This window comes from Mesorhizobium sp. W050, from assembly GCF_054719535.1.
In genome coordinates, this window is sequence record NZ_JBTTIH010000001.1 from 895,860 (window position 1) to 1,010,062 (window position 114,203).

103 protein-coding genes and 7 pseudogenes (2 of these 110 cut by a window edge) are annotated in these 114,203 nt (G+C 58.6%); 59 read left to right on the top strand and 51 right to left on the bottom strand.

The window, feature by feature from the left end; genetic code table 11:
• The 3 genes and pseudogenes from ACYG9Y_RS04325 to ACYG9Y_RS04335 all read left to right on the top strand — a co-directional run.
• Positions 1-860, top strand: the final stretch of a protein-coding gene (locus ACYG9Y_RS04325) for a heavy metal translocating P-type ATPase (protein ID WP_023740164.1). 1,402 nt of this gene lie to the left of the window's left edge; 860 of the gene's 2,262 nt are visible here — the last part of the coding sequence; its start codon lies off the left edge, out of view; its stop codon occupies positions 858-860.
• 33 nt (positions 861-893) lie between these two features.
• The gene (locus ACYG9Y_RS04330; protein WP_023740163.1) at positions 894-1,958 is read left to right on the top strand and encodes a DMT family transporter; all 1,065 of its coding nucleotides are present in this window, start codon (positions 894-896) and stop codon (positions 1,956-1,958) included.
• A gap of 41 nt (positions 1,959-1,999) precedes the next feature.
• Positions 2,000-2,126 (top strand): annotated as a pseudogene (locus ACYG9Y_RS04335) (chromate transporter); the annotation flags it as partial.
• A gap of 288 nt (positions 2,127-2,414) precedes the next feature.
• On the opposite strand, the gene ACYG9Y_RS04340 reads toward ACYG9Y_RS04335, so the two are convergent.
• Positions 2,415-2,675: a DUF4242 domain-containing protein gene (locus tag ACYG9Y_RS04340; RefSeq protein ID WP_023740162.1), complete on the bottom strand. Its 261-nt coding sequence runs from the start codon at positions 2,673-2,675 to the stop codon at positions 2,415-2,417.
• Between the two features lie 49 nt (positions 2,676-2,724).
• Positions 2,725-6,279, bottom strand: a complete 3,555-nt coding sequence (locus tag ACYG9Y_RS04345; protein ID WP_023740161.1) for an adenylate/guanylate cyclase domain-containing protein — start codon at positions 6,277-6,279, stop codon at positions 2,725-2,727.
• Between the two features lie 279 nt (positions 6,280-6,558).
• Between ACYG9Y_RS04345 and ACYG9Y_RS04350 the strand changes: the two genes are divergently transcribed.
• On the top strand, positions 6,559-7,932 hold the full coding sequence (locus tag ACYG9Y_RS04350; protein WP_023740160.1) for an FAD-binding oxidoreductase: 1,374 nt from the start codon (positions 6,559-6,561) through the stop codon (positions 7,930-7,932).
• Between the two features lie 290 nt (positions 7,933-8,222).
• Here ACYG9Y_RS04350 and terL (ACYG9Y_RS04355) read toward each other — a convergent pair whose 3' ends face one another.
• The 6 genes from terL (ACYG9Y_RS04355) to ACYG9Y_RS04380 all read right to left on the bottom strand — a co-directional run bounded on the left by terL (ACYG9Y_RS04355) (position 8,223) and on the right by ACYG9Y_RS04380 (position 13,750).
• Positions 8,223-9,677, bottom strand: coding sequence for a phage terminase large subunit (gene terL, locus ACYG9Y_RS04355; RefSeq protein WP_460222760.1), 1,455 nt, complete (start codon positions 9,675-9,677; stop codon positions 8,223-8,225).
• Positions 9,674-10,123: a DUF5681 domain-containing protein gene (locus ACYG9Y_RS04360; protein WP_023748222.1), complete on the bottom strand. Its 450-nt coding sequence runs from the start codon at positions 10,121-10,123 to the stop codon at positions 9,674-9,676. Before ACYG9Y_RS04360 ends, terL (ACYG9Y_RS04355) begins: the two co-directional genes overlap by 4 nt.
• Complete coding sequence (locus tag ACYG9Y_RS04365; RefSeq protein ID WP_460222763.1) at positions 10,120-10,881, bottom strand: DNA-methyltransferase; 762 nt, start codon at positions 10,879-10,881, stop codon at positions 10,120-10,122. Before ACYG9Y_RS04365 ends, ACYG9Y_RS04360 begins: the two co-directional genes overlap by 4 nt.
• Complete coding sequence (locus ACYG9Y_RS04370) at positions 10,767-11,498, bottom strand: ParB/Srx family N-terminal domain-containing protein (RefSeq protein WP_460222759.1); 732 nt, start codon at positions 11,496-11,498, stop codon at positions 10,767-10,769. Before ACYG9Y_RS04370 ends, ACYG9Y_RS04365 begins: the two co-directional genes overlap by 115 nt.
• Before the next feature lie 601 nt (positions 11,499-12,099).
• The gene (locus ACYG9Y_RS04375) at positions 12,100-12,477 is read right to left on the bottom strand and encodes a hypothetical protein (RefSeq protein WP_023740378.1); all 378 of its coding nucleotides are present in this window, start codon (positions 12,475-12,477) and stop codon (positions 12,100-12,102) included.
• Positions 12,478-12,874: 397 nt separating this feature from the next.
• Entirely contained in the window at positions 12,875-13,750 is an 876-nt protein-coding gene (locus tag ACYG9Y_RS04380; protein ID WP_156942352.1) for a PDDEXK family nuclease, read from the bottom strand.
• 1,245 nt (positions 13,751-14,995) lie between these two features.
• Here ACYG9Y_RS04380 and ACYG9Y_RS04385 point away from each other — a divergent pair.
• Positions 14,996-15,727: a hypothetical protein gene (locus tag ACYG9Y_RS04385; protein ID WP_023741392.1), complete on the top strand. Its 732-nt coding sequence runs from the start codon at positions 14,996-14,998 to the stop codon at positions 15,725-15,727.
• Between the two features lie 418 nt (positions 15,728-16,145).
• Positions 16,146-16,238, top strand: a pseudogene (locus tag ACYG9Y_RS04390) (KTSC domain-containing protein); the annotation flags it as partial.
• Positions 16,239-17,897: 1,659 nt separating this feature from the next.
• Here the strand turns inward: ACYG9Y_RS04390 and ACYG9Y_RS04395 are convergent.
• Both ACYG9Y_RS04395 and ACYG9Y_RS04400 read right to left on the bottom strand, forming a co-directional pair.
• Positions 17,898-18,134 (bottom strand): hypothetical protein, encoded by a 237-nt coding sequence (locus ACYG9Y_RS04395; RefSeq protein WP_444849058.1) that lies wholly within the window; start codon positions 18,132-18,134, stop codon positions 17,898-17,900.
• Entirely contained in the window at positions 18,131-18,280 is a 150-nt protein-coding gene (locus tag ACYG9Y_RS04400; RefSeq protein WP_023707523.1) for a hypothetical protein, read from the bottom strand. Before ACYG9Y_RS04400 ends, ACYG9Y_RS04395 begins: the two co-directional genes overlap by 4 nt.
• A gap of 816 nt (positions 18,281-19,096) precedes the next feature.
• Here ACYG9Y_RS04400 and ACYG9Y_RS04405 point away from each other — a divergent pair.
• The 6 genes from ACYG9Y_RS04405 (at position 19,097) to ACYG9Y_RS04430 (ending at position 24,708) form a co-directional block, all read left to right on the top strand.
• Complete coding sequence (locus ACYG9Y_RS04405) at positions 19,097-19,288, top strand: hypothetical protein (protein ID WP_460223103.1); 192 nt, start codon at positions 19,097-19,099, stop codon at positions 19,286-19,288.
• A 607-nt stretch (positions 19,289-19,895) separates the two neighbouring features.
• Positions 19,896-21,101 carry a pilus assembly protein TadG-related protein gene (locus tag ACYG9Y_RS04410; RefSeq protein WP_348625804.1) on the top strand — a complete coding sequence of 402 codons (1,206 nt, stop codon included), beginning with the start codon at positions 19,896-19,898 and terminating at the stop codon, positions 21,099-21,101.
• 4 nt (positions 21,102-21,105) lie between these two features.
• Positions 21,106-21,546 carry a TadE/TadG family type IV pilus assembly protein gene (locus ACYG9Y_RS04415; protein ID WP_023740329.1) on the top strand — a complete coding sequence of 147 codons (441 nt, stop codon included), beginning with the start codon at positions 21,106-21,108 and terminating at the stop codon, positions 21,544-21,546.
• Positions 21,536-21,946 carry a TadE/TadG family type IV pilus assembly protein gene (locus tag ACYG9Y_RS04420; RefSeq protein ID WP_023708223.1) on the top strand — a complete coding sequence of 137 codons (411 nt, stop codon included), beginning with the start codon at positions 21,536-21,538 and terminating at the stop codon, positions 21,944-21,946. Before ACYG9Y_RS04415 ends, ACYG9Y_RS04420 begins: the two co-directional genes overlap by 11 nt.
• Positions 21,947-23,371: 1,425 nt before the next feature.
• Complete coding sequence (locus ACYG9Y_RS04425) at positions 23,372-23,614, top strand: hypothetical protein (RefSeq protein ID WP_156942351.1); 243 nt, start codon at positions 23,372-23,374, stop codon at positions 23,612-23,614.
• Positions 23,615-24,333: 719 nt separating this feature from the next.
• Positions 24,334-24,708, top strand: a complete 375-nt coding sequence (locus ACYG9Y_RS04430; RefSeq protein ID WP_245260499.1) for a VanZ family protein — start codon at positions 24,334-24,336, stop codon at positions 24,706-24,708.
• A 658-nt stretch (positions 24,709-25,366) separates the two neighbouring features.
• Here ACYG9Y_RS04430 and ACYG9Y_RS04435 read toward each other — a convergent pair.
• On the bottom strand, positions 25,367-25,639 hold the full coding sequence (locus ACYG9Y_RS04435; RefSeq protein ID WP_023740331.1) for a hypothetical protein: 273 nt from the start codon (positions 25,637-25,639) through the stop codon (positions 25,367-25,369).
• 59 nt (positions 25,640-25,698) lie between these two features.
• Between ACYG9Y_RS04435 and ACYG9Y_RS04440 the strand changes: the two genes are divergently transcribed.
• Both ACYG9Y_RS04440 and ACYG9Y_RS04445 read left to right on the top strand, forming a co-directional pair.
• On the top strand, positions 25,699-25,815 hold the full coding sequence (locus ACYG9Y_RS04440) for a glycosyl hydrolase 108 family protein (protein ID WP_245260116.1): 117 nt from the start codon (positions 25,699-25,701) through the stop codon (positions 25,813-25,815).
• 780 nt (positions 25,816-26,595) lie between these two features.
• Positions 26,596-27,351: a Crp/Fnr family transcriptional regulator gene (locus tag ACYG9Y_RS04445; RefSeq protein WP_023753207.1), complete on the top strand. Its 756-nt coding sequence runs from the start codon at positions 26,596-26,598 to the stop codon at positions 27,349-27,351.
• 256 nt (positions 27,352-27,607) lie between these two features.
• Here ACYG9Y_RS04445 and ACYG9Y_RS04450 read toward each other — a convergent pair whose 3' ends face one another.
• The 3 genes from ACYG9Y_RS04450 to ACYG9Y_RS04460 form a co-directional block, all read right to left on the bottom strand.
• The gene (locus tag ACYG9Y_RS04450; RefSeq protein WP_023740335.1) at positions 27,608-27,835 is read right to left on the bottom strand and encodes a KTSC domain-containing protein; all 228 of its coding nucleotides are present in this window, start codon (positions 27,833-27,835) and stop codon (positions 27,608-27,610) included.
• A 42-nt stretch (positions 27,836-27,877) separates the two neighbouring features.
• Complete coding sequence (locus ACYG9Y_RS04455) at positions 27,878-28,024, bottom strand: hypothetical protein (RefSeq protein WP_023740336.1); 147 nt, start codon at positions 28,022-28,024, stop codon at positions 27,878-27,880.
• Positions 28,025-28,134: 110 nt separating this feature from the next.
• The gene (locus ACYG9Y_RS04460) at positions 28,135-28,323 is read right to left on the bottom strand and encodes a DUF3606 domain-containing protein (RefSeq protein ID WP_023708231.1); all 189 of its coding nucleotides are present in this window, start codon (positions 28,321-28,323) and stop codon (positions 28,135-28,137) included.
• A gap of 124 nt (positions 28,324-28,447) precedes the next feature.
• Here ACYG9Y_RS04460 and ACYG9Y_RS04465 point away from each other — a divergent pair, with 124 nt between their 5' ends.
• Both ACYG9Y_RS04465 and ACYG9Y_RS04470 read left to right on the top strand, forming a co-directional pair.
• A complete protein-coding gene (locus ACYG9Y_RS04465; protein ID WP_460222758.1) occupies positions 28,448-29,314 on the top strand; it encodes an ATP-dependent DNA ligase in 867 nt (288 codons plus the stop codon).
• A gap of 455 nt (positions 29,315-29,769) precedes the next feature.
• Entirely contained in the window at positions 29,770-30,075 is a 306-nt protein-coding gene (locus ACYG9Y_RS04470; RefSeq protein ID WP_023740338.1) for a hypothetical protein, read from the top strand.
• A 166-nt stretch (positions 30,076-30,241) separates the two neighbouring features.
• On the opposite strand, the gene ACYG9Y_RS04475 is transcribed toward ACYG9Y_RS04470, so the two are convergent.
• The 4 genes from ACYG9Y_RS04475 to ACYG9Y_RS04490 all read right to left on the bottom strand — a co-directional run bounded on the left by ACYG9Y_RS04475 (position 30,242) and on the right by ACYG9Y_RS04490 (position 32,890).
• Positions 30,242-30,985 (bottom strand): hypothetical protein, encoded by a 744-nt coding sequence (locus ACYG9Y_RS04475; protein ID WP_156942348.1) that lies wholly within the window; start codon positions 30,983-30,985, stop codon positions 30,242-30,244.
• Positions 30,986-31,356: 371 nt separating this feature from the next.
• Positions 31,357-31,605, bottom strand: coding sequence for a hypothetical protein (locus ACYG9Y_RS04480; RefSeq protein ID WP_023740341.1), 249 nt, complete (start codon positions 31,603-31,605; stop codon positions 31,357-31,359).
• 242 nt (positions 31,606-31,847) lie between these two features.
• The gene (locus ACYG9Y_RS04485) at positions 31,848-32,381 is read right to left on the bottom strand and encodes a J domain-containing protein (RefSeq protein ID WP_023740342.1); all 534 of its coding nucleotides are present in this window, start codon (positions 32,379-32,381) and stop codon (positions 31,848-31,850) included.
• A 284-nt stretch (positions 32,382-32,665) separates the two neighbouring features.
• Complete coding sequence (locus ACYG9Y_RS04490; RefSeq protein WP_023740343.1) at positions 32,666-32,890, bottom strand: hypothetical protein; 225 nt, start codon at positions 32,888-32,890, stop codon at positions 32,666-32,668.
• Between the two features lie 49 nt (positions 32,891-32,939).
• Between ACYG9Y_RS04490 and ACYG9Y_RS04495 the strand changes: the two are divergent.
• Both ACYG9Y_RS04495 and ACYG9Y_RS04500 read left to right on the top strand, forming a co-directional pair.
• A pseudogene (locus ACYG9Y_RS04495) lies at positions 32,940-33,816 on the top strand (ATP-dependent DNA ligase).
• The gene (locus ACYG9Y_RS04500; RefSeq protein ID WP_031259211.1) at positions 33,803-34,036 is read left to right on the top strand and encodes a hypothetical protein; all 234 of its coding nucleotides are present in this window, start codon (positions 33,803-33,805) and stop codon (positions 34,034-34,036) included. Before ACYG9Y_RS04495 ends, ACYG9Y_RS04500 begins: the two are co-directional and overlap by 14 nt.
• Before the next feature lie 736 nt (positions 34,037-34,772).
• On the opposite strand, the gene ACYG9Y_RS04505 is transcribed toward ACYG9Y_RS04500, so the two are convergent.
• The 3 genes from ACYG9Y_RS04505 to ACYG9Y_RS04515 form a co-directional block, all read right to left on the bottom strand.
• Positions 34,773-35,066 carry a helix-turn-helix domain-containing protein gene (locus ACYG9Y_RS04505; protein ID WP_084014416.1) on the bottom strand — a complete coding sequence of 98 codons (294 nt, stop codon included), beginning with the start codon at positions 35,064-35,066 and terminating at the stop codon, positions 34,773-34,775.
• A gap of 393 nt (positions 35,067-35,459) precedes the next feature.
• Positions 35,460-35,663, bottom strand: coding sequence for a CsbD family protein (locus tag ACYG9Y_RS04510; protein WP_023673385.1), 204 nt, complete (start codon positions 35,661-35,663; stop codon positions 35,460-35,462).
• A 507-nt stretch (positions 35,664-36,170) separates the two neighbouring features.
• Complete coding sequence (locus ACYG9Y_RS04515) at positions 36,171-36,434, bottom strand: DUF6894 family protein (protein WP_023740349.1); 264 nt, start codon at positions 36,432-36,434, stop codon at positions 36,171-36,173.
• 277 nt (positions 36,435-36,711) lie between these two features.
• On the opposite strand from ACYG9Y_RS04515, the gene ACYG9Y_RS04520 reads away from it, so the two are divergent.
• The 8 genes from ACYG9Y_RS04520 to ACYG9Y_RS04555 all read left to right on the top strand — a co-directional run bounded on the left by ACYG9Y_RS04520 (position 36,712) and on the right by ACYG9Y_RS04555 (position 41,551).
• Complete coding sequence (locus tag ACYG9Y_RS04520) at positions 36,712-37,068, top strand: low affinity iron permease family protein (protein WP_023740351.1); 357 nt, start codon at positions 36,712-36,714, stop codon at positions 37,066-37,068.
• Positions 37,069-37,250: 182 nt separating this feature from the next.
• Complete coding sequence (locus tag ACYG9Y_RS04525; protein ID WP_245260500.1) at positions 37,251-37,808, top strand: hypothetical protein; 558 nt, start codon at positions 37,251-37,253, stop codon at positions 37,806-37,808.
• A 17-nt stretch (positions 37,809-37,825) separates the two neighbouring features.
• Positions 37,826-38,236: a phage holin family protein gene (locus tag ACYG9Y_RS04530; protein ID WP_023713090.1), complete on the top strand. Its 411-nt coding sequence runs from the start codon at positions 37,826-37,828 to the stop codon at positions 38,234-38,236.
• Between the two features lie 4 nt (positions 38,237-38,240).
• A complete protein-coding gene (locus ACYG9Y_RS04535) occupies positions 38,241-38,876 on the top strand; it encodes a hypothetical protein (protein WP_023740352.1) in 636 nt (211 codons plus the stop codon).
• Between the two features lie 387 nt (positions 38,877-39,263).
• Positions 39,264-39,413 carry a hypothetical protein gene (locus tag ACYG9Y_RS04540; protein ID WP_023740354.1) on the top strand — a complete coding sequence of 50 codons (150 nt, stop codon included), beginning with the start codon at positions 39,264-39,266 and terminating at the stop codon, positions 39,411-39,413.
• Positions 39,414-39,536: 123 nt separating this feature from the next.
• A complete protein-coding gene (locus ACYG9Y_RS04545) occupies positions 39,537-40,526 on the top strand; it encodes an IS481 family transposase (RefSeq protein WP_460222757.1) in 990 nt (329 codons plus the stop codon).
• A 112-nt stretch (positions 40,527-40,638) separates the two neighbouring features.
• Positions 40,639-41,133, top strand: coding sequence for a YidB family protein (locus ACYG9Y_RS04550; RefSeq protein WP_023682271.1), 495 nt, complete (start codon positions 40,639-40,641; stop codon positions 41,131-41,133).
• 55 nt (positions 41,134-41,188) lie between these two features.
• Complete coding sequence (locus tag ACYG9Y_RS04555; RefSeq protein ID WP_460222756.1) at positions 41,189-41,551, top strand: DUF4112 domain-containing protein; 363 nt, start codon at positions 41,189-41,191, stop codon at positions 41,549-41,551.
• Between the two features lie 104 nt (positions 41,552-41,655).
• On the opposite strand, the gene ACYG9Y_RS04560 is transcribed toward ACYG9Y_RS04555, so the two are convergent.
• Positions 41,656-41,907 carry a GlsB/YeaQ/YmgE family stress response membrane protein gene (locus ACYG9Y_RS04560; RefSeq protein WP_023740256.1) on the bottom strand — a complete coding sequence of 84 codons (252 nt, stop codon included), beginning with the start codon at positions 41,905-41,907 and terminating at the stop codon, positions 41,656-41,658.
• A gap of 197 nt (positions 41,908-42,104) precedes the next feature.
• Here ACYG9Y_RS04560 and ACYG9Y_RS04565 point away from each other — a divergent pair, with 197 nt between their 5' ends.
• The 4 genes and pseudogenes from ACYG9Y_RS04565 to ACYG9Y_RS04580 form a co-directional block, all read left to right on the top strand.
• Positions 42,105-42,581 carry a YciE/YciF ferroxidase family protein gene (locus ACYG9Y_RS04565; protein ID WP_023740257.1) on the top strand — a complete coding sequence of 159 codons (477 nt, stop codon included), beginning with the start codon at positions 42,105-42,107 and terminating at the stop codon, positions 42,579-42,581.
• Positions 42,582-42,891: 310 nt separating this feature from the next.
• Complete coding sequence (locus tag ACYG9Y_RS04570; RefSeq protein ID WP_084014402.1) at positions 42,892-44,247, top strand: sensor histidine kinase; 1,356 nt, start codon at positions 42,892-42,894, stop codon at positions 44,245-44,247.
• Positions 44,248-44,338: 91 nt separating this feature from the next.
• Complete coding sequence (locus ACYG9Y_RS04575; protein WP_023740259.1) at positions 44,339-45,493, top strand: sugar ABC transporter substrate-binding protein; 1,155 nt, start codon at positions 44,339-44,341, stop codon at positions 45,491-45,493.
• Positions 45,494-45,526: 33 nt separating this feature from the next.
• Positions 45,527-45,818 (top strand): annotated as a pseudogene (locus tag ACYG9Y_RS04580) (transglutaminase family protein); the annotation flags it as partial.
• A gap of 301 nt (positions 45,819-46,119) precedes the next feature.
• Here ACYG9Y_RS04580 and ACYG9Y_RS04585 read toward each other — a convergent pair.
• Both ACYG9Y_RS04585 and ACYG9Y_RS04590 read right to left on the bottom strand, forming a co-directional pair.
• A complete protein-coding gene (locus ACYG9Y_RS04585) occupies positions 46,120-46,560 on the bottom strand; it encodes a Ros/MucR family transcriptional regulator (RefSeq protein ID WP_023740262.1) in 441 nt (146 codons plus the stop codon).
• Between the two features lie 296 nt (positions 46,561-46,856).
• On the bottom strand, positions 46,857-50,264 hold the full coding sequence (locus ACYG9Y_RS04590) for a glycosyltransferase (RefSeq protein ID WP_023740263.1): 3,408 nt from the start codon (positions 50,262-50,264) through the stop codon (positions 46,857-46,859).
• A 240-nt stretch (positions 50,265-50,504) separates the two neighbouring features.
• Here ACYG9Y_RS04590 and ACYG9Y_RS04595 point away from each other — a divergent pair, with 240 nt between their 5' ends.
• Both ACYG9Y_RS04595 and ACYG9Y_RS04600 read left to right on the top strand, forming a co-directional pair.
• Positions 50,505-51,464, top strand: a complete 960-nt coding sequence (locus ACYG9Y_RS04595; RefSeq protein WP_031259173.1) for a class I SAM-dependent methyltransferase — start codon at positions 50,505-50,507, stop codon at positions 51,462-51,464.
• 225 nt (positions 51,465-51,689) lie between these two features.
• Positions 51,690-51,887 (top strand): annotated as a pseudogene (locus tag ACYG9Y_RS04600) (class I SAM-dependent methyltransferase); the annotation flags it as partial.
• A 1,519-nt stretch (positions 51,888-53,406) separates the two neighbouring features.
• Here ACYG9Y_RS04600 and ACYG9Y_RS04605 read toward each other — a convergent pair.
• The 6 genes from ACYG9Y_RS04605 to ACYG9Y_RS04630 all read right to left on the bottom strand — a co-directional run bounded on the left by ACYG9Y_RS04605 (position 53,407) and on the right by ACYG9Y_RS04630 (position 58,977).
• Positions 53,407-55,095 (bottom strand): recombinase family protein, encoded by a 1,689-nt coding sequence (locus tag ACYG9Y_RS04605; protein ID WP_031259175.1) that lies wholly within the window; start codon positions 55,093-55,095, stop codon positions 53,407-53,409.
• Positions 55,092-55,598, bottom strand: a complete 507-nt coding sequence (locus ACYG9Y_RS04610; protein ID WP_023727441.1) for a DUF2924 domain-containing protein — start codon at positions 55,596-55,598, stop codon at positions 55,092-55,094. The genes ACYG9Y_RS04605 and ACYG9Y_RS04610 overlap by 4 nt, the downstream gene beginning before the upstream one ends.
• 5 nt (positions 55,599-55,603) lie before the next feature.
• Complete coding sequence (locus ACYG9Y_RS04615) at positions 55,604-55,960, bottom strand: DUF3489 domain-containing protein (protein WP_084014406.1); 357 nt, start codon at positions 55,958-55,960, stop codon at positions 55,604-55,606.
• Between the two features lie 302 nt (positions 55,961-56,262).
• On the bottom strand, positions 56,263-57,306 hold the full coding sequence (locus tag ACYG9Y_RS04620) for a CBASS cGAMP-activated phospholipase (RefSeq protein WP_023740267.1): 1,044 nt from the start codon (positions 57,304-57,306) through the stop codon (positions 56,263-56,265).
• Positions 57,303-57,743: a hypothetical protein gene (locus ACYG9Y_RS04625; RefSeq protein WP_023740268.1), complete on the bottom strand. Its 441-nt coding sequence runs from the start codon at positions 57,741-57,743 to the stop codon at positions 57,303-57,305. Before ACYG9Y_RS04625 ends, ACYG9Y_RS04620 begins: the two co-directional genes overlap by 4 nt.
• Entirely contained in the window at positions 57,736-58,977 is a 1,242-nt protein-coding gene (locus ACYG9Y_RS04630) for a nucleotidyltransferase domain-containing protein (RefSeq protein ID WP_023727438.1), read from the bottom strand. The genes ACYG9Y_RS04625 and ACYG9Y_RS04630 overlap by 8 nt, the downstream gene beginning before the upstream one ends.
• A 163-nt stretch (positions 58,978-59,140) precedes the next feature.
• Here ACYG9Y_RS04630 and ACYG9Y_RS04635 point away from each other — a divergent pair, with 163 nt between their 5' ends.
• From ACYG9Y_RS04635 to ACYG9Y_RS04645, 3 genes are read left to right on the top strand one after another with little or no spacing between them, the layout of a single operon-like run.
• A complete protein-coding gene (locus ACYG9Y_RS04635) occupies positions 59,141-59,758 on the top strand; it encodes a hypothetical protein (protein WP_023740269.1) in 618 nt (205 codons plus the stop codon).
• A 24-nt stretch (positions 59,759-59,782) separates the two neighbouring features.
• A complete protein-coding gene (locus ACYG9Y_RS04640) occupies positions 59,783-60,175 on the top strand; it encodes a hypothetical protein (protein WP_023727435.1) in 393 nt (130 codons plus the stop codon).
• Entirely contained in the window at positions 60,172-60,945 is a 774-nt protein-coding gene (locus ACYG9Y_RS04645; protein WP_023740270.1) for an ImmA/IrrE family metallo-endopeptidase, read from the top strand. Before ACYG9Y_RS04640 ends, ACYG9Y_RS04645 begins: the two co-directional genes overlap by 4 nt.
• A gap of 160 nt (positions 60,946-61,105) precedes the next feature.
• On the opposite strand, the gene ACYG9Y_RS04650 is transcribed toward ACYG9Y_RS04645, so the two are convergent.
• Positions 61,106-62,539, bottom strand: a complete 1,434-nt coding sequence (locus ACYG9Y_RS04650) for an HD domain-containing protein (protein WP_023727433.1) — start codon at positions 62,537-62,539, stop codon at positions 61,106-61,108.
• 30 nt (positions 62,540-62,569) lie between these two features.
• Positions 62,570-63,988 (bottom strand): B12-binding domain-containing radical SAM protein, encoded by a 1,419-nt coding sequence (locus ACYG9Y_RS04655; RefSeq protein ID WP_023727432.1) that lies wholly within the window; start codon positions 63,986-63,988, stop codon positions 62,570-62,572.
• A gap of 45 nt (positions 63,989-64,033) precedes the next feature.
• Between ACYG9Y_RS04655 and tmk the strand changes: the two genes are divergently transcribed.
• A complete protein-coding gene (tmk, locus tag ACYG9Y_RS04660; protein WP_023727431.1) occupies positions 64,034-64,684 on the top strand; it encodes a dTMP kinase in 651 nt (216 codons plus the stop codon).
• Between the two features lie 667 nt (positions 64,685-65,351).
• Here tmk and ACYG9Y_RS04665 read toward each other — a convergent pair.
• Positions 65,352-66,230, bottom strand: a complete 879-nt coding sequence (locus tag ACYG9Y_RS04665) for a LysR substrate-binding domain-containing protein (protein WP_031251567.1) — start codon at positions 66,228-66,230, stop codon at positions 65,352-65,354.
• Between the two features lie 136 nt (positions 66,231-66,366).
• Here ACYG9Y_RS04665 and gabT point away from each other — a divergent pair, with 136 nt between their 5' ends.
• Entirely contained in the window at positions 66,367-67,653 is a 1,287-nt protein-coding gene (gene gabT / locus ACYG9Y_RS04670) for a 4-aminobutyrate--2-oxoglutarate transaminase (protein ID WP_023740272.1), read from the top strand.
• A 10-nt stretch (positions 67,654-67,663) separates the two neighbouring features.
• Positions 67,664-69,118, top strand: a complete 1,455-nt coding sequence (locus ACYG9Y_RS04675) for an NAD-dependent succinate-semialdehyde dehydrogenase (RefSeq protein ID WP_023727428.1) — start codon at positions 67,664-67,666, stop codon at positions 69,116-69,118.
• A gap of 251 nt (positions 69,119-69,369) precedes the next feature.
• Here the strand turns inward: ACYG9Y_RS04675 and ACYG9Y_RS04680 are convergent, their stop codons facing one another.
• A complete protein-coding gene (locus ACYG9Y_RS04680; RefSeq protein ID WP_023727427.1) occupies positions 69,370-70,278 on the bottom strand; it encodes a helix-turn-helix domain-containing protein in 909 nt (302 codons plus the stop codon).
• Positions 70,279-70,987: 709 nt separating this feature from the next.
• Here ACYG9Y_RS04680 and ACYG9Y_RS04685 point away from each other — a divergent pair.
• The 8 genes and pseudogenes from ACYG9Y_RS04685 to ACYG9Y_RS04720 all read left to right on the top strand — a co-directional run bounded on the left by ACYG9Y_RS04685 (position 70,988) and on the right by ACYG9Y_RS04720 (position 82,169).
• Positions 70,988-71,365 carry a hypothetical protein gene (locus ACYG9Y_RS04685; RefSeq protein WP_156929743.1) on the top strand — a complete coding sequence of 126 codons (378 nt, stop codon included), beginning with the start codon at positions 70,988-70,990 and terminating at the stop codon, positions 71,363-71,365.
• On the top strand, positions 71,362-73,683 hold the full coding sequence (locus tag ACYG9Y_RS04690) for a N,N-dimethylformamidase beta subunit family domain-containing protein (RefSeq protein WP_084014403.1): 2,322 nt from the start codon (positions 71,362-71,364) through the stop codon (positions 73,681-73,683). The genes ACYG9Y_RS04685 and ACYG9Y_RS04690 overlap by 4 nt, the downstream gene beginning before the upstream one ends.
• Before the next feature lie 60 nt (positions 73,684-73,743).
• Complete coding sequence (locus tag ACYG9Y_RS04695) at positions 73,744-75,309, top strand: ABC transporter substrate-binding protein (RefSeq protein WP_023740276.1); 1,566 nt, start codon at positions 73,744-73,746, stop codon at positions 75,307-75,309.
• Entirely contained in the window at positions 75,297-76,316 is a 1,020-nt protein-coding gene (locus ACYG9Y_RS04700) for an ABC transporter permease (RefSeq protein ID WP_023727422.1), read from the top strand. Before ACYG9Y_RS04695 ends, ACYG9Y_RS04700 begins: the two co-directional genes overlap by 13 nt.
• On the top strand, positions 76,301-77,257 hold the full coding sequence (locus ACYG9Y_RS04705) for an ABC transporter permease (protein ID WP_198018670.1): 957 nt from the start codon (positions 76,301-76,303) through the stop codon (positions 77,255-77,257). The genes ACYG9Y_RS04700 and ACYG9Y_RS04705 overlap by 16 nt, the downstream gene beginning before the upstream one ends.
• Positions 77,254-79,056 (top strand): dipeptide ABC transporter ATP-binding protein, encoded by a 1,803-nt coding sequence (locus tag ACYG9Y_RS04710; protein ID WP_023727420.1) that lies wholly within the window; start codon positions 77,254-77,256, stop codon positions 79,054-79,056. Before ACYG9Y_RS04705 ends, ACYG9Y_RS04710 begins: the two co-directional genes overlap by 4 nt.
• Positions 79,057-79,247: 191 nt before the next feature.
• Positions 79,248-80,571 (top strand): annotated as a pseudogene (locus ACYG9Y_RS04715) (gamma-aminobutyraldehyde dehydrogenase).
• 401 nt (positions 80,572-80,972) lie between these two features.
• Positions 80,973-82,169 (top strand): uracil-DNA glycosylase family protein, encoded by a 1,197-nt coding sequence (locus ACYG9Y_RS04720; protein ID WP_460223104.1) that lies wholly within the window; start codon positions 80,973-80,975, stop codon positions 82,167-82,169.
• On the opposite strand, the gene terL (ACYG9Y_RS04725) is transcribed toward ACYG9Y_RS04720, so the two are convergent.
• From terL (ACYG9Y_RS04725) to ACYG9Y_RS04745, 5 genes are all read right to left on the bottom strand, one after another.
• Complete coding sequence (gene terL / locus ACYG9Y_RS04725) at positions 82,151-83,605, bottom strand: phage terminase large subunit (protein ID WP_352608611.1); 1,455 nt, start codon at positions 83,603-83,605, stop codon at positions 82,151-82,153. The genes ACYG9Y_RS04720 and terL (ACYG9Y_RS04725) overlap by 19 nt on opposite strands.
• Positions 83,602-84,051, bottom strand: coding sequence for a DUF5681 domain-containing protein (locus ACYG9Y_RS04730; RefSeq protein ID WP_023726890.1), 450 nt, complete (start codon positions 84,049-84,051; stop codon positions 83,602-83,604). Before ACYG9Y_RS04730 ends, terL (ACYG9Y_RS04725) begins: the two co-directional genes overlap by 4 nt.
• Complete coding sequence (locus ACYG9Y_RS04735) at positions 84,048-85,427, bottom strand: site-specific DNA-methyltransferase (RefSeq protein ID WP_023749670.1); 1,380 nt, start codon at positions 85,425-85,427, stop codon at positions 84,048-84,050. Before ACYG9Y_RS04735 ends, ACYG9Y_RS04730 begins: the two co-directional genes overlap by 4 nt.
• Positions 85,428-85,810: 383 nt before the next feature.
• A complete protein-coding gene (locus ACYG9Y_RS04740; RefSeq protein ID WP_023740372.1) occupies positions 85,811-86,188 on the bottom strand; it encodes a hypothetical protein in 378 nt (125 codons plus the stop codon).
• Positions 86,185-87,462, bottom strand: a complete 1,278-nt coding sequence (locus ACYG9Y_RS04745; RefSeq protein WP_023726887.1) for a PDDEXK family nuclease — start codon at positions 87,460-87,462, stop codon at positions 86,185-86,187. The genes ACYG9Y_RS04740 and ACYG9Y_RS04745 overlap by 4 nt, the downstream gene beginning before the upstream one ends.
• A gap of 590 nt (positions 87,463-88,052) precedes the next feature.
• Between ACYG9Y_RS04745 and ACYG9Y_RS04750 the strand changes: the two genes are divergently transcribed.
• Both ACYG9Y_RS04750 and ACYG9Y_RS04755 read left to right on the top strand, forming a co-directional pair.
• Positions 88,053-88,943 (top strand): ankyrin repeat domain-containing protein, encoded by an 891-nt coding sequence (locus ACYG9Y_RS04750; protein ID WP_023740374.1) that lies wholly within the window; start codon positions 88,053-88,055, stop codon positions 88,941-88,943.
• Positions 88,944-89,408: 465 nt separating this feature from the next.
• Positions 89,409-89,711, top strand: coding sequence for a DUF1330 domain-containing protein (locus ACYG9Y_RS04755; RefSeq protein ID WP_023670645.1), 303 nt, complete (start codon positions 89,409-89,411; stop codon positions 89,709-89,711).
• Between the two features lie 54 nt (positions 89,712-89,765).
• Here the strand turns inward: ACYG9Y_RS04755 and ACYG9Y_RS04760 are convergent, their stop codons facing one another.
• From ACYG9Y_RS04760 to ACYG9Y_RS04775, 4 genes are all read right to left on the bottom strand, one after another.
• On the bottom strand, positions 89,766-89,903 hold the full coding sequence (locus tag ACYG9Y_RS04760; protein WP_023702897.1) for an SOS response-associated peptidase family protein: 138 nt from the start codon (positions 89,901-89,903) through the stop codon (positions 89,766-89,768).
• Positions 89,904-90,473: 570 nt separating this feature from the next.
• Positions 90,474-90,731: a hypothetical protein gene (locus tag ACYG9Y_RS04765; protein WP_023731955.1), complete on the bottom strand. Its 258-nt coding sequence runs from the start codon at positions 90,729-90,731 to the stop codon at positions 90,474-90,476.
• A 784-nt stretch (positions 90,732-91,515) separates the two neighbouring features.
• Positions 91,516-92,247, bottom strand: a complete 732-nt coding sequence (locus tag ACYG9Y_RS04770; RefSeq protein WP_023749671.1) for a hypothetical protein — start codon at positions 92,245-92,247, stop codon at positions 91,516-91,518.
• A 1,365-nt stretch (positions 92,248-93,612) separates the two neighbouring features.
• Positions 93,613-93,987 carry a hypothetical protein gene (locus ACYG9Y_RS04775; RefSeq protein ID WP_023749672.1) on the bottom strand — a complete coding sequence of 125 codons (375 nt, stop codon included), beginning with the start codon at positions 93,985-93,987 and terminating at the stop codon, positions 93,613-93,615.
• A gap of 192 nt (positions 93,988-94,179) precedes the next feature.
• Between ACYG9Y_RS04775 and ACYG9Y_RS04780 the strand changes: the two genes are divergently transcribed.
• Entirely contained in the window at positions 94,180-95,622 is a 1,443-nt protein-coding gene (locus ACYG9Y_RS04780; RefSeq protein WP_023728046.1) for a LuxR C-terminal-related transcriptional regulator, read from the top strand.
• Between the two features lie 1,000 nt (positions 95,623-96,622).
• On the opposite strand, the gene ACYG9Y_RS04785 is transcribed toward ACYG9Y_RS04780, so the two are convergent.
• Both ACYG9Y_RS04785 and ACYG9Y_RS04790 read right to left on the bottom strand, forming a co-directional pair.
• Complete coding sequence (locus tag ACYG9Y_RS04785; protein ID WP_023728049.1) at positions 96,623-97,363, bottom strand: SDR family NAD(P)-dependent oxidoreductase; 741 nt, start codon at positions 97,361-97,363, stop codon at positions 96,623-96,625.
• A gap of 629 nt (positions 97,364-97,992) precedes the next feature.
• Entirely contained in the window at positions 97,993-98,820 is an 828-nt protein-coding gene (locus tag ACYG9Y_RS04790; protein ID WP_023740360.1) for a class I SAM-dependent methyltransferase, read from the bottom strand.
• A gap of 317 nt (positions 98,821-99,137) precedes the next feature.
• Between ACYG9Y_RS04790 and ACYG9Y_RS04795 the strand changes: the two genes are divergently transcribed.
• Both ACYG9Y_RS04795 and ACYG9Y_RS04800 read left to right on the top strand, forming a co-directional pair.
• Positions 99,138-100,274: an alpha-hydroxy acid oxidase gene (locus ACYG9Y_RS04795; protein WP_023740359.1), complete on the top strand. Its 1,137-nt coding sequence runs from the start codon at positions 99,138-99,140 to the stop codon at positions 100,272-100,274.
• Between the two features lie 391 nt (positions 100,275-100,665).
• Positions 100,666-100,830 carry a cupin domain-containing protein gene (locus tag ACYG9Y_RS04800; protein ID WP_245260502.1) on the top strand — a complete coding sequence of 55 codons (165 nt, stop codon included), beginning with the start codon at positions 100,666-100,668 and terminating at the stop codon, positions 100,828-100,830.
• Positions 100,831-101,218: 388 nt separating this feature from the next.
• Here the strand turns inward: ACYG9Y_RS04800 and ACYG9Y_RS04805 are convergent, their stop codons facing one another.
• On the bottom strand, positions 101,219-101,926 hold the full coding sequence (locus ACYG9Y_RS04805; protein WP_352608602.1) for a winged helix-turn-helix transcriptional regulator: 708 nt from the start codon (positions 101,924-101,926) through the stop codon (positions 101,219-101,221).
• Between the two features lie 153 nt (positions 101,927-102,079).
• On the opposite strand from ACYG9Y_RS04805, the gene ACYG9Y_RS04810 reads away from it, so the two are divergent.
• A complete protein-coding gene (locus tag ACYG9Y_RS04810; RefSeq protein ID WP_023728164.1) occupies positions 102,080-102,358 on the top strand; it encodes a DUF1127 domain-containing protein in 279 nt (92 codons plus the stop codon).
• Positions 102,359-102,639: 281 nt separating this feature from the next.
• Here ACYG9Y_RS04810 and ACYG9Y_RS04815 read toward each other — a convergent pair whose 3' ends face one another.
• The 3 genes from ACYG9Y_RS04815 to ACYG9Y_RS04825 form a co-directional block, all read right to left on the bottom strand.
• On the bottom strand, positions 102,640-104,412 hold the full coding sequence (locus tag ACYG9Y_RS04815) for an adenylate/guanylate cyclase domain-containing protein (protein ID WP_023728163.1): 1,773 nt from the start codon (positions 104,410-104,412) through the stop codon (positions 102,640-102,642).
• A 403-nt stretch (positions 104,413-104,815) separates the two neighbouring features.
• Positions 104,816-105,232 carry a phage terminase large subunit gene (terL, locus tag ACYG9Y_RS04820; protein ID WP_352608599.1) on the bottom strand — a complete coding sequence of 139 codons (417 nt, stop codon included), beginning with the start codon at positions 105,230-105,232 and terminating at the stop codon, positions 104,816-104,818.
• Complete coding sequence (locus ACYG9Y_RS04825; protein ID WP_352608597.1) at positions 105,151-106,035, bottom strand: hypothetical protein; 885 nt, start codon at positions 106,033-106,035, stop codon at positions 105,151-105,153. Before ACYG9Y_RS04825 ends, terL (ACYG9Y_RS04820) begins: the two co-directional genes overlap by 82 nt.
• A 247-nt stretch (positions 106,036-106,282) precedes the next feature.
• Here ACYG9Y_RS04825 and ACYG9Y_RS04830 point away from each other — a divergent pair, with 247 nt between their 5' ends.
• From ACYG9Y_RS04830 to ACYG9Y_RS04840, 3 genes and pseudogenes are all read left to right on the top strand, one after another.
• On the top strand, positions 106,283-107,398 hold the full coding sequence (locus tag ACYG9Y_RS04830; RefSeq protein ID WP_156929744.1) for a lysozyme inhibitor LprI family protein: 1,116 nt from the start codon (positions 106,283-106,285) through the stop codon (positions 107,396-107,398).
• A gap of 367 nt (positions 107,399-107,765) precedes the next feature.
• Entirely contained in the window at positions 107,766-108,806 is a 1,041-nt protein-coding gene (locus tag ACYG9Y_RS04835) for a LacI family DNA-binding transcriptional regulator (protein ID WP_050589318.1), read from the top strand.
• Positions 108,807-108,844: 38 nt separating this feature from the next.
• A pseudogene (locus ACYG9Y_RS04840) lies at positions 108,845-109,252 on the top strand (GlcG/HbpS family heme-binding protein).
• Between the two features lie 40 nt (positions 109,253-109,292).
• On the opposite strand, the gene ACYG9Y_RS04845 reads toward ACYG9Y_RS04840, so the two are convergent.
• Both ACYG9Y_RS04845 and ACYG9Y_RS04850 read right to left on the bottom strand, forming a co-directional pair.
• The gene (locus ACYG9Y_RS04845; RefSeq protein WP_023739633.1) at positions 109,293-110,324 is read right to left on the bottom strand and encodes an L-idonate 5-dehydrogenase; all 1,032 of its coding nucleotides are present in this window, start codon (positions 110,322-110,324) and stop codon (positions 109,293-109,295) included.
• 14 nt (positions 110,325-110,338) lie between these two features.
• Positions 110,339-111,259: a 2-hydroxyacid dehydrogenase gene (locus ACYG9Y_RS04850; protein ID WP_031198705.1), complete on the bottom strand. Its 921-nt coding sequence runs from the start codon at positions 111,257-111,259 to the stop codon at positions 110,339-110,341.
• Between the two features lie 169 nt (positions 111,260-111,428).
• Here ACYG9Y_RS04850 and ACYG9Y_RS04855 point away from each other — a divergent pair, with 169 nt between their 5' ends.
• The 4 genes in view from ACYG9Y_RS04855 to ACYG9Y_RS04870 are tightly spaced (at most 40 nt apart) and all read left to right on the top strand, a layout consistent with a single transcriptional unit that may run on beyond the window.
• Entirely contained in the window at positions 111,429-112,166 is a 738-nt protein-coding gene (locus ACYG9Y_RS04855) for an SDR family oxidoreductase (protein ID WP_031198706.1), read from the top strand.
• The gene (locus ACYG9Y_RS04860) at positions 112,135-112,713 is read left to right on the top strand and encodes a gluconokinase (protein WP_023716364.1); all 579 of its coding nucleotides are present in this window, start codon (positions 112,135-112,137) and stop codon (positions 112,711-112,713) included. The genes ACYG9Y_RS04855 and ACYG9Y_RS04860 overlap by 32 nt, the downstream gene beginning before the upstream one ends.
• The gene (locus ACYG9Y_RS04865; protein ID WP_023731657.1) at positions 112,710-113,594 is read left to right on the top strand and encodes an NAD(P)-dependent oxidoreductase; all 885 of its coding nucleotides are present in this window, start codon (positions 112,710-112,712) and stop codon (positions 113,592-113,594) included. Before ACYG9Y_RS04860 ends, ACYG9Y_RS04865 begins: the two co-directional genes overlap by 4 nt.
• Before the next feature lie 40 nt (positions 113,595-113,634).
• On the top strand, positions 113,635-114,203 hold the 5' end (the start) of the coding sequence (locus tag ACYG9Y_RS04870) for a sugar ABC transporter ATP-binding protein (protein ID WP_050592974.1). Its footprint extends 973 nt past the window's final position; the window shows 569 of its 1,542 coding nt (coding positions 1-569); its start codon is at positions 113,635-113,637; its stop codon lies beyond the right edge, outside the window.

Sequence of the window (114,203 nt, forward strand, 5' to 3'; positions counted from 1 at the left end):
GAAAATCGGAGGCCGAAGTGCTGCGTCTTGCTGCCGCCTTAGAGACCGGCTCAAGCCATCCGCTTGCCATCGCCATCCTCGCAAAGGCGTCTGCAGACAAGGTTCAGGCTCCGGCCGCGTCCAAAGCGCAGGCTCTAGGTGGCAAGGGGGTCAAGGCGAACGTGGAAGGCACCGAAGTTTTCCTTGCATCGCCACAGGCTGCCGAGGATACGGCGAAGCTCACTGAGGATCAAAAATCTCAAATCGCAGCGCTCAATGACGAGGGCAAAACCGTCTCGGTCGTCCTCGTCGACAACAAGGCGGCCGGCGCCATTGCGATGTGTGATGAACCGCGCCCGGACGCCTTGGCTGGTGTCAAGGCGCTGACGGATTCCGGCATCAAGACCGTCATGCTGACCGGCGACAACAAGCGCACGGCTGCCGCGATCGGCAAACAGCTCGGCATCGAGGTTCGCGCCGAGCTACTGCCAAAAGACAAGCAGCGTATTGTTGGAGAGCTGAAGGGACAGGCGCTCATCGTGGCAAAGGTCGGCGATGGCATCAACGACGCGCCAGCCCTTGCGGCGGCCGACGTGGGTATTGCTATGGGCGGCGGCACTGACGTGGCTCTCGAAACTGCTGATGCGGCGGTGCTGCATGGCCGTGTCGGCGACGTCGCCGCCATGATTGCGCTGTCGAAGGCGACCATGGCCAACATCAAACAGAACATAACCATGGCCCTCGGCCTCAAGGCCGTCTTCCTCGTGACCACGGTCTTGGGAATCACCGGCCTGTGGCCGGCGATCATGGCCGATACCGGCGCGACCGTTCTGGTGACGGCCAATGCCATGCGCCTCCTGCGCTGGAAAGGGGCGGCGTGACAAACAAGCGGTCCTCTGTGCTAAACTTGAAGCATGGCTGAATCGCACTCCCATTCGCATCTCTGGCCCGGTGTCCCCCTCGCGCTAGGCTCCGCCGCCCTGTTCGGAGCGGTTTCGCCATTCTCCAAGCTTATCCTTGACTCAGTGAGCCCGCTGATGCTCGCGGGCTTGCTCTACCTCGGCGCCGGACTAGGGCTGGCGTTGTTCTGGCTGTACCGCCGTTCGACCGGCGGGGATCAAACAGAAGCTTCGCTGCACAGGGCCGATATTTCGTGGCTGGCAGCAGCGATTGCCATGGGCGGCATCGTTGGACCGGTCCTGCTTATGTCCGGGTTAGCTCTGACCACGGCGTCGAGCGCAGCATTGCTGCTGAATGTTGAAGGCTTGGCCACCATGGCGATTGCTTGGCTAGTCTTTCATGAGAATGTCGATCGTCGGCTGCTGCTCGGCGCGGGCGCCATCCTCGCCGGTGCCATTGTGCTGTCGTGGGCGGGGCAAGGGATTGCGGTCAATGCGGGTGCCCTGCTGGTCGTCGGCGCCTGTGTCGCTTGGGGTATCGACAACAACATGACCCGCAAAATCTCGGCGACTGACCCGGTGACCATCGCCATGCTCAAGGGCTTGGTGGCCGGCACTGTCAACATTAGTTTGGCAGTGGTGTCCGGCGCCGTGTTTCCCCACGCCGCGTCGTTGGGAGCGGCGGCCGTCGTGGGCTTTCTCGGCGTCGGCGTCAGCCTGGTGATGTTCATCCTGGCCTTGCGCCATCTCGGTACGGCACGCACGGGGGCGTACTACTCGCTGGCGCCCTTTATCGGGGCCTTCCTGGCCATTGTGCTTGTCGGTGAGCCCCTGACCTTGCGGCTGCTTGTGGCGGGTGCCCTGATGGCTTCCGGCCTTTATCTTCATCTCGCTGAACGGCACGCGCACGAGCATGACCACGAAGCGCTGGAGCACGAGCACAGCCATGTTCATGACGAACACCATCAACATACCCATGACGGGCCGGTGACGGAGCCGCATTCGCATTGGCACAGTCATAAGCCTATGCGGCATTCTCATGTGCACTATCCAGACCTTCATCATCAACATCGGCACTGATCTCCGACGAGTGCCGCGAACCAATATGATGTCCCAAGACCATGCGGGCACCAGTCGTCCATCTCGGCTATTTCCGCAACAGCTGGTGGTCCGGCGAAATGGCTCGATGAGGCAGCCTCTGCCGACGTGGGGGCGCTCTGCCAATTCCTGCCCGGACCGGCCTCCAGCCATGGCCGTACCGCCGCACAGCGATGTAGACAATGTCTGCTTTCAGGCAGTGACCGCGGAATGCTGAATGGCCGATATTGGGCGCATAGCCGCCCGGCAGCCTTGGGGCCGGAAAAGACCGAGTGGTTGTTTTAGGTCAACGGTCTAAGAAGCGGACATTCGGCTGAGATGCCACCTAGGGCATATTCCTTCCGGTCAATCGGCCGGGAAGCGGATGCTTAGGTGCATTACCAAAGCGGCCTCCGGCTTTTTGGCGTACTCGCGACGGTTTTGCCGGTCAGGATTGTGCTACGAGAACATATTCGGACCGATCTCTCCACCAATTTCAATGATCGCATCTGCGGGGATGTTGTTCCTTCGTGCCGCAGCCCGAATAGCCTCCGGGTTAGGCGCCTCGTAAAGGCAATAGCTCTTTTTCTTGTCGGCGCTGAGGAACGAGAAAATCCACTGCACGCCTTCCTGGTCATTGATCAAATTGACACTCTCAACGCCCTCCTTTGTGAGGTTGAGCTGTTCCGCGAACTCCCTTTCGATTACGTAGCGTGGCATAAGCATGCTCCTTCTCAACGTGGTGAAGCAGTGAGGCATGAGAGCCTACTTAGTGAACCGTTGTCTCCAGCCTCTTCTGCAAACGGACCATACCCAGTTCAGCCGCGGTCACCGAGGCTTGCTCCGAAAGTGACATTGCCCTCTCAATCGCTTTCTTGCTACCTTTTTTCATAAGCAAGTTCGCATATTCAGCCTGGGAATGCGCCAGCCAAGGTCGTGATTCGCTGGCTGCGTTCATATCCATCGCATGCTCGAAGTGCTCGGCGGCCTTCCCAAAATCGCCCAGCGATGTCGACAACATTCCCAGATAGCGACTTGCCGCTCCAAAGCAGACCGTTGCGACTCCTGCCGTGATCGTCATATCCTTGTAGGCGAGCATAAGGTTGTAGATTGTCCGAGCCGCCTCCGTGTCGCCCAGACTAACAGCAACCTCAGCCACGAATGAGAGGGATGCGCTTCGCTTTCCATCCGGCGGCATTGCGAAATTAGCACGCGCTAGTTCACTCAACCTGCGTTGCGCTGCGTCCCGGTATCCCAAATCGGCCGCAACCAGAGCAAACCCTGGCAACCATGTGGTCTCATCCGGATTTTCATCGATAAGATTCTTCATCACCGGAGCCACCTCCGACAGGCGATTCTGTTCGCGTCGGATCGTGAACATCTGCATGCCATAGACGCCTTCGACTTCCGCGCCATGCGTCTGTCTGCCCAGACCCAAGGCTTCTCCAGCCAGCTTCTCGGCGGTGGTGAACCTTCCATCGAGGATGGCCATCATTGCCCTTGCGTTCCACGCAAGCCATAGAATGTTGAGCCGTTGTCGCAACGTTCCCAACTCTTCCAGCCCCTCCACGGCTTGATCGGCGCGCGCGCGGTCGCCAAGCTCAGTCGAGACGTAGACGTCAAGCGCGAGAGCGCGGCCGCGCAGGTCATCGTCGTTGATGCCGGCCGCGAGGCGCTTTATCTCATCTACCCGCGCCATCAGTTGAGTTGCCTCTGCCGCGGACTTCACGGTCCGGGGCGTTAAGAAAGGCAGGACAGAAAGTTCAAAAAGCGAAGCTTGGTCGCCTAGTTGCCGAGCCAATTTAACCCCTTCTGCGTGACATTTGGCGCTGTTCTTACTGTCGCTAAGGTAAAAATATGCACGCGTGAGGCGGCTGAGGAGTTGGCTCCGCGACCTCTGATCCTCGGGATCGAGCATACCCATTGCTTCAGTGAGCAGCTGAAGCGATTCGTCTAGCAGCTTCGAAGACAGGAACTGGGCGCCGTCAAAACCAAGAGCAGAACGAACGAAGGCCTTCGTGTCATGGGTCTCGCGAGCCAAGTGCGCGGTCAGCTTGTATTTTGCAACTGAGTCCGACAAGCGACCTGCGGCACTCAGTGCCTCCCCGAGCTTTAGGGTCGCCTCGAGCACTTCCTTTTGCCGGGCCGGTCCTCCCGGCAGGTGCTCCGCGATGTCGACAGCGTTCTGAAAGTGATCAACCGCCTCATAGTTGGCTGATTGCCCTAGCGCCCGTTCGCCGGCCTTCATCCAGTATGGCAGCGCGAGCGCGCCTTGCTGTGCCTTGACATAATGCTGGGCAATGAGCTCGGGTTGGGTCACGATGAGATCCGGATATGCGTCAATGAGCGCATTAGCGATGGCTTCATGATATTGACGGCGCCTTTTGCTGAGCAGCGATTGGTATGCCGTATCCTGAATGAGCGCATGTCGGAATACCAGCGCGTCTCGCACCACACCGCCGACGACAACGAGCTGGGTAGACATGAGCTCATTGAGCGCTTCGCCGAGAGTTGGGTCATCGAGACCGGCAACCTTGGAAAGTAAGCCGCGGTCAAATTCCCGGCCTATGACAGAGGCGATTTGCGCCACCTCCTTGGCTGCCGCTGTCAAACGGTCAAGTCGAGCCATGAGAGATCCCTGCAGACTGTCGGGAATCTCAACATTGAGAGACGCCGCCTTTCCGCTTTCCAGAATCGAACGTGTCAATTCTTCCACAAACAGCGGCACACCATCAGTTCGCTCCACGATCCTGTCGGCAAGCTGATCCGGAACGTCTGCGAGCATCGAGTCGATCAGCTCGCGCATCTGTTGCTTCGTCAGCCGACCAATGGCCAGCGTCGTCACGTGAACCAGCCCCGTGGGCCAGGTCGGCGTCCATTCGGGCCGGTGTGTTACGACCACAAGGACGGCCGCGCCATGCATGCGACGGACAACCTCTGTTAGAAATTCATTGGTCGACGGATCGATCCAGTGAGCATCCTCAACAACAAACAAAACGGGCGCCATCTTTGCCGCGAGCAGCACCCGGTTCGCCAGTGTGCGGACGATCAGTTCTTTGCGCTGTTGGGCGGAGAGATCGGGCGGCGTGAATTCACTGGCCAGATCGAGGGAGAGCAGCTCGGCATATGTGGAGCCGACTTCTGAGGGATCTTCGCCGTAACGCTGAACAATTGCGCGCAGCTTGTCTGCTCGCATCAGAGGTTCGTCGGCGGCTGAAAGACCTGCCAGCCGGCTCAGGCGCTGAATGATGGGATAAAAGGCCGAGGTGGAGTGATAGGGCGAACATTGCAGTCGTATTAACTCGGGCTGGTTCTCATGCAACCGTTCCTCAAGCGCGTCGACGAGACGCGATTTCCCGATTCCCGCCTCTCCCGATACAAAGACTGCTTGGCCTTGGCCGTTTTTAGCCAATTCCCAGCGATCCAGCAGCATTCCAATTTCACTGCTGCGGCCAACGAATTTTGAGAGCGCACTAGTTTGCGCGGCATCGAAACGGCTTTCCACTTCTCGTTCCCCGTGGACCGCAAACAGCGCAATAGGCAGTCGAAAGCCTTTCAATTCCTGCGCGCCGAGGCTCTCGATCTCGAAGGATTGCCCCGCGAGCCGCCGCGTGGCGTCTGCCACCACGATCTGGCCAGGCGCAGCAGCAGCTTGCAGGCGAGCCGCGAGATTCGGAGTATCTCCTGCGATTGAGGCCCGCTCGTTTGCACTGCTGCCGGCGATATCACCGACGACCACGTGCCCCGATGCAATGCCGATCCGCGCCTTCAATTGCTCGCCGCTGGGGGACTGAAAGGCCTCGACTGCAGCGAGGGCCTCAAGGCCTGCACGAATCGCACGCTCGGCATGATCCTCGTAAGCCATGGGCCATCCAAAATATGCAAGCACGCCGTCGCCTAGATATTTCGCGACGTAGCCTCCAAAGCGCGTGATCGCGCCTGCAACACTGTCCTGATAGCGTCGCGTAAGCTCGTGCATGTCTTCGGGGTCGAGTTGGGCAGATATCGCAGTCGACCCGACCAAGTCACAAAAGAGCACACTAAGCAGCCGTCGGTCTGCAGTCGGTTCTTGAGCGAGGTCGCTGGCCTGAAGTTCCGAACCCGCAGGAGAAGGTGAAGGGACCAGGGACCCGGCGAGATTTGGCTGAGCAATTCCGGCGACAGCAGCCATGATAATTTTGCGATGCCCAAGTGAGACACCAAGCTCCTGGAGGTCGCGTTCAGTGACATGAGGGAGCGCTCGCAGGTCCACGTCGTTTTGGACGAACGCCTCCAGGTATTTGCCGAGGCCGAGCTGGCTCAGCCAGTGTTCGATCGTCTGCATCGCGTTTTTGCCGATGTCACCATGCTAAACTAGCGCGAAGTTAGCCATAGCACCATGCCGCACTGAGGGTCAGCTTAGTTGCGATGAGGCCCCATTTCACGATTCCCTTGGACCAAGGGCTCATTTTCGGGCAAAGTAGGCGTTGTTCTTAAGTGATGGCTGCCGGTCAACATTGTCAGCTAGGCGGCCCGTGCCGGGAGGCGGCGCGCCAGAAACTATCTGATCAACCTTCGATCCGAACTCGGAAACTCGGTATTGCGATTTCTCGGGGGGGGTGGAATGAACAGCGGCGCCATTGCCAAATTCGCGCAGGATCTCCGAGGCACGCTAATCGGTCGCAATCACGCTGACTATGATGAAGCTCGCAAACTCTATAACGGCATGATCGACAAGCGGCCTCTTCTAATTGCGCGCTGCATGGACGTCGCCGATGTGATTGCTGCGGTGAACTTCGGCCGCGACAGCCAACTCCCCATAGCAATCCGCGGCGGCGGGCACAACGGACCGGGGTTCGGCGGTGTCGACGATGGCCTCGTCATCGACCTCTCGACTATGAAGGGCGTTCGCGTCGATCCACAGAACCGCACGGTGCGGGTCTGGCCTGGTTGCACTACAGGCGACGTGGATCATGCTACCCACGCCTTTGGCCAGGCAGTGCCGTTCGGCATCATCTCGACCACCGGGGTCGCCGGTCTGACGCTGAGCGGCGGCCACGGCTACCTCAGCCGGCAATATGGGCTTGCCGTCGACAATCTCATCGAAGCCGACGTGGTGTTGGCGAACGGGAGTTTCATGACCGCCAGCGAAACCGAGAATGCGGATCTCTTGTGGGCGCTTCGCGGCGGCGGAGGAAACTTCGGCGTCGTGACCAGTTTCTTATTTCGCACGCACCCGGCGAAAATGCTCTATGGCGGGCCGATCATCTTCGATGTTGGCGATGCCGCTGAGGTGATGCGCTGGTATCGTGATTTCCAGGCGAATGCTCCGGAGGATTTCTACATCTTCCTCGGACTGCAATCCGTGCCCGGCGGCGATCCATTCCCGCAGGAGCACTGGAACAAGAAGATGTGCGTCCTCCTTGTCGCGCATAACGGCGAGGGTGGAGAAGCGGCTGTCAATGCCATCCGGGCGGCTCTCCCCAAGCCACTCATCGACTGGGCGGGCCCGATTCCTTACACAGGGTTGCAGACCTTATTCGACGCGCTCTATCCGGCCGGGCAGCAATGGTATTGGAAGGGCGACTTTGTCCGAGCGCTGCCAGATGCCGCCATCCACGCGCATCTCCTGCATGCAAGCAGGGCCGGCCCGGCGTCGTGCATGCATCTTTACCCAATCGACGGGGCGGTGCACCGCCTAGGCAAGGGCGACAGCGCCTGGAACGCTCGTGATGTGACTTGGTCCATGGTGATCGCCGGGATAGATCCAGATCCGGGAATGGCGCCGGTCCTCAAGGAATGGGCCACCGACTACTGGAAAGCTGTGCATCCGTTCGACGTCGGCGGCGCGTATCCCAACTTCATGATGGATGACGAAGGCGAAGAGCGCGTCCAGGCGAGCTTCGGCGACAATTACCCGCGACTCGCCGCGCTAAAGGGCAAGTTCGACCCTACCAACCTTTTCCACATCAACCAGAACATCCGCCCGGCCAGCTAGTGGTAAATCTAACGCTAGTACCCGACACGAAAGACAGGATCACAACGTGAACAGGGCTAACTCATAACGGGGCCAACTGGGGAGCACGCTCACAGCACATCATCGGACGCAGCCTCCCAACAATCTGTGCAGTTTCCTAACCAGTCTGCATTCATGAATGCGAAAGCTGATGAAAGCTAACTGTGGCCCCCGAAAACATCAATGTCCGCTTCTGGTGAATGGACGGGAGCGTCGCAATGGCCGAAATTGGGCGCATAGCTGACATTTGGCCCAGACTTTGGAGCAGGACTTCAAAATTTGCCGAAATAGAACCTCCCCGTCGGCTTGTCGTCCTTCATCCAAATCAGCGCCTGGGTCATGGAGTCGACCTGGTCGTCGTGCTTTCCGTGCGGAAATGCGAGCACCTCAAGCAGGAAGTCATCTCTCCAATGCGCGTCTTTCGGAAGATTGACGTTGCCGTTTTCGATCATTGCGGCAACACGTGACAGCCGGCTTTCCTTGTCGGTTCTGGCTTTTACCGGCGTGGTGCTGATGTCCTGGCTTTCCAAGTCGGCGATGAGACTTGAGCCGGAACCCGCATCCTCAATGAGGATGATGTCGGGGGAGTGCTCCAGAAGGGAGTTTTTTACCGCCTTGATGAGGTCTGGGTAAGCTGCCCGGACGCGGACGAGATCGAGGAGATAATAGTTGTTGTCGTCTTTGGCCCATGTCGTTCCGACGGAGTAATCGCTGGAGGGGTCGCCCTTGAGGGCGGTGTCCCAGCTTTGAACGATGGTCATAGAACGACGGTCGAACTGATGCGGATCGTAGTCGCGAAACCACACCCTCTTGACCATGTTGCCGTCCGGTGGGGCAGGGGATTGTTGGTACTGCGCGGAAAAATTGAGCGATCCTAATAGGCGCTTTAGACCGTCCAGTTCGGCGTGTCCCAGACGCGCGGGGTGCAGCAAGTCGCCAAGCTTGCGATCGTGCCAGCGATTTACACCTGTCTGGACGCGTTCGTCCTGCTCGGCAATCGCCGACAGGTTCAAATGCTCCCAGCCGCCAGTCTCCAGAAGCACGCCTGCTAGGTCGTCGACATGCAATCTTTGCATGACAAGGACGACGGCACCGGCAGCCGGATTGTCGAAGCGCGACATCAAAGTCGTGCGAACCCAGTCGGCGCACCTATTGCGAGCCGATTCCGAATGCGCTTCATCTGCCTTCAAGGGGTCATCGATAATGATGATGTCGCCACCCCGGCCGGTTAGCTGACCACCGGTCGAGGTCGCCAGGCGTCCACCGCCGAGCGTGGTCTGCAGTTCATTTTCAGTGTTCTTGCGCGGGCTAACGTTGAAGGTCGGAAACATCGACCGGTACCAGGCGGTGTTGACGACCGTTCGAAAGTCGTTGGCGTGCTTGACCGCAAGAGGTTGAGCATAAGAGACGCAGATCATTTTCTTCGACGGATCGCGGCCAAGAATCCATGCCGGGAACGCGACCGAGGTGGTGACCGACTTCAACGATCTCGGTGGCATCGTAATGATCAGGCGCTTGCAATTGCCCGCGGATACGCGCTCGAGCTGATGCGCAATGGCGCGGATGTGCCAGTTGGGCAAATACTTGGCGCCTGGATCGACAGCGGAGAAAGCCAGGGCCACGAAGGTCGCCAGGTCAACGCGGGCCGCGCCCAACAGCAGCTGAAGGGCAGTCGGTGCAACGGGCGAGGAGGATGGTCGGCCCGGTAGGGAGAGGGGGGCGTTCATTCCTCATCTCCTTGATCGCCGGTCTTGGAAGGGGTCTCGGTATCGTTCTCTGACGAGTCCTTGTGGTCGAGATAATCCCGCATCATCTCGACCATCGTTTGTGGATCGAACACGTCAACCTCCGCATCGGGTTGCCGGCTTTCCTCAAGTTCGGCACAACGGGATGCGAGCTGAAGAGCATGGGCCGCCGACCGGAAATCGCCTGACAGCGCGTTGTTGCGCATTTTGAGAAGGATGGCCTCGAGCGCCGTCACCGTCGTCGTCCTGCCATTCTGCTGGATTTGGATCGGCCCAAAGAGCGTCTCGCGTACAATCGTGTTCATGTTCTTTTTGCCTTTCGGCCGGCCTTTCGGATTGCCTGACATTCCTTTCTGGAACCGGGTTTCAGCCGGAGGCTTGCCGTAGCCTATCGAGTAGTCGGCAGATTTCTTTCTCCGGGTGGTCACAGCACGCCTCCCACAGTTTCAGGCGCTGGGGTCGCGGACGCTGTTTTGGCGAGTACGCCGGAAGCTTTGACGCTTCCACGCTGCTCGAACAGTTCCTCGAAAGTCTCGCCCGTGGTGGCGAGCGTTGCCTGCTTGCCCGTATGCCTTTCGAAGCGGCGGATGATCAGATCGCAATAGACGGGATCGATCTCGATAAGGCGTGCGTGGCGCCCGGTCTTGTGCGATGCGAGTAGCGTGCTGCCCGAGCCGCCAAAAGGGTCCAGCACGACGTCGCCGCGGCGGCTGACGTCGAGCAGAGCGTCGGCAACCAGAGCGACAGGTTTGACGGTGGGATGCGCTTCGAGCTCTTCCATTCGCGAGGTGCCAAAGCTGTTGGCGCCGCGATAGGTCCAGACATTGCTGCGGTGACGTCCATGTTTGCCGAGTTCAACGTTATTGCGATGCGGCTCCTTGCCATTCCTGAACACCAGCACCAGTTCGTGCTGAGAGCGGTAGAGGCTGCCCATGCCGGCATTAGTCTTGTTCCAGACGCACAGATTGAGCAGATCGCCGAACGTCTGTTTACCCGCCAATGTGGTCTCTGCGATATGACGCCAATCCATGCACACGAAGGCGATAGCGCCCGGCTTGCTCGACCCAGCAATCAGTGAGAACGACTGTTCCAGGAACCCTGCGAACTCGTCGTCGGACATCTCGCCGGATGCCATTGCAAATTCCCGGTGGCTCGTCTTGCCAAGCCCGCTGACGTGTCCGCCGATCGGAACGTTGTAGGGCGGGTCTGTGAAACAGACGGACGCCTTCTCCCCTGCATCAGCGTCTCGAAATTCTCTTTCGAAAGCGCGTTGCCGCAAAGCAATCGATGTTCGCCGAGCAGAAACAGATCGCCGGGCCGCGTTATTGCTGGTCCTGCTGATTGCTCCGGAAGGCCCGTTTCATCCTCTTCCGATTCATCATCCTGATTGTTCGGCGAGAACTCGCTGATGATCAGATCGACCTCTGGGATGTCGAAGCCGGTGAGGCTCACATCGAAGTCGAGGTCGACCAGCGCCTGCAACTCGATGGCCAGGATCTGCTTGTCCCAGCCGGCCTTCTCGGCGATGCGATTGTCGGCAACTATGTAGGCGCGCTTCTGCGCCTCATTGAGATGGGTGATTGAGAGGGTTGGAACTTCCTTCCAACCCAGCAGGCGCGCTGCTGAGAGCCGGCCATGGCCGGCAAGGACGTTGTTCTTCTCGTCGACCAAAACCGGATTGGTGAAACCGAATTTTTCGATGGAGTGGGCAATTTGTCGGATTTGTTTCTTGGAGTGGGTGCGAGCATTGTTGCGGTAGGGGGTGAGTGCGTCCATCGAAACTGTGGTGATTTTGGTGGCCATTTGATCCTCTGAAATTCGTGCGCGCCGCATGGTAACGCGCCTGTGAGGTCGCAGAATCGACGATTCGAAAAAACCATCTAAATTAGCCATACCCGGAATTCACAGAGTGTTTCGGCAGCGTTCGAGCTAGGATTCACAAATCACCGATTTTGTGTAAGTATGGGGCAACAAAAAATTTTGTCGGCTCCTTGCGATACAGCGATTGCCGACAAACTGTTTTGCTCCCCCTTTCGGAACTAGCTATCAACTATTTCGATATGCGAACAACTGCGGAAAGCGGCCTTGATGGCGCTCTGCTTGAGGCGCGAGGCGGTTTGCCCTGGCTTGTCTGGGGCACACGCCAAAAATAGCGGTTCTCGATCTATACAACTAGATAGCGTAGGAGAGTTTTCTGACGCCGTCGCGACAGGTTGACCGGCACGGATAGAGGCAGCCGAATGTTCAAAGGCTTCGTTGATCCCCCGTCGCCTTGGACACCGCTCCGCGAATGGATTGCGTTTGCGACGATATACTGACGGTCGAGCCGCGAACCGCCGATGTGCAAGAGTACATTGATCAGGCAGATGCGGAATCGAGCGTCGGAAGGGCAAGAGCTCATTGCCTAAGCGGCGTTCTGGTTGAGACGCGAAGCCAATGCTTTCGCCTCGGCTGGAGACAGCCGACTGAGCCTCACTCGCAGCGCCTCGCAAAGTTCGTCGAGTATCGGGTCGCTATCTTCGGAGCCCATATGACGATGCGCTCGATGCTGGAAGAACAGACAGAGCCAAAGGTCGAGCGCGCTGCCGTCCCATTTGCCAATCTTGCGAGCTTGCTCCGACATTCCGATGGCAAGGCCGGCAAGAGGGTCCATTCCTCCGGCGACGTCGTACCCGTTCAGGAAATGGGCGAAGCGCCCTGACTGATCCCACTCGAAGGGCCCGGGCATCGCCGAGAAGTCGCCCTTCAAGGCCAGTCGTTCCCACTTGAGAAGCCGTGTCATTCGGCGGCTTCCGCCAGCACGCTAAGCCGAGGCCGGATCAGAGAGACAAATCGATTTGCAGCATCACAGAGCCAGTCGAGTTGCTGTTCCTCGTCAGCGAAGGTCGACCGCGGTCTGAATACGCCGAGTTCGGTATAGAACGGTGCGGCGGATTTCAACCTTGCTGCCAAATCGAGGCCGCTTTCGCTGCGCAGCTCTGCAATGTGGGCGTCGAACTCATCGAAAAGAACTTACCCATCCTCGTCCCTGAAGGTCAGAAACAAACCCACTTCAGCCTTTGCGCCAGTGGAGCGAAAACCTGTAATCCAGCCTAGGGGCTTTGAGAGCGGTATCCTGACCCAGTTGTCGCCACTGTGACGCGCTGGCAACTGGTCGGAATGATCGAATTGAACGTGGTCTATGAACCGTTGCCAGAACGCACGATTGACGCTTCGCCGACTGCCGCTTTCCGGATCAACAACGCTCTCCATCGTTTCGCTGGCTTCTGAGGCGCGATTTCCTGCGTCTCCAGCTGGAGCGGCACGCCGCCGCCGTCGACCAAAACTCTTTGCTGAAGGACTTTAGTCCGCAAGGGCACTATTGGTAACACGACAATGGTACCCGAAGCCGCCTGCCACAATTGGATCTCAAGCAGTGTCAGCTGAGCTAGGCCCGCACCTTGCGAATTAAGATGTTCGGCAATCGCGTGCGTGTCCGAGCGAATGCCATCTCCGGCAATGATGAGCTGAAAGTCACCCAGCTTTAGCGACCGCGTTACCGCATCCACGAATGAAGCCTCTTCAAGATCTGGCCACCGGAGCTTCGCCGCGGCAAAGATTGGGTTCGGCTCATGGGATGGCAGCTTGCGTTTAATCCGTGCGGTCAGATCACCGAAGCTCCAGCGTCGCAGCAGCGCGGCATATTCCAGGATTTGCGCCAACACCTCCCGTCGCGCCTGTGGGTTGCGCCAAAGCTTGCACTCAATAATGACCAGTCGGCCGGTCCTTGCGACGCCCAGAATATCCGCGAACACTGTCCCGCCCGCTCGAGGAATGGCGAGTTCCCGGCATAAAGGCACGACATCGCCAAAGCTGCCTTCAAGGCGGTCGGCCACGATCAACTCGGGATGCCGAAACAGCAAATCTTGTAGCCAATGCTCGTCATAAGCATGCTGCGAAAAAGCATTCGAAACTGGCACTCGCCCTCGGGCAGGCGTTTGGTTTGGCATCAGCGAGCGACGGCCCAGGGGCTCGGGAACTGTTGAACTGAAGCCAGAAAATAACAAGGCACTCATTCGAAGGTCACCTTCTCCAATATGCCACCTAGAAATCGTCGTCGAAGATATTTCGATTATATTGGCAGACGTTCACCAGACTTGTGAGGTGGACTTGCGCTCGATCGGGAACGACAGTCAACTCGAATTGTCGAGTCCATTTCCCCTAGGTGAGCGAATTGGGCCACGGCGCCAAATGTCTCATAATATGCAGTCGGGAACATAGCCGGGTGGCGGCGCAAATCGCGTATGCCGAACAATAGAAATCCGGACAGAGTTTCCGGACACAGCACCTGCGAAACAACCCGCTGTGCTACGGCCGCCACAAGCTGTCCGAAAACGGTCGATTTCTGGACATCGCAATGTCGTGTGTCGTAACGCGCTATCTCGGCTCGAGGACCAATTCAGGTACGCTCCTGACATTAGCTATTGAGCATAGATCCGTGCGTCCCGGAAAGCGGACGCGGCACGATCCGGGTTAGGCGAGTAAGATTCGCTCGATGACGGCGGCGCGCGCGGAACCGTCGCAACCAAGTATGAAGCTGTTGCTGGAGCCGAGCGGGCATTGACGCGGCCATTGCCGGAGCAGATCGGCGCTAGGACGGCCAAGCAGCCTTTGTCGCGGGGGGACACTTTGCGGCGGGCGGGCCGCTGGGCCCGACCGGTGAGACTCAGCGCCGGCCAGCAAACAATATGCGCACGCCTGCCAATGCCAACGAATCATACAAACGGGGGAAGGAAGCGATCTAACCAGCGATCCCCATTTCCGATGCCAGCGCCTAAGCCTTTTATGAGAGCTAAGCGCAGCTTGCCGGCCGCAGCATGGTCCCAATTTGGGACGAATAGTTTGGCACCCATATTGCACCCACATCTTTCGCCGGCTGATCCCCGGTCCTGATCGCGTACTCTGATCAGGTGTAAGGCTCGCCGGGCTCGAGGTAGTTGGGGTCTTCGCCCGGCGAGTTGTCTACATTGCGCAGTCGCAGCCACATGGTGACGCCATACTCCGCAATGCCGCAAGCATTCCGCAGTTGTGCATCGCCCGACCAAGGTCCGATCGGTATGGGACTTCAGTCGCGCAAAAGGCCGATAGGGTCTGCGACTCCGAATTTTTTGTTAAAATTCAGACGGTTACAAAGAGCTTCGCAGTCGTCAGTCGCTCATTGCAACAAGCATTTATCTAAAGTTCATTCAGTCGGATTAGGAAACTCTTATAAGCCGCTCTATAGCGAATCGTCGAGGTGGCTATTCGCCTGAGGAGGTACCATGACATCCCGAAAAACGCTGTTGGCAGCGCTTGCCGCGCTTGCGCTAGTGACCGCTCCTGCTTTCGCTGGCGCGGGTGGAAACGGTGGTGGTCACGGCAACGGTGGTGGTCACGGCAATGGTGGTGGTCACGGCAATGGCGGTGGTCACGGCAATAGCGGCAAGTCCGGCAACAGCGGCGGGAAGTCCGGCAACAGCGCTTCGCACGGCAAGTCGGCATCGGCTCACGCCGGAAAGAAGGCCTCGGCCGACGACCAGGTCGCCGTCGACGACATTGAGGTCGCCGCGACGCCCAAGGAAAAGAACATTCACGCCAAGCTTGGCCGGCTGAACTCGCTGCAGCGCAATATCAACGCCTATATGCATTCCAAGAGCAAGAAATTCGCCGGCATTCAGGCTTATGTGACAGCTTCGGCCGCCGCCAAGGGCGCCCAAGCCGCGGTAGATGCCGCCCAAGCCGAAGTCGACGCGTTGAACGCCAAATTGAACGACCCGAATACTCCGGCCGACCAAGTCCCGACCCAGGAGCAGATCGATGCAGCGCAGGCGGCGCTCGATGCGGCCAATATAGCGGCGGCCGATGCTGCTGCCGCCGTCCCATCGCTGGATGACGCGCTCGCCGATATGGCCAACAAGCCGGTAGACGCCGAGGTCACCGAATGGGCCAATGGCGTGCTTGCCGAGAAGATCGACGAGATGGCTTCCAAACAGGATCCTGCGCCAACGCCGTAAGACCGGTCAGCGCTGAAACGACCCTAGTCGAACGTGCAAGCCGCCGGGTCACACCCCCGGCGGCAGGGCGACGACGAGCTTGCCACCTTATTCTCCTCTTTGAGGGCGACCCTAAACAAGCGGAGTCGCTACCGACGCGTAGGAACAAAAGTGCCGAAATACCGTGTTGAGGAGATGGCATGCGATGCCGTGACGGCCACCCACACCGTCAACGCGAAAACTCCGATCAGGGCGGCGCGCGAAGCGACGGAACGCGACGTCATTCTACGCCCGGCCACATCTTCGAATACAGCTCAGCCCGTAGGGCGGTCCATACCCGGCTGGCCGACGGCCCATGCCGTCGACCTCGATGCGCAAGTTCGACTATTGACCCGGACCAGGGTTCTCTCGGTCTGGTTTTGAGCCAAGGGGGAAGCAATACGATTTCCTGGACGTGCCGCTTGAGGCATTTGTCGCGTTCAAATCTGCCTTCGCCAAGGGCCGCTATTTCAACAATCACATCCGCAACTAACTATGCATTCCGACTCGCCCAAGATCCGACTCGCCCAAGAAAAGGCTGCAGGCTCGTTGGACGATTAAGGGAGGTACTATCCGAAAAAACGGCCCGCGCTGATCGAAGGGCGCGCAGGCCGGACCGTTGCCGCCGGTCGGCAGCGGGAGGCATCCATTCCGGCCGGTGCAAACCGGCCTCTCCCGGCACAATTAGCAACCTTCGGCAGTCGTTTTCATCTGTCCAGGGGCTGCGGACTGGGCACTGGTGTCATCCTGTTGACCAGGAGCGGATTGCTTGGCACTGCCACTCTGCTGGCCCGGCGCACAGTCCTTCGCTGAGTTCGAATTGGTCGACTTCGTTGTGGTCGAATCCGTGTTGTTATCTGTCGTCGGCATCGTTGTGGTAGTGGAGGAGCCACTCGACGTTGTCCCTGTTGTCCCTGTCGTCCCCGCGAACGCAAGCCCGCTGGAAACAGCCATCATGGCAGTGGCAAAAAGAAGCCGTTTCATTCTTCATCTCCTAATGACAAGTAATGTCCCTTCCATTCGATAACGGGGGATGCGAAGGATCGGTTCCGATGCGACCTTGTGTTGACCGGCAGCTTTGGGGCGGCCGTTAGCGGACTGGCAGCCTTCAGGCGGCGGATCTTCGGTAGCTGACATTCCGGCTAGCGCGGACATCGCCTTCCCCATGGGCAGAAATTATTCTCCTGGGGCCCGCCCACGTTTCTCTCAAGCCTCCGATTTCATGACCGACAGGTTATCACGATGTGTCTGAAAGTGCAGAAGCTGATCGTCGCCCCTTGGTTGTGCAGCCCTTCAGCCGTGGGCCAACCTCCCAACACCCTTGAAAAGGACTTGAAGTCGTCCCGCACCAGAGCGAACGTCTTCGCATGATCGGGATAACACGACAAAATACATGAGCCGGCTCTGTGCCGGTGTGGGCATGGGCCTTCTCCCAAGTAGTCGGGCGAAAGCCTGATGATCGCTCCCAAGCGCCTCGTGCCTGTTTGTTTTTGATTTTTCGAGGCGACCGCAGCAGTGTGCGCTCGTTAGCAGGCAATGGCAACCGGCCAGGCAATTGCAGCATCCACGCTGCGCACGCCGCCCTGACCGCGCGTGCCGGTCCCCTGGCGTCGGTCGGCCGCTACTTCAGTGTTTCTGGTTGACAATCGTGGCGGCCTCACTGCATTTTTCGCGTTGAGGGACAAACGTGGGGACCCTGCATGAAGAAGCCTTATCAGAAGCCTGAATTAAAGAAGCGCGAGAAGCTCTCGGCCGTAACGGCTGTGTGCACGCCATCAACCTGCACCGATGAGTGACAACATTTAGACCGGCGCTTTGCCGAATTCGCTAGAGAGGGACTGCCGTGAAGAAAGAATACAGCAAGCCAGTACTGGCCAAACGTGGGCGTCTCAGCGCAGTGACAGCGCAATCGGCACCCAGTGTTGAACCCAGAGCAACTTAGGCAAACTACGGCCCTGCAACAAAGCTCACTTACTTCGGCGGTGGGCTTTTCCGCGTCTAGGTGCCGAAACCTACCTTCGCATGCCTGTCACAACGAGCCAGGCGGCTTCCGTGCTCGGTCTCCGCACTTCAGGGTCGCTGAACCCTGCCTCTCGCAAGGCAGCAATGACCTCATCCGGCTCGTGAGGTGTAAAAATATCGGCCGGCATGTTCATCCGGTCCATATGCGCCTTCGGGAGGAAGCCAAGCACGACGCGACCGCCTGGTTTGAGGACGCGATGGAGCTCTGCGGATCCAGCTCGAAGGCTTTGCCAGAAGTACACTGTGGGACGCTGAGAGCCTTGTCGAATGTGCTATCCGGCAAGGGCAAGTCCTCGACTAGCCCGGTTCGGAACTCGGCTCGTCCGGCACGCACTGCATCGGCGAACCGGTGGGAGGCAGCGTTCACGACATCCTGCGAGCGATCAACACCGCAAACGAATGCTGCCCCACCGAGAAGGTGCGGCAGTAAAACGCGCCGCCGAAACCGACCTCCACGGCACGATCTTCCAGGACCAGTTGCAATTCATCGAGAGCGTAGCTTGAGCCGAGCATTGCCCCGGTTCATTCCGGCCCGGACCAGCCAGCCGCCGATTCCGGTCGGCCAAGGACAGTGGTTTCGCTATAAATCGTGGCGCCATCCGATCCCACCCGTATTCGGGTCTAGCCACCATGCGCCTACAAGCGGCGGCCCCACAAACGCTGCTTCGATAGCGATGATCAGTTGGGTTGTGCTGCGCTCTTAGGCGTCGAATTCCAGCGGCTGGTGGACCGGTTGCTCGTGCCACATCACTCGGCGGAAATCGCGACGGTCTACCTTTTGCGCGCAAATGGGGCGCGCATAGAAATGCTCTTCCCAGTCAGGTCATGTGGCTTGCCGGGCATGGGCGGTCCGAGGTCGGCTATTCTGGTCATGCCCGACCGAACCCGTCGCAGCGGCAAAAGTTCCGGAAAGGCGTGCCTGTTGCCCGATCGCCCGCTCGCATTTTTTGTACCATATATTCGTGGCTTCCATTAGCATCCTCTCATGGCAACTCTGCGGTACGGCGTAAGGCGGGAACCGGATGGGACGTGGACGGTATTCGACGTGTTCACCGGGCTGCCGGCTATTGTAGCGGGCCACCCATCTGTCGACCTTCCCGACATCGAGTATGCCGAAGAACTGGCGGCCATCCTGAATGCCAACGACCTAAAGCAGAGGCTATCTCACGGAAGGTTCCCGGGAGGGTTCGCCTGACTGAGGTGTGATTCGCCCGGCTTCGTACTGCCCATCCAGGGTGGTTCGTCCGATCCGAAAAACCATTTGTTATTGAACTGCCGACTACCAGGGTCTTAAATCGACTTGCCATTGCTTTTCGTAGGGAGGATGTGATGAGCAACGTGGTGCCAATCCGCAAGGCGTTGCCTCGCGTGGAAGTGGTCGGAGCCAGTGGCGAATGGGTCGTGCGCATCATAGAGACCGACCAGGAAATTACACGCTCATTCGGCCTGGAATTGTTTGCGCTGTCCTTCGCTGAAGGCCAGCGGATACGGCTACATCTCGACAAGGTTGTGCGGCTTTAGGACCCTCCTGCGGATGGGTAACCTCAGGGCCGCGACGGTGATGGCCCATGGATGTGCTTGAACAGGAGATTGCCGATCTCCTGCATTGCCGTCATATCCGGGTAAGCCGCTAAACGGAGACTTCACCGCAGACGCTGCCGAGCAGCGGGATCAACACGAAGCTGTCATCCCGAAACTTGCTTACGGTGGTGATCGTGAAATCTTCTGCTCGACAAGCCACACCCATGAGGAGAATGCTTCCGCTGTCCGAACTCACGACCTGGCAATTTGGCGCATGAGCGAAGCGCGATCGACCCAAGATACGCCTGTGTGCGGATCTAGGACTCCTGTCGAGGCTCAATAGCGGAACAGCCGCGCAGCCATGTGGCTCCCAATCACGGACGGTCAGATTGCGACCCAAAGCTGCCGGTCAGCAATGCGCCTCCATTGGCCGTAGTGATGACGCCGCATGAAGCACATGCGAGGCGAGGAGGATTTGCAGCACACCTGTTTCGTCTGGCAGGTCGGACTTCCATCGAATCGGAATGGGTTTTTTACACATTCGTTTATCTATTCGTGGTTTCTAATACATATGGCATCCAACGCGTTCACCCGGATTTGGTTTGCTTTGAGCCGCCTAAGGCGCGCCACGAACGGTAACGTTGCCGTCATCGTTGCCTTCACCTTGCCGGTCGTGGTTGGCGGCGCCGGCCTCGGTATGGAGACATCCTTCTGGTATTACAGCAGCCTTAAGCTGCAGGCCGTTGCCGATGCCGCGGCCTATGCCGGTGCGCTCGAGAAAGTCGCGGGTTCCGACAACCCGACCATCATCGCCGCCGCCACGCAGTCCGCGACTTCGAACAATTTCGCCACGCCGGGCACGATCCAGGTCAACACGCCGCCATTGTCCGGCCCGAACACCGCAAAGAAGGCGGTGGAGGTCATCGTCAAGCAGAACCTCGATCGCTACTTCACGGCGATTTTCAACCAGGCGCCCGTTGCCGAACAGGCAAGGGCGGTGGCGCTGATCAATGACGCCTCCAAGGCTTGCGTACTCGCGCTTAGTCAGTCGGCCTCCCAGGCTGCGCTCTTTTCCGGCAACACCACCGTCAACCTCACCGGCTGTTCGGTCATGTCGGACTCGATTGCCTCGGACGCCATAAAGACGCAGGGCTCGGCTGTGCTCAAGGCCGACTGCCTGATCACGGTCGGCGGCATGGTGCTGAACAATCCAGCGACCACGGTCTGCAAGTCCAACATCACCCGAGCCTTGCCGGCAGCCGATCCTTTCTCCGGCTTGGCGACGCCGACAGCAGGCAACCCTTGCAAGAATGTCAACGGCAACAAGACGTCGCAAACACTCCAGCCTGGCACCTACTGTAGCGGCATGAGCCTCAGCGGCAACGTCACCCTGCAGCCCGGCGTCTACGTCGTGCAGGGCGGTATGAAGGTCAACGCCAACGCGGTCGTCGCCGGCAGCGGGGTAACCATCTTCATGGCAGGCAGCAACACCGTCAGCATGAACGGCAACGCCAAGGTGACGCTGAGCGCGCCTACCTCCGGAGCCTATTCCGGCGTGCTGTTCTACGGCGACAGGACCGGGACTGCGGCACAGAGCACCTTCAACGGCACAGCGGACTCGCTTTTGACCGGCGCCATCTATTTTCCCAGGCAGCAGGTCAACTACCTTGGCAACTTCTCGGGGAACGGTGGCTGCACTCAGGTCGTCGCCGACACTATCCAGTGGTCAGGCAGTACGACGATCAAGCAGAACTGCAAAGGCCTCGGGATGGACGACATTCCGGCGGCACTGTCCGTTCAGCTTGTCGAGTAGCGGGATGGGTGGGCGGACCTTGCGCATTGTCCTGGACAAATCCGGGATAGCTGCCGTGGAGTTTGCCATGTTGGTGCCCATCCTGTGCCTCGTCTGCCTCGGCATCGCCGACGGCTGGTCCTACGTGACGAGTTACCTGCAGATGCGCGCGGGCGTCAAAACCGCGGCCAATCTCGTAATGGCCGGCGCGTCCAATGACACCGGAACGCAGGCGGTCGCGCTTTCGAGCTGGAACGACAAGCCCGAGGACGCCGCGGTCGTACTGGTCCGCTCCTATTTGTGCGGCGCCACGGTCGTGGATGCGACCACCATCTGCGGCGGAACGAAGCTGCCGACCGTCTTCGTCCAGATAACGGCGACGGGCACCTGGGTGCCCCCGTTTAACTTCGGTGTCTTCCCGGACCCGCGCGCGATCAGTCATCAGCAGGTGATCCGTGTCCGCTGAAAGGATCGGATCCAGGTGGCGCCGTGACTGCTCCGGCGCAGCCGGGCTGGAATTCGCCTTGATCGCGCCTTTCCTGGTGATGCTTTTGTTCGGAATCTTCGCCTTCGGCTGGGCCATGAATGCCGTGTCGACCGTCCGCTATACACTGGAAACCTCTTCCCGGGCGCTGCAGCTGAACAACACGCTTTCGCAGAGCGACATCCAGGCCATCGCCACGCAGAAATTGGTGAACCTGGGTCTGAAGAACGTCATTGTGACGATCGCGACCGACCCTGCCAGCGGCGGTTTCAAGATGGCGCATCTGACCGCCAGCTATGCTTTCGTCATCGCTTTCCCGTATTTCGACCAGTATCCGATAAATTACGCCACGACTGTCACGGTGCCCCTGGTTGCAAGCTAGGATACGGCCGGCTTGGTTGAGTTGGCGGCCCTGTATTCAGCTTCCCAAGGCAATGCGTCGAAGTCGGGCTTGTGCCCCGCTTCACGGTAGTCAGCCTGAGTGAGGAAACCTGCTTTGTCCCGCGCCACAACGCAAACTAATGGCGGAGTGCCCGGGCACCTATAAACGCCTACAGCTTTTTCCATGCAACAGGTGTGCTACGGGTGCTCGGAGATGTCGTCCTTCATTGCGATGACAGAACATGAGCGAGGATAGTAGCGGCCCGGCATCACTGAAGGTGCGGGTTGGTCAAATTCGTACAACTCTTTTCATTGCAGAGAGAGTTTCGGCGAGCTTATTAATGTGTCGTTTGCCATTGCCTTTTCTGGGAGGCTGCGATGGTTGCAACGCCCATAGATATCGCTCGATCGGCCACTACGGCCACCTGCTCATGCGCCAGAAGTCCATGGCGGAACCCGCCACATTTCGCTGGGACATGGATCAATCGCGCAGGGCCATCCGAGCCTCACGCGAGCTTCTTAAGCGCCTTCGTCAACGTCGTCGCGACGTGGCGCTAGGCTGGGAAGATGCCGACCCGTCTACTGTTGCCGTCTCCGCGTTTCAAGCCGACGTTTTCCGCTCTGCATTCCGAGCCCTAGTAGGGGAAACGGGTACGCGTGAGTGTCAATAACGTGATTTAGCCAAGGCCCTGGTGCGCGATTTCACTGGGTGCGAGCTGATCGAAACTGGCTTGGTGGATTGGATCATCAGCAAGTAGCCGCTGCCCGCCAGCGGCCCAGCAGCCGTCTGCGGGACTTTGCAGCGGGCGCGCTGGGCCTGACCGGTGGGGCGGTGTGGTATCCGCCGGCTGGCGAACATATGCGCCTCCTCCCAACGCCAGCGAAACATCCAAACGAACGAGGTGATCTAACCGCGATCTCGCCATCCAAGGCCAACACATAGGCCGATAGCAAAGGCCTATAATAGCTGAGAGAACGAAAATGGCCGACGCCCATGGTTGGGGAACCCGGGTGGGTAGGCGCCGGCCACAAGCGGAACAGGCCCGCCGCGCCCCACACATGGCTGATTTGTCATCACGTGGTTATGGTGTGATCGCGTAGGGCTAGACCAGCGGAACCTAGTAAACGCCGCTTAGTAAGCGATCCTCGACGCGATCGTTCATCGCCACGACGACTTGGGAAACTTGACGGTTGCAGCCCTCTGCCATGTCGAGCTCAAGTCATGAACATCGGCCCTCCGATCATGAGCAGGCATGCGCCCATCCTACCATATCGCGCTCCCGGTTTCGCAAGGCGCAGCAGCAAGGGGGAGGCGACCAGAGCCGATGTGAAGGGGACTAGGCAGCTAATATTCGCTTGCGCTAATTTAAATGTGCCGTAACGTCATGCTCAGCCTTTTTGGGGAGGAGCAACGGTGGGGAGTATGATGAGAGTAGCTGTGTTTTGCGCGGCGATCGTGATCGCTGGGACTGGTGTCGCTGTTTCCAAGGAGAAGAAGGTGGTGGTGAGTGACGCCACGGACCTTTGCTCTACGAAGCACTCGGCCAAGAAGCAGGTGCTCGAGCTGGACTGCAGGCCGACCGGAACCGCCAAATTGCCGGCCGGTGGAACGCCGGAAAAGCCGCGCCTCGGATACGACACCGATCCGTGGCTGGTTAAAGGCCTTTAGACACTAGTCTAGCCGACGGCAACACAGCGCGGCTAAGGGGAATGTGCGCTGGCGGTGAAGCCTTCTTTGTTCTCTCGTCGGTGGAACATTGTCGCTTGGAAACGCTTCGGACGGTGCACTGCCCCATCAGTGCAACGTTCCCTTCCTTGTTTGCACTGGCCGGCTGCTGAAAGGTGGCCGGCTTTTTTGCATATAACCGCGACCTGATGTTTGAGGCTTGTTGATTGGACAGCAGCGAGTGGCCGCTGCTGGCTTAGCGTCTAGGATTGAAATCTGTAAAGGCGAGATCACCGAGGGAGGGATGACCAGACTAAATAACGGTTTCGTCTGTTAGCCGCGACGCGGGCGATAATTGAATTCAGAAGGGCGTCGGCCGGGCTGCACAGCCGGGCCAAGGCTGGAAAGAGTTCCGCTCCCGCCCAGCCGTGCCCGGCATGATACGCATCGCACCTGGGCGCAAGCGGTACCAACGGCTCGCCTATTCCGCCGCGCCTTTTCGGCAGGAATCCCTCGGCCTCATCACAATGGAGGGCGACATTCGCAGCGCCCTATGGAACCATCCAGAGTGACATGGGCTGTTTCATGGAACTTACTGATGACATCAGGAGGCCTGTTAAGCATGCCAGTTGTTCGCGCTCTTAGCTCAGATGCAGGTTTGACCCTGCCCAGTGCGTCGGTCGGGGAAGCGAGAACTAGGAACCGGGAGTGCTACGAATAGATTGCCGCAGTCGACCTTTTATCAGAGCATGGCAAGGGCTGCCTTTCTCTCCACGTTGGCAGTCGTCCTGTTGCTCGCCCTATTGCCAGACCACCTGCTGCACGCCCTCGGATTGGCCTTTACGTCTCATCACGACAAGCTCAACCACGCCGCTGCGTTCGCCACCTTGTCGGCTTTGGGTAGCCTCGGCTGGCCCCAACAGGTGGTCCGGCTGGCGGTTCTACTTGCTTTAACGGGCGCAGCGATCGAAATCCTTCAATGCGTCACAGGGCGTGACATGAGCGTCTTCGACTGGTTTGCCGACTGCGCCGGAATGGCATACGGGCTGAGAACTATGAGCTGGGTGAAGGAGATTCTAGGGGAACCGGTTATTTGATCGCCACAGGCTCCGCCTTACCGCCGCCGTCTTGGCCCACTTGCCAGCCTCACGCCCGGGGCCGCCCTCGAACCCTCGCTATTTTCAATTTCCGACGCAAAGGCCGACACCAAGGCGAATGGGTTTCAGGGCCGCTCACCATTTAGACTTAGGTCCGATTCTTTCGAGCAAATGGCCGAACCCGGAAACATTTCTCCTTGTACTTTGTTGCAGTGGCCGTGCCCCTGAGGAGAACATGCACAGTGCCTCTATCAAATGAACTGCGCGACGTACCTTTAGAATTCCAATGCCCCCCTGTTCACGCCCTATGGTGAGAAGGGGATCCTGGCTGCAAACGATTGCCGGTTTCAAATGCGATAGCTGCAGGTCCAGAGTGCGGCTCGGCTACGAAGAGAAGCTGGCCATATTCGACCGGCACCTTAAGCGAGCGCGCCGGATCTGGGCCGACGACCAATGGAGTGCGATCCCGGCAACGGTTCCTGAGAGTGTGTCGGCAATTCAAGCTCCAACTGCTTGCGGTCTGCCGCAAGTCCAAGCTTTCATCTGGTCGCAAGGTCAGGAGGCTCTTTCGTCCATACGGAACCGATGATGGCGAGAGGTTTCGATGCGCTCGGAGCACCGAGCAGGTCGACACGTTTCTGGTAGCGACCACCAATCTCTAGCTGACCGCTTCCACGTTCTGACGAGGTGCGAGCAACTTGATCTTCAATAGTCTTTTTCGAGCCAGCATGCTCGCCGCCTCTGCGATACGGTCTCCGTAAGCATCGGCGACGAATGATAGCGTCGACAGGTCGATAAGGAGGTCGTCGATCGCGCCCGCCAAGACACTGGACCCGCGCCCAAATTGATGCACCAGCGCCCGCACTTCCTTAAGTGCCGTCGAGGCTTCACCCGCATCCAGCAGCGCCTCGATGTCATCGAAAACCTGCATCCCGACCCTCCCGCTTTAAAACGGTGGCAATTTCGCGCGAAAAGAAAGCGCCTGCCAAGGTGCTCACGCGCGAAGGCGGCTATTCAGACAACAAGAAAGACCCTGGTGGCCCAACGATGAAGGGCGTCCATGGAGGGCGTTCAGCGAGACGCAACCGAGATCCGGCGCGACATTAAACGACAGCGATGCTTGAGCCGCGCTCTCTTACGAGCAATCCGAGCAGCGCCCAGCCGCCAGCCGATCGAAGATGTACGCCAAGACCGACAAGCTGGTTCAGCGTTTTGCCAAGGCTGAAGACGCGGTGAAATCCTTCAGCGAAGACATGACCGGGGTGAGGCGGCCACTGCCGAGGTGACCCTGTGGAAGTTGATGGGCCTCGGCGCATTCGGCTCACTGCATCGCAGCGGCGGCGCTCGCGTCGCTAGTTACGCCCTATTGGTCTATCTGGCGCGTGCTGCGTGGCGGATCACGAGTTCTATCCGTGCTGCTAAGTCAGCAGAATTCCACACCACCTCCGGATAGGCCGTATAGATCAGGTAACCGCACATTCTTGAGCACATTGTACGATTGTTACGCAAAGCAGCGGCCGCATCGACTCTCATCATCTTGGAACTACATTGCCACAATGGCTCAGCTCTTCGAATCCGCCCCAGTGAACGCTTCATATCAGCTGATCGTGGACCACTATGAGACAGCGGTTTCACTCCAGGAGCGCATTGTCACTCGCGTTCGACAACGCGGTTTGTCAACGAAAAGTGATGACGAATTCCTGGAGCATCTGAATGCCGTCTTAGCGCGGGCGCGCCAAAGGTTGGCTCGGGCCGATCAATGCAATTAAATTAAGAATGGGACATCCGCGGTCCGCAGGCATAGAGTGTGCCATCGACGGCAACTCCAAGGGCGTCCGTCGGCTGTGAGCGATCAACATGCTTCCGCCCCGATAGGGAGAGGGAGCTATGACAGACTCCAGGTCACAAACTCACACTGCCGCGCAACGCGACACCGGCCAAAATTCGATCTATCGCAATTCGCTGCTGCTTCGAATGTGCTCGGCAGATTTGGCATTGCTGCAACCTCATTTCGAAAGCGTCTCCCTTGGGCTGAAGACGCATCTCGAAGTGGCGGGGTCACCAATCAGCACCGTGTACTTCTTCGAGAGCGGTCTCGGGTCAGTGGTGGGCGAGCTGCGGCCTGGTATCGAAGCTGAGATCGGAATCATTGGTTGTGAGGGCATGACCGGCTCAGCGCTCGTCATGGGCGATGACCGATCAACGCACGATTGTTACGTGCAATTAGAAGCCCGAGCCTTTGGTATAGACGCGGGCCTCTTCAGCAAGGCGCTTTTGACAAGCCCAACCCTGCGAACTTTTCTGCTCCGCTACGTTCACTACTTTCACCTCCAGGCAAGCTTCACCGCTCTCGGCAATGCCCGGATGAACATCGTCGACAGGCTCTCAAGATGGCTGGTGATGTGTGATGATCGCGTCGACGGGAACCGCTTTGCGATTACGCACGAGTTCTTGTCAGTCATGCTCGGTGTCAGGCGGCCCGGCGTCACCATAGCGCTGCAAACCTTGGAGGGCCAAGGTCTGATACGATCGATGCGAGGAGAGGTCGTCATCCTTGATCGCGCGCGTCTAATTGCGCTGGCTGATGGGTCCTATGGCAGGGCTGAAGCCGAATACGCTCGGCTAGTCGGCAAACTGCATTGACGGCAGACGCCGCGCCCGTGCACAGTGCCCCTGAAACAGAGCCCGCCGGCTGAGCCACGGGTGTTTTTGCGTCAGGCGGGAACATTCCCGCTCTGAAGCTGTTTGGCCACAGCTGGCTCGTTCTTCAGCGGTCCGTGCCGGTGACCAAGATGTCCTCTCCACTCGTCATGGTCGGCCCGCGCAGCCCCCGAAGCAGGCGCGGGCCATCCCTGCAGCGTCGCCAGACGTCAGCGGGCTTTTTATCATTCGCCGTTTATCATGGAAGATTTGCAAGTTCGCGCCTGCCTAGCGCGAGCCGGAATGCATAACGGTTCCGGATGTGGCTGTTAAAATAGACGCCCTTGGCAAAGGCAGCTTTGAACGCGGCAAACGCCTCAGCAGGTACGTCCAAAAACTCGTATTTCTTCCCGCTCGCTACAAACCAAACCGAGAGAACCCTGGTGTTCGGGTCATAGTCGAACTTGCGTATCGAGGTCGACGGCATGGTATGCCATTCAAAAACTCAGTAGCCGAGTTGGATCGCCACCTACAGGCTGAAACTGTATTCGAATATGTGGCCGCGCTTTTCGTCGGCAACCCTGATCCAGATGGGCTCGCTGGTGCGCAGAGTGACGTCGCGCTCTGTCGCTTCCCGCGCCGCCCTGATCGGCGTGACCTGGCGAAAATCGCGCATATCAATCTGTTGCCCGCAAACAGGGCAAGGGAGGAAATGCGCGAGTTCGCTCGCGGGCGGGCCTTCATGTCGGTGCCCGATTAGTGGTCTGCCGAGATCAGACAGCCTGGTCATTGTTTCCGCAGCGCCTTGGCTACCCGCTCCAAAGTCTCGCGTTGGTTGCCGTGCTTCGCGATCAGCTCTTTGACCTGCTGGGGTGTGATGCCGGTCTTTGTTGCGAAATATTCAACTTCATAATCCTCATCGGCCGAGACACGGTCCCGATCACGAAAATCCCGCTTGCTCTTGTCGTCGGCCATATCGATTCCTCCTTCCCTCATCCCGCAACGCCGAGTTGACGTGTTTGTTGCACCCAAGAGGCTGATTCCGGTTTCGGAACTATTTTAGCTTCATCTTATTGAATCGCCGGAGGGTGGTCAGTACATGCGTTTGAAGTTCATCGAGCCGTTGATGCCGACCCTTGTGGAGAAGCCTCCCGAGGGTGAAGGCTGGACCCACGAAGTCAAGTTCGACGGCTACCGATCGCAGATGATCATCGATGAAGACGGCACACGCATTTATACGCGGAACGGCCACGACTGGACGGCGAAATATCGTGACCTGGTGAGAGAGGCCAAGCGCCTTGGTGCCGAAAGCGCCATTGTCGACGGCGAGATAGTCGTTCTGAATGACAAGGGCCTTTCGGACTTCGCAGCGCTGCGCAAAGCCATCACCCGCCGGCAGCACGACTTGTATTTCGTTGCCTTTGATCTGCTTCACCTTAACGGCCATGATCTGCGAGACATGCCGCTGGAGGAACGGCGCGAGATCCTGTCCAGCATGATCGGGCCGGGCGGGCGTATTCAGTTCAGCGAGCCGCTGCCGGGGGAAGCCAAGGCCATCTTTCACTTGCTCGACAAGGCCGGACTTGAAGGCATGGTCTCGAAGCGGAAGGACAGCAAATACCGCAGCGGTCCGTCGACCAACTGGCTGAAGGCCAAGTGCTATGCGATCGACGAGTTCGATCTGCTCGGCGTCGAGCGTGAAGCGGGCAAGCCGGCTTTCGCTCTGATGGCTGAGCGCGGCACCGGGCGTTATGTCGGAAGCGCATTCGTCACCTTGAACCGGGAAATGCGCGAGAGGCTATGGAAACGCGTCCAGGAGCACCCAGGCACGGCGCCCAAGGGCATCATGAAGCGACCGGCGACGCAATGGATCAAGCCAGGGCTGATCGGCCGCGTGAAGCACCTGCGCGGCGAGGATGACCTGCGGCATGCATCGCTGCAGGACTTCCGCGAGGAGAACAAATAGCAGCTCCACAACTGGTCATGCTTTTGCGAGAGGCGCGCATCCTAACGCCGCAAAGGCGGAGCTGAACGCGATACCGCAGGAACTCGCCTCACGCTTGTCAACGGTTAACACGGCTAAGAACGCCTAACACAATTCACTTCGTCACTGTCATTGCCAAGAATAGGTATGGAGTTTTTAGATATTCATTCATCTATTCGTGCTTCTAATGAGCTATGTCTTTCAGCATCTTCACCCGGATCTGGTTTGGAGGATGTCGTGGTCACGATCATAATTAATGCCGACAGCGGAGGTTTCCGCATGGCACATCTTACGGCCGATACGCGTATCTGATCGCGTTCCCGTTTTTCGATCAATACCCAATCAATCACTCAACGACCACACCGTCCCGCTGGTTGCGAGCTAAAACACCGCCGGCCTTGGTTTGAAAAATGGGCTGACAGCCTTGGAGGCGCATTATGACAAAGATCTTTGATATCCTGGTGGGAAGCATGGCCATTGGAGCCGTTCTCGCAAATCTTTGCATGCCGGCGAACGCCGCAGTTGGCGACGACGGAACCACTGCACCCATTGGCACGAGCGGTGCCACTGTCGGAACCGAGTCCCCCGACAATCCGACCAATACGGATCTGACTCGCATTGTCGACGCTATGTCGAGCGCCGAAATCACTCGGTTCAAGAAGCGCTGCATCGACGTGATCGAGAGCCGGGGCGCTTATGATCGTGACCTGCGCCAGCTCTGCCTGCTGATCTGGCGCCACTAACCAATCGTTCGCAAGTGCCGGAGCTGTCGACATGACACTCTCCAGTTCCGACACTGGAGGCCCGCCCACCGAAAGGTTGGCGGGCTTTTAGATAGCGGCCCTTACCCTACGGTTGGGTAAGTGTTTCCGCCCGATTACCGCGCCGCATCCCGCTCCATCGCGATCTTCACTGCACTTCCCAATCAATCCCACCGTCTGAGTCCGAATGCTTGGCCCTGAAGGTTTCAAGATAGTCGACTATTTGAGGGTCGTTCGGGTCCAATGCTTGCCAATGTGGATCATCGTCGACGTTGGCCAGATCGAGAAATTCGGTGATGTCCACCCCGCCATTGAGGGCGGCAACGCCAGAGTTCAAAACCAAATATCTCAGGTTGAAGTCAACGCGAAAATCGGGTGACCGGAAGAACTTGGCCCTGCCGCAATTCGCGAAGGGCCGGGCTCGGAAGTGGTCCATCAGGCGCTGCTTTTCAGCAATACCTTCAGTCACTGAAAGCACGTATATTTCCGGCCGTGACAGGCTTTCGTTGATCGGGCCGGCCGGCTTTCTCATGGCGCCCCAGAGATGAGGCAAGCCAATCGCAGAGAAGAAATCCTGGCCGATCGGTTCGCCGGGCCAAAATTTGGCGTTGTATGGTCGAACGACAACACGATCGCGCCGAGTGCCGCAACAAACGGTCGCAGGATTTCCTGGAAATCGAGTTGATATTCCGCGACTTCGATGGGGCCCGTAAGGTAGTCTTTGACGCATGCGAATACACGCTCTCAAGCAAGTGATCGAAGCGCCGCAGATAAAACACCACTTCACCTCGGCGCCAACATCCAACAGGCCTTCGAAAAAGGATGGATGAGCGCTTGCTCTAGAAAATTCCTCGCCTGACATTAGTGCGGTTTCTAAATGCTTTAGATCCATCGCGGCCTCCCTTCCGGCGAAGGGATTTATTCACTCTTTTTTGCAAAGGAGGTTCAAAGGTACGGTTTCGTACAGGGGAGGCCCCGGCCTAATCGGCCAACATTGAGCGTGGTCGGCGCTGTCGGGGGCAACGTTACAGTTGGGTGACGTGACGGTGCCGACCACACTGGAGAGTGGCATTAACCACACCCCGATCCTACCCGCAGAATGACAGCGCAGCAATTAAGCCTGATGGTCTAATCCGCGCTGCAACCATAACCCGATTTAAACTCGGTCCCTTCCCGAGTGCCCGTATGAGTTTGAGCTGTGAAGCACCTGCGCGGCGAGGAGGACCTCCGCCACACCTCACTGCAGGACTTCCGCGAGGAGAACTAGCCCGGAGGCTTCTCCCGCGGCTGTGCCGGTCCTGTCATGTTCGGCTGGATGAATGGCGCCCTCTTGCCGGTAATGGTCTGAACCGACTTCAACAGCGGTCGATGGACCTCACGTAGAGCTTGGTAGTGCTCGCTGTGATACGCCAGGAGCGGCCCGACGATGCTCTTGTGCAGCGCTTCGGCTGCCGCGATGAAGCGCTCGATTTCAGCCCGGGAAAGCTGTTCGGAAGGTTTGGTTCTGGCCATTGGCGATCTCCGCTTGAGGGGGTCGCCGCAACGAGGACTACAATCCTACATGCCGGACTGCCTCACAATAGGGCTCGCTGGCCTACTTCGAGGGAAGCGATAGGACCAGCGTCAGCATGATCCTCATTGCCCCCGTCCGCAAGCGGCCACCGAAGACCCTATTTCCTCAGCCTATCTGGTCTCGGCAAAATGACGCGCGAGGCTCCCCTGGAGCCTTGCGGAATCTTGGGCAGATACCCTCTCTATTCTCTACTCAGGAGCCGAATGCTGGTATCGCGACGCAGTTCGGAATCGGCGCGATCGACGCCTTCAACCGTGATCGCGATTGTCCCGTTCTCAATTCTTGCAATCCATCCCTTTGCCTTCATGTACCAGAGATGAAACTCCAGATGCTCTGGTGGACAGCCTAACAACCGTTCGATTTCGACGTCGCCAATGCCCGGATTGCCGACATCCTGGCGGCGCTTCACATAGAGCAGCGAAAGCAGTTTGGCCTGGACCAAAGCATCCTTCTCGACCCCTTTGGGGTCGCTTGCCTCCTCGACCAATTTAAGCCGCTCACCGGCATGCTCTCGATAGGAGATATCGTACTGGGCGCGCTTAACGGGATCCCTCAAGACGTTGTGTGCTTCTACTATTTCGCTGAAGCGGGCTTCGTTTCCAGTTTGCTGATTGTCGGGATGATAGCGCATCGCAAAGTAGCGGAATATTCGCTCAAGTGTCTCCGAGTTGGCGTTTGGGCTGATCTCCAAGAGTTCGTAGTAATCGACGAACAATGCGCTGCTCCCTCAAACATCGCTCGACAGCCGCGAGGGCCGACCGCCTACATGGCAATGCAGTGCCCTCACTCGTCGAGTTCATATACGGACAATACATTGCGCCCGGGGTCAAGATGAGCGGGAGCTAATGGACGTCAGCCAAGGCGGCTCCCGCGCGGGGTGCAACGAAAATGGCCGGCGCCGCAGTGGGAGATTGCCTGATCAGCGCCGGCCGGAGTTAGGGGTGGAACTCAATGCCGAAGCCGCCTGCGCAGCCAAGGTTGGGGTTTGACCGCGCCGTCCTATAATGGGGCAGCGCGGTCAGGCGGTTTCGTCATCACGCGCAATTGCATCTGGTCGATCGTTGCGACGATGGCAGCCGCCAGCGCTTCCGCCTCATCCATGAGCCCCGGCCCATAGAGACCGTTCACCGCTTCCTCGCTCGGCAGCACGCCGGGCGGGCAGTGGTCCTCGATTGTGCGCCGGATGAGCGTCAACGCTGCTCGGCATTCGTCGGCTTCATGCATTTGAGCTATTTCGGGCTCGCGGCTTGAATCGCCGGGTGTGGGTCAGTGCATGCGTTTGAAGTTCATTGAGCCTTTGATGCCGACCTTGGTGGAGAAGCCTCCCGAGGGCGATGGATGGACTCACGAGGTGAAGTTTGACGGCTACCGTTCCCAGATGATCATCGACGAGGACGGGACGCGGATCTACACCCGTCGCGGGCTCGACTGGACAACCAAATACCGCGACATCGTGGCGGCAAGCGCAGAGCTCGGCGCCGAGAGCGCAATCATAGACGGTGAGATCGTCGTGTTGAACGATGCCGGCCTGTCGGACTTCGGCGAACTGCGCAAGGCGATCACGCGGCGGCAGCACGACCTCTATTTCGTTGCCTTCGATCTCCTCTATTTGAACGGTCACGATCTGCGGGAAATGGACCTCGAAGACCGTCGCGAAATCCTGGAAGGCCTCATCTTCCCTGATGACCGCATCCAGTTCAGCCAAGCGCTGCCCGGAGATGCTAAAGCCATATTCCACCTGATCGACGAGGCGGGCATAGAAGGCATGGTGTCGAAGCGACGTGACAGCAAATACCGCAGCGGCCGGTCGACAGCCTGGCTGAAGATCAAAAGCTACATGGTGGAGGAATATGATTTGCTAGGCGTCGAGCGGGAACCCGGCAAGCCGGCCTTTGCGTTGATGGCCGATCGGAAAACCGGGCAGTATGTCGGCTCAGCGTTCATCAACTCCAGCCAGGCAATCCGCGAACGGCTATGGAAGCGCGTCCAGGAGCACGCTGGGCCGGCGCCGAAGGGCATGAAGCGGCCGGCGACACAGTGGGGTTAAGCTCGGCATCATCGGCCGCGTGAAGCACTTGCGTGGTGAGGAAGATTTGCGGCACGCTTCTCTGCAAGATTTTCGAGAGGACGACACAGATGGCCGTGGCTAAGAAGGATCAGGAGCGTGCCACCTATGCGTGGATGTACGGTGCTCAAGCGCAGAAGGATGGCAAGGAGCGCGCCGCGCCGCCTTACTGGCAGGAGCATGCCGACGCCTGGCTACAAGGTTTTGACGGTGTGCCGATGGCCGGTTTGGGCAAGAGCAAGACGGTCAGCGACGAGATGGAAGCCGAGGTCGACGAAGCCGCCGTCGAGCGCCCCGACGAATAGCCATTTTCGTTTTTGATTGAAGAAAGGGTTTCGTAGAGCCCATAAAGATTGCGTTTACCATTGCCTTTTGGGGGGATGCGATGGTTGCAACGCCCCTAGATATCGCTCAAGCCGCCACTGCGACTACGGCCACCTTGCTGAAGTGGAAGAAGGAACGGATCCGTCTGAATCTCGACAAGTTCGTGCGGCTTTAATTTTACCGGTCGCGCGGCTTTGCCGGTTCTGTCACCATTCCACTGGATGAACTGTGCCTTCTGGCCGGTGATACGAGACTTTGAGCTACGGCTGAGTCTGGTGAGGCCACTGCGACTAACCGGGATCGAGGGCCAACTAACAGCTTGCCTGCCCTCCTCAGCATTTGGACTTAGGTCTGATCCCTCCGCGTAAATGGCCGAGCCGCGAAACATTTCTCCTTCTACTTTGTTGCATTGGCCGTGCCGCTTAGGAGAACATACACAGTGCCTCTATCAAATGAACTGCGCGACGTACCTATAGAATTCCAATGCCCCTCCTGTTCGTGCCCAATGGTGAGAAGGGGATCCTGGCTGAAAACGATTGCCGGTTTCAACTGCGATAGCTGCAGGTCCAGAGTGCGGATCGGCTACGAAGAGAAGCTGGCCATATTCGACCGGCACCTTAGAAAGGTGAGCGCCAGCACAAAGTCACTGAACAACCGCCCTTGTTAGCGGCCGCTTTAGAGATCGGGTTGCAGAGGAGGGTACACGGGCTTTTCTCCTTATCCTTTTTTCTCCCTGCGGCGCCACTGTCTATTATCGGTGGCGAGGCTGCTATCACCTTCTGAGCGGGCTAGCGATGGAGTGCCTTCGACTGTGAAGATGATTCCGGCGTCTTCAAACGCTTTGCGGACGGCCGCGATGTTGTGGGGACGCGGTCTCCTGAAGCCGTTCTCAAGATCGCTGATCACCATTTCGCTAAGATTGGCCTTTGCGGCAAGTCGCACACGCGACCAGTTCAGTAGGGCTCGTGCTGCTCTGGATTGATCTGCTGAGAGTACGGTTCGACTGTCCATAGACAGTCGAACATTCAATATCGCTAAAATGTTCCTCTTGACTTCTGCGATTTCTAACGGCGTGAGGCCGGCCTCTCGGGTAACGCGGCGGGGCTTTCCAATAACTTTGCGGAACGCTGATCGTCACGCCGCAACGTCTTCTTTTTCGGCTTGGTCTTCTCAACCAGATCTGGCCTTTTCGCTATCAGGTAGTCAGCCTTGTTCGTTCGATAGTCTTCTTTGTGGATGGACATTTCTACAATCTCCATTGTGGAGACAAACGCGGCCGGAAGCCGACACGTTCCCAAAAATCGCTTGTTCAAGGCCGAGCCGAACGGCGCACGGATGCCAAAAACGCGAAAAGGGCGCGGTTCGTGACGCGCCCTTTATTTCAACAGGCTCAACTGTCGTATCCTACGAGTCTTGCCGACCATACCAGTCGTCGACGTCTCGCCGCACGCGATCCTTCTCAATGCCGTAGCGTTCCTGGATCGTACCTTCGAGCTGATCGCGGTTGCCGGCTATGCGGTCAAGATCATCATCAGTGAGCTTGCCCCACTGCTCCTTGACCTTGCCTTTGAATTGCTTCCAATTTCCTTCGACGCGGTTCCAGTCCATGATGGTGATCTCCCTTCGTTGTCCTTTCGAATAAACGGTCGTAGTGGCTGTCAGGTTCCGCTGCAGGTAAGCGCGCTTGCTCGTGATCTACCGATGGAACCTAATGCCCATCGCCAGCTTGAGTGCGCCGGCCTTTTCAGTTTTGGAACACAGCGGGCCTTTCGCCGTTGGGTGCAATGGAACAGCTTCGCAGCCAGATGCAGGTATTCGCCGATCCGGGCCTGTGGGTCGCCTTGACGGCACTGCTGATCCCTTATGGGATCGGTGTCGCACTGCTTCTGCGGGTAGCCGGTTGACGGACCTGCCAGCTCTCGCGTCAAGATGAGCGGATTCCAATAGAAGGCGCCTTAACCTGGCGGCTGGGGATCTTCGCGTTCGGCCATCTGTTCCAAGAGCTTCCGTGACGCAGCTAGGACGCGGCGTGTCTCGTCGATGGTCGTAGGTAGGGAGTTGAGTTCGCCAACCGCCCGGCGTTGGTTCCGGCGAGCGCTTTCGAGGTATGAATCGTCAGGCTTCCAACGGTCCGTCATCGGAATGTGCAGCCCGCGTCACCTCACACGTGACTTTCACCTCAAACAGCGAAATGTTGGTGCCGTCATGAACTTGGAAGGCGACTTGGCGGAATGTGCCGCCCGGCACCTGGTCTTTCACGATTTCAAACAACGCCCTTGCCGCCTCATCTTCAGCGGCGGCCGAGTTTGCAAGCTCGGTGCCTTCGGTATCCGGGTAGGGGATTCCGTTTTCGGTTAGATCGAAGAAGAAGCGGGCCATGGTGCCCTAACAGCGAAGCTTTGAAAAGGTTTCCTCGATCCCGAATCACAGCGGCCAGGTGACGGCCACGGCGCACAAGGGCATTATGAAGCGGACGGCGACGCAATGTGTCAAGCCGGGCCTGATCGGTCGCGTGAAGCACCTGCGCGCCGAGGCTGACCTGCGGCACGCATCGCTGCAGGATTTCGCAAAGAGGAATAGCGGATCGCATTGCAATGCCTCATTGTGAAAGGCGCCGATTGCTGTAGCGGCAGACCTTCTCACAAAAGGTGAGTTAATGAATCGATTGTTGTTTTCAGCCGCCGATTTCCTTTCGCGGCCGCCAGGCTTCTACGTGATGCTAGTTGTGATGGCCATATGCACGATGCTGGTGCCGTTTGGCCTAACGAACGCGGTCACCTATGCTTTGTCTGTCGCTGCAATCATCATCACTGGGGTCGTACTGATCCAGGGCTATCGCGACACTGCAGCAATTCACGCCAAACTGGACGAGATCATTGTGGCTCTAAACGAGACCCGGAATGACGTTGTCGGTTTGGAACACGAGGATCCCGAGACGATCAAGACAAGGCTTGGCAAGCTTGAGAAGGAGGCCTCAACCCGTCCTTCATCCAGACGCAAAAAACGAGAATGAGTCCCATCGGCGCGCGAGGTGACCCGATCGCCTCCAGCGACTTGGCCGATCGACAGCCCGCGCAACAACACGCCGGACATCATCGAAAACATGGGTTTAGGGCCAACCGACCCTTCTGCTCTGTTCCGGCAGCAGGCCAAATCGCGGCAGGAAAATTCGCTCGGGGTAGGAACAGGTTGCCATTGGCCGAGTTCACTTCACAACAACAGGAGTGGAAAACCGTGAACACGTCAATCAGCAACGACCCCACTGGATCATCGAGCGACCTGAACTGGCTACACCCTAACGATGCCGAGGTGGCCGACAGCAGCAAGGAAGCGCTCGGCAAACTAAAGTCGAGCGCTGCCGAAACCGCAGGGCATCTCAAAACCGCTGCCGCTTCGGTGACGACTGACGCGAAAAATTATGCCGGTTCGGTTGCGTCGGATGCTGCAGGCGCCTTCAAGGAAGCGGTGGAGTCGAACAAGACCGCCGGCGCCGACGCGATCGCCAACATTGCCCATTCCGTGAAGGAGGCGGCTGATGGAATCGAGAAGCAATCTCCGCAGGTTGCAGGCATGGTTCGGAGCGCGGCCGAAGGTGTCGAACGGATTTCGTCGGATATCAGGGACCGCAACGTGGGTGAACTGCTCGACTCGGTCACGAAATTCGCCCAGCGCCAACCGGCGGCCTTTTTCGGCGTAGGCATCCTGGCCGGCGTTGTGCTGACCCGGATCATGCGAAGCTCCGATCGGTCCTGACACGAAGAGCGTTCCAGATGGATGATGGTTCCAATCTCCGACCCTTGGGAAGCGTTTTCAGCGAAGGGTATAGCCATCTCGCTTCGCTGATGCGCCTCGATCTTCGTCTTCTCCAAGCCGAGATGAAGGTTAAGACGTCTACGATCGTCTCGTCAGGCGCGTGCGGCATCGCCGCACTGGTGCTCTTTGTCTTGGCTGCATTCGCCATGGTCCAGTTCCTGATCCTCGCTATGATCCACTTTGGTGTCGGTCCGATGGTAGCTTGCCTAATCGTCGCAGCGCTTCTGGGGGTAGGCGGCGTGCTGTTTCTCTATCTTGCGAAGCGAGCGCTCGCGGGATGGACCATCACACCTGTCGAAACCGTCAACCAGGTGCGCACTGACATCGCGGCATTGAAACAGGGGATGCGTTTTGGCTCAACCCAGTGAAGAGATGCGCGAGATCATGCTGCAAAGCCGCACAGAGCGGCAGGCTTTGTTTGAACCTGTCAGCGAGATAAGCCGGCGCCTGCAGCCCCGAAATCTGGTCGATGCGTCCACCCGGTACGCGAAGCAGAAGGTGGCGAAGGCGCTAGGCGGTGTGTCGGACGCCGTCAAGAATAATGGCGGCACTGCTGCCGCGGTCGCACTGGGTGCAGTTGCGGTGTTTGACGCCGGCAGGCGTAGCACGCATGGCCCGGCAGGCGCCGACGATATAGCTGTAGATAAGGTCTGCGGCGCCTCGCATTCCGACGCCGCGTCAATTCGTTATGAAGCCCATCCGCGCAAGGCGATCACAAACCTGTTTCGGGCCAAGGTGCTCGCTGGATCTGCGGGTGGCCTGCTGCTCGGCCACATAATCGGTAAGGCTTTTGAGCCCACAGCGAAGGAGCGCACCCTATTCGGCAAGGCTGGAGCTGAAGTTCAGGATGCGACGGATGCATTTATCGCCGAGCATGCACGCGGTGCGAAATTGGCCGCCGCGCAGGCCTTCGGGTTTGCCAGATATGCCGCTGCGTTCCTGGCCGTACTGGCCGCAGCTAGCGACTATCTCGTCCACGCGGATGAGCACGAGCAGCGAAAGCACTGAGAGTGCGAAACTGAGCGTCAAAGGTATCCCCCATGCATATCGTCGGAATCAACATTGGACAGGCGGCCGCGCCTTCCGGCCTGCCTCTTGTTAGAGTGGTGTTTGAGGGCCGGGGGGTGAATCTATCGCGGTCGAAATGGCGCGAGGCGACGACGCCGACGGCGCGCTGGGGGCAATCGACCGTGCAAAAGCCCTGCTTGTTCAGACCGCGACCTTCGAAATGCCTGTCGATAGAATTGGCGGTTTCAATAGGACACCGGAATCCGGCAATGTCCGCGGCCGGCAGAGCAATGTCTAAACGTTCGAATATCGCGACGGCGACCAATCTCGCCAGGTTCCGCCTGCCGTGATGCCAAGTTTTGAGGCTGCTCGCGCCGAGGCGATCCGTTGCGCGATCGACTCGATCTGCAACCCGGCGACGACGATTTGACTGGATGGCTGGTACGGATGCGCGATCAGGCAGGCAACGAGCTTTGCACGATCGACGTCGCCGAGGCCGAAGCCGCCCGGCAGGCCAACGACAACACGCCGCTTTAGGCAAATGGCAATTGCGGGACAGGGGAGTTCGTGACCGCAGCTCGCTGCCTGTTCCACGGTACCTAGGTGTTTGATCCCAGGCTTTGATGGCGCATACTTTTCGTCCGAATCAAAGGATGCGCTATGGGCCAGGTTCATGGGAGCGCCACGACGACAGAGGCGATCCGTCGAGCGATACAGCATAGTCAAGAGAGCCTGAGGGCGCTGGCGAAGCGCTACGGCATCAATCAGAAGACGGTTAGGAAGTGGAGGAACCGGACGTCGGCCGCCGATCTTCCGACTGGCCCCAGAGATCCGAAGTCGACAGTGCTATCAACTGAGGAAGAGGCGGTCATCGTCGCCTTTCGGCGTTATACGCTGCTGCCACTGGACGATTGCCTCTATGCTCTCCAACCGACGATCCCGCATCTGTCGCGGTCATCCTTGCATCGCTGCCTGCAGCGTCACGGGATAGGCAGGTTGCCGGATGTCGAGGGCGACAAGCCGGCAAGGAAGAAGTTCAAGGCCTATCCAATCGGCTACTTCCATATCGACGTCGCCGAGGTCCGAACCGAGCAGGGCAAGCTGCATATGTTCGTGGCCATAGATCGGACCTCGAAGTTCGCTTTCGTCGAGCTGCACGAGAAGGCAACGACAGCGGTCTCCGCCGATTTCCTGCGCCATCTTCTTGATGCTGTCCCTTACAAGATCCACACAGTGCTTACCGACAACGGCATTCAGTTCACGACCCCAGGTGCCGGCGGCTCGGCCGTTCCGCTGATCAAGGAAGCCATGGCAGCGGGAGAAATCATATGGGCGCACGCCTTCGAACATACTTGCGCCAAGGCCGATATCGACCACCGAACGACAAAGCCAAGGCACCCATGGACCAACGGCCAGGTCGAACGCATGAACCGCACGATCAAGGATGCGACCGTCAAACGCTTCTACTACGAGAGCCATGACCAACTGCGCCAGCATCTCGCCGATTTCGTCTTAGCCTATAATTTCGGCCGTCGACTGAAGACCCTCAAGGGCCTCACGCCCTTTGAATACATCTGCAAAATCTGGACAAAAGAGCCCGAACGATTCAGGCTCGATCCAACCCATCAAACCTTGGGACTAAACACCTAGGCGAAGCCACCGCTCACGTCGGTGTCGATACGCCAGCCCTTATTCAATTAGATCGTCGCCCTCGGAACTTTTGTGATGTTGAGCCCTTGTCCATTGAACAGTGGAGGTACCAATGGCTAACCTGGGAAAATTGGCGATCGCGATGCTCGGCGTCCTGGCATACCAAAATCGCGACAAGATCGGCGACATGATCCGTGGAGCGGGTGATCGCAACCCAAATGATCCGCAAGGCGGGATTCTAGATCAGCTTTCAAAAGGCGTTTCGGGGACCGCGCTTGGCGATATTCTCGACCGGTTCAGAGGGGCAGGCGCCGGATCGAAGGTCGATTCGTGGGTAGGCACCGGGCCGAACGAGCCGATCCAGCCAAGCGAGGTGGAAGCAGCCATAGACGAAGACACCCTGACTTCCCTCTCGATGCAGACCGGCCTTTCGCGCGAGGAGCTCATAAGCCGGATCACGCGAGATTTGCCTGAGGCCGTCAGCAAAATGACGCCTACTGGTGAATTGCCCGTTGAGGCGCCGAAAAGCTCCGGTGAGACGACCTTGCTCGACGACGTGCCATCGCACAGGACGCAAGCGAATTCAGGCGGTCAAAGCGATATCTAAGGTGACGGCTATCCATCAGGGAGAGATACTAAATCGTACTGGCGCGCGAGTTGGCATGATCGGGCAGGGCGGTCACGGTGGTCATACAGCAAACGTACTTGCCGAGTTGGATCTATTGGCCGCGCTACTCGATTCCCGCTGGCGCATTCCAGGCACATCAATTCGTTTTGGACTGGATGCGCTCGTAGGTCTGGTTCCCGTACTCGGAGATGCGGCGACGGGCATTGTCTCGGCCTACATCGTCTTGCGAGCTCGAAACGTCGGTGCCGGAAATGGGTTGGTCGCCCGCATGCTAGGCAACGTGCTGCTGGATACGGTCGTGGGAAGTGTCCCAGTTCTCGGCTCTATCTTCGATGTGTATTTCAAAGCTAACAATCGCAACATCAGACTGCTGCGCCGTCACCTTAACAAAGAGTAATCCGGACAGGGCCCGCTTACCTCCGCTGTGAATAGCAGGCGCGTGATCTTTCGATCACGCGCCTGCATATTCGAGGATGTGTGTGCAAGGTCGATTTTTGAGGCTCAGCGTTTAATCATTCGCGCCACGGCAATCAAAATACACGCGCCGATGAAGCCTGCGACAAGATAGCCGAGCCAGCCGGCCAGCGATACGCCCAGCAGCCCGAGAAGGACATTGGCGACGATTGCGCCGACGATCCCCAAAATGATGTTCATAAGCACGCCCATGTTGCTTTTCATGAACATCTCGGCAAGCCAGCCGGCGATACCGCCGATGACGATCGCTGCTATCCAACCCACACCTGGATTTTCCATATTTTCCCCTTTTCCTTGAACCTCAGTTGGTTCGGCCGGAGAACGTGCCGAACGCCAATAAAGTTCCGGGATATAGGGTTTTCCATCGTTCCCCGCTCATACCGGATATCTCAGTCTGAAGTCCGCCCCACCTGAAGGAACCATTCGCCTCGCTCCCACTTTCTCCCGAAGCCAATTCGGGCGAACGGAGCATCACGATGAAAACGCTAGCCGAAATTTTTGAACATACCCTCCAGGACATCTACTATGCGGAGAACGCGATTACGAAGGCGCTACCCAAAGTAGCTGCCGCCGCGAACGACGCCAAGCTGAAGAAGGCGGCCGAGGATCACCTCGCTGAGACAAAGGGGCAGATCAAGAAGCTGGAGCAGGTGTTCAAGTCTATCGGCAAGAAGGCCGTCGGCGAGAAGTGCGACGCCATTGAGGGGCTCATCAAGGAAGCCGACGGACTGATGGAGGAAGCGTCAGGTACAGCCCTCGATGCGGGCCTGCTGGCCGCCTGCCAGGCCGTCGAGCACTACGAGATTTCCCGGTACGGCTCTCTGCGGGAATGGGCAAAGGAACTGGGGCATGACGAGGCGCATAAGCTGCTCAGCGAGATCCTCGACGAGGAGAAGGCCACCAACAACAAGCTGACGAACCTTGCGATAACATCGATCAACAGGACAAACTGATCACTCGACTTTTGATGTCGCCTGCGGACATCCATCTGGGCCACTGGGTCGGGAGATGGACGTTCTGGTACTCTGGTCACGGCGGAAGTGATGGTCCCTAGAGCAAAGGCCCTCGGTGCAGCACCGGTGGCCTTGTACTCTGACTGAACTGCTACCAGTCACGATCATCGGCGCTAACTCGACCTGATTACCTTCTTGGTTGGTCGATCGCGTCGCAAGGGCAAAGCTAAGAGGCTAGTTTTGCACGCGGGGCTTATTAGCTCTCGATACTTGATGGCGCACTCGCCCAAAATCGGGCAGGAATGCGCCGATGCAATTCTCCAACCGAAAAATTGTCCGATTCACTTCCGCCTCCCTGCTAATAGGGTTTGCGGCGCTTATGGCCATTGTCGCCACCAACTTCTGGCTGGGGCAGCGGGCTCAATCCTATTTCGACAATGCGATTGAAGCGCGCGATATACGAGTCGCTGCTGTCGAGTTGAGAAATGCAATGCAGACGGCCGAGGCGAGCGAGCGCGGCTTTGTCATCACCGGGAACGAAATCTATTTGGGGCCATATGAAACCGCCAAGGCTGGGGCACAGCGCCACATGCAAGCGCTGCAGACCTTGCTGACGTCCTATCTCGATTCGAAGCCTACACTGGAAAGGCTTTCCGCAATCATTGCCGCCAAGTTTGATGAGCTGGACCAGACAATCGCTCTCAAGCGAGATCACCGCGACGCCGAGATATTGGCGATATTCCGCACGAACAAAGGCAAGGCTTCGACTGACGAAGCCAATGTGTTCTTTTCGGGTATCATTGTAAAAGCAGATAACCGGCTTACCTCCGGTGTCGTCGAACAACGAGCTAACAGCGCGTGGCTGCGGCTCATTTCGGCAATCGGCGGATTTGTCATCATCGCTGTGGTTGGCGGAGCAGCCTATGGTGCTGCTCGCTACACCAGGGAACTTCGCGATACCCACGACGAGGTCAATGCGCTTAATGACAAACTGGAGCAACGTGTCGCCACCCGCACCGAGGACCTGGCAAAGGAGCGCGATCGAGCCGAAGTGCTTTTGTCAGAGGTCAATCACAGGGTCGCCAACAGCCTGGCTCTTGTGTCGTCTCTGGTGAAACTGCAGGCGAAGGCTGTCGGAGATCTCGCGTCCAAGGAAGCGCTGGCCGAAACCCAGGACCGCATCTTTGCCATCTCGCTGGTGCACAGGCGGCTGTATGGCTCGGCCAACGCTCGCTCGGTTGACCTGGACGAATATCTGACCGGCCTGCTCGATCATCTGCAAACGTCGATGCGCAGCCAGGTTCACGGTGTCAGCCTGTCTTACAAGATCGAACCAATCGACCTCGAAACGGACATCAGCATCAATTTGGGCGTTGTGGTCACCGAACTGGTCACCAACGCTTTCAAGTATGCCTATCCGGATGGTGTCGGAGAAATCCGCGTCCGGCTAAGCAGGCTGCCAGGTGGCCAGGCGGAGCTGGTGGTCGAAGACGACGGTGTTGGAAAGGCAGACGGCGCACCTGCCAAAGGCACCGGCGTTGGCAGCAGAATCATCAATGCGATGTGCATCAGCCTCGGCGCCAAACTGGACTACCGGGATATCCAGCCCGGAACGGCCGCCCATTTGGTGTTTTCGACAAAACCACGGCGCGCTACTGCTGGATAGTAGACCCGTTCATCGCAAGGTGAAATGACTGCAGCGGCATCACCAGCGTTGGCGCGTTCACCGCCAAAAGGTGATGTCGAGGGGGACAAAAATGGTTGATCGCAATAAAATTGCCGGTCTACGGCTGATCGGGACAGCGCTGCTTTTGGTCGCCGCGATGGGCGGGCTTACCGTCGCGGATGCCAAGGAAGGCGCCCCCGGCATTACCCAGCGAACGGTATTCCCCGCCTTCGATCCCCATGCGCCCTCCTGCAACGCTCCGGTTGGCCTCACAAAAGTGTTGGCCTACGTGCAGGAGAACGAGCGCGACTTCCTGCAAGGGGTCGACCACGGTCTGTCCATGGCTGCAAAGAACCGCGGCCTGGAATATCGAAGAGTGTTGGCGGAAAACGATGTGGGTAAGGCGATAGCCCACGTGCAGTCTTTGGTCGCGGCGAAGGTTGGCGCCATGGTTGCCACCTCATCGGATCCAGTGGCTTTCAGTACGGCTCTTCAGAAGGCGATCTGGTCGGGGGCGTTTGTTGGCACGATTGTGCCCCCACCGGCAACGCTGCTGCTCAATGCCCCGCAATATCGAACTGGCAAGGTGCTGACCGATGCAGCCATTGACCATATCAACACCAAGCTCGGCGGTAAGGCCAAGGTCGTTCTGCTGACCCAGGATACGATGGAGTTTCTGGCGCCCCGGTTCACGGCTATGCGCGATGGCCTGAATGCGATGCCTGGCGTGATCATCGTCGCCGATATCGCACCCAAGCCGGTTACCAAGGAAGGCGGCGCCGCTACCATGAAAACCATCCTGCTGGCCAATCCGGATGTTGACGTCGTGCTCGGCGCGGATGCGGTCGTGCTGGGTGCGCTTGAAGCGTTGCGCGCGGCAGGCAAAGACCGACCTGACCAATTCCTTGGCGGAATTGACGGAGAGGCGGAAGCTGTCGCTGAAATCAGGAAAGGCAACAGCCCTTACAAGGCGAGTATCTCGTTGTCCTCGCCCGTCTTCGGCTATGCCATGGGACAGTTTGCGGCCGACTGGCTTGAGGGCAAAAGCATCCCGCAGGCGATGGACATCCTTCCTATAGCGCTGACAAGTGCCAATCTCGCGCAATACGAGGCCGATCTCAAGGACCCCGCCTCGGTGTATGCCAACGCGGCGCGCCGGGATGCATCCCTCAAGATGTATGGAAACATCTGCTATGACAGCCGCGACCGATATATAAATTTCCCTTGGTCGTCCGAGCAGAAGTAGCTACGCGATGCCAGCGTCGATCTGGCATCAGACTGCTACGCCTATGGGGTCGAACCTCGTGACTTCCACGCCGTGTTCGAAGCCTACCTGGGTGGCCGCTGGTGGCTTTTCGACGGCACTAGGCAGGCCAATCTGGACGGTTTCGTTCGCATCGGTGTCGGTCGCGATGCAGTCTGAGATCACGTTTGCTTCGCAATTCGGCGACATCGATGAGGGGCCGGTCAAAATTACTATCGAGCATGCGGACGGCTCAATCGAGCCCCTGGGCCTGACAGTCGACGCAATCTCGACCGAGGAACCGGCACCTCATGCCGGAGCCAACTAACCCACACTGGTCCGTCGCCGATGATGTTTGCAAGGAATGGCCGGCGCCATTTGGCGGGGGATGGGTGGGGACGACGCCGATAGATGAGCATTGGCGAGTAGTCGGATGAGCAATGGCATAATCGCGGAATGACTTAAAATGTTCGACAGCTAGTTAAGGCAACACTCATGGACATATGCGCAGGGTGTTGGAAGCTGACGGCTAAGAGTGTCCCCTCAAGCCGTTCCCAGCTTTAGCCCGCTGCCGTGGCTCTCACTAAGCCGGCAGCGGGCCTTTCTTTGAACGTCGTTAGGCGCGTGATTCAAGCCTTCGCCTTGCGCTTGGCAGACACCTTAACAGGCGCGGCCTTTCGACCTAGACCAGACGCCTTCGCAAGGGCCGATCGCTTCGCGGCGTAGTTCGGCGCGACCATGGGGTAATCGTGAGACAAGCCCCACTTCTCCCGGTATTCGTCGGGAGTCATGCCAAGTAGGCCAAGGTGGCGTTTCATAGACTGGAATTTCCGGCCGTCTTCCAGGCTGATGATGTAATCCGGGAACACAGACTTTTTTGGATTTGCCGCAGGCACAAGCTCTTTCGCAGCCGGTGCGATCTGGCTGCTCAAACCTGACAATGAAGCGTGCACAGATGCAATCAGGTCGGGCAAGTTGGCAACCGGTAGTGGGTTATTGGCTACGTATGCGGAAACGACGTCCGCTGTAAGTTCCGCCAGTTCGACAGCATGGTTGTCTTCGTCAGTCATGTGGTGGTCCCTTGTCTTTGAGACCTCTCTAATGAACCAACTCTACGTGCGCAAGCTCACATGTGCCTGCGGTGAAGTTGCCACATTCCACGCTTGGTCACCGTATGAAATAGCGATATTGATGCGCCTATAGGTATCGCTCGCCCTCGTCGCGGTGCTTCAGGCAGAACCAGTGCGATAGTTGCCTCGGTCGGGCGAAGCCCAAGCCTCCATCCTCACCGCAGCCGGGGTGCTCGCACGCATGATTGTCGACGCGTCGTCGCGCGGAATCGCCGTCATCCCTTCGGCAAGTTGGCTCATACATCACGGTGGCGGTGAGGCGTCCACCCGCCCCACTTACTTTCGAAGTGGGCTTGATTGCGCTGCCAGAGTTCGGCGTATTCCGCCTGCGGGAGCTTGGTGAAGCTTGCGCCACCAATATGATGAACGAAGGCGTCTTCCGCACAGATTGTGCGCAAGCCCTTTTCATGAATGCGGCGCGAATAATCATCGTCCTCGAACAGCCCCAACCCGAATGCCTCGTCGAGTGGTCCCACAAGCTCCATCGTGTCACGACGCATCGCGACGCAGAACATCGCTAACATTGGAATGTCGAAGGATTGACCGGCGTGACGAGCCGCATTCTTATCAGCAAACGCCTCCATGCCTTCCGTGTCTAGATAGTCCACCGGGATTTTCGCTTCGTTGCCGATCTCGTTGGTGACAGGACCGACAAGGCCGACAGATGGGTCTTGGAGGTGACGAATGAGGGGGTCGAGCCATCCCTTCGGCACGAGGGTGTCGTTATTCAGAAGAACGAGTACGTCGCCAGTCGCTATACGCAGGCCTTGATTGTTTGCGGCAGCGAACCCGCGGTTATCCCGATTGAGCTCGATCCTGACGGGCATCTCCAAGCCGGATAGTTGTCTAAGGTAGGACTGCGTTCCGTCTTCCGACGCGTTGTCGACCACGATGATCTCGTAATTCGGGTAAGTGGTATTCCGGATCAAGCTGTCGATGCAGGCCTTAGTGAGATCGATGTTGTTGTAAGTAACAACAATGATCGACACCACTGGAAAGCCGTGACGAAGAGCCGTTAGCGTGGCGTCCACCCGTTCGGACCAGTCATTAGCTTTTGCCAGTTCCCGTCGGCGACGGGACAGCGCCTGGTCGCTATGGGCAAGCGCGGCTTCTATGGCCTGCACTGTCTCATCAGGAGTGGCCGCGAATGAGAGATAGTCCTTGTAGACTTGGAGTTCAGCGGTCGGCGTCGCGATTACAGGCTTTCCGGCGCTCATGTATTCGTAGAACTTCACCGGGTCGACGGCATGCGTGACGTTGTAGACCCGGAACGGAATCAAACATGCGTCGAACCAATAGAGGTATCGAGGCATCTCACTGTACGGACGAAGTCCAAGCAGATGCACGTTTGGCAGGCTGTCGAGGCCGGCCAGGTCCGTGGAGAAATCATCGCCGATCAAAACGAAGGACCAGTCGGGACGCTGGCGGGCCACAGCAGCGATTAGCTCGAAATCGAGCCATTCGGCGAGCGCACCATAGTAGCCGATGATCGGGGCCTTCATGCTTGCCAAGAGATCGTTATGAACGCACCGCTCTTGGAAAAACGCGTAGTCCACCCCATTGCGAACAAGGACGCAACGGCGCGCCTTGACTTGCCACTTATCCTGTAGCAGGGCCGCTGTGACCGTCACGAGGTCGGCTTCACGAACAAGCGCCTCCTCCTCACGGAGAAGGTCGCGGCCAATGTTCGGGAAATTGTCCCACTCGTCCATGCAATCGTACTGCACGTGCCAGCCGCGGGACGTCCGCAACGCGAGTGCGAGCGGTGTCCAGTATGTGAGGTGGACGACAGTGATCGCCGTTTTAATCCTGAGATCGCGCGCGAGTGCCGACATCGCTTCCCCAAAGGTGGCCTGGTTCTCACGGCTCATAGATTTGCTGTAGAAATCCTGCACTCCGTCGGCTCGCAATGAGACCTCGAACACGCCGTTCGCAACCTCCATGAGGTCGTAATCCCGGCCCGATGGAGGCGTGCGCGAGGGTACGATATAGAACACGCGGTAGCCGCGGGCAGCGAGGTTCGACATTAGCTGCTGAGGACGCTGGTAACGCGCTGACCAAGCGATGTTGGCGAAGCATACTATGTCTAGGAGGCCGGCGTGCTCCGCTCCTGGCGGGGGCGCGCCCGGTGTCCCAGCCCTGGCAACACTTGGAGCCATGACGGCCCGCGGTTGACCACCGGCGCGATTTACGAGCGTCAGGAGTGGCGAGGAATTCGCCCGGGATAGTATCCTGAAACGTAGACGACGCGGAAGGAGGACCTTTCCGATGCCCCGGAGCCAGGGCCATCTACGCCGGATCAGGATGATCAGGTCAGCCAAGAGAATGCGGAAGCTGGTACGTCGCCGCTCGTACTCGCCGGCTAGGACTTGGATCTCGCCCTGCAGCCAGGCGATACCGTCGTCGCGCGCCTGAAGGAGGGTTCGCAGCGTTGCGATCTCCTCGTCTTTGGCGGAATTGCTCCGCACCTCGCCGTGTCTTGCGATTGGCGAACGGCCGGCAAGGAACTCGCTGGTGTCCTTTACGGGTTCGCGACCGACCCGAAACTCCTCATGTAGCGCCTGGATCTGCCGTGAGTGATCAAGGGCAGCCAGGTTGGCAGCCGCGAGAAGCTCGGCGACTTTGACCCGTTCGGCATTGGTGGCATGCCGTTCAGCCGATAGTGAGTCGCTGAGCTGTGCGAGCTCATCAGCGAGCGCCGTGCGGATACGCTCGGTCTCAAGCCCTCGTGTGTTCGCCGCCTGGACTTCCTCCGACAATTCGGCGATTCGACGCTTCGTCGCCGAATGAACCACTTCGGATTCCGCGTGTTTGATCGTGACGTCGCTGAGTTCCCTAGCCAGCCTGGCGACCTCGGCGTTCCAGCGCGCGCGTTCGTCGATGAAGTTCCTGGCCCGCGCCTCATCCTCCATTACGAGCTGCCTACTCGCGATAGGGGCGGACTGGCAATGCTCGAACGCGAGGTCACTGAGGCGGTATTCACGCTCGGCGAGACGTTGCGTTCGGGCATAAACGAGAAGGATTTGCTCGCCCGCCCAGTACGTCGGATCCATCGCTCGAGCGTCGATAACTTTCGAGGCAGCCAGCACTAGTCCGCCCCCTGCCAGCGTTGCCGGGATGTTCGAGGGTTCGAACGTACTTTTGTGCTCGTCCAACCTCAAATATTCTCGGAAGGGGACGAGGATCACAAGAGCCTCGGTTGCCATTTCGCCGAGACGCTCGAGGACAGCCACGGGATCATCGAAATGCTCAAGCGTGTTGGACGAGACGACCACATCGAAACGTTCATTGAAAAGCTCGCGCAAGACGTCGATTTGCAGAAAATGCGGCTTGCTAAATGTCGCACGCGCGGAGGTAATCGCGGGTTCCGCGAAATCGATACCGGTGACTGGACCGGGAAATACTTGGGCCAGGAGATCAGTGCCGTCGCCTAGAGCGCAACCCCAATCGCAGAGCGTCCAGCGCTCGTCACGCAGCGATCGGGTCAACCATTCCGGCAGATTGTCGAGAATGATCCGGCCAAAGAAAACCGACTGCTCCCGGCCGCGGTTGACAATCCAGTCGGTCTCGAAGCGGCGCGACCAATAGGTTTCGCTATTCAGTGGGGCGGGTGGCTTCTGTCCTGCCTCTCTACGCGACGACATTAGAAGCTCCTGAAAGCTGTTTTGTAGACGCGCCCTGCGGTGGCATGATCTCACGCTGGCCACGCCAGTGTTCCCCAATGAAGGAGATACGCTAAGATACCCGTTGAACGCAATTGTCAGTGGAAACACGCTACGTCGGACAGATCGTTAAAGTCAAAAATGGGCCTACTGCCTAGTTTAGACGCTGTGAGCCAGTTCAGAGCAGGACGGAGAAAGCCACGCATGCCGATAGAAGTTGCGATGACTGACGACGACAAAGCGCGCGTCGCGGAGCGCTGGTCTGATATAAGCAGCGGATCTGACGAGTTCTCGTCGAATGTTTATTGGCTTGCTGTCCCAGCCGTCATGGCGCGTCACCAGCGTCGCGCTTGCGCCGGCGGGAATTATGGGTCGTGGGTAGAGTATTGCCTTGGGTCATTCGCCCCGCAAGGTCACGACCTTCGCATGCTTAGCATCGGCTGCGGTTACGGCGACCTTGAGCGGCACCTCATGCGAATTGACGCCAGTATAATGTGCGATGCGTTCGATATCGCGCCAGCGGCAATCGAGGGCGCTATTCGGGCAGCAACTGAAGAAGGATTCGCCGGCATCCACTATCGCTGTGCGGATATCGAAACGGCGGGCCTAGAGCAGGGAGTGTATGATGCCGCTTGGTTCAACGGATCACTTCACCATATCCAAGCGCTTGAGCGCGTGCTCGAACGTGTCCACAATAGCCTCAAGCCGGGTGGTCTGCTGTTCGTCAACGAGTATGTCGGAGCGAACCATTTCGGCTTTCCGCCTGCCCAACGGGAGGCGATCTCACACGCGTTCCATTTGATCCCGCACCAATATCGACGGAGTTTTATCCCCGCGAGCCTTGGTCAAGTGGCGACTCAAGCACCCATACCGGATCCAGCCGAGGTTCGGCGTGTCGATCCGTCGGAAGCTATTCGGTCGCAGGACATCGTTCCCGCTATAGCCGACAATTTCGATATCCTCGCAATAAATGCGTGCGGCGGGACAATCCTGCAATTTCTGCTGAGTGGCATCGCCGGAAACTTCCGCGAAGACGATGCGTCCTCCATGCTGGTTCTCGACATGCTGTTTAAAATCGAGGATGCACTCATGGCTGCCGGTACGATCGGAAGCGACTTCGTGGTGATTGCGGCCAGGAAGCGGGCTAAACTAAAAGCGGAACCTTGTTCGACGACTGGTTGAGAAGCCTCAATGCTTCCACGGGTGAGACCGCAGTGCCCGCTGAACAGCGGCCGCATAGAGCCGCGTCGCACTTGCGGTCGGGGATCCTGCTGGTCGTAGCACGCTGCAACCCGGGTCGCATGCCACAACCGCTTCAAGCCCGCGCCTCTTTAGCTTACCGCCTTTCATCGGCTGCTCGCCTGACAGGGTATAGACGCCCCTTGACCGTGACGGATGTGGCCTCTCGATTTCCACACCGCGATAATTCAGAAGAAAGTCGCGCCCGCGGCCGACTTCAATCGAGACGTCTACGATCGGCTGAGGCCTGGTGGGTCCTACATCATCGTCGACCACGTCGCCGCCGTAGGGGCGGGCACTCACGACGCCCAGTCGCTGCATCGAATTGAGCCTGCATCCGTTCGGGTGGAGGTCGAGGCGGCCGGCTCGCGGGTAAGCGCTCGGCGGTGAAGGCTCGTGTGGCTGAAGGTGAGTCGGCGCCTTAGAAAGCCAGGACTCCCACCGCCCTACGTCACTCATGCTTTGCGGCGCCTAGGGGACTGATTTCTCCGACGTCGAGCCGCCCGCCACTTGCTGAGGCTTGCCGCGTCATCGGGAGACGGAGCGCCGGCCATACGTCGTAAAGTCCAATCATTCCACGGTTGCCCTAGCTGTTGTTGAGCCACAGCATTCTCAGCCTGTCTCTGATTATTCGACTCCGGCCCGAAGCGCGCAACCACACTCATTCGGCGCGAGGTCGGTCCGACGTCGCGCAGGGGCGGCCCGCAGCCGAATGCCTCGCCGTCTGGCGCCTTTTTTATTGCGCGATCTTGCCTAGAAAGACTAGGAGTTCGAGACAGATCAGGTTGCGAACACACTGCTACGGTTTTTGCAACGCAACGCTACGGTATGCACCGGGACAGCGTAGCAGGAGCGATATTTGGGAGCGGCTCAACGCCGTTACAGACAAGGATTTCGCAGTACCAAAAGGGAAGGGCAGGGATGGCAGCAACCGAATTTCAAGACCGGTGCCTCCGGGCCGAGACGTGTGGATCATGTTGCATTCTATGTCGCGTCGACTAGCCGCTTGTCACAGGAAACCGTTGAAAATCAATGCAACCCAGTTGCAACATGGCGCGACACGTAACGGCCTATTCAAGTTGCCAGGAGTTGTTCCAGCCAATTGATTTATCAGCATAAAGAGATGGTGCCCAGAGGCGGATTCGAACCACCGACACGCGGATTTTCAGTCCGCTCATAAACGCTTACACCCGGAACTGAGACCTCGCCGTGTTGGTCTGGATTTGCAGATCTCAGCGCTGCCACTAGTCCAGCGACCGGGTGTGGGGACGTTTCACTCTTCGCTCGTCCTGGATCCGAAATATTGAACCGCTCAGCGAGCGTGACGATGGGCGTCGACCAAACGAGGTCATACAATTCTTGGCGGTGAAGGTGTGCTGCACTCGGCTTTTTTTCCATGGCGGCGTGACGAACCAATTCGTAAGCCCGCTCAAAGGCGAACAGGGGACGCGCATTCCTGGCCTCTAAAGCCGCTGCGTTCCCTGATAGGCCGCGTCCATTTCTCTGTTAGGCTGAATAGGGAATTTTATGCCAAGGCGTTGAAACTGCGCCGGGATTCTAGGCCGAAAATGGCTCGGGCGCCCAAAATCGCCAAAATTCGCTGTTTTTCGGGGCGAAACAGGGAAGATCAGACAGAGACGGGTTCGCTCCAGACTGCCACCACCACCATTCAGTCCGCCCGATTTCCGGGTTTTTCATCCGTCTCAGGATAGCGTCGACATTTCCGTAGGTTAGCGGCGGGTTGTCCGCAACACTTGGCTGAGACGCCGGGGTGAGCGCGCAAAACACCTGATTTTTGGTGATCCGTCTCAGTCGGGTGAATTCCGTAGCCAAGTGTTTGGCAGAGCGATGGTTTAGGCTTTGGCTTGATGCTTGCTCGATGGTGCTAGAAGCCCAGGAGCGCAGCCTGGCTGATCCAAGCGTGGGGCAGGTCAGAGGCGCGCGAGAGCCTGTGCGCCGTTAGTTCGACAGGTTGATCACCTGCAACGATGCTAGCCGCAATTTTCGGGGCAAGGAAAGCGAAGGGCAGCAGGCGGCTTACCTCAGATGTATCTGTGCCGTTGAGCATGGCAACATCGGTGAGGCTGCGGTTGGCTCCGTCCGTAAGCTGATCTAGGTACAAGTGGGCTCGACGCAGAAGGTCGATCAAGGCGCCATCGGGTTCTCGGCTGCTTCTAGATCCATCTGTAAGCACGATGCGTGTTTCGACGCCGCGCCGCCTCATACCGATTGGACATTCGATGGAAGTCAATTGCGCCCCATCGCTGTGCGGCAGAATCCGGTCGAGAAGCAATTCCGATAGCGAGCGGCAATCCAGTTCGATGGTCAGTGATCCCGGCTTGAGGGTGATCTTGCGAACGATCTTTTGGAGCAGGGATCGCTTTGCGTTCGCAGTGGCCGATGCCCAGCACGTCCGCATCACTTCGGCTCGCCGGATCGCCGCCCCGATTTCGCCAGCGTCGACCGATTGCCGAATCCAATCGGACAGTTGGGCATGATCGCTGAGAATACGATTCAGGCGATGCTCAACAACTGACTCAACGGCCTGAGCGGGAAGACGCCAACCCTCGGACCCGTTTCGCCGCCGGTCGACGAATTGCTTCGAGACATAGTAGCGGTAGCGGACACCTTGCTTGTTGGCGTGAACCGATCGCAATTTCTCGCCCGCTTCATCAAAGAGCAGACCGGAGAGCAGATGCGGTTGCGTGACATTGGAATCGCTTCGCCGCGGCGGCGCCTGCGAGGCGAGCAGCGCCTGGGCCTCTTCGAACGTGGCCGACGTGACGATCGGCTTATGCTCTCCATCGTAAACCTGACCCTTGTGCCTGATCTTGCCGACGTAGACCGGGTTCGAAAGCAGGTGATAAAGATTGCCGCGACCAAACGGCATGGTGACTGCAACTGATCCGTCTTTGCGCTGTCGCGATCGTGTCGAGAGTCCCTCGCTCGCCGCCTCATCAACGAGGTCCCGGACCGACTTCAGAGTGAGATAGCGGGCGAAGAGGTGTCTGACTGTTTGTGCCTCGGTTTCGTCAATCACCAGCTTGCGGCTTTCGACGCGATAGCCCAGTGGCACCACGCCGCCCATCCACATGCCTTTCTTCTTCGATGCAGCAATCTTGTCCCGGATACGCTCGGCTGTGACCTCTCGCTCGAACTGAGCGAAGGACAAAAGCACGTTGAGGGTGAGCCTGCCCATCGAGGTCGTGGTGTTGAACTGCTGGGTCACCGAGACAAACGAGACGGAGCTGGCATCAAAGATCTCGACGATCTTGGAGAAATCCATCAGCGAACGGGTGAGGCGGTCGATCTTGTAGACGACCACCACATCTATCTTTTTGTCCCGGATGTCCTGCAGGAGACGCTTCAGGGCAGGGCGCTCCATCGTGCCGCCCGAAATGCCGCCGTCGTCGTATTGGTCTGGCACCAACTTCCAGCCAAGACCTACCTGCGAAGCAATGAAGGCCGTACAAGCTTCGCGCTGTGCATCCAGCGAATTGAATTCTTGTTCCAATCCTTCTTCGGTCGACTTGCGAGTGTAGATCGCACAGTTGAGGCGAGGGGTCGCTGTCATAGCCCAAAGAACCTCGGGCCAGACCAATGGGCGCCGGTGATACGGCGAGCGACAGCTGACAGCGATCCGTAGGTCTTGCCATCAAGCACGAAACCGTAGTCGACAACTTCGACGATGTGCATCCGGCCATTCCACTCCCGCATCAGGCGGGAGCCGGCCTTGGGTGGAATCGATCGCGGCGGCGAGGCGGATGCCTGATCCGATGATGCGGGCCGGAGCGACGGAACTCCGTCTTGGCGATCCGACCTAGTGTTGCCCGGTTGGAAAGCATTCACTTTGGTCCTCCGCGCGTTGCCTGTCGCGACTGTTTTCTTGACGGTCGAAGTCAAACCACCCAAGCGCTTGGCTTGAAGATGCCAGGCGGCCGACCGTTCAAGCAGCCCACGTTTGACCCCTTTGGGCGGCGGGCAGCCATAGGCCTTTGTCCAAGCTGCTGTGAGTTCATCACGCGTGAGATCGCCGACCTCGGCGATCTCACCATCCAAATCAAGTCGCTTGCGCATAGAGATCAACCGGCGGTCTTCGCCTCGGCGATGCGGTATCGTCGTTGTCCGTCCTTGCCGGTTTCGCTGAGGATTTCGTGGCCGAGCTTCTTCTTGACGGTGCCGGAGAGGAAGCCCCGCACCGAGTGCGCCTGCCATCCCGTCGCTTCCACGATGGCTTGGATCGTAACGCCCTTGGCCGACTTCAGCTTCTTAATGACAACGTCGGTTTTTGTCGGCGCCGCTGGCGGCTCGTCCTTAGCTTTCTTGGCCATCACAGAGGTGGTCATACCGGACCTTTGGCGCGGCTTGCGGGTCGAGCTGCTCTGGTTGAGATTAGTTGCCGTTTCGCCGGACTGGGCGTCGTCGGCATCGGTCGTCATGTCATTGAGGATAGCCATTTCAAATCTCCGTCAGTTCGAAGCCGCCCGGACCATTCCGGCGCTTGTACTGACCGAAGCCCGCTGTCCTGGCGGGCTGGAGATTCTGCTCGGTCTTAATCCGCTGCTCTTCTGCTGCGCGGAAACAGCAATGCTTCCTTGCCGTATGAAGTCCAGTCGAATGTCGCTCCCTCGTGGTTATTCGACAGGTCCCCGAGAGCACCTTTGCGTCTCATCCCAGACGTTCGAATGATCATTTGGTGATCCCAAGAGCGGTCGTCGATCAGCAGCGGCCAGTTTGGCAACTATGACAGCGCGCATTTTATGAACCGGTCCGCTATGTCTCCTAGGAACATCTGATTCACATAGTGCCCGGTCGCTTCAGCGTGCGAGCGGGCCAAACGCGGCAGCTCCGTTACCGCGCGCTCGACATCATCGAGACCGATCGGCTTTTCCGACTCTGGCGGATCGATGCGAATGACATTCTGCTTGCCGACGAGAAGGTAGGCCTGGCCAAGGGCGTTGTGAGACTGCGCCTTCGCCGCTGCGCGAAAGATCATCGGCGCCTTTCCCAGGCCGGGAAAGATCCAGCGCCACAGTCCACCGTTCCGAACGCCTTCGTCCAGCCCAAGGACCTCGTCACCGGTGCCGATGGACAGAATGCGAATGTTTTCTCGCGGAAGATCATAACAGGCGAGCGCATCGACCACGGCGTTCATGACAGGGTTGTTCGCCCAGATGCCCCCGTCGATCATTATGTGGCCGTCGTTCTCGACCCCCGGGTAGTATCCCGGAGCCGCTGAAGTGTGGAGTGCCACGTACGCTGCCTTCGCGTGCCGATCCTTCTTGTAATCGAGGTGGTGCGGGGTCTTGTAGATGTAGGGCTCGCCGTAACGGCCCTCGAAGCTCGGAATCACAAGACGCGTCGTCGCATCATCCAGAAGACGCTCGCCGAACACGTTCAGAAGTTCGTCCTTCAGGACGCTCTGGTCGTGCTTCGGACGCTGCAACCACCGTGGGAGATCGAAGATCCCTTTGCCCTTCGGAAAGATGACAGATCCCCGCTCGGTGTAGATCGCGGCAGCCTGCCGAGCCGTCATGCCTACGGCGAGTGCCAGCGCGATGATGCCGCCAGTTGAGGTGCCGGTGATCATGTCGAAATGATTGGCGATCGACTGCCCGTTCAGGAAGTGCCTTTCAATCTCGGCGAGATAGGATGCGCCGAAGACGCCCTTGATGCCGCCGCCATCGATTGACAGGATGCGGAAGATCCGACCTTCCGGCCACGGCTCCCTTTTCCGCGTTTGCTGAAGAGTGCCGTCTGAACGGCGAGGCGGATGATAGGTCATGGTGCAACTCCTGCTGTAAGAGGGGTCGGGTGACGCCCACCGCCGGTCCAGCGCCCGGTCATGAGCCACAACTCGTAGCAGGCGAGCCAATCGGCACTCCAGGGGACGATCGTCTGGGACAGGTGCATGGTTGCATCCCATTCACCCGCAGGCGGGTCGTAGAGGCAGAGTCTCGGGTCGCTGTCACGGTCATAGACATGGGGAAGCGAGCCCTCCGGATTTTCCGGCAGCCTGATCAAAGCCGGAGACAGAACCCGCACCTCGGGCGCATAGTCCACCCGGTAACGGATCTCGATCCGATGGATCTGGAATTGCTTCAGGTCACCGGTCCAGCGAGCCGCCCTGTCGCGGCGGGAAAGGTGACTGACCCGAAAGCCGGGCCAGTCACGCTTCATTGAAGCGACCTGCTCCTCGATCGAGATTGGTCGACTATTCATCAACCGGATCTCCGAAGAAGGTGTGCGGCTTGGCGACGACCGGAGCCACCGATGTGACGATCGTGGCCGCAGCCGGCAGGAGAATGCTGCCCTTCTTGCTGTAGACCTGCGACCCTGCCACGATCCCAGCGCCGGTGGCGTCCGCCATTCTGTCAGCCGCGCGCGTCACCACGCGGTCGCCAAACATCTCGCGCAGCCAGTTGCGAAGCTTGACGGGGTCCAACTCGCCGCGCTTGGCGCGCTCGATGCCGGCCACGAGATCGTGGAGATAGCGGGCGAACTGGTTCTGCTGATCCAAGTTCTCGGGCCAGCGGTCGGTGAAGACGTCGGCGCTGTAGGTCGGATTGACGACGTGAAGCTTCTGACGGTTGATCGTCGCCCGCTCGATCTCGCCGATGATCCACCGGCAGATGCGGATCAAGATGTCCGAGAGATTCATGTCGGGAAGCGCCGCCGCGCCGGCAAAGTACGACAGCATCACCGACGGCGGGATGCGGCCACTGTAGTTTGCATAGCGAACGTTACGATAGCGCTTCAGCAGTTGCAGTGCGACGGTTGCCATGTTCTTCACAACGAACTGCGTCTGATCGGGAACTTCGTCGACATCGGCGTCCGCGCGGATCCTCATACGATCGTCGCCGGACCAGCGGTCCTTGAAGGCTTCGATCACACGCTCTTCGTTCGGAGTCGACGCCATGTACCATTCCGCATGGCCGTATGCGTTCATCGGTACCATGCAGTCGTCATTCGACGGCAGCGGCCCTTTCGCATGGGTGATCGCCGACTGGCGATCGGTGGTGCCGTAGTCGCGAAGCGCCGGCGTCACATCGAGATGCATGTTGTCGGCGTAGAACAGCGTGATGCAGCGGGTCTGCTGAACGATCTTCTGAACTGGATAGTCCTTCAGGGCCGCGGCGAGCGCCTTGAGGATCCCGAGCGGCGTCATGTGACGATATTGACTGCCGAGCTGGGCTACGATGTCGATATCGTATTCATCGTCGGTACCGCGCGTGGAGATAGTCGCGTCGATCGCCATCGATCCCTGTACATAGAAGTGCTCGATCTGATCATGGAACGACGTCGTGCCTTCCAGGTACTCGCGCACAGCCTTGTAGCGCTGGCAGGCCTTGCCATGGAGGAACGGCGGCAACTGAACGCTGAAGGCGATTTCCGCCAGGATGCGATCAAGCGGATCTTCAAAGGGGTTCTTCCCCTGGTATGCGAATGTAGTCATAGTTATGTTCCTGAATTCGAAGGTTTCGGAAATGCTTGGGGGCGCTCTAAAAGAAAGGCGCGGGACCTCGGAATTCAGACAATTTTATTTTTTGTCTGAATCCGTTTTGGTGCGCGCATAACATTCATGAGGAGAGCCGACGGGATGTTGTGGGAGACGTCGAATGGATGCCGAAATCGGCATTAAGCGCATACCTTGCTCGGAAGAGGAGGTAAGCGAGTTCTTTGATCGGATGACGTCTGTCCAAAAGCGGGACGCTTATCAGTTTGCCGTCAAATGTTCGGCGGCGTGCCTTGCCGACGCTCACGAACTGATCAACGAGGCCTTCGTGAGGATGTGCGACGGGCGCCGTACGCGCCTAAGCGACAATAACGACCTGTTTCCGGTTCTGATGGGCACGATCAAGAGTTTGGCTTCCGACCGTCACTTCGTCACGGAACGCGCACGGATCCGGCGCATGGGTTCCGGGAAGGAAAAGGGCAAGTATGGCGTCGTCGAACACGACGCCGATCATGGGAGCATTAAGATCGACAAGGCCATCGCCGATACCGACGAAGTCACCGATCGAATGGATCCAGACGAATATCGGAAGGCGCTGCTTGCCGACATCGCCGGCGATGCGGAGTTCGAGTTGCTTTTCGAGGGCATGTCCGCCTCGTTCATCGGAAAGGACTTGGCCGAATGGATGGGAATGGACACAGTTGCGCTGGCGACGGTTCGCAGGCGCTTCAGGAGGCAGATGCTACAACTCGGTAAGAGGCTGTCAAGGGTAGCGCGCTAGCGCTAAGCAGATTGGAAGGTCCGCATGTCAGGGAAAGATAGAGAGTGGCTCGGCCACCTGCACGAGTTCCTGATCGACGAGATCGTGCATGGCAAGGATGACGAGCCGGTAGATGAAGCCGAAGTCAGAGCCTTCGACGCTGCGGTTGCAGCCGGACGCTCGCAGCTGGCCAAACGTAAGCTCGAAGCGGCACGACAGGCAGTTCGTTCGGACGTGTTCGCGTCCGCCCCTATTTCCGACTCGGAAATGGGACACGCAAAGCGGCGGCTCACCTCGCTGAGGACCGGAGCCAATGATGACGACGCTAATCTGACGCTCGCCGCCCGCTTTGGTCAGGGTGGCAATGAGGACGATGATGGTATGCTCGAAGACATTGCCGAGCTTGAGCGCGATCGCGACGACAATAGCGGCAAATGATGAAACGGCCAACAAGAGCCGAAGGCCTGCTTCAGTCTTTGGGCATCGACGAGCCCAAAGATATTGATCTCGAAGCGATCGCGTGGCACGTCGGTGCCAAGATCAAGGTTCGTCCCTTGGTTAATTGCGAGGCCCGCATCATCGGGCTTGACGACAAGGCGATCATCTCTGTGAACGCCGCCTCGCCTCCAGAGCGGCGGCGATTCTCGGTCGGACACGAACTTGGGCATTGGGCGCATCATCGCGGACAGTGTGCCGTGTGTCGCGCGGCTGATATCGGGAACTACAGGAACGAACAAGCGACAAAAGAGCGGGCCGCCGACGCATACGCCGCCGATCTTCTCATGCCGTGGTATCTCTTCAAGCCTGCGGTGCGCCTGCACAAGCGCTTGGACATCAATGCGCTGCGGGCCGTAGCCGCGCTCTTCTCAGCGAGCCTGACCGCAACCTTAATCAGGATGATCGATAGCGATCAGTTCCCTTGCAGCATGGTCGTCACTCACCGCGCATCCGGCAAGCCTTGGGTCACGCGGGCTCCCTCGATGCAGCGTCGCTGGTTTGCTCGCGAGGACCTCGATTCGGGCTCGTTCGCGTTCACAATGATGTACGGCAATGATGCTCGAACAGAGGGTTTCCCGCGGAAGATCGGCGCGGACGCATGGTTCGATCATCACTCGGCAGCTGAGTTCGAGATCACCGAGCAATCATTCAAGCTACCAACTGGCGACGTGGTTACGATCCTGAATCTGCCCGAAAGGATGGCTGGCTGACCGAGTGCCAATTATTCGGTGGTTGACCGCATTTCCAGGATGATGATCAGTTATTTTCTAAGCTACGGTACCAAAAGCGCACCTTCCGCTGACGGCCCCACCCAGTCATGGCGGCCATAACCTCGGACCGATGAGGTCCGGGATCCGCCGCCCTCGAAATCTAGACGCGGAAACCGTTCTCCGCCGCCTCCGCGAGCTCTCTTCGGATGCTTGATCGGATTTCCGACGCTAGCCGGTCTTGCAGGCCTTCGTCGACGTCGTCGAAGTAGATGCGATGGATGTTAAAGCTGGCGGCGCTGGCGACGATCGGCGAGATCGACGCGATGTCGACGATCTTGCCGCCGACTTCCACGTTGATCTGCTGCGGGTGCCCGCCTTCGGCGCCAAGCGGCTTGTAGATCGGGCGCGGATACCTGTCGTAGTAACATGCTTCCGTCCACAGCCCGTCCTTCTTGCGAAGGTCTTGCGAAACTTTCTCGCAGACCTTGTGCAGCACGCCCACGCGCTTGGCGGCGTCGAGACCTTTCATCGTGCCGTCCTTGGCTGCGACCTCGTCCGCGAGTTTCCAGACATCGAGCATGGGGTAGAATTTGCGCGATGTGATGCGGTCGGCAACCGTGCTGATCGACTTGTCCCTCGCTTCCTGGAAGAGGTGCAGCGAGCCCCAAAACAGTGTGTCGTCGAGAAGCAGTGCATTCTCGAGCCGCTCGGGATCCCTGAAGAAGCGGACAAGCGGGTGGCTCGACGACAGGCCGGCGAGCTTTTCGTCGCCCTCCGCGAAACGCTCAAATACGCGACTCATCAGCAGTGAGAACATGTATTCAAGACCCCGCGTCCTCTTGTGCAGGTACAGGGTGGGATACAGTTGGAACAACGTCACTGTGAACTGTTCTAACGAGATGTAGGCTTTGCTGTTTACGTACAGGAATTGGCCGTTCTCTCCGGAGCCGACCTGGAAATTGCGGATCAGCCAGTCGAGATCAAGGCCGCCCGAGGAAACGCCGGCAAAATAGGGGTCGCGCTTGGCGTAGTCGAGGCGATCGGCGTCCAACTGGCTGGAAACGAGCGAGGTGTATACGCACCTCTTGTCTGCCTTATTGATCATGCCGGCCACCATGGAAGGAAAGTCGGGGCCGCCCATCTCGGTCAGCGTCATGGCGATGGAAGAATCCGTGATGATCTTTTGACCGACCTTTTCGTGGTTCACCGCGGCTTGAAGGGCGCCGTCCTCCGGTTGTGGATTGCGCTCCACGAACAGCTCCATCGCACTTTCGAACGCATGGCTGAACATGCCGTGGCCGATGTCGTGGAGAAGAGCAGCCGCCAAGCAAGCCCGTCCTTTCGGGGTCCATTCGCCGTTCCGTGCCTCCGGCTCCACGACGGACAACATGCGCTTGGCTACCGAGTAGACACCCAGCGAGTGGGCGAACCGGGAATGGGCGGCCGAGGGGAAGACGTAGTCGGAAAAGCCGAGTTGCTTGACACGGCGCAGACGCTGGAAAAACGGGTCGGCGAGCATTGACTTTAGCTGAAGCTCCGACTCCCCTTCGAACTCGATCGACCCGTGGATCGGGTCCTTGATCATCTTGGTCATGAAATCCTCCTCAGTCGAAAATTGCGTTATCTAAATCCAGTCATATTCTGCCAGCGAGCCGGTTTCACGCCGACGGAGAGTGAATGGCAGCGCCGACGGGTCGGACGCGGCGACGTCGCGGTCAAAATCGGCGCGACCGTAATTCCGCGGGTAGTATGAAAAGCTCTTGAGCGCGAAATAGGCGTCATCGTCCATGTACCTGCGGGCCAGCCGCTGGCTCGCGGCTTCCGCGGCCTCCGCGGGAAAGTCGGCGCTGAGGTGCATGGTCGTTATCCCGGTGGTGACCGCGGCAGTCTCGTCCACCGGCTGCGCACCGAGAGCGCGCCAGTTGTCGAGCAAAACTCCGGCCGTCTTGGGCGGACCGTAGGCGATGACGGGTCCGACCGACACCCCGGCGATGGAACCGGCGTGTGCGTCGAGCCAACTCGTCGTCTCGGCCACGGTCTCCTCGGTCTCGCCCGCATAAAGCAGCACGTTGACCTTCGCCATCACGCCATGCTTCCGGCAAGCTTCCAGCAATTCCGACGCCCGACGCAGATAGCGGTCGGGGTCGCCCGTCTTGTTCATCGCCAGGATCTGGCGGGGCGAGGCGGTCTCGAGGCCCAGATCGATCACCCGCAAGCCCGAGCCCGCAAGCGAGGCCAGCGTCTGCGGGGTCATGGCGTCGACCCTTGTCTCGGTGCGCCAGGCCATGTCGAGCCCGATCCTTGCAGCTTCGTCCGCCAATCCGGCCGCCCAACGCGCAGTGGGCATGAACATTGACGACTGCAGATAGGGCCGGATCTCCTCACCGCCGTATTGCTCGCTGACCAACGCCATGGATGCGGCCAAAGCGGCTGCGTCGCCCAACTTCTCGACCTTAATGTCCCGCTCCTCGCAGAAAACGCAGCCCATGCCGCAACCGCGCGACGCTTCCACGCTGGGCTGGTATCGGCGATAGCCGTCGACGAGCAGATGGTTCAGCGTGAAACCGGGCGTCGGCTCGGCTACACGCTTCAACACGGGACTTTCGGTCAGAAGCTGCTCGATGACACCTTCGCTGAGGCCCGGGGCCAGTACGTCTGCTTCGGGCAAAAGTCTCCGAAGCCATTCGGGATCGGGTCCGACGACCCACCGCCCGCCGACGACGATGCGGCATTCGGAGTCGACCTCCTTCGCCAACCTGCAGAACGCCTGTGCCCACGGCAACGCGTAGAAACTGGGGATGGAAACCATAAGCGGATAGATCGACGGAAAGCGACCGTTCTCCCGCAACCGGCGAAACACCTCCTCGGGATCACGATGCTCGCCGTGGAAGAGAGCGACGTCGTGACCGGCCAATTGCAGCTTGGTAGCCAAAGACAGGGCGCCGTAGTTCAGATACAGCTGCCGGCGGGCCAACGCGTGGTCGCGCTTCTTGGGCGAGAGCATGCCGGCTGAGACAAAATTGACGACGCTGGATCTAATCATTCGGACCGCTTCCAAAACTCCGGCAGCAGTACATAGGAGGGCGCAATGCCGTTTGTAAGTATCGAGGGCATCGACGGCAGCGGAAAGTCATTACAGGTCGAGTATCTGACCGCCTCGCTTCTCGCGATGGACTTGCAGGTTGTCAAGACCAAGGAGCCGGACGGCGGTTGGATCGGGGCGGGGGTACGGAGCATCTTGGTGGAGCCGAGGCCTAGCCGACTGTCGCCCCTTGAGGAGATGTTGCTGATATCAGCGGCGCGGGTGGACCATGTCAGAAGCGTGATCCGCCCCGCGCTGGACGCGGGTGCCTGGGTCGTCAGCGATCGGTTCCTGGACTCGACCTATGCGTTTCAGGTCTACGGCTCCGACGTTCCCGAGCAGTTGTTCACCCAGGTCGCCGAGGTCGTCGTCGGCGGAACCATGCCCGACCTGACCTTCGTGCTCGATATCGATCCGGCTGCCGCCCTTGAGCGGCGCTCTGCCCGCGGCGGCTCGGGCGGACCGGATCCTTCCGAGGCGACCAGGGACTTCGCGCGGATCCGCGAGGGACTGCTGACCGCCGCCAAGCGCGACCCCGGCCGGTGCCACGTTTTGGATGCGGCCCAAATGCCCGGCAAGGTTTCGGAGAGGATCCTGTCGGTGGTTCTACGCGCCGGGCTCGTCGACGCAGGGCGCCACGGTCGATACGGGTTGTGAGCGAAGCGGACGTGAAGGACTTTCTGGGCGGCTACAGAGAGCATCCTGCTCGAAGTCGACGCGGGCCTGCATAACCAAGCGCACCGTCGAGTTCTACGGAAAGACGGATCTCGGTTCCGCCGGAATACTTTTTGTCAACTTCGCCCGCTCGATCAACAATCGGGTCATCGACCTTTTCGACGACGCCGTCGTGCTGCTAGAAGCGCAAAAGGTGGCCTCCGCGTGTATCCTAGCGCGATGCCTCATCTCGATGATGTACGACGTGTTGCCAATTCACGCAGAGCGGCACCAACATTTCTTGGCCCTCAATTGGCTAAACGACAGCTTTGGTTGGTCGGCCGCCCAAAAGCCGCCATTCCGCTATCGGCCCCCAAACCAGGACGTTCGGTACGCCGACTCTTGATGTCGCCTTCGAGGCGCATTTCAGACATTCAGTCTGACCAAGCTTCAGCGAATAGCTGCTTTGCGCCTCAAGTCGGCCGTTCAGCAGAACTGGGTGATCTCCCGAAAGCTGACATCGCGGCTGTGGGCAAACCGCCAGAAGTGTGTTGGTCACCCTTGCTCAGGAGCCTGGAGCCTAGCGCGGCAAAGTTCCGCGACGAGGCACCACTCTTGGATGGTCTTCACCAGTGAGAAGTGGCACAGTGTCGACTGGTGTGACCTTGTGCTAATGGGCCGGGTCACCAGTAGTCGATCGGCGGATGTTGTCGGCAATCCAATCCTTGAAGACCCCAACGAGAGGGTCGCCAGACCGGTTCGGGGCCGTCAGCAAATAATAAGTTCCTAGCTCGACGTTGGTGTCGAACAGCTCGACCAGACGCCCACTTGCGAGTTCGTCGGCAGCCATCAGCGCGTTTACAAGGGCAATGCCCTGGCCGGCAAGCGCTGCATCATAGCTGATGCTGGCGTCCGACAGGCGTGGGCCAAGAAGGCGATGACTGAGGGGCTCGCCGACAGCTTCGAACCAATTGGTCCATTGCATGTGGTTGCCTTCGTGTAGTAGCGGCGACCTGGCCAATTCGGTCAGATCAGCCGGTATGCCATGCCGGTCGAGCCAATCTCGTCCAGCCACCGGAAACATGCGGGGCCTGATGAGGTGCATCGCACCCTGGGGAAGTCGCTCGAGCACGTTGAAGCCGATCGAGACGTCGGCCTCTGCGCGGGCGAAATCGGGTTTGCTATCGGTCGCGCGAAGCTCGATATCAGCGCCTTCTAATGCGCGTTCGAGGGCGGACAAGCGTGGTGTGAGCCAGCGCGTCGCCAAGCCCGCGATGCACCATATGCGTAACTGTCCGCGCTTGTGCGATGGGCGGAGTTCGTGTGCGGCATGGGCGATGGCCCCGAGGGCCCGGGACACGGTGGCGAGGAAGCTTTCGCCCTCGGCCGTCAACTCGACGCCGCGGGGACCCGCGCGGACAAGGGTGCGACCAAGCCAATGTTCGAGGTTTCGGACGTGGCGGCTAATCACAGTGTGGCTGACGCCGATGTCTTCGGCCGCTCTGCGCATGCTGCCTGTGCGCCCTGCGGCTTCAAAAGCACGCACCATGTGAGGGCTCGTTTCTGGGGATTTCGGTGCCATAGGGAAGTCCGAGTGGTGCTTCTGATGCACCACGGTAGTTCAATCCATCTGCTTTTCCTAGGTGCCGTGTTGGCCGTATTTTCTCAGCAGACAAGGGGTCTCCATGACAAAGAATGCTTCTCTCCATGCTCGTCGCGGTGCTGCCATTCCGCGCGGAATTGCCAACGCCTTCCCGGTCTATCCGCAGCGCGCGGAGGGTTCTGAGATTTGGGATGTCGAAGGGCACCGCTTCATTGATTTCGCCGGTGGCATTGCCGTGCTCAATACCGGTCACCGTCATCCCAAGGTGATGGCTGCGGTTGCTCGGCAGCTCGAAGCCTACACGCATACGGCCTTTCAGGTGCTCCCCTATGAGCCCTACATCGAGGTCTGCGAGCGCCTCAACGCCTTGGCGCCGTTCAGCGGCGACGCCAAGTCGGTGCTTTTCTCAACCGGTGCCGAGGCCGTCGAAAACGCCATCAAGATTGCCCGCGCTGCGACCGGCCGACCAGGTGTCATCGCCTTTGCCGGAGGCTTCCACGGCCGCACGACGCTAACCATGGCGCTGACCGGCAAGGTCGTGCCGTACAAGAAGAAGTTTGGCGTATCCCCGCCCGGCATCTATCATCTGCCGTTCCCCGCAGAAGACCAGGGGGTTACTGTTGCCGACACGATCAAGGCGATGGATTTCCTGTTCCGCGCGGATATTGATCCGACCGATGTCGCGGCTATCATCATCGAGCCTGTGCAAGGCGAAGGCGGCTTCCTCCCTGCACCGACCGAACTGCTGGTGGCTCTTCGCGCGACCTGCGACAAGCACGGCATCCTGCTGATCGCAGACGAGATCCAGACCGGTTTCGCGCGTACTGGCAAAATGTTCGGCATCGAGAACTCCGGAGTTGAGCCCGATCTGGTGACCGTCGCAAAATCGCTGGCGGGCGGATTCCCGCTGTCCGGAGTGATCGGTCGGGCGGCGATCATGGACACGGTCGAACCTGGCGGCCTAGGCGGTACTTACGCCGGCAGCCCGGTAGCTTGTGCGGCCGCACTTGCCGTACTCGATGTCATCGTCGAGGAGAACCTGCTGGAACGCGCCAAGATCCTCGGCGGCAAGATCAAGGCCGCTCTCGATGGCTTCGCAACGCGGAACAACGTCGTGCCGATCGCCGCAGTCCGCGGCCCGGGTGCTATGGTGGCCTTCGACGTCGTGAGGGAGCGAGGCGGCTTCAGGCCAGACCCAGATGCCACCAAGCGCGTGATCCAAGCGGCTTTGGCCGAAGGCGTGATCCTTCTTTCGTGCGGTGTTGGAGGCAATACGATCCGCATCCTAAACCCTCTGACCATCAGCGATGCCCTCCTCGACGAGGGACTTGCCATGCTCGGTAAGGCTCTTGCATCTGCCAATGTCTGATCGAGTCAAAATGCGCGCCCTCAACGATCCCAGCCTTCTGAAATCACAGGCGTATATCAACGGTGCCTACTCCGGCACGCCCAGCGTGAATGTGACGAATCCCGCCACCGGGGACGTGATCGGATGGGTGCCGAACCAAGGGGCGGCTGAAGCGACCGCCGCTGTAGATGCCGCTTCTGTGGCGTTCCACCCCTGGGCCGCAAGGACGGCAAAGGAACGCAGCGTCATTTTGCGCAAGTGGTTCGACCTGATTCTTGCCAACCGCCAGGATCTTGCAACCATTCTGACAACCGAGCAGGGCAAGCCTTTTGCCGAATCCTTGGGCGAGATCGACTACGCGGCGTCCTACGTTGAGTTTTATGCCGAAGAAGCCAAGCGCATCGCGGGCGAAGTGCTGCCGTCGCATCGTGCCGATGCCCGCATCATGGTGTTACGCCAGCCGATCGGAGTGGTGGCGGCAATCACCCCGTGGAACTTCCCCGCAGCGATGATCACCCGCAAGATTGCACCAGCGTTGGCTGCTGGTTGCACCGTTGTGGTCAAGCCGGCCCTTGAGACGCCGTTGACGGCGTTGGCACTGGCCGAACTCGCTCATCGTGCTGGCTTTCCGGCAGGGACCGTCAATGTCGTGACCGGCGATGCGCGTGCTATTGGCGGCGTGCTCACCAGCCATCCTAAGGTACGACTGGTCGGCTTCACTGGCTCGACACCGGTGGGCAAATTGCTGATGGCGCAAGCCTCCACGACTGTCAAGAAAGTGGCTCTCGAACTAGGCGGCAATGCCCCTTTCATCGTTTTCGATGATGCAGACCTGGACGCCGCGGTGGACGGTGCCATGCTGTCCAAGTTTCGAAATATGGGCCAGACCTGCGTATGCACCAATCGCATTTACGTGCAGTCCACGGTGCACGACGCCTTTGTGGACAAGCTGACATTACGCGTCGACGCCCTCAAAATCGGCGACGGGTTCAGCGAGGGTGTCAATCAGGGGCCATTGATCACTGAGGCGGCGGTCCGCAAGGTCGAGGCGCATATTGCCGACGCGCTTGCCAAGGGCGCAAATGTTGCCACGGGTGGCGGCAGGCATGCTCTCGGACACACCTTCTTCCAGCCCACGATTCTTACCGGCGTGACGGCAGAAATGACTTTGGCGCAAGAGGAAACCTTCGGCCCACTAGCGCCGGTGTTCCGCTTCGAGACGGATGACGAGGTCGTCGCAGCGGCCAATGACACAGAGACTGGCCTCGCGGCCTATTTCTACGCACGGGACGTGGGCCGCATCTTCCGTGTTATGGAGCGACTTGAATACGGCATGGTCGGCATTAACACCGGATTGATCTCGACCGAACTCGCACCCTTTGGCGGCGTCAAGGAGAGCGGCAACTCCCGTGAAGGATCGTCCCACGGCATCCTGGAATTTACAGAACTCAAATATGCATGCATGGGCGGACTGGCAGCCGAGTGACTTCGCCGTATGAAGAAGAAGACCGGTCGTGATCACTTGGCCGATGGGTGGCCGCGTGGGGGCCGCGGACTGACAGGTCGCCCACCGCCCATTGATATCCCACCATGATCCCAGGACGCGTTTTGTCAGCGATCTGATTCGCCGAGCGCGGGCGGCCGTCGGGATGCCGCTTGGTCGGTGCGGGTAAGGAGACGCTGACGAATGCCGACCGCAACTTCAGCCTCGGCGTGAGAACATTTTGCACGGACCCTCTAATCGACCTTAGCGAGGTGTGAACCACCTAGCCGGCGCTCACTTGGGGTCATCCCGTAGTACTCTTTGTAGCGGACGGCGAAATGTGACTGGCTGCAAAAACCACAAGAGTAAGCAATCTCGGCAATCGGAACGGGCGACGAGCTGCGCACAGAAGACGATCTCAAGAGGCGGTCCGCTTCGCGAAGTCGAAGCCTCAAGAGCTCGCGGCCGAACGTGGTCCCGTGTATCTGAAAGACTTTGTGGACGTAGCGCGGCGAAACCCGCAACGAGTTGGCCGCGTGCTCGGGAGCTAGGTCCGGGTCCCCGAAGTGGTATGAGAGGAAAGCCGAAAGCCGCTGGAACGTAACGTCGGACACAGCCGCCGTGGTGCTCTCGGGGATGTCGCGAACGTCACGAGTCTCCAGCATGAGGCACATCAGATCGAGAATGTTGTCTTCGGTGCGTTTCAGAACGCTGGCATCGAGCGACGGCACCATATGAAAAGTTTGCAGAGCCAATTGCGCTACAATGGGCACCAGACCTGCATTTGCTACGTCTCGACGCCCGTACCTATCGTCGAGGAAGGGAAGCCGCTCGCGGATGAAATTAGCAGGCACTTTGATTGTGACATTCTGTGTTTCGTTTCCGATTTGGGTCCAATAACCCTCGGAAGAATTCAGAATATACATTTCTCCAGGTCCAACGTCGGCTTCAATGCCACGTTGGCCAAAACGCTCGCGTTCCCTTGTTGGAAAGATGAATATCACATCTTCGGTATCGGTCGACTGATGGCGACGTACAGTTCGAACGGCATTGGCCGAGAATTTTGAGATCCCGATTTTATGAAGCTGCAAGGCAGTGAGGCTGCCCTCAAACGAGGCCGGATCCGTGGGAGTGCATTCCAGTGGGAAGTAGACTTCCTGCATGTAGTCGCACCAAAGCTGTGCGCTACGACCCTGTCTCGCCTCTCGAGTTGTGAACAATGTTTTGGTTAAAGGCTGCACGCTCCACTGCTCCCGCGCACGGTCAGCAACGGTAGTAGCAAGCCACACCCCAGGTCAAGCAAGTCGGGACCCTGCGGCCTTAATCCAGGCATCAATCGGCCGCGGGTCATCGCCAACGGTGCAGACCCACAGCGTGAAAAGCGTCGGCAATTCCCTTTTTGATCCGTCTTGTCAATATCGAGACTTGAGGGAGGACGCAGCGCTGAGGTCTCGGCCGCAACACCTTCTGACAGCTCGACGCGCCCGGTCTTTCTTAGGTTGCGCTTTGACCCCCGGGCTGCCGACCTAAGGAACCCTGGGCCTTCCATGGGCGACGCCGCTTTACAGCGGTTCAAATCTGGTACCCTCACCAATTGCGTGCCTGGAGCCCGTGCGCCCTCGGAAAAGTCACCGTTCACTGTGGTGATATACGGTGCCCCCTCCCACTCCTATTCTCTGCAAAATTGACCTGCTGTGATGGCACCAGGCCAGAAGCATGCGGTGCCCAACTCTCGGGGTGCATCAATCAATCGTCACCTACCGCCTGAGGAGATAGTAGAATGCAGATCAAGCGCCCAGGACGCGAAGCCGGCGAGATCATGTTTGTCGGGCAGATCTGAGAGGCATAGCGATGCGCACCAGTGAGCACCGCATGACTGAGTTGAGCGACGTTTTCAAGCGACGTTTCAACGCTCGGCTCCTTGCAGATTTTACGGATGACGTCGTCGCGGCTTATCAAAACGCTCCGCTTGGCCCGCACGATGACAAAACCGCCAGGGTGGTTCGCGCCTTGGGCGGTGCCGCCATTGCTGACAAGGAGATCGTTATCTCGCTCGGCGCAAATGGGCCGTGGGCTATCGGGCGGATCGCCTTGGGCAAGGCCGGAAATTTTGTGCGCCTGGCGGATACTTTCACCAGCTACCAGGACGCGCTGAGAAGCGTCTTTTCAATACGCCACCAAGCATTTCTTGCGACTTTCAGATCTCCCGGTGAATTGCGCCTGAACGAGGGAGCGGGGAACAAGCCATGACGAGCCGCCCCCAGCAGATTTTTGGATACAGCGATAGGTTCGCGGCGCGGCCGGGTGAGGCGTTGTCCTTTCACGTCAGCTGTGAATATGTGGCAAATTATCAGGCGTCACTTGTCAGCCTTCGTCACGGCTTTACTGGACAGGCCGGCCCCGGCTTCCTGGAAACGGCGGTCCCGGCAGAGTTTGAAGGAACCTATCGCGGGGCGTGGTTCGCCTGTCAGCCTGGCTCCTATGTCGAAGTTCTCGACGAAACTGGTGTGCTGGGTGCCCCCGACGACTTCTTGATCGAGGCCCATATTTTTCCCACACTGCCTCAGGGGACGCGCTCCGGGCATTTCGGCGCCTACCATGTGACACAAAACTCGTTCGGCGAAAGTTCGGGTTTTCAGGCCGTACTGGGCAATTGGTCCGAGGCTACCCAATCCGGTTACGCCTTGGTCCTCGACGAGGGCAAACCGGCTTTCATCTGGAACGACGGCGTCGCCACAAACAAGCTATGTCTGGACGCCCCGGTCGAAGCCCATCAATGGTATAGGCTCAGGGTTCGGATCGTCGCCCGCGACGGCAAGGTCCACCTTGAGCAGACCCCAGTCAGCAACATAATGAATCGGTTCTCTGCCCTGGCGACCGGGCTGGCCCCGCAATCGGCTTCTGCGTCGACCTCCGGGCAGTGGTCGCTGAGCGAGGCGCCGTTCCGGATCGGTGCGTTGGCGCGGCGGGACGGATACCGGTGGCTCTCGGCCAACGCCTTCAACGGAAAGATCGGCGGCATCAAGATCTGGCGAGGCCAATCGGACCGCACGGGAGACCTCGTTGCGGCCTGGCATTTCGGGCGCAGCGACCGCGCCGACAGCCTGCTGCTTGACGACGTCATGGATCAATCACCCAACAAGCTCCATGGGCGCTGCTACAATGCGCCGACCCGCGGTGTTGCTGGGCACCGGTTTGCCGGTCTGATCGACGATTTCCGCCTCGCGCCTGATGAGTATGACGCCATCCACTTCCATGACGATGACATCACGGATGCGGAATGGCCGGCGGCCTTTTCGTTCAAGATCCCGGAGGCCCTGCCCAGTGGCGTCTATGCGGTCAAATTGACCAGCGAGGATGCCGAATATTACATTCCATTCTTCGTCCGAGCAGGGAAGAAAAAGGCCGACATTGCCGTCCTGTTCTCCACTGCGACCTATCTTGCTTACGCCAATGACAGAATTGCGTTCGAGGCGAACGGCGCCGAAATCATAGTCAGCCGCACGCCGATCATCGACCGCGCCGATCTAACCCTTCAGGATCATCCCGAATTTGGAAGGTCCTGCTACGAAATCCACAATGACGGCTCGGGCGTGGTGTTCGGTAGTGTGCGCCGACCCATACTGACCCTGCAGCCCAAGCATCGTGCGTGGTTCCAGGCGGAGGGCGTGTGGGGTCTGCCGGCGGATCTCTGCATTGTCCATTGGCTTGAGATCATGGAGCTCGGGTTCGATCCAATCACGGACGAAGACCTGGACCGCGAAGGTTTTGAGCTGTTGCAGGACTATAAGGTGGTGATAACCGGCAGCCATCCCGAATACGTGACACGCAACGAAATCGCCGCGATCGACCAGTTCTGCAGCCGCGGCGGTCGCCTGATGTATTTGGGCGGGAATGGTTTCTTCGCCACCGTGTCGTTCGACCCCGAACAACCGTCCCTGATGGAGCTCCGGCGCTCCGATGCTGGCACCCGTCCGCATCAGTCGCCGTTTGGCGATAGGCGCCACACCACGTCGGGTGAGATCGCGGGCCTTTGGCGCAACAAGGGGCTTCCTCCGCAACGTCTCGTCGGCGTTGGTTTTGCGGCGCAGGGGTTCGACCGTTGCACCTACTACCAGCGTCTGGAAGACAGCCATAATCCCATAGCCGGCTTTGTCTTCGAAGGCATCGGCGCCGACGAGCAGATTGGCGGATTCGGAATAATGGGTGGTGGGGCGGCCGGCGCCGAAGTTGACTGCTATCAGCCGGTCCTCGGAACGCCCCCTCAAGCACTGCTCCTTGCGACATCTGGCCCGCTGTCGGACGCATACCTGCTGGCTGCTGAGGAGGTTTATGAGTCCATTCCTGGAATTGGGGGCACGGAACAGCCGGGCGTTCGCGCGGACATTGTTCTTTGTCCGCTAAGCGGTGGCGGCGGGTTCTTCTCGGTAGGCTCGATCGCCTACACCGGCTCTTTGTCGCACAACAGCTATGACAATAACGTCGCACGAATGACCGGCAATGTGCTTCGCCGGTTCCTACGGCCGGAGCCACTCGACGTCGTCCTTAGAGAAGCTGCAATCGCATGAACGGGCCGCTCACCAAAATAGCAAGTTAGGTGAGAATTCGAGCAACCAAGGGGAACAAAAATGTCGAATCTGCAGAACCCAAACCTTTCAGGAATTTCGCGTCGCGACGTTTTACGAAGCGGCCTAATTGGAGGTGCTGGCCTTGCCTTCGCATCGTCCTCGGGCCTGTCGGCCTTTGCTCAAAGCTCGGTTCCAAAACGAGGTGGCAATCTACGTGTTGCCTTTCTCGGCGCGACCCCGACCGAGACGCTGGATCCGCACGCGGGGGTGGTCCAGCAGGACTTCGCGCGCGCCCTCGGACTTTATGAGCCGCTGGTGGAAATGCAGGCGGATGCCAGCATCAAAAACGCTTTGGCAGAATCCATGGAGCCGAACGCGGATGCCACCGAATGGACCATCAAACTTCGCAGCGGCGTCAAATTTCACGACGGAAAGACGCTATCGGCGAAGGACGTGGCCTTCACCTTTCAGCGGATTGTCAATCCCAAGGCGCCGCTGAGCGGGGCCATTACCCTGGCGCCGCTCGATGTCGACAACATGAAGGTGGTTGACGATCTGACGCTCAAGATCCCCATGAAGGTGCCGTTTGCGGTCTTCCCAGAATGCATCTGTTCGGCGGTTTACTATGCGATTGTGCCGGAGGGGTTTGACCCGGCCAAGCCCGTCGGCACAGGCCCCTTCAAATTCCAGAGCTTTACACCGGGACAGCAAAGCACGTTCGTGCGATTTGACGACTACCATGGCGGTGGCGCATATATCGATACGCTTACGATCACGTCCTTCGCCTCCGACGTTGCGGCGTTCAACGCGCTGCAGAGCGCGCAGGTGGACGCGCTCGCAGCGGCCCCTCTCTCGCTGGTCCGCCAGGTAGGAGCCGGCGGCGCCATCAAGGCCCTGATTTCGGAGCCTGGGCAATGGACTCCGTTTACAATGCGTGTCGATCAACCGCCATTCGACAAGCCCGATGTCCGCAAAGCCTTCCGGCTGTTGGTCGATCGCAAGCAGATGATCGATATTGCCCTGAGCGGCTATGGCGAAGTTGGCAACGACGTCTTCTCCCGCTGGGACCCCTTCTATGACACTTCTCTACAGAGAACTCGCGACGTTGATCAGGCCAAGTTCCTGCTGAAAAAGGCCGGCGAGGAAAATTTGGCGGTCGAACTGGTCACATCTGACTTCGCTAACGGTGTTCCGCAAATGGCGCAGGTATTCGCACGACAAGCTCGAGACGCAGGCGTCACGGTGTCGGTGCGGCAGGTAACGCCGGACGTTTTTTACGGTGACCAGTATCGCCAGTGGAATTTTGCTCAGGATTTCTGGCTGCATTTTCCATACCTGCCCCAAATTGCTGAATGCCATTTGCCAGGCGCTATCTTCAACGAGACTCACTGGGGGAACGAGCAGTATATTAAACTGTATAACCAAGCCGTTGGGACAACAGACCCGGCTCTTCGGAAAGAGATTGTTCATGCTCTGATGAAAATCGACTTCGAAGAAGGTGGATATATCATTCCGTCATTCAACAAGATGGTAGATCTTTTGGCGAATAACGTGGAGGGACTCACGCAGGCTCGCACCGGTTACGCGATGGGACACTTCGGATGGAAGTCTGTGTGGCTATCGTGACGACACAGGAGAAATCAAGCGGAACGGCCAAAGCCCAGCATCAGTTACTGAGGTTTGCCGTTCGTCGTGTCTGTCTTGGCGCGCTAACGCTCTTCGCGGTCTGCGTTGTGGTTTTCCTGGCGACCCAAGTTCTGCCTGGCGACGCGGCGCAGGCGGTCCTCGGGCGCAGTGCGACGCCGGCACGCCTGCAGGAAATCCGGACTCAACTGCACCTTGATCAGCCTTTGATGATGCAGTTCTGGACCTGGGTTTCGGGAATCTTGACCGGCGATCCGGGTCGATCCCTGGTAAACGGTACACAGGTTTCGGCCTTCGTTTATCCGCGCGTAATCAACTCCGCCATGCTGCTGTTGTTGACATCGGCCGTCAGCTTCCCGGTCTCGATAATTCTGGGCGTGGTGGCAGCCTTGTACTCTGGCCGTTTCATGGACACCGGAATTTCCATCGTCGCCTTGTCGCTAGCGGCGCTGCCTGAATTTGTGGTTGGCATCCTCCTGATCCTTCTGCTGTCGACATCCGTGTTCCATCTCCTGCCGGCGGTTTCCCTGGTCCCACCTGGTAGTTCGGTCCTGCAAAACCCGATCATTCTTGTGATGCCGGTACTGACCCTCTCGGTGGTCTGCTTCCCGTATTTGTTTCGCATGACACGGGCGTCAGTGATTGAAGTTCTGGGGAGCGAATACATCGAAATGGCCCGGCTGAAGGGGGTCAGCACTCCAAGGCTCATATTCGTTCATGCATTGCCAAATGCACTTGCCCCAGTCGTTCAAGTTATAGCCCTTACCTTAGCCTATCTCGCTGGTGGCGTGGTGTTGGTTGAATTCGTTTTTGGATATCCCGGCGTGGGTCAAGGGTTGCTTGACTCGATCGTTGCTCGGGACATCCCGGTGATTCAGTTGATCGTCCTTCTTCTCGCTGCGGTCTACGTCCTTCTAAATCTTACCGCTGATTTGATCGCAGTGTTACTCACACCAAAGATGAGCGCTCACCAATGGCAATCGACTTAAACGGAAGAAGCGCACCGTCCATGATAGGCACGTGTTGGCGGTGGTTTCGCGATCTGAAAGCCGGCGCAGCCGGTCTGGTGATTGGACTTCTCATTATCGGCGGCGCCATCTTCGGCCCTTTTTTGGCTCCTGTGCCGCCCACTGATTTCGTCGGTTCGCCGTTTGACCTTCCCTCGCCATATGCACTCCTGGGAACGGATTTCATGGGCAGAGACGTATTTTCGCGCGTGCTCTCGGGTGGTGTACAGGTCCTCGGGTTGTCAGCCGTCGCGACGGTTGCCGGGGTACTCATCGGTACATTGCTGGGCATTATCTGCGGATATCTGAAAGGGAAAACCGACGACGTCATAATGAGGCTGTTGGACGTGGCGATGGCCTTTCCACAAACTGTTCTTGCGCTCCTGTTCGTTAGCATAGTCGGGCCAAAGCTATGGCTGATCGCACTTCTCGTCGCCGCAATCCATGCGCCGCAAGTTGCTCGCGTCATGCGCTCCGTGGCTCTTCGTGTATCGGAGGAAGATTATATCCGTTACGCCGAGGCGATCGGCGTGTCTACGACGCGGATTATTACGCGAGAGATCCTTCCAAATCTGGCCGCGCCCTTAATGGTTGAGTTGGGCCTGCGCTTTTCCTATTCGATTGCACTGATCGCCGGACTGGGATTTCTCGGTTTGATGGCGGATCCTTCCGTTCCCGATTGGGGAATGATGATCAACGAAAATCGAATTGGCCTCCTTTTGAACCCTTGGGCCGTCGCGGCGCCAGTGTTCATTCTTGCGGTTCTAACTATCGGAACCAACGTTTTTACTGACTCGCTGGCTCGGACGAAGCGTGGAATGCCCGCCGCGGATGTCGACGACACCATCAGCGATGAGATACTCGCCGATGGACAGGTAGCCGGCTTCGGTAATGGCCCTGGTGCGGGCAAGGAGAGGCTATGACTGTGCATCCCAGAGAAACGGACGGCCTTGGTACTGCTAGTCTAGCGCTAGAAATCAGCAATCTACGTGTGTCAGTCGCCGAAAGCGACGTGGACATCGTTCAGGGTGTTTCACTTGCGCTTGCCCCCGGAGAAATTCTGGGCTTGGTCGGAGAATCTGGCTCCGGAAAGACGACGGTGGGGCTCGCAGTCCTGGGTTATTGTCGGAAGGGCCTCACGATTGGCGGAGGGTCGATAAAGATTGACGGACAAGACGTCCTGTCAATGGGAGCCGGAGAGCTTCAGAAAGTTCGAGGGCGCCTCGTATCACTAATACCGCAGGACCCAGGTACTGCGCTCAATCCGATCCTTCGCATCGGAACCCAACTGGCCGAATGCTTCGATCAGAAGAACTCGGTCACGGAGGAAATGCTGCTGGAGCTGCTTCGTCTGGTGAAGCTGCCTGTATCGCCTGAATTTCTTCGCGCGTATCCGCACCAGCTCTCCGGCGGGCAACAGCAGCGCGTTGGCATAGCCATGGCGTTTGCAAACCGCCCGCGGGTAATCGTGATGGACGAACCAACCACGGGCCTTGATGTGACGACGCAATCCCACGTGCTCGACACCATTCGCAGTCTATGCAACGAACACTCCGTCGCGGCGATCTATGTGAGCCATGACCTTGCGGTTGTCGGAGCACTCTGTAACCGAATAGCTGTTATGTACTCTGGGCGAATTGTCGAAGTGGGAAGCACTTTACAATTGCTTTCTAGCCCAGCACATCCCTATACGCGGGCGCTAATTCACGCGGTGCCTGATCTAGACCGCAAATCCGCAGTTAGCGGCATCCGGGGCAGTGCGCCCGAGCCGTCTCGCCGTCCCAGAGGGTGCGCGTTTGCCCCGAGATGCGACGCAGCGGAACATCGCTGCACCACCTCAATCCCAGAGGCTACAGAAATCAGAAAGGGTCAGTACGTAAATTGTGTAAGGGCAGATGAGATTCAGGCTATCTCAACTCCGATTCGATCGATTGAGCTTGAATCCGCCGCCGACCGCCCAGTCGCTTTGGAGGTTATAGAGCTGGAAGCGTTTCATGGAAGCGCTCGGATACTCAAAGGGCTTTCCTTCAAAATTCGTCAAGGCAACTGTGTTGCCCTGGTGGGGGAATCGGGATCGGGTAAAACGACAACGGCACGTTGTCTGGCTGGGCTTCATCGTAATCAAAATGGCAAAATCATCTTCGATGGTAAGATGATACCCCCGCACGCCTCTCACCGGTCAGTCCATGCGCGTCGTCGGATTCAGTACATTTTCCAAAATCCGTACGCGTCCCTGAACCCGAGGAGAACAATCGGCCAGTCGGTGGCCATGGCGCTTGAACAGTTTGAGTCAACGTCGAGCGCAGAGATGCGTAGGCGCGTTCTTGCCTCATTGGATGAAGTGTCCTTACCCTCCGCATCCGCCAATCGATATCCGCATCAGCTCTCGGGGGGTCAACGACAGCGCGTGGCGATCGCACGCGCGTTGATAGTCGGCCCCGAATTGCTGATTTGTGACGAGGTAACCTCCGCTCTGGACGTGTCGGTTCAAGCCGTTGTGGTCGAACTACTTCAGCAGCTTCAGCGCGATCACAATCTCGCGATGCTCTTCGTCACACACAACCTGGCGGTGGCGAGCAATATTGCGCAGCATGTTGCGGTCATGCAGGGCGGGCACATCGTGGAGTTCGGTAGGGTTGAGGATGTCCTACGCGCGCCAGCCGCAGACGAGACACAAAGACTTCTAGCGGACACGCCTAGATTTGCATTTTCAATGGCCTAGCCCGGCCCTGCGCGTTCTGATCGAGCCACCTCAACTCGGTTTCCTGGTTGGAATGATATCGAAGCGTCGCTCGAGCACATCGCCCGTTTGACTGTGCTGCGCCGTGCGTAACTTTCTGCACTTGGCGAACTGATCAAGGACAAGTCTTGCGGCGACAAGATCGCGGCAAACTGAGACCATAAGGAGAATTCATGGACACTGAGTTGCTGATCGGCTCTAGCTTCGAACCAGGAACTGAGTTTGAGGAGACGATTTTTAACCCCAAGACCGGTGGAAGAATCATCGACCTTGCTGAAGCTTCTGAAGGCCAAATCGATGCAGCGGTCCATGCTGCTGAAAAAGCATTCAGCCGCTGGTCGCGCACCACGCCAGCCGAGCGCTCGGCTTGTCTTTTGCAGATCGCTGACGCCGTTGAAAGACATGCCGAAGATTTTGCCGCACTCGAAGCACTGAATTGCGGCAAGCCGATCAACTCGGTGCGCAATGATGAATTGCCTGCGATCATTGATTGCTGGCGCTTTTTCGCTGGCGCCGTCCGATCTATGCACGCGCCTGTGGCCGGAGAGTATCTGCCCGGCTATACCTCGATGATCCGCCGCGATGCAGTGGGTGTTGTCGGTTCGATAGCGCCGTGGAACTATCCTCTGATGATGATGGCGTGGAAGCTCGCACCAGCAATAGCTGGCGGCAATACAGTCGTTTTCAAGCCCTCAGAGCAAACCCCGCTTACCGCACTGAAGATGGCGCGGCTCTTGGCGGACATTCTTCCCGATGGCGTCGTCAACGTTATCCTTGGTCGCGGGGAAACGGTGGGAAATGCGCTAATCAATCACCCCAGCATTAGCATGGTGTCGATCACGGGCGACATCGGCACTGGGAAGAAAGTAATGCATGCCGCTCGGATTTTACAACGCGGGCCAGGACTGTACGGCCCCGTGCCGTATCTATGTGCAGGATAGAGTCTATGATAATTTCGTCGCAGATCTGAGTGCTGCGGTTTCTACAATCCGCTACAATCAAAGTGACGACAACAGCAACGAGATTGGCCCCCTTGTCTCGAAGCGCCAACGGGACCGCGTCGCAAGTTTCGTTGAGCGGGCGGACGAGCAAAAGCACATCCAGGTCACCACAGGCGGTGCCACCAGTGGCGAACAAGGGTTCTTCTATCAGCCAACCGTTATTGCCGGTGCGACCCAGGACGACGAGATCGTGCGTCGTGAGGTCTTCGGGCCGGTCGTTTCAGTTACTCGTTTCACAGACGACCAACAGGCCGTGGAGTGGGCGAACGACAGCGACTACGGATTGGCCTCCTCGGTTTGGACAAGCAATATCTCCAAAGCGATGAGCGTCGCGTCGCAGCTCCAGTACGGTTGCACCTGGGTCAACGCCCATTTCATGCTCGCGACAGAAATGCCCCACGGCGGCGTCAAGCAATCTGGATATGGCAAGGATATGTCTATCTATGCGCTGGAGGATTACACATCAGTACGCCATGTGATGATCAAGCATTCGTGAGCAACGCGTTCCGGCGGTCAGTTCACAAAGTTTGGAAGCTGGCAGACCTTGATGCCTACCCCCAGTTCGGCGATCCGCCGGCTGGTCGTCGGATGCTCATGGCCCATGGTATTATCGAGCCACGCGACCAGACCAAGCGTGTGTCGAGCGCCTTCGGCGGGCCTATATTCGCAAGACCGAGGCCCGCTTTCGCAGGGCGGTTCCCGAAAGCCGCCTGACAGGAATCGGCCCCATTTCAGACCACTAGTCAGCCAACGAACAAACTTCGGTTGTAGCGCGAGGTTGGCGTCTATGAAGGCTTTTGCAGCATCATCGCTGGCCTCTGAAAAAACCTCAAAAATTCCTGTTGCGGCTTCTCCGCAATGCACTATCCCAAATTTTAGCAACTGGTGGGGGACCGCATGTACCGCATAAAGGCTGATACTGGAGAGATTCTCGTCCCGCACAGGTTCGCGGATACCACATACGGGGCGGCCGATCCGGCGCTTGGCCGGGAACGGCATCACATCGCGAATAGGGTGAAGGCAACGACGCTCGACGAACTGCGAACCTACTTGCGGAGAGGCTGGCCGATCTGGATGGAAATCAGGGGCACGCGGGATCGCCGACTAATTTCTGCCGACATCGTGGACGCCGAGCCACCTGCGCTCGGGGATGCTGTGCCTGCGGAGCCAGTGAGCCGACAGATTTCAATCGAGCGTGTTGTCAAACCTGCCCCTGCGCAAAAAGTACCGTGGCAAAACGCGCCGATTGCAAGCCATACAGAGAGGACCCTGGCATCATCGGGCAACGACAAAGACTACATCAGGCTCGTTCGGGAGATCTCGCTTGCCGAGCTTGCGGGCGAAATCGAGAATCCGCGCACGCTTCTGATGGGGTCGCACGTCTACAAATCGAAGCGGCTCGACATCGCATACGCACCGTTCGGCTACGTCAATGCTGGAGCGGACATCGTGATTGTCGGCATCACCCCTGGCCGCCAGCAAATGCGGGAGGCTCTTCTCGAGGCCAAACGGGCGATGGCGAGCGGAGCATCGCGCGAAGATATCCTTGCACGAGCGAAGGTGCATGCCAGCTTTGCTGGGGACATGAGAAAGAATCTCGTGAGGCTGATGGATGCCGTTGGCCTCAACGATTGGCTGGGGATTACGTCGACCGCAACCCTGTGGACCGTCGATAGCCAGCGTGCTCACTTCACGTCGGCGATCCGCTATCCAACCTTCGTCGATGGCGAGAACTACAGCCGCTCGCCTGACATGAACAAAGTCCCGTTCTTGTTCGACAAGGCCCGAGAGTGGCTCACCGAAGAACTCTCAGCTTTTCCCAACGCCGTGTTTGTCCCCATGGGAGATATGGTCTCGGAGGTATTGGCAAGAATTGGCGGCGAGGTCGGAGTTCCAGAGCGCAGAATTCTGACTGGGATGCCGCACGCCAGCGGAGCCAACAACGGCCCCATCGCATGGTTCTTGGGCGCACAGGGGGAAGAGAACGGTTGGCGTAGGCGCTATGTCGATATCCGGAATAAGGTGACCACGCTTGATCAGCGCCGAGGATACCATCCCAATTCAGGAGCAGCGCTTCAGAATTTCCCGAAATAGAACCTACCCGTCGGCTTGTCGTCCTTCATCCAGATCAGCGCCTGGGTCATGGAGTCGACCTGGTCGTCGTGCTTTCCGTGCGGAAATGCGAGCACCTCAAGCAGGAAGTCATCTCTCCAATGCGCGTCTTTCGGAAGATTGACGTTGCCGTTTTCGATCATTGCGGCAACACGTGACAGCCGGCTTTCCTTGTCGGTTCTGGCTTTTACCGGCGTGGTGCTGATGTCCTGGCTTTCCAAGTCGGCGATGAGGCTTGAGCCGGAACCCGCATCCTCAATGAGGATGATGTCGGGGGAGTGCTCCAGAAGGGAGTTTTTCACCGCCTTGATGAGGTCTGGGTAAGCTGCCCGGACGCGGACGAGATCGAGGAGATAATAGTTGTTGTCGTCTTTGGCCCATGTCGTTCCGACGGAGTAATCGCTGGAGGGGTCGCCCTTAAGCGCGGTGTCCCAGCTTTGAACGATGGTCATCGACCGACGGTCGAACTGATTTGGATCGTAGTCGCGAAACCACACCCTCTTGACCATGTTGCCGTCCGGTGGGGCAGGGGATTGTTGGTACTGCGCGGAAAAATTGAGCGATCCTAATAGGCGCTTTAGACCGTCCAGTTCGGCGTGTCCCAGACGCGCGGGGTGCAGCAAGTCGCCAAGCTTGCGATCGTGCCAGCGATTTACACTTGTCTGGACGCGTTCGTCCTGCTCGGCAATCGCCGACAGGTTCAAATGCTCCCAGCCGCCAGTCTCCAGAAGCACGCCTGCTAGGTCGTCGACATGCAATCTTTGCATGACAAGGACGACGGCACCGGCAGCCGGATTGTCGAAGCGCGACATCAAAGTCGTGCGAACCCAGTCGGCGCACCTATTGCGAGCCGATTCCGAATGCGCTTCATCTGCCTTCAAGGGGTCATCGATAATGATGATGTCGCCACCCCGGCCGGTTAGCTGACCACCGGTCGAGGTCGCCAGGCGTCCACCGCCGAGCGTGGTCTGCAGTTCATTTTCAGTGTTCTTGCGCGGGCTAACCTTGAAGGTCGGAAACATCGACCGGTACCAGGCGGTGTTGACGACCGTTCGAAAGTCGTTGGCGTGCTTGACCGCAAGTGGTTGAGCATAAGAGACGCAGATCATTTTCTTCGACGGATCACGGCCAAGAATCCATGCCGGGAACGCGACCGAGGTTGTGACCGACTTCAACGATCTTGGCGGCATCGTAATGATCAGGCGCTTGCACTTGCCCGCGGACACGCGGTCGAGCTGATGCGCAATGGCGCGAATGTGCCAGTTGGGCAAATACTTGGCGCCTGGATCGACGGCGGAGAAAGCCAGCGCCACGAAGGTCGCCAGGTCAACGCGGGCCGCGCCCAACAGCAGCTGAAGGGCAGTCGGTGCAACGGGCGAAGAGGATGGTCGGCCCGGTAGGGGGATTGGAGCGTTCATTCCTCGTCTCCCTCGTCGCCGGTCTTGGAACGGGTCTCGGTATCGTTCTCTGGCGAGTCCTTGTGGTCGAGATAATCCCGCATCATGTCGACCATTGTTTGCGGATCGAACACGTCGACCTCTGCATCGGGTTGCCGGCTTTCCTCAAGTTCGGCACAACGGGATGCGAGCTGAAGAGCATGGGCCGCCGACCGGAAATCGCCTGAAAGCGCATTGTTGCGCATTTTGAGGAGGATGGCCTCGAGCGCCGTCACCGTCGTCGTCCTGCCATTCTGCTGGATTTGGATCGGCCCAAAGAGCGTCTCGCGTACGATAGTGTTCATGTTCTTTTTGCCTTTCGGCCGGCCTTTCGGATTGCCTGACATTCCTTTCTGGAACCGGGTTTCAGCCGGAGGCTTGCCGTAGCCTATCGAGTAGTCGGCAGATTTCTTTCTCCGGGTGGTCACAGCACGCCTCCCACAGTTTCAGGCGCTGGGGTGGCGGACGCTGTTTTGGCGAGTACGCCGGAAGCTTTGACGCTTCCACGCTGCTCGAACAGTTCCTCGAAAGTCTCGCCCGTGGTGGCGAGCGTTGCCTGCTTGCCCGTATGCCTTTCGAAGCGGCGGATGATCAGATCGCAATAGACAGGATCGATCTCGATAAGGCGTGCGTGGCGCCCGGTCTTGTGCGATGCGAGTAGCGTGCTGCCCGAGCCGCCAAAAGAGTCCAGCACGACGTCGCCGCGGCGGCTGACGTCGAGCAGAGCGTCGGCAACCAGAGCGACAGGTTTGACGGTGGGATGCGCTTCGAGCTCTTCCATTCGCGAGGTGCCAAAGCTGTTGGCGCCGCGATAGGTCCAGACATTGCTGCGGTGACGTCCATGTTTGCCGAGTTCAACATTATTGCGATGCGGCTCCTTGCCATTCCTGAACACCAGCACCAGTTCGTGCTGAGAGCGGTAGAGGCTGCCCATGCCGGCATTAGTCTTGTTCCAGACGCACAGATTGAGCAGATCGCCGAACGTCTGTTTACCCGCCAATGTGGTCTCTGCGATATGACGCCAATCCATGCACACGAAGGCGATAGCGCCCGGCTTGCTCGACCCAGCAATCAGTGAGAACGACTGTTCCAGGAACCCTGCGAACTCGTCGTCGGACATCTCGCCGGATGCCATTGCAAATTCCCGGTGGCTCGTCTTGCCAAGCCCGCTGACGTGTCCGCCGATCGGAACGTTGTAGGGCGGGTCTGTGAAACAGACGGACGCCTTCTCCCCCTGCATCAGCGTCTCGAAATTCGCTGCCGAAAGCGCGTTGCCGCAAAGCAATCGATGATCGCCGAGCAGAAACAGATCGCCAGGCCGAGTTACTGCTGGTCCTGTTGATTTCTCCGGAAGGCCCGGCTCATCCTCATCGACTTCATCGTCCTGATTGTCGGGCGAGAACTCGCTGATGATCAGGTCGACCTCCGGGATATCGAAGCCGGTGATCGCGACGTCGAAGTCGAGATCGACTAGCGCCTGTAGCTCAATGGCCAGGATCTGCTTGTCCCAGCCGGCCTTCTCGGCGAGCCGATTGTCGGCAACAATGTAGGCGCGTTTTTCGGCAGCGCTGAGATGGGTGATGGAAAGCGTCGGCACCTCCTTCAGCCCGAGCAGGCGCGCTGCCGCTAGGCGACCATGGCCAGCAAGGACATTGTTGCTCTCGTCGGTTAGAACTGGGTTGGTGAAGCCGAACTTTTGGATGCTGTCGGCAATCTGTCTGATCTGTCTCTTGGAATGGGTCCGTGCGTTGTTGCTGTAGGGGATGAGTGCGTCGATTGAAACTGAGTTGATTTTGGTGGCCATGAGATCCTCTGAACGTCGAGCGCGTTAACTGACAGCGCCCCTTCGCTGAGAAGAAATCTCAATGTTTCTGATTCAAGAAAAGTGAAAGAAGTGGCCATTCACCGATTTGCTGCCGTAAAAAGATTTCTGTGGACGCAAATGATCGGCACTAGAGAGCGGGATGGCCCGGCAAAAAAGTTTGTCGGGACATATGATAATCACAAGGTACCGACAAATATTTTTACTTTGACCTTCTCGGCGTCTGCAGTCGTCCACTCTGATACTGAGGAACGATAGCCTGCCTCAACTGTTCATCACCCAAAGCGCGACTGGGTCAGCCGACAGCTGACGTGCAAGAGTTCATCGATTAAGCAATCGTGCGTCGCAAGCCAAAAGCACATCGCCTAACTAGCGTTCTGGTTGAGCCGCGAAGCCAATGCTTTGGCCTCGGCTGGAGACAGCCGACTGAGCGCCATACGTAGCGCTTCGCAAAGTCCGTCGAGCATCGGCTCGCTACGTTCCGAACCCATATGACGATGCGCTCGATGCTGGAAGAAAAGGCAGAGCCAAAGCTTGAGCGCACTGCCTTCCCATTTGCCGGTCTCGCGGACTCGCGCTGACATCGCGTTGGAAAGTTCGGCAAGAGGGTCCATTCCTCCGGTGACCTCGTAGCCATTCAGGAAATGTGCGAAACGCCCTGATTGATCCCAGGCGAACGGTATCGGCATCGCCGAGAAGTCGCCCTTTAAGGCCAGTCGTTCCCACTTGAGAAGCCGTGTCATTCGGCGGCTTCCGCTAGTACGCTAAGCCGAGGCCGGATCAGAGAGACAAAGCGATTTGCTGCATCGCAGAGCCAGTCGAGTAGCTGGTCATCGCTCGCGAAGTCCGAGCGTGGCCTGAACACGCCGAGTTCCGCACAGAACGGTGCGGCGGATTTCGACCTCGCGATCAGGTCAAGGCTACCTTCGCTGCGCAGCTCTGCAATGTCGTTGTGGAACTCATCAAAAAGGGTCTGACCGTCCTCGTCACGAAAGGTCAGGAACAGCCCGACCTCAGCTCTGGTGCCGGTCGAACGAAAGCCTGTTATCCAGCCGATTGGCTCGGGTAGGGGAATCCTGACCCAATTGTCGCCGCCATGCCGCGGGGGCAGTTGGTCTGAGTGGTCGAATTGCACCTGATCAATGAAGCGCTGCCAGAACGCGCGGTTGATGCTTCGCCGGTTGACGCGGTCTGGATCGACAACGCTCTCCATACTCTCGTCAGCCTGGGTAGCCCCTATCTCTTGGGTCTCCAATTGGAGCGGTATGCCTTCACCGTTGACCAAAACTCTCTGCTGAAGGACTTCGGTACGCAGTGGCACCATTGGCACCACGACAATGGCTCCTGATGCCGCCTGCCAAAGCTGGATCTCAAGCAATGTCAGTTGCGCCAGGCCGGCGCCTTGCGAATTTAGATGCTCGGCAATCGCATGCGTATCCGAGCGGATGCCATCTCCGGCGATAATGAGCTGAAAGTCACCCAGCTTTAGCGATTGCGTCATGGCATCAACAAATGGAGCCTCCTCGAGCTCTGGCCACCGAAGCTTCGCCGCGGCAAAGATCGGGTTCGGCACATGGGTTGCCAGCTTGCGTCTTATCCCCGCGGTCAGATCGCCAAAGCTCCAGCGTCGCAGCAGCGCGGCATACTCCAGGATTTGCGCCAACACCTCCCGACGCGCCTGCGGGTTACGCCAAAGCTTGCACTCAATAATGACCAGTCGGCCGGTTCTTGCCACGCCCAGAATATCCGCGAACACTGTCCCGCTTGCACGAGGAATGGCGAGTTCCCGGCATAAGGGGACGACATCGCTCAAGCCGCCATCAAGCCGGTCGGCCACGATCAACTCTGGATGCCGAAACAGCAGATCTTGTAGCCAACGCTCGTCATAAGCGTGCTGCGACAGCGCATTCGAATCTGGCGCCTGGCCTGATCTAGGCGTTGCGTTTTGCGTTAGAGAACGACGGGCCAGTGTCTCGGTATCTGTTGAATTGAAGTCGGAAAATAATAAAGCACTCATTCGAGGGTCGCCATCTCCAATATTTTGTCATGAAAATGGAAACCATCATAGGAAATATTTCGATTATATTATTCCGACGTTCACGACAATTCATGAGACGGATTTGCGCTCGATCTGGAACGACAGTCAACTCGAATTGTCGAGGCCATCTGCTCTCGGCGAGCGAATTGGGCACACGGCGCCCAAAGTCGCATAATATGCAGTCGGGAACTGGCGACCGGTTGACCATCAGCTCCAATAATGCGGACTTGAGCGCCTGCACGGGCCTTGCAGCTAGAAGGATGGCGGACGAAATCGAATAGGTCTGACGGGCGAGTGGGATCTGGGCGACCCGGGACCTTTTTGGGCTCTTCCGAGAGTTCGGAAGGCGGAGGGTTCACAAAAGGGAAGACATCTAGGGTATGTGCAGGGCGGTGTTACCCGACGCGGTTCTAGGTTGTGGACTCATAAGCCCGAAGCCACAGCCGGACGGATCGACCTTGCGATTCGTTTCCAGGCACCGGTTGGGTGGCTACGATCCGGCATTCGTGGTATGTTTTTGCGGCCTTGAAAGCATGACCCGTACCGCAGTTTGCCTTGGGAGATGCCAAATGCGCATGTCCTTGCTTTTCATTCCACTACTGCTTGCACCGATTGTATCGCATGCCGCCGGCATTCACGACGCCGCCATGAAGGGCGATGTCGCGGCGATCACGGCAGCGCTCGACGCTGGTGCCGGCGTCGATGAGAGCGACGGGCGCACGACACCACTCTATCTTGCGGTCAAAGGCGGTCATTTTGCAGCGGCAAAACTGCTCATTGAACGCGGTGCCGACGTCAACGCCGTCCCGGACCCGCGATTGGGTCCTGCCCTTATTCTGGCTTTGGCAAAACGCAGAACCGATTTGATCAATCTGTTGCTGGACGGGGGCGCAAATCCAAATTCGAAGCGCAGCCGCGAAAACGTTATCCACATCGCGGTCAATCTCGGTTGCCTCGATTGCGTGAAAGCACTGGTTGAGGCCGGCGCGGACGTGAATGCGAAGACAAAGGACGGCAAGACACCGCTCCATCTGGCAAAATTCAAGGGGCAACGCGAAGTTGCTGACTATCTCATGTCGCACGGCGTCGTGTTGCCAACGCCAGCTCCGATCTCGATGAAGTTGGCTGCTGCCGATGTCGAGAAAGGCCGAACCTACTTCACACACGTGTGCCACGGTTGCCACAATGCCGAGCCACAGGGAGGGATCAAAACGGGACCGAACTTATGGGGCGTCGTCGGCCGCGATAAGGCATCCATGGCAAACATGCGTTACTCCGACACCTTGCTGGCTTTAGAGGGTGTATGGACGTACGAGGACCTGAACAAATATCTGCTTGAGCCCATGCTCACCACGCCGGGTGTTTACATGGAGGTGCCTGGCGTCCCGGACGAGACCGAACGGGTCAACCTGATCGCCTACTTGCGTACACTCAGCGACAAACCGCTCCCACTGCCCTAGGAGCTATTAGGCAAAAGGGCCGAGGTTGGTCGAAAACGTTGACCGACTGAACGTCGTTTATGAGTACACGCCCTAGCAACGGATTCGTTCTGGAAGTCCCTTGCATGGACCTTGCTGATTTTTATCATCTTTCAGGTTGCATATTTCCTATTTTCATTCGCGCTTTTCGACAAGTTTTGGATGAAAAGGACCGAAGAAAAACCGAACCCTGCCGAGCCTACCTGTCGAGACGGCGGTGTCTCATCTGAAGGGCGGTCGATGACGCTTTGAGGGAGACCGCCAGACACGAGAGCATGCGATCATGCTAATCTTTGCGAACCATGCGAATGAAGGAAAGCCGTGGCAGCGCCAACAATCATCGAAAAGCGCGCTGGCGCTGGATGTCGCCACGGAGATCGTCGACAGGGTGCGGACCGACGACGCCGAAGCCGAGGAGCGCGAGGTAGGTCTAAGGAGGAAACACAGATGGCTGCCTATCTGATAGCGGATGTAGACGTAAAAGACGCTGCCTTGTTCGAGGAATATCGGCGGGACGTTCCCGCTACCGAAGAGCGGTACGGTGGGCGGTATCTGGGCCGCGGTGGCGCCACCAAGGTTCTGGAAGGTGATTGGGATCCACACCGACTGGTCATTGTCGAATTCCCCGACATGGCGTCATTGATGGGCTGGTATAATTCGCCGGAATACGCCCGGCTGATCGAGATCCGCAAACGTTCCGCTAACACCAGGATCATCGCTTTAGAAGGGATTGCAACGCCTGCGGCGTGACCCATGCAGCCAGCGGACCCGACGACAGTTGGCGTCCTCAGCGTCATTTCTTCCTCACGGCGAGATGCCGTCGGCAGGGATCAGGCAGCGTTTGGACATGAAGGCGTCGCGGAACGCGGGTGCTGTATTGATGCCCTCCATCCTCGCGTTGTCTTCGCACAGGCCGTCAAGGACGCCCTCAGCCAGAGCCATAAAGTCCCGCGCGCTTCCGTACCACGGCGAACGGCCGTCCAGGACATCTCTGGCAATTCTGCGGTGCAGACGAGCGAATTGATCAAACCGCCCGCCTCCTTATAGCCATTCATGAAATGCGCAAAGCGCGCTGACTGACGCCAACGGAAGGGACGCGGCATTTGCGAGAAGTCGCCTTCCAGGGAGCGTCGCTCCCATTCCTTCAACTCGTCAGGTGTCTGGTGACCGCCGTGTTATCCCGATCATGCGAAGACGTTCGCTCCGGTGCGGGACGACTTCAAGTCCTTTTCAAGGGTGTTGGGAGGTTGGCCCTGCACAACCAAGGGGCACGATCAGCTTCTGCACCTTCAGACACATCGTGATAACCTGTCGGCCATGAAATCGGAGGCTTGAGAGAAACGTGGGCGGGCCCAGGAGACTAATTTCTGCCCATGGGAAGGCGATGTCCGCGCTAGCCGGAATGTCAGCTACCGAAGATCCGCCGCCTGAAGGCTGCCAGTCCGCTAATGGCCGCCCCAAAGCTGCCGGTCAACACAAGATCGCATTGGAACCGATCCTTCGCATCCCCCGTTATCGAATGGAAGGGACATTACTTGTCATTAGGAGATGAAGAATGAAGCGGCTTCTTTTTGCCACTGCCATGATGGCTGTTTCCAGCGGGCTTGCGTTCGCGGGGACGACGGGGACAACAGGGACGACGTCGAGTGGCTCCTCCACTACCACAACGATGCCGACGACAGATAACAACACGGATTCGACCACAACGAAGTCGACCAATTCGAACTCAGCGAAGGACTGTGCGCCGGGCCAGCAGAGTGGCAGTGCCAAGCAGGCCGCTCCTGGTCAACAGGATGACACCAGTGCCAAGTCCGCAGCCCCTGGACAGATGAAAACGACTGCCGAAGGTTGCTAATTGTGCCGGGAGAGGCCTGTTTGCACCGGCCGGAATGGATGCCTCCCGCTGCCGACCGGCGGCAACGGTCCGGCCCGTGCGCCTTCGATCAGTGCGGGCCGTTTTTCTGAAAGAACCTCCCTTAATCGTCCAACGAGCCTGCAGCCTTTTCTTGGGCGAGCCGGAATGCATAGTTGGTTGCGATGTGATTGTTGAAAGCGGCCTTGGCGAAGGCAGATTTGAACGCGACAAACGCCTCAAGCGGCACGTCCAGGAAATCGTATTGCTTCCCCCCTGGCTCAAAACCAGACAGAGAACCCTGGTCCGGGTCAATAGTCGAACTTGGGCATCGAGGTCGACGGCATGGTGCGTTTCAAGAAACCAGCGTGAGCCGCGGCCAGCCGGGTATGGACCGCCCTACAGGCTGAACTGTATTCGAAGATGTGGCCGGGCGTAGAATGACGTCTCGTTCCGCCGCTTCGCGCGCCGCCCTGATCGGAGTTTTCGCGTTGACGGTGTGGGTGGCCGTCACGGCATCGCCTGCCATCTCCTCAACACGGTATTTCGGCACTTTTGTTCCTACGCGTCGGTAGCAACTCCGCTTGTTTGGGGGTCGCCCTCAAAGAGGAGAATAAGGTGGCAAGCTCGGGTCGCCCTGCCGCCGGGGGGGTGACCCGGCGGCTTGCACGTTCGACTAGGGTCGCTTCACCTGTGACCGCCTTACGGCGTTGCCGCAGGAGTTTGCTTGGCAGCCATCTCGTCGATCTTCTCGGCAAGCACGCCGTTGGCCCATTCGGTGACCTCGGCGTCGACCGGCTTGTTGGCCATATCGGCGAGCGCGTCATCCAGCGACGGGACGGCGGCAGCAGCATCGGCCGCCGCTATATTGGCGGCATCGAGAGCCGCCTGCGCTGCGTCAATCTGCTCCTGGGTCGGGACTTGGTCGGCCGGAGTATTCGGGTCGTTCAACTTGGCGTTCAACGCGTCGACTTCGGCTTGGGCGGCATCTACCGCGGCTTGGGCACCCTTGGCGGCCGCCGACGCTGTCACATAAGCCTGAATGCCGGCGAATTTCTTGCTCTTGGAGTTCATATAAGCGTTGATGTTGCGCTGCAGCGAGTTCAGCCGGCCAAGCTTGGCGTGAATGTTCTTGTCCTTAGGCGTCGCGGCGACCTCAATGTCGTCGACGGCGACCTGGTCTTCGCCCGAGGCCTTCTTTCCGGCGTGAGCCGATGCCGACTTGCTGTGCGAAGCGCTGTTGCCGGACTTCCCGCCGCTGTTGCCGGACTTGCCGCTATTGCCGTGACCACCGCCATTGCCGTGACCACCGCCATTGCCGTGACCACCACCATTGCCGTGACCACCACCGTTTCCACCCGCGCCAGCGAAAGCAGGAGCGGTCACTAGCGCAAGCGCGGCAAGCGCTGCCAACAGCGTTTTTCGGGATGTCATGGTACCTCCTCAGGCGAATAGCCACCTCGCCGATTCGTTATAGAGCGGCTTATAAGAGTTTCCTAATTCGACTGAATGAACTTTAGATAAATGCTTGTTGCAATGAGCGACTGACGACTGCGGAGCGCTTTGTAACCCTCTGAAATGTAGCAAAAAATCCGGAGTCGCAGACCGTATCGCCCTTTGCGCGACTGAAGTCCCATACCGATCGACTTGGTCGGGCGATGCACAACTGCGGAATGCTTGCGGCATTTCGGAGTATGGCGTCACCGTGTGGCTGTGACTGCGCATTGGTAGACAACTCGCCGGGCGAAGACCCCAACTACCTCGAGCCCGGCGAGCCTACACCTGATCAGAGTACGCGATCAGGACCGGGGATCAGCCGGCGAAAGATGTGGGTGCAATATGGGCGCCAAACTATTCGTCCCAAATTGGGACCATGCTGCGGCCGGCAAGCTGCGCTTAGGTCTCATAAAAGACTTAGGCGCTGGCATCGGAAATGGCGATCGCTGGTTAGATCGCTCCTTCCTCCGTTTGTATGATTCGTTGGCATTGGCAGTCGTGCGCATATTGTTTGCCGGACGGCGCTGAGTCTCACCGGTCGAGCCCAGCGGCCCGCCCGCCGCAAAGTGTCCCCCCGCTACAAAGGCTGCTGGGCCGTCCTAGCGCCGATCTGCTCCGGCAATGGCCGCGTGAATGCCCGCTCGACTCCAGCAACAGCTTCATCCTTGGTTGCGACGGTTCCGCGCGCGCCGCCGTCATCGAGCGTATCTTACTCGCCTAACCCGGATCGTGCCGCGTCCGCTTTCCGGGACGCACGGATCTATGCTCAACAGCTAATGTCAGGCGCGTACCTGAATTGGTCCTCGAGCCGAGATAGCGCGTTAGTCGATACACGACATTGCGATGTCCAGGAATTGACCGTTTCGCGAACAGCGATGACTACTCGGAGCTGCTATCTCGTTTGCGCCACGAACTGTCCCCTGCCCTCAATGCTTCCAACGTCTCATTTGGGGCCGTATCCGGACGGTCTGCTTCTAGGAAGCGCTCGTCGGTAAGCTGCCGTTCGAGTTCACGGTCATCGAGCGAAGTTTGCCTTGTCAACTGACGAATACGCTGCTTTGACGACCAAGTTTAGCGGGCGCTCTTACCGGCCGGCCCCTTGGCGGCTGGAACAGGGCCGGTAGCGGATCGGCAGCTTGCGGAGCCACGCAGCCGAAGAGCGGTCATTCCATGACGTTGCTTACAGCTCCAGGAGGAGTGTCACCCCTCCTGGAATAACAACCTGCCATTCGTCAACGCCTCCTTCCAACCTGGGGAGAACCGCCGGAAATCAGGCTGTCAGATGCACACCGTCGCGTGGAGTCATTCATCGCGCCAGTATGGGTGGGAACAGCTGAATTGGCGCGAGCCAACCAGACGGCGTTTGGTCTCCGATATCGGTCCTCGGACGGGCAGATCATTCGCGGTCATGTTGGGTACGACGCTGTAACCCTGATCGACAAGCTGCAGTTTCAGCTCCGCGAGGTGGCGCCTGAATCCATTTTCGATGTAGCTGCGCGGATACCGCCATCCGTTCCTGCATGCTCGCACGAGAATGTCGGAATACAGTTCAGAGCTGGCAGCTTGCAGCGCTTCTTCGGAAGTCAGTTTGCTGTTGGTTTGGGTACCTTCGGACAAGCATGGCCCCACCGACACCAAAAGCACCAGTATTACGGTCAAGACAGACAACTTTGTCATGGAGCCCTCCGTGTTCTGGATCGACCAGGCCTGCCAAGCAACCTGCCCTGCCGATCTGCAGAGACTAGGATGCTGACCCGTCGCATGGAATCGTGCAAATGCAGTGTTTTCGATATCGCATCTGTAGTATTTTCATCCTGATGTAAGGCCATCGGGTTCTGGCCACAGGTCGGCAGCAAGGAAAATGGAACGATGCTTCGCGCCGTAGGCAATCCTCTCGCCGGCTTATCGGATCGGGAGTTGATGGTCGCGGCAAAGTTTGCGGAGGGCATGACTTATCGCGAAATCGGCGAAACACTTTTCATAGCGCCTACCACCGTTCGGACCCATCTTTCGGCCATTTATCGGAAGCTCGATGTTCGCAGTAAAGTGGCGCTTGCTGGGTTACTTGCCGATCACCGCCAGCAGGACCGCAGCCATGCACCACCCGGAAGTCTTTCGACCGACGAGCCGGGTCCGCCGGTCCTCGCAGTTCTCCCGTTCGACAATTTAAGCGGAGAAGAACGCTGGACTCGTATCGCTGATGGTTTGTCGGCGGACCTCATAGTTGATCTCTCTCGCTACCGGGACCTTGCGGTGATCGCCCGCCAAACAATGCTTTCCTACAAGGGACGGCGTGTTGACGTGCGAGCTCTCGGACGAGAGTTGAATGCCGACTATGTGATCGAGGGAAGTTTTCAAGTGGACGGGCAGCGGGTGCGCATCCGCGTCCAACTCGTCGACGCCCACACAGGGGTCGATGTCTGGACGATGCGTTACGATCGTTCCGCGAACAACCTGTTTGCGATGCTGGACAGCGTGACCGAAAACGTCATCAATGTCCTTGCAACTTGCCACGGTCAGCTCGCCAATCTGCGACGCGATGCGGCTCGTCGGAAGGCTCCAGCAAGTTTGCAGGCCTATGACTGCTATCTGCTTGGGCTTGAGCAGAAGCACCTTTTCACCCGTGAGTCGAACAAGGAGGCGATACGGCTACTGGCGCGTGCGATCGAACTCGACCCGGGTCTAGCAAGAGCTTGGACGGCGCTGGCACTTGCGCATGCTGTGGAAGCTATCAACGGGTTTACCGACAACCTTTCCGGCTCGATCGAGAGCTGGAGCCAATGTGTCAAGCAAGCGCTGGCGCTTGATCCGGCCGACATTTACGCCCGCATAATGCTTGCCGATCTTCGGGCATTGCAGGGCGATGTCGAAGCTGCTGTCGAAGAACATGACCGAGTGTTGGTGGCTGCTCCAAATGACGCGGACTCACTTGCCTTTCTTGCGGGTAGCCTTGCTCTTGTTGGCAGCGACCCGAAGCGTGGCTACGAACTGGCCAAGCGAGCGGTCCGGCTAAATCCTTATGTTCCCTGGTATTATGGAATGCTCGCTCGATGCAGCTACGTTCTAGGCTTTTACCGTGAATCACTGGTCGCGCTACGTCAATCTGCGCCAGATTCGCCCGCCACCCTTCTGTTTGTGGCAATGGCTCATGCGATGCTCAATGAAACTCCTCAGGTCGCCAGGATCAATTCGCGACTGAAGGACGAGTTCCCGAATTTCACGGCTGAGGTGTTCATCAGAACCTATCCGGTTACCAATCCTGTCGCCATTGCTGCAATCAGAGAAGGCGCCCGTCGTGCGGGTTTGGCCTAGCTTCTTCACTCTGGTCACCTCAGAGGCGCATTGCTCCTGGGCAGCATTGGGGCCGCAAGCGGACCGTCAGCTTCGCGGTGAAAATCCTCAGAAAGCGGGCCAGCATGTAGTCGTCGCGGCTGAAAGAGGGGCGTGACGCGCAAGGAATAGGTCCTGGTTTCACCTGATCACCTACGCAGGCAGTTTGACGATCATTGAGCGGCGAGAACGCGGCCCGAGGCAGGAGCTTTGAGCCGATTTTACGATCGACCTTCAGGCTTGTCGAGCCGTCTCGAGGTTACTGCCGAAAAACCGAGCCTCCATGCCGGCGCCCTGGGGAGGCAAGACAGCCAGCAACTGGACGGCTCGTGGATTTAGCACCGTTCAACCCAGAGCGTTTTGTCGAGATGCAGGCGTATCCGCTGGCCTTCCGCGAAGGACAGCGCAAAGGATTCCAGGCCCAATGAGCGTGTAATTTCCTGGTCGGTCTCTATGATGCGGACGACCCATTCGCCACTGGCTCCGACTACTTCCACGCAACGCGTGGCCCTGCGAATTGGCACCACGTGCCCATCACATCCTCCCTACGAAACGCAATGGCAAGTCGATTTAAGACGGTCGTAGTCGGGAATTCAATAACAAATGCTTGCTCGGAATCGGACGAGCCATCCTGGAAGGGCAGTACGAAGGCGTTGAATGGCTAACTTGTCATGCCACCTCGGTCAGGCGAGCCCTCCGGGGAGCCTCCCGTGAGATAGCCTCTGCTTCAGGTCGTTGGCATTCAGGATGGCTGCCAGCTCTTCAGCATACTCCATGTCGGGAAGGTCGACAGAAGGGTGGCCCACTACAATAGCCGGCTGCCCGGTGAAAACGTCGAACACCGCCCACGTCCCATCCGGTTCCCGCCTTACCTCGTACCGCAGAGTTGCCATGAGGGGATCACATAGGTCGCCGTTAGGGTGGGAATATTTGGTCCACGGTGACGCGGGGCCGCCTGAAAGCACCGAGACACAGTCGGCGCTCAGTAACGCGCCCGCCCACCCGACATGTCGAATACCGCGCCGGTATTGAAGTTGCTGGCGTCCGAGCACAGCCAGGCCACCATGTGGGCAACTTCTTCGACCCGGCCGAGCCGGTTCATTGGACTATCGACGATCATTGTCTCGACAGCTGCGACCCCGAGGTTTCGGATCATGTCCGTATCGATTGGCCCAGGAGCGACGCAGTTCACGCGTATGTTTGTATTGGCGACCTCACGCCCAAGCGCCTTTGTGAAGACTACGATACCTGCGCTGGAGGCTGAATAGGCGGCAAGGTTGGCAAGACCTTCCTTGCCCGCCAAAGAGCCCATATTGACAATGCGGCCAACACCCCATTTTCGCATGTGGGGCAAAACCAACTGCGTCACTTGCATCGTGCCGATCAGATTGGTTTCGATGATGCTTCGCCAGTCTGCAGGTTCGTGTTGGTCAAACGGGTGAAGGGTTCCTAGATAACCGGCGTTGTTAACCAGAACGTCTATACGCTGGCCACGACCGACGATCATGTTGATCGCATGGGTTACCTGATCGCGGCTGGTAATATCGACCTTCGTAGACACCACACCCTTCAGTTCGATCTGATCTCGATCCCACACGTGCACTGCAGCACCCGACGCTACAAGGCGCTCTACGATTGCCTTGCCGATACTCTTTGCTCCGCCGGTTACGACGGCTGTCTTGCCAATGAGGTCATATGATACCGGCACAAAGCCCCCATTCATGCGTGTTCACACGGGCTAAGTTTAGCAGGATCGCATATTTTCGCCAGCGGCCAGACCGGTGTCACCAGGTCTTGGCAGCGCCGGAGCCAAGCTATGACCTGGTCGGCAGCGAGCTCCAGATCGTACACCGACGATGTTGTTCTTTGTCCCGCTCTCCTCCGGCGACACGCCATTGCCCAGTTTGAAAGAACCAAAGAGACAATCAGGACAGGCCGGCGATATTTCGATGAGGGGGGCTTTCGCCATTAGTTAGCGCAGGCTAATATGTGTTCTTCGCGGTCAGAGAGCCGCCTGCATGTTGGGCAGAGATGCTTTAGCACCTACTACAATCGTGCCAGCCGCGATGCCTATCCCCATTTGCCTTGGCGTCTCCCCCGACGGGCTCTGGCTAGAAGCATTCCAAACCGATCAGGACATCCGCGCGTATTGGAGGCGTGGTGCGCGCCGTTTTGCTGATCATCGAGCTTGTGGCAATTCACCTGCTGCCCTGACGTAGCAGCGCTGTCTTGATGGCGCTATCGCTGTAGCGGTCGGACGGCTCTAGTGCGCCTTCTCCGCCTCCATCGTTGAGCGTCAATTTCAGCTCGAGCGGGCTGGACGGGGGAAGCGCGGGCGCATGACCGTGGTGCCTACATTCGTCGTGACCAGGCGCCCACCTCATATCGGCCGACCACCACGCTTCCGCTTGCATAAGCCTCGGCGCGAATTCGATCTTGCAGCGTTTCGGGACCGAGTTCTGAAGCTGCGATAACGCCCATCTGCTCCATGACCGGAGCCATGGTCGCCGCGAGATCGGAGATCAGATCAATGCCGCTCATACTGTCTGATCCACCTCCGGCGAGAGCACTTACCGCCATGCTAGGGGCCGGCAGCCCGGCTTTTACGAAGGTCGCATGGAGCTGCAGGCCCATGTTGGGGTTGGTCCCTACACGACGAAATGTCTCCACAATGCACCGAAAGCAGTTGTCGTACGTTGGGACGGAGGGAAACGAGGCAGCGCCAGTCCAGTCGACTTCGTGGAATACCATCACGCCCCCGGGACCAAGATGCCGCGCAACCCCTCTCAACATCTCGGCCGGATCGGGCGCGAACATTAGGACGTATCGGCCAACAACGGCGTCGAACGCTATATCGAAAGTGAAGGTGGCAGGATCACACTGGTGGAAGATTACATTCTCCAAACCACGTTGCGCGGCTCTCGCCCGAGCAGCGTCAAGAGCCTCCGCCGACCTGTCAGTGCCGATAACAAGACCTGTGGGTCCGACAATATCAGCCGCGAGAAAGGCGACATCGCCAGCGCCGCTCCCCACGTCAAGGACATGCATTCCCGCTCGAAGGCCAGCTCGCCGCAGGTAATCCCGCGTCATCGGGTCAACCAATGCCGCCTGCGTCGCCAGCCTTCTCAGTTCTCGTTCCGAATGTCCCAACTCGTATTCGTGCTGACGTTCGCTTGTCATACTGGCGTCCCCCGGATGAAAAAGCACAACAAATCAGGGCTTGAATGCAGGCCTTGGCGCAATCCGAAGCCGAGCGGCTCATGCCTACTTTAGAGATGTCTAACATAAATATCTGCAAGGGTGCCGTCTAGGCGCACCTCAAACGAGAGAAGTCCTTCAGAGAGGGCGCGACGGCTTGGCCACCAGCACGGCAGACGACAAAAGCGCGTTGTCCAGCAGGGGCCTTCTGGCTTCTGGTCAGGCACGGATGGGCTCAACTCAATGTCACTCCGATTCGAGCGCGATTGTATCGCCCGCGCTCTGGAAAGAAGCTCAACATGGCGTGGAGCACGGGCGGCCTGTTGAACAGCGTAACAACTCAGCATAACGTCTTGAACACCGCAGCCGGGTGGCAAATGCCTTCTGATCTCGCAAATGAATTTCTTTGCCTGGCAGACTTCGAACCTGCTGCACGTGATCGTTTGCCCCATGCCGTCTATGAGTTTATCGTCGGCGCGGCTGGTGACGAAATTACGATGCGGGACAATGTAGGTGCGTTTGACCTGCTGCGGATCAGGCCGCGGGTTTTGCGGGACGTCTCGAAGATCGACACAAGCATTACGCTCTTCGGTGAAAGGCTCTCTCATCCGATCTTTCTGGCGCCAACGGCATTCCAACGCATGTCACACCCCGAGGGCGAGGTGGCTGCCGCTCGCGGGGCGGGCGAAGCCGGTGCGATATTCACTCTGGGGACCAGCGGAACAGCAACCATCGAGGAATGCGTGGCCACAAGCCCTGTGCCGATCTGGTTCCTGTTGTATTGGCAGAGCGATCGAGGTTTCAACCGTGACCTTGTCGCCCAAGTCGCTGCGGGCGGAGCGAAGGCGATCTGCGTAACGGTGGATATGCCAACACTCGGCGATCGGCGAAGGCAAATGCGAGCCGGTTTCAAAATTCCCGATGCGCTCGCCACCCCTTATTTCAATGACCGCAATACAGGCCTCTTCAAGATCGGTGGTTCGCCAAAGCGTGCAATATTGACATGGCCGGATGTTGAGTGGCTTCGTTCTCTCACAGCTCTGCCTATCGTGTTGAAAGGCATCCTTGATCCTGAGGACGCTGAACTGGCGATAAGCTCAGGCGCCGACGCCATTGTGGTTTCCAATCATGGCGCACGGAACCTCGACACGCTGCCGGCAACGATCGATGCACTGCCGGCAGTTGCCGAGCGGGTGGCCGGCAGGATTCCAATTATTATCGATGGCGGCATCAGACGGGGAACGGATGTTTTGAAGTCTATCGCTCTTGGAGCAACCGCGGTGATGATCGGCCGCCCATATGTTTATGCGCTTGCCTTGGGCGGATCCGATGGGGTCAGGCACTGTGTTGACCTGTTACGCCGGGAATTTGAAACGGCAATGGCGTTAACCGGGAGGACCTCAATTGGCGAGATTGATCGAAGTCTCATCTGGTGACAAGCAGGGGGATGGATGTCGCTGAGGGCTCCGGGGATGCCGACACGGACCATCTACTTGTGCTCTGGCCAAGGTTGGGACGTTGCTTCGATGTGCATTTCAGAGTGGCGGGCGGGTCCTTACAGGAGAAGAACATTTGCTTGAAGTGAGAGGGGTCCACAATCATCATGAAGATAATCTCACATGCGGAACAGCGGCGGGAGGAATGGCGAGTTGGAGTAGAAACCCGGATGCTTATATCCGCTGAGAACGGCGCGCTTCAGCTGTGCATTTTCGAGCAATGGGTAGCGCCGGCTATGGGCGCCCCGACGCACAGTCACCGTGTTGAAGAAGTGCTCTCTGTGGTCACCGGCAAAGCAGAATTTGGATCGACAACGAGTCGGTTAGCATAATCGAAGGGCAATCACTTGTTGTTCCGGCTAATCGAAAACACGGGTTTCGAAACGTCGGCTCTGAAACCCTTCACATATATGCCGTGCTCGCATCATCAATTTTCGAGGCGGCCTTTGATGATAGCGAGCCTGTCCGTCGCTGGGTTCTATCGGCGGCAGACTGATCCCGAATTTCGACGATTATCGAGGCGCGCAGTACGCGATCCGTGCCGTGGGCAACGAATGGGTCAAAGGAGTTCTGCGCTCTTTGATCGACAAAATGATAGCCTGCCCCAAAGAAGGTCATCGCACGCTCGCTGAGCGTATCTTGCTCGCCTAACCCACATCGCGCCAGAAGCCAGAGTACGCCGCGTCCACTTTGCGGTACTCACGTTTTTCTGCTTAACGGCTGAATTCAGGCGCATTGCGGTCGGAAATATTGGGCCGAATGCGGACTGGCGGCTTTCAGTGAGCAGCAATCAACAACGGACGATTGCACCATGCTTTTGAGGCCAGCCAAATGGCATTGTCGTCCTGGGCGGGTTGCATAAGGCTGCACTCCAAACATGGCTTTCAAGAAAGCTGGACGATTCCCTCAAGCGCCGCGTAGACCGAGATTCGCAGCCAACGGTCCATGCTTCGCGCGAGGCCGGGGTCGCCGATGAGGAAAAGGCCGCCCCTCTCTTTCTCACGCTCGATGCTGGAGCGGCCCTCCAGGATGGCTCCCAGCGAAACAACGCCGGTCTCGACGTAAAGATCGACGTCCCGGCCGGGGTCGAGCGAGCATAGCTCGGGCAAGTCTGAGCCTGGCTCGACCACAAACCAGTAATGGGGACACCTCGGTGGGGGATCGTCGCGGAAATGGAAGCGGATGACGGCGCGCCGCCGCGGCAGTTCAGCGAGGTCAATCTTTCGCCGCACGGCCCACATGAGGGTCGAAACATCCACGTCGGCGAGCGCGATCTCCGCCTGGATGTTGCATTGCGCCCATTCCGCCAGCGCGTTCATCGCCGGCTCGAGCCTTATCGACTTTTCGGTACGGAAATAGCTGATGGTGCCCGTCGCCCCGTCCTCGACGCGCTCGACCAGGCCCAACGCTTCCATTTCCTTGAGCCGCTTCGACAAGAGGGCGGACGAGACGTTGCCCACCCCCTTGCGAATGTCATTAAAGCGGGTCGAGCCGTTCCAGAGCTCGGTCAGGATTTGGATTGTCCAGCGTGGCTCCAGGAACTCGCAGGCGTGCGAGATCGGGCAGACCAGTCCGTAAGGCCGTCGCGTCATGGCTGACCGCTCCTTTGCCGCAGGTTAGGCCTTTCGGAGGTCTGAGGCCAGTTCACAATCTGAAGCGGAACGCTTCCGAAGCTGCCCTGGTGCCTTCTCGCCTTCTGCCGTCACGTGATCGTCATTCGCATCCCCGATCAACGGAGGTTCACCATGACCTGGCGTAACATGACGCAAACTACACCAGGCCAGACCGCACGGCGCGTGCCGCGCACTTTTCTTGACCCTCCGCTCGAACGCCTGCTGGCCCTTGTCCGTGAGTGGAGGACCCGCCGCAACATAGAGCGCGGGCTCGGTCACCTGTCCAACTTCCTTCTGCGGGACGTTGGCTTGACCGAAGCGGACGTCGAAGCGGCCTGCGCCGACAGCTTCGATAGGTCCGCCTCTCGCGCGCTCCAGAGTGCAGCGCAGAACCGCACGGGAAATTGGTGAGAAGGGAGAGCCCCGGGAGCGGAAGCCGTTTTGACGGCGGCAATTGATCAGCCGAACTCAGGGCCATCCCCAGTAGCGCCTTGGTTTCAGAGATCTAGCGCGCCGAAGCGATTCGAATGCATACTTCCAAGTGGTCGGCCGGCTCTTCGGATTCATCGTGAGGAACGTCTGCTGTTGGAAGAAACCCACCGAAGCTTTGACAACCGAGTTGAGGCGCTGAGCGCACGCTCGTGCGGTATAGTAGGTCCGATAGCGAGCTACGAGCACGGCACGATCCGCAACTATCGAAGCCCGGCAATGCGCAGCCCCTCTACATAGAGAGCCCGGTGCTTGTAGTGAACGATCGGATGAAACTTGTCTACCCATTGAAGGGATAGGGACGGTTGAAGGCGCTTGGCCTGCGAAAGCGCATGAACCGCGATGTCCATTTCACCGGCCATCCCAGCGGCCGCCGCGTACGTCCGCCATGCAGACCCAAAATGGGGCCGGAGTTCAACCGCGCGACATTCGCATTCGACCGCGTCTGCATATCGTCCAGCCATGAAATGACATAAGCCAAGGATGGAGAAATTCGCAGCATATGTGTGATCGCGAGGACTTAGCCTACCCGCGATTTCAAGATGGTCGAGCCCCTCGGCGGGCATGCCCCCATATCCGTAAGTTGAGCCCAGGATCGAATGCGCAAAGGCGAAGCTCGGGTTTAGCTCGATCGCTTCATTTAGTTCTCTCACAGCAGAGTCGAAGCCGCGCGAAATCATGTGGACAAACCCTGCCGCTAAATGCGTCCACGGGTCCTCGGGGTCGCCTTGGATTGCCCGCTGCGCGAGGGCGCGAGAGGTGGGCAGAATGTCTGCTGCGTTGGCCCATCCTGACAAAACGCGGGCCGCGTGAGCCCACGCCAACAGGCTGTTGGCGCGGGGATAGTCAGGATCGAGGTCCGTAGCCTGCTTCAGAAATCCCTGTGCAATCTCGATTTCCGTAGCCGAACTCCAGGTCCAGACATATGGCATCGCCTTCATGACGAATCCCCAAGCGTCAAGATTGGTGGGGGACCTGCTCTGAAAGCGTTGCTGTTCCGCCGTGTAGAGCCGCGGCTCGATCGTAGCGATGACACTTTCGGCAATCTGATCCTGAAGCGCGAAGAATTCCGACAATTCCACATCGTATCGTTCAGCCCACACTTGTACCCCGGTCGATGTGTCACTGACTTGCGCGCTTATCCGGAGGCGATGACCTGAGCGCCTTACACTTCCGTCCAGCACATACCGCACACCAAGCTCTCGACCGACTTGTTTTAAGTCGACCGCTTTTCCCTTGTAGGTGAACAAAGAGTTGCGGGCGGACACGAAGAGCCAACGAAGACGCGACAGCCGAGTAATAATGTCTTCGGCAAGGCCGTCGGCGAAGTATTCCTGTTCGGGGTCGCCGCCCATGTTCTGGAATGGCAAGACAGCAATCGAAGGGTTGTCGGGCAGCGCCAGCTGTTCGGAGGACCCGGCAGTCGCAGCCAGATCGGTTTTTGGGACTGTGTCGCGCATACGTAGACGATAGGTGCGCACCGGGCGTGCGATATTTTTGAGCTCTTTCTCGCCCAGATCGACAAATTCTTCCTTCAGTTTGTCGCGCACCTGTTCGTAAGCGGCGGCCGATAAACAGATGCCGTTCGGCTCAGCGATGCTTTCTAGACGGGCGGCAATATTGACACCATCTCCCATCAGATCGCCGTCGCTCTCCTCGACAACATCGCAGAGATGAATGCCGACGCGAAATTCAATGCGTCGCCCGGGCGGTAAGCCAGCGTTGCGCTCAACCATGCCGTTCTGCATTTCGATTGCACAGCGTACGGCGTCAACAACGCTCCGGAACTCTACGAGGGTACCGTCACCCATAAGCTTCACAACGCGCCCATTGTGGACAGCGATGGTCGGATTGATGAGATCGCTCCGGAGCGCCCGTAGCCGTGCCAGCGTTCGATCTTCGTCCGAGCCCGCCAACCGGCTATATCCGACCACGTCGGCGACCAGGATCGCCGCAAGTTTCCGCGTCTGGCTCACTTTGCCCACTCCTGTCGACTAAGTGGCATAGCACAGAATACAGGATCCCGTTTTCGAAGGCGACGTTCGATAGGTGAATTCCGAGATGCGGATGGCCAGGCTTTCCGCGACAAGGAGCCCACAATCCTGGTCGTTCGCCCCAGACGGCTGAACCCGCCACTAGGATTGCCGCAATCATACGGCGCTTCCGTCATTTCTGCTGCCAAAACCGCCACAAGCTTTCGTTCTGGGCGCGCCACGATCCCCTCCGGCGCTACACGTGGGTTTGCTGTAACGTGGCACCCCTGCCTACGCGCAACCAGCCACCAGAGTCCGCTTCAATCGGCGGCAGAGCTCGGCCCAATGGCCGAATTGCGGCGCATAGCTGACATTTGGCGAAGCGCCCAGACTTTGGAGCAGGACTTCAAAATTTGCCGAAATAGAACCTACCCGTCGGCTTGTCGTCCTTCATCCAAATCAGCGCCTGGGTCATGGAGTCGACCTGGTCGTCGTGCTTTCCGTGCGGAAATGCGAGCACCTCAAGCAGGAGGTCATCTCTCCAATGCGCGTCTTTCGGAAGATTGACGTTGCCGTTTTCGATCATTGCGGCAACACGTGACAGCCGGCTTTCCTTGTCGGTTCTGGCTTTTACCGGCGTGGTGCTGATGTCCTGGCTTTCCAAGTCGGCGATGAGACTTGAGCCGGAACCCGCATCCTCAATGAGGATGATGTCGGGGGAGTGCTCCAGAAGGGAGTTTTTTACCGCCTTGATGAGGTCTGGGTAAGCTGCCCGGACGCGGACGAGATCGAGGAGATAATAGTTGTTGTCGCTTTGGCCCATGTCGTTCCGACGGAGTAATCGCTGGAGGGGTCGCCCTTAAGCGCGGTGTCCCAGCTTTGAACGATGGTCATCGACCGACGGTCGAACTGATGTGGATCGTAGTCGCGAAACCACACCCTCTTGACCATGTTGCCGTCCGGTTGGGCAGGGGATTGTTGGTACTGCGCGGAAAAATTGAGCGATCCTAATAGGCGCTTTAGACCGTCCAGTTCGGCGTGTCCCAGACGCGCGGGGTGCAGCAAGTCGCCAAGCTTGCGATCGTGCCAGCGATTTACACTTGTCTGGACGCGTTCGTCCTGCTCGGCAATCGCCGACAGGTTCAAATGCTCCCAGCCGCCAGTCTCCAGAAGCACGCCTGCTAGGTCGTCGACATGCAATCTTTGCATGACAAGGACGACGGCACCGGCAGCCGGATTGTCGAAGCGCGACATCAAAGTCGTCCGAACCCAGTCGGCGCACCTATTGCGAGCCGATTCCGAATGCGCTTCATCTGCCTTCAAGGGGTCATCGATAATGATGATGTCGCCACCCCGGCCGGTTAGCTGACCACCGGTCGAGGTCGCCAGGCGTCCACCGCCGAGCGTGGTCTGCAGTTCATTTTCAGTGTTCTTGCGCGGGCTAACCTTGAAGGTCGGGAACATCGACCGGTACCAGGCGGTGTTGACGACTGTTCGAAAGTCGTTGGCGTGCTTGACCGCAAGAGGTTGAGCATAAGAGACGCAGATCATTTTCTTCGACGGATCGCGGCCAAGAATCCATGCCGGGAACGCGACCGCAGCGGGGGATAGAAGCAAGGCGCTCATTTCTGATTGGTGCCGCCCTTACGTCACTGTTCATGTTTTTCAGGAGATACGAAGTAGACTTCATGGCGACGACCAATGCTGAAGCTGACTTCGTTGTCAATTCGAAATACCGAAGTCACGTTTCGAGTATGAGCGACTCTTTAAAGCGGACTATAGGCGCCCGAGATCAAGCTGCGCGGCGCGGCGCCAACTTCAGTCAGCAGGGGGTTCTCCGTTTCTTATGCGATGGGCATTCTTCAGCGCGTGGTTGGCGTTTGCGCTGATCTCGGGGCGCGCAGCGGCGGCGGATATTCAACTTATCGACTCCAATGGCACAGTCGATATCATTGGCGTTTCGGGCGAGATCGTTCAGGGCGATGCTGATCGCTTTTACGATCTTACGCTGAACCGCGGGCGTGTCCTCGTTCTCCTCCAAAGCCCCGGAGGCTTGATAGAGGAAGCGCTCCAAATTGGGGCCAGAATCCGTCTCAGCAGCTATGTGACATCGGTGGGTGCAGATGGAGAATGCTACTCGGCATGTGGTTTGATTTGGGTCGCTGGTGTTCGCCGCTATATGTCGCCCACCTCGAAGATCGGATTCCATGCGGCCTATACGGAAGAGAACGGCCAGTACAAAGAGAGCGGGGTCGCGAACGCCGAGGTCGGATCGTATCTGACCCATCTTGGACTTCGTATCGAAGCTATTCGCTTCTTCACGATTGCTGGGCCAACCGAGGTGCGGCTCCTTTCCTCGGAAAGTGCGAGAGCTCTCGGCATTGATGTTTTTGAACAGGACAGCGGGCAACTGAGCACCCCGAGTGACGCGCCGACTGCGGACGTCTTTGCCGATCGGTTCGTGTCCTACACGCTCTTGCAGTCACGCTGCGCGGAGTTTTTCCAACCAGACAAGGACGTTATCGATCGGGCTGTCAGGGAAGCCTTTGATGAAGGGAATCGCATTGCCGGTAAGGAGAACTGGATAGGCTTATGGACGCCGATGCTCGACGAGGTGAAGTCGGCACTAAAGAGCCGAGGAGCTCTCTTCGTCTGCTTGGAAACCGTTGCGTTCATGGCAGACCACCAGCAGCCAACCGGTATTGGCAGCCCAAGTTTCGATTGCTCGAAAGCGATGACGGCAACTGAGAACGCGGTGTGCTCTGACGACCACTTGTGGGCCAAGGACCGGGCAATGAATGCAATCTACCGATATATTCGGGGCTTCAACAATGTGAACGTTCGCAAATCCCTGCTAGCCAACCAACGCGAATGGCTACAGCACCGGAATGCGTGCGGTGGGAGCAGAGCCTGTCTCAATCGCTCCTACGACGACCGATTCCAGCTGATGAAGGATATCGACGTATCGGTGCCGGTGAATGGGCAGTGAGGTTCAAAGGCCCAAGTGGCGTTCGCCTGCCTCGGTCGTAAAACGCTCGTTCCTACACCTATCACAACTGGATGCTCGAATCTCTTCAATCTAAAGACAGAGATTCTTTGACCGCAGCTGGAAGGGCGATTTGGGATGGCCCGAAACGCTCATCGTGCTTACAGACACACCCAACAGCAGCCGAAAGCCAATATTGACACCGCCGCGCCTCACCCGGGTCTCCAGTTATTGCCAGTCCCTCATGATATCGATAACATGTTCTTGGTATCGGGTTCCGGAGGTGGTTCATGAAGGCGAATAGAGACCAGGTAAGCCGTTTCGCGAAGCGTGAAACGTTCGCGGCGCGAGCAACCGCCGGAGTGGCTTGATGGCCAAGGCAGTGTCCTCAACGTCCGGCAATAACCATGCGCCAACTATGGTTGACGTGGCCCTGCGGGCAGGTGTGTCCACCATGACCGTTTCACGCGCACTGAAAGAGGGCAGCCGGGTTTCCAAGGCGACACGGGAAAAAATCATGGTCGCGGTCAACGACCTTGGTTATGTGCTTGACCAGTCAGCCGGCAGCCTGTCCTCGCGCAAGACAGGGTTCGTTGCGGCTATCGTCCCGTCGATCAACAATTCCAACTTCGCTGATACCGCTCGCGGCATTACCGACGAGCTTGAAAGCACGGGGCTGCAACTTCTGCTCGGCTACACCGACTACACGGCTGAGAAGGAAGAACGGTTGATCGAAGCGATGCTCCGTCGGCGGCCGGAAGGCATTATCCTAACCGGCGGCGCTCACACGGATCGCGCCCGCCGCCTTTTGAAAAACGCCGGAATTCCAGTAGTCGAAACCTGGGAGTTGCCGGTAAAGCCGATCGATCAAGTGGTTGGGTTCTCCAACGAGGAGGCGATGGGGCTTCTCGTCAAGACGCTCGCCAGGAAGGGTTACCGAAAATTCTGTTACATCGGTGGCACGACCTCGCGCGACACGCGCGGCAGCCAGCGGCGCGAAGGCTTTGTCAGAGCCATTGAGGAGCTCGGCCTGCCGACCGGGCGCCTCGTTTCCTTTGGCGTGCCGCCGATATCCATCGAGCAGGGCGGCCAGGCCGTCGTCAGCATGCTGGAGCGTTGGCCGGACACGCAAGCCGTACTCTGCGTTTCGGACCTTTCGGCCTTCGGCGCACTGATGGAATGCAAGCGCCGGGGCATGCGGATCCCGCAGGATATCGCAATTGCCGGCTTCGGCGACTACGAGGTAGCCGCCTTTTGCCATCCCGGCATCACCACCGTGAATGTCGACTGCTACGGGATCGGGCAACAGGCCGCTCGCAGATTGATCCAGGTGATCCGAGGCGACGAGAAACGACACGGCCAAGAAATCGTGCTCACCGGCTATCGCGTCGTCGAGCGCGAAAGCACCTGAGTTCCTGCATCGATTCAAACGCAGCGAAGGGCAGCCCAATAGCGATGTTTCGCGAGACCATCACCCTCACGCATCACGGTGCTTTGAAGGCCGTTGCAGCCGGAGCAGCGCGCGCCGTCACGACGGGCGTGCCGCAATGTCTCGTGGTCGTCGATGCGAGCGGCGAAGTCCTCGCCAGCCTGCGCATGGATGGCGCGCGGTTCCTCAGCATGCGTACGGCGCAGGCGAAGGCGCGCACCGCAGCGTCAATAAACGCCGCTACCGGCGGCATGGCGTTCGAAGCGGCGCTCTCAGCCGGTATCACTTCGCAGGGCGGCGTGACCAATTTGCCCGGGGGCTTGCCGATCCGCTTCTGCGGGCGGCATCGGCGTCGGTTCGGGAACCGGCGATCAGGATTCGATGTGGCACGCGCCGCGCTGGCGGCGATTGGCGCCGACGTGATTTAAGGCGATGTGCCGATGCGCCTCCAGCGCAACCGAAGGATCTTCAGAACGCGATCTGAACCTTCATGGATTTGTTTCGGTCACCGGCGATGTCGAAAGCCGCGACAGCCTCGTCGAGAGGATAGATGCCGGTCAGCAGTGGTTTGACATCCACCCGGCGGTGATTGATCAGGTCGACCGCTAGGGCGAACTCGTCGTGGAAACGAAAAGTGCCGCGCATCTCGATCTCTTTGGCGACGATGAGGTTCTGCGGGATCGACAGATCGCCGCCGAGACCGAGCTGTATGAGCACGCCGCGCGGCTTGATCACATCGAGCCCTGCACGCACAGCGCGCTCGTTGCCGGAGGCCTCGAGCATCACATCGAAACTGCCCTTGTCGACATTGTAAGCGGCGAGCTTTTCGCCATTGGTCGCGACATTGATCGTACGCTCGGCGCCGATCTCCAGGGCCTTGGCCAGCACGGCGTCTATGACATCGGTGACGACGATCTCGCGCGCGCCGTGGACGCGTGCGGCAAGGATGCAAAGCGCGCCGATCGGCCCGCTGCCGGTGACCAGAACCCGCTTGCCGAGCAGCGAGCCGGCGCGGTTCATGGCATGCAGCGTAACCGCAAAAGGCTCGGCGAAAGCGGCCTCGTTGATGGAGATATGGTCGGCGATTTTGTGGCACTGCCACGCCTCGGCGACAAGGCGCTGGCGGAACGCGCCCTGTATATGCGGCATCGGCATGGCACTGCCATAGAAGCGCATGTTGAGGCACTGGTTCTGCATGCCTTGCAGACAGTAGCGGCAGGTATTGCAGGGACGGCTGGGCGAGATCGCGACGCGGTCACCAATGGCAAACGCGGAAACGCCGCTGCCCACGGCTTTCACCGTGCCAGCGACTTCGTGGCCGAGGATCATCGGTTCGCGCAGGCGGATCGCGCCGAAGCCGCCATGATTGTAGTAGTGCAGGTCCGAGCCGCAGATGCCGCCGGCTTCGACTGCGATCTCGACCTGTCCGTCGCCAGGGGAGCCCGGATCGGTCTCCTCGACCCGCAGGTCTTTTGCCGCATGGATGACGATCGACTTCATGATGGGATCCTTTCTCAGACGACCGGTGTCAGCAAGGCCTGTCCGCCGAAATGGGCCGCGAGATTGTCGCGAACGAGCTGACCCATGGCCTTGCGGGTCTCCACCGTGCCGCTGGCGTGGTGCGGTTGCAGCACGACGTTGGCAAGCTTCAGGAAGCGCTCGTCGATGGTTGGCTCGTTCCAGAACACGTCGAGCCCGGCACCCTTTATGGCACTGGATTCCAGGGCCGCGAGCAACGCAATCTCGTCGATCGTGCTGCCGCGCGAAATGTTTATGACAATACCGTCTGCTCCGAGCGCTGCCAGCATCGACGCATTAATCATGTGTTTCGTGCTTTCGCCGCCGGCGAGCGTTACGATCAGAAATTCGCTATCGCTCGCCAGTTCGAGCAGATCGCTGACGAACGTATAAGGAAGATCGTCGCGCTTGCGGTTGTCGAAATAAGAAATCGTGCAGTCGAATGCAGCGGCGCGCTTCGCCACCGCCGCACCGACGCGGCCCATGCCGACAATGCCCAGCCTTTTTCCACAGACACGCGTGACCAGCCCCATATTGCCCTTGCGCCAGCTTCCATCGCGCACGTAGGCGTCGGCCTGCGGGATTTTTCGCGCCACGGCGAGCAGCAGCCCGATGCCGATATCGGCTACGTCCTCGGTTAGGACATCAGGTGTATTGGTGACACGAATGCCATTCGCCTTGGCATAGGCAAGGTCGATGGCGTCGGTGCCTACGCCGTAGCAGGAAACGATTTCAAGCTGCGGCAGCTTCGCCATCAGCGCAGCACTTGCGCCAAGCTCGCCGCGCGTAGCTATGGCGCGGATCGCGCCGGCGTGGCTTGAGAGCAGCGCGTCCTTGTCCTCGGACTGCCAAAGTTTATGGACGCGATATTTCGCTTCAAGATCTCCCATGTCCCAATCCGGATAGGGACCTGTCATCAAAATGTCGGTCACGGCGTCATCTCCTGTGCATTTTTCCAATTGACTATGTTATCGATAACATTCATGTCAATAGGGACTGGCGGCAGGTGCGTTGGAAATCGTGGCCGCTCCAGGAAACATTGCTCAGGAGGAGCGTTTGGGCAGTTCGTTGTTCGATTTGACCGGCATGCGGGCGCTGGTCACCGGCTCGGGGCAAGGGATCGGCCTGGCGCTGGCCGAGGGGTTGGCGCAGCACGGCGCCGAAATCGTGCTCAACGGACGCAGCGCCGAAAAAATGAAAACGGCTGCGGATGCACTGACAGCGAAGGGACATAAGGCCCATAGCGCCGTCTTCGACGTCACTGATCATGCAGCGGTGGCGAACGGCGTCGCGGAGATCGAGGCGACTATCGGCGCCATCGATATCCTTATCAACAATGCCGGCATGCAGTTCCGAATGCCGCTCGAGGATTTCCCCGCTGACAAATGGGAGGAACTCTTGCGCACCAACATCTCCAGCGTGTTCTTCGTGGGACAAGCGGTGGCGCGGCACATGATCCTGCGGCGGCGCGGCAAGATCATCAACATCGCCTCGGTGCAAAGCGAACTGGCACGGACGAACATCGCGCCCTATACGGCCACGAAAGGCGCTGTGCGCAACCTGACGCGCGGCATGTGTGCCGATTGGGCGAAGCATGGCTTGCAGATCAATTCCATCGCGCCGGGTTACTTCAAGACGCCGCTCAACCAGGCGCTGGTCGACAATCCCGAATTTTCGGCGTGGCTGACCAACCGCACACCGGCGGGTCGTTGGGGCGATGTCGGCGAATTGGTCGGCGCGGCGATCTTTCTGTCGGGACCGGCCTCATCCTTTGTCAATGGACACACGCTCTATGTCGACGGTGGCATCACGACCTGCCTTTGAACCCGCGCTCATCGTCGTGATGGGTGTCAGCGGCTGCGGCAAGACCAAAGTTGGCGTCGAGATCGCCGCGCGGCTTGGCCTTGCCTTCGTTGAAGGCGATACGCTGCATCCGCGCAGCAATGTCGAAAAGATGTCGGCGGGCATACCGCTTGCAGACTGCGATCGATTGCCTTGGCTGGATCTGGTCGGCGCAGCCTTGCGCCAGGCTCGTGAGGAGGGTCGCGGGCTAGTCGTCAGCTGTTCCGCGTTGAAGAAACCCTATCGCGATAGGCTTCGCGATGCGGCGGGCGAGTCGCTGGTTTTCGTATTCCTGGAGGGGTCGCATTCGCTGCTGCAAGCCAGGCTAGCCGCGCGCCGCGGCCACTTCTTTCCACCGGCGCTGCTCGACAGCCAGTTCGCCACCCTGGAGCATCCAGGCGACGAGCCGCTGGTGGTCACAGTGGACATCGACGCGCCTGTCGACACGATTGCCGATAGAGTGTTGCAGGGCCTGGGTGCACTTGGGGTCGACCCTGCCGGGATCAAGGAAAAAGGCACGTTGAAATGACGCAACCAACAAAAGTCGCCGTTGTCGGCGCCGGCATCATGGGGTCGGCGATCGCCACCCGCCTGATCGAGACTGGGCTAGCCGTGACGGTGTTCGATCTGGACAAGGTCAAGGTTGCAGCGCTGACTGCAAAGGGTGCGGCTGCGGCCGTGTCGGTTGCCGAAGCAACGCGGGAGAGCAGCTTCGTCATCCTCAGTCTCAACCATGCCAATATCGTGCGTTCGGTGGTGTTTGGCGATGGTGGTGTGGCGGCTGCGGCGTCGTCGGAAAAGCTGCTGATCGACATGTCTTCGATCGATCCTGTCGACACCGCGCAGATGGCCGGGAAGCTGTCTGCCGAGACCGGCATGAGATGGCTCGACTGCCCGCTTTCGGGCGGCGTTCCCGGCGCGCTGGCCGGCCGGCTGACCGTTATGGCGGGCGGTGAGGCGGCAGACTTCGAACACGCGCGCACGGTGATGCAGCATCTCTGCGCCAACTACACCTTGATGGGACCGAGCGGGGCAGGCCAGACGACCAAGCTGATCAACCAGCTCTTCTGCGCGGTGCTGTTTCAGGCCGTCGCCGAAGCGGTCAAGCTTGCTGAGGCCGGCGGCGTCGATGCGAAGGCAATCCCCGCGGCACTCAAGGGCGGGCGGGCCGACTCCAGCATTATGCAGGAGTTCATGGCAAAATTCGCTGCCCGCGATTTTTCGCCGACCGGCCGCATCGATAATATGCTGAAGGATCTGGATTCGCTGCAGGCCTTCGCGCTGAAAACCAAGACGCCGATGCCAATGACCGGGCAGGTGGTAGAGATCCACCGTCTGCTTTGCGCCGCAGGGCTGGGGCCAAGGGATTCGGCTGAGATGATGCTTCTGCTCGACGGCAAGACCAGTTGATTGGCTGGCCTGAATTTTCGTCGTCGCTTGACGCTTAGAAATGTTATCGATAACATCATTGGGGCGATCTTGGGAGGAACGCATTGTGACCGAGGAAAAACTGATCGAGTTCAAGTCGATTACCAAGGAGTTCGGCGGCACCCGCGCGATCTCCGACGTGTCGCTCGATCTGCACAAGGGCGAGATCCTGGCGCTGCTTGGCGAGAACGGCGCCGGCAAGTCGACACTGATCAAGACGCTCGCCGGCATCCACCGGCCGGACGGCGGCAGCATCCTGTTTCGCGGCGAGCCCTATCACCATCGTCCGCCGCAGCCGAACCACCGCCAGCCCGTCGCCTTCATCCATCAGGATCTCGGTCTCATCGAATGGATGACGGTCGGCGAGAATGTCGGCTTGGCCCAAGGCTTTTCGCTCCGCTCGGGGCTCATCGACTGGCGATCGACCGAGGCGAGAGCGCGTGAGGCGCTCAAGCTGGTCGGATGCGATTTCGATCCGACGACACGCGTTCAGGATCTGACGCGCACCGAAAAGTCGCTGGTTGCCATCGCCCGCGCCCTGGCCACCGAGGCCGATGTGCTGGTGCTCGACGAGCCGACAGCCAGTCTTCC

Coding starts and splice junctions, on each gene's coding strand:
- gabT (WP_023740272.1), top strand. CDS start 66,367: ATGACAAAGAATGCTTCTCTCCATGCTCGTCGCGGTGCTGCCATTCCG.
- ACYG9Y_RS04550 (WP_023682271.1), top strand. CDS start 40,639: ATGGCTAACCTGGGAAAATTGGCGATCGCGATGCTCGGCGTCCTGGCA.
- ACYG9Y_RS04475 (WP_156942348.1), bottom strand. CDS start 30,985: ATGGATCTAAAGCATTTAGAAACCGCACTAATGTCAGGCGAGGAATTT.
- ACYG9Y_RS04405 (WP_460223103.1), top strand. CDS start 19,097: ATGAGCAACGTGGTGCCAATCCGCAAGGCGTTGCCTCGCGTGGAAGTG.
- terL (WP_460222760.1), bottom strand. CDS start 9,677: ATGAACGCCCCCCTCTCCCTACCGGGCCGACCATCCTCCTCGCCCGTT.
- ACYG9Y_RS04460 (WP_023708231.1), bottom strand. CDS start 28,323: ATGGCCGACGACAAGAGCAAGCGGGATTTTCGTGATCGGGACCGTGTC.
- ACYG9Y_RS04850 (WP_031198705.1), bottom strand. CDS start 111,259: ATGACAGGTCCCTATCCGGATTGGGACATGGGAGATCTTGAAGCGAAA.
- ACYG9Y_RS04515 (WP_023740349.1), bottom strand. CDS start 36,434: ATGGCCCGCTTCTTCTTCGATCTAACCGAAAACGGAATCCCCTACCCG.
- ACYG9Y_RS04750 (WP_023740374.1), top strand. CDS start 88,053: ATGCGCATGTCCTTGCTTTTCATTCCACTACTGCTTGCACCGATTGTA.
- ACYG9Y_RS04855 (WP_031198706.1), top strand. CDS start 111,429: ATGCGGGCGCTGGTCACCGGCTCGGGGCAAGGGATCGGCCTGGCGCTG.
- terL (WP_352608611.1), bottom strand. CDS start 83,605: ATGAACGCTCCAATCCCCCTACCGGGCCGACCATCCTCTTCGCCCGTT.
- ACYG9Y_RS04590 (WP_023740263.1), bottom strand. CDS start 50,264: ATGTCGTCGCGTAGAGAGGCAGGACAGAAGCCACCCGCCCCACTGAAT.
- ACYG9Y_RS04350 (WP_023740160.1), top strand. CDS start 6,559: ATGAACAGCGGCGCCATTGCCAAATTCGCGCAGGATCTCCGAGGCACG.
- ACYG9Y_RS04665 (WP_031251567.1), bottom strand. CDS start 66,230: ATGGTGCGTGCTTTTGAAGCCGCAGGGCGCACAGGCAGCATGCGCAGA.
- ACYG9Y_RS04680 (WP_023727427.1), bottom strand. CDS start 70,278: ATGCAGGAAGTCTACTTCCCACTGGAATGCACTCCCACGGATCCGGCC.
- ACYG9Y_RS04435 (WP_023740331.1), bottom strand. CDS start 25,639: ATGCAGGTTTTCGATGACATCGAGGCGCTGCTGGATGCGGGTGAAGCC.
- ACYG9Y_RS04610 (WP_023727441.1), bottom strand. CDS start 55,598: ATGCGCAAGCGACTTGATTTGGATGGTGAGATCGCCGAGGTCGGCGAT.
- ACYG9Y_RS04330 (WP_023740163.1), top strand. CDS start 894: ATGGCTGAATCGCACTCCCATTCGCATCTCTGGCCCGGTGTCCCCCTC.
- ACYG9Y_RS04530 (WP_023713090.1), top strand. CDS start 37,826: ATGGATGATGGTTCCAATCTCCGACCCTTGGGAAGCGTTTTCAGCGAA.
- ACYG9Y_RS04690 (WP_084014403.1), top strand. CDS start 71,362: ATGACGAGCCGCCCCCAGCAGATTTTTGGATACAGCGATAGGTTCGCG.
- ACYG9Y_RS04770 (WP_023749671.1), bottom strand. CDS start 92,247: ATGACATCCCGAAAAACGCTGTTGGCAGCGCTTGCCGCGCTTGCGCTA.
- ACYG9Y_RS04385 (WP_023741392.1), top strand. CDS start 14,996: ATGACATCCCGAAAAACGCTGTTGGCAGCGCTTGCCGCGCTTGCGCTA.
- ACYG9Y_RS04825 (WP_352608597.1), bottom strand. CDS start 106,035: ATGAGCGCCTTGCTTCTATCCCCCGCTGCGGTCGCGTTCCCGGCATGG.
- ACYG9Y_RS04450 (WP_023740335.1), bottom strand. CDS start 27,835: ATGCCGTCGACCTCGATACGCAAGTTCGACTATGACCCGAACACCAGG.
- ACYG9Y_RS04415 (WP_023740329.1), top strand. CDS start 21,106: ATGGGTGGGCGGACCTTGCGCATTGTCCTGGACAAATCCGGGATAGCT.
- ACYG9Y_RS04790 (WP_023740360.1), bottom strand. CDS start 98,820: ATGACAAGCGAACGTCAGCACGAATACGAGTTGGGACATTCGGAACGA.
- ACYG9Y_RS04555 (WP_460222756.1), top strand. CDS start 41,189: ATGATCGGGCAGGGCGGTCACGGTGGTCATACAGCAAACGTACTTGCC.
- ACYG9Y_RS04400 (WP_023707523.1), bottom strand. CDS start 18,280: ATGCTCGGCTCAAGCTACGCTCTCGATGAATTGCAACTGGTCCTGGAA.
- ACYG9Y_RS04775 (WP_023749672.1), bottom strand. CDS start 93,987: ATGACAAAGTTGTCTGTCTTGACCGTAATACTGGTGCTTTTGGTGTCG.
- ACYG9Y_RS04845 (WP_023739633.1), bottom strand. CDS start 110,324: ATGAAGTCGATCGTCATCCATGCGGCAAAAGACCTGCGGGTCGAGGAG.
- ACYG9Y_RS04630 (WP_023727438.1), bottom strand. CDS start 58,977: ATGACTACATTCGCATACCAGGGGAAGAACCCCTTTGAAGATCCGCTT.
- ACYG9Y_RS04380 (WP_156942352.1), bottom strand. CDS start 13,750: ATGAGTGCCTTGTTATTTTCTGGCTTCAGTTCAACAGTTCCCGAGCCC.
- ACYG9Y_RS04465 (WP_460222758.1), top strand. CDS start 28,448: ATGCGTTTGAAGTTCATCGAGCCGTTGATGCCGACCCTTGTGGAGAAG.
- ACYG9Y_RS04455 (WP_023740336.1), bottom strand. CDS start 28,024: ATGCGCGATTTTCGCCAGGTCACGCCGATCAGGGCGGCGCGGGAAGCG.
- ACYG9Y_RS04650 (WP_023727433.1), bottom strand. CDS start 62,539: ATGACCAAGATGATCAAGGACCCGATCCACGGGTCGATCGAGTTCGAA.
- ACYG9Y_RS04470 (WP_023740338.1), top strand. CDS start 29,770: ATGACAAAGATCTTTGATATCCTGGTGGGAAGCATGGCCATTGGAGCC.
- ACYG9Y_RS04795 (WP_023740359.1), top strand. CDS start 99,138: ATGGCGTGGAGCACGGGCGGCCTGTTGAACAGCGTAACAACTCAGCAT.
- ACYG9Y_RS04865 (WP_023731657.1), top strand. CDS start 112,710: ATGACGCAACCAACAAAAGTCGCCGTTGTCGGCGCCGGCATCATGGGG.
- ACYG9Y_RS04835 (WP_050589318.1), top strand. CDS start 107,766: ATGGCCAAGGCAGTGTCCTCAACGTCCGGCAATAACCATGCGCCAACT.
- ACYG9Y_RS04860 (WP_023716364.1), top strand. CDS start 112,135: ATGTCGACGGTGGCATCACGACCTGCCTTTGAACCCGCGCTCATCGTC.
- ACYG9Y_RS04745 (WP_023726887.1), bottom strand. CDS start 87,462: ATGAGTGCTTTATTATTTTCCGACTTCAATTCAACAGATACCGAGACA.
- ACYG9Y_RS04625 (WP_023740268.1), bottom strand. CDS start 57,743: ATGAATAGTCGACCAATCTCGATCGAGGAGCAGGTCGCTTCAATGAAG.
- ACYG9Y_RS04685 (WP_156929743.1), top strand. CDS start 70,988: ATGACTGAGTTGAGCGACGTTTTCAAGCGACGTTTCAACGCTCGGCTC.
- ACYG9Y_RS04345 (WP_023740161.1), bottom strand. CDS start 6,279: ATGCAGACGATCGAACACTGGCTGAGCCAGCTCGGCCTCGGCAAATAC.
- ACYG9Y_RS04575 (WP_023740259.1), top strand. CDS start 44,339: ATGGTTGATCGCAATAAAATTGCCGGTCTACGGCTGATCGGGACAGCG.
- ACYG9Y_RS04370 (WP_460222759.1), bottom strand. CDS start 11,498: ATGGCCACCAAAATCACCACAGTTTCGATGGACGCACTCACCCCCTAC.
- ACYG9Y_RS04480 (WP_023740341.1), bottom strand. CDS start 31,605: ATGGCCAGAACCAAACCTTCCGAACAGCTTTCCCGGGCTGAAATCGAG.
- ACYG9Y_RS04560 (WP_023740256.1), bottom strand. CDS start 41,907: ATGGAAAATCCAGGTGTGGGTTGGATAGCAGCGATCGTCATCGGCGGT.
- ACYG9Y_RS04595 (WP_031259173.1), top strand. CDS start 50,505: ATGACTGACGACGACAAAGCGCGCGTCGCGGAGCGCTGGTCTGATATA.
- ACYG9Y_RS04570 (WP_084014402.1), top strand. CDS start 42,892: ATGCAATTCTCCAACCGAAAAATTGTCCGATTCACTTCCGCCTCCCTG.
- ACYG9Y_RS04565 (WP_023740257.1), top strand. CDS start 42,105: ATGAAAACGCTAGCCGAAATTTTTGAACATACCCTCCAGGACATCTAC.
- ACYG9Y_RS04675 (WP_023727428.1), top strand. CDS start 67,664: ATGCGCGCCCTCAACGATCCCAGCCTTCTGAAATCACAGGCGTATATC.
- ACYG9Y_RS04510 (WP_023673385.1), bottom strand. CDS start 35,663: ATGGACTGGAACCGCGTCGAAGGAAATTGGAAGCAATTCAAAGGCAAG.
- ACYG9Y_RS04375 (WP_023740378.1), bottom strand. CDS start 12,477: ATGACACGGCTTCTCAAGTGGGAACGACTGGCCTTGAAGGGCGACTTC.
- ACYG9Y_RS04735 (WP_023749670.1), bottom strand. CDS start 85,427: ATGGCCACCAAAATCAACTCAGTTTCAATCGACGCACTCATCCCCTAC.
- ACYG9Y_RS04720 (WP_460223104.1), top strand. CDS start 80,973: ATGTACCGCATAAAGGCTGATACTGGAGAGATTCTCGTCCCGCACAGG.
- ACYG9Y_RS04760 (WP_023702897.1), bottom strand. CDS start 89,903: ATGGCTCTGGCTGAGGGCGTCCTTGACGGCCTGTGCGAAGACAACGCG.
- ACYG9Y_RS04425 (WP_156942351.1), top strand. CDS start 23,372: ATGAGAGTAGCTGTGTTTTGCGCGGCGATCGTGATCGCTGGGACTGGT.
- ACYG9Y_RS04695 (WP_023740276.1), top strand. CDS start 73,744: ATGTCGAATCTGCAGAACCCAAACCTTTCAGGAATTTCGCGTCGCGAC.
- terL (WP_352608599.1), bottom strand. CDS start 105,232: ATGGGCCAAAGCGACAACAACTATTATCTCCTCGATCTCGTCCGCGTC.
- ACYG9Y_RS04520 (WP_023740351.1), top strand. CDS start 36,712: ATGAATCGATTGTTGTTTTCAGCCGCCGATTTCCTTTCGCGGCCGCCA.
- ACYG9Y_RS04545 (WP_460222757.1), top strand. CDS start 39,537: ATGGGCCAGGTTCATGGGAGCGCCACGACGACAGAGGCGATCCGTCGA.
- ACYG9Y_RS04615 (WP_084014406.1), bottom strand. CDS start 55,960: ATGACGACCGATGCCGACGACGCCCAGTCCGGCGAAACGGCAACTAAT.
- ACYG9Y_RS04500 (WP_031259211.1), top strand. CDS start 33,803: ATGGCCGTGGCTAAGAAGGATCAGGAGCGTGCCACCTATGCGTGGATG.
- ACYG9Y_RS04785 (WP_023728049.1), bottom strand. CDS start 97,363: ATGAATGGGGGCTTTGTGCCGGTATCATATGACCTCATTGGCAAGACA.
- ACYG9Y_RS04805 (WP_352608602.1), bottom strand. CDS start 101,926: ATGACGCGACGGCCTTACGGACTGGTCTGCCCGATCTCGCACGCCTGC.
- ACYG9Y_RS04535 (WP_023740352.1), top strand. CDS start 38,241: ATGCGCGAGATCATGCTGCAAAGCCGCACAGAGCGGCAGGCTTTGTTT.
- ACYG9Y_RS04655 (WP_023727432.1), bottom strand. CDS start 63,988: ATGATTAGATCCAGCGTCGTCAATTTTGTCTCAGCCGGCATGCTCTCG.
- ACYG9Y_RS04505 (WP_084014416.1), bottom strand. CDS start 35,066: ATGGACAGTCGAACCGTACTCTCAGCAGATCAATCCAGAGCAGCACGA.
- ACYG9Y_RS04620 (WP_023740267.1), bottom strand. CDS start 57,306: ATGACCTATCATCCGCCTCGCCGTTCAGACGGCACTCTTCAGCAAACG.
- ACYG9Y_RS04585 (WP_023740262.1), bottom strand. CDS start 46,560: ATGACTGACGAAGACAACCATGCTGTCGAACTGGCGGAACTTACAGCG.
- tmk (WP_023727431.1), top strand. CDS start 64,034: ATGCCGTTTGTAAGTATCGAGGGCATCGACGGCAGCGGAAAGTCATTA.
- ACYG9Y_RS04755 (WP_023670645.1), top strand. CDS start 89,409: ATGGCTGCCTATCTGATAGCGGATGTAGACGTAAAAGACGCTGCCTTG.
- ACYG9Y_RS04705 (WP_198018670.1), top strand. CDS start 76,301: ATGGCAATCGACTTAAACGGAAGAAGCGCACCGTCCATGATAGGCACG.
- ACYG9Y_RS04740 (WP_023740372.1), bottom strand. CDS start 86,188: ATGACACGGCTTCTCAAGTGGGAACGACTGGCCTTAAAGGGCGACTTC.
- ACYG9Y_RS04710 (WP_023727420.1), top strand. CDS start 77,254: ATGACTGTGCATCCCAGAGAAACGGACGGCCTTGGTACTGCTAGTCTA.
- ACYG9Y_RS04645 (WP_023740270.1), top strand. CDS start 60,172: ATGATGAAACGGCCAACAAGAGCCGAAGGCCTGCTTCAGTCTTTGGGC.
- ACYG9Y_RS04490 (WP_023740343.1), bottom strand. CDS start 32,890: ATGCATGAAGCCGACGAATGCCGAGCAGCGTTGACGCTCATCCGGCGC.
- ACYG9Y_RS04810 (WP_023728164.1), top strand. CDS start 102,080: ATGACCTGGCGTAACATGACGCAAACTACACCAGGCCAGACCGCACGG.
- ACYG9Y_RS04640 (WP_023727435.1), top strand. CDS start 59,783: ATGTCAGGGAAAGATAGAGAGTGGCTCGGCCACCTGCACGAGTTCCTG.
- ACYG9Y_RS04445 (WP_023753207.1), top strand. CDS start 26,596: ATGACAGACTCCAGGTCACAAACTCACACTGCCGCGCAACGCGACACC.
- ACYG9Y_RS04780 (WP_023728046.1), top strand. CDS start 94,180: ATGCTTCGCGCCGTAGGCAATCCTCTCGCCGGCTTATCGGATCGGGAG.
- ACYG9Y_RS04635 (WP_023740269.1), top strand. CDS start 59,141: ATGGATGCCGAAATCGGCATTAAGCGCATACCTTGCTCGGAAGAGGAG.
- ACYG9Y_RS04340 (WP_023740162.1), bottom strand. CDS start 2,675: ATGCCACGCTACGTAATCGAAAGGGAGTTCGCGGAACAGCTCAACCTC.
- ACYG9Y_RS04605 (WP_031259175.1), bottom strand. CDS start 55,095: ATGACAGCGACCCCTCGCCTCAACTGTGCGATCTACACTCGCAAGTCG.